General features: G+C 58.7%; 83 protein-coding genes and 1 pseudogene (1 of these 84 cut by a window edge). 34 read left to right on the forward strand and 50 right to left on the reverse strand.

Going from position 1 to position 89,798, the window contains the following annotated elements; translation table 11 throughout:
- From cysM to AU074_RS11090, 9 genes and pseudogenes are all read right to left on the reverse strand, one after another.
- A protein-coding gene (gene cysM, locus AU074_RS11050) for a cysteine synthase CysM (protein WP_076014758.1) crosses the window boundary here: on the reverse strand, positions 1-785 show its 5' portion. The gene continues 118 nt to the left of window position 1, outside the view; 785 of the gene's 903 nt are visible here — the first part of the coding sequence; it begins with the start codon at positions 783-785; the stop codon falls past the left edge of the window.
- A gap of 152 nt (positions 786-937) precedes the next feature.
- A pseudogene (locus tag AU074_RS11055) lies at positions 938-1,237 on the reverse strand (transposase); the annotation flags it as partial.
- 33 nt (positions 1,238-1,270) lie between these two features.
- Entirely contained in the window at positions 1,271-2,353 is a 1,083-nt protein-coding gene (gene dinB / locus AU074_RS11060; RefSeq protein WP_076014760.1) for a DNA polymerase IV, read from the reverse strand.
- Between the two features lie 23 nt (positions 2,354-2,376).
- On the reverse strand, positions 2,377-4,353 hold the full coding sequence (locus AU074_RS11065; protein WP_256576877.1) for an ornithine decarboxylase: 1,977 nt from the start codon (positions 4,351-4,353) through the stop codon (positions 2,377-2,379).
- Between the two features lie 103 nt (positions 4,354-4,456).
- Positions 4,457-5,671: an MFS transporter gene (locus AU074_RS11070; protein ID WP_076014762.1), complete on the reverse strand. Its 1,215-nt coding sequence runs from the start codon at positions 5,669-5,671 to the stop codon at positions 4,457-4,459.
- A gap of 21 nt (positions 5,672-5,692) precedes the next feature.
- The gene (locus AU074_RS11075) at positions 5,693-7,099 is read right to left on the reverse strand and encodes a coproporphyrinogen-III oxidase family protein (protein ID WP_076014763.1); all 1,407 of its coding nucleotides are present in this window, start codon (positions 7,097-7,099) and stop codon (positions 5,693-5,695) included.
- Positions 7,096-7,470, reverse strand: coding sequence for an adenosylmethionine decarboxylase (gene speD, locus AU074_RS11080; RefSeq protein ID WP_076014764.1), 375 nt, complete (start codon positions 7,468-7,470; stop codon positions 7,096-7,098). Before speD ends, AU074_RS11075 begins: the two co-directional genes overlap by 4 nt.
- A 618-nt stretch (positions 7,471-8,088) precedes the next feature.
- Entirely contained in the window at positions 8,089-8,697 is a 609-nt protein-coding gene (locus AU074_RS11085; protein ID WP_076014765.1) for a tRNA-uridine aminocarboxypropyltransferase, read from the reverse strand.
- A 5-nt stretch (positions 8,698-8,702) separates the two neighbouring features.
- Positions 8,703-9,596 carry a LysR family transcriptional regulator gene (locus tag AU074_RS11090; RefSeq protein WP_076014766.1) on the reverse strand — a complete coding sequence of 298 codons (894 nt, stop codon included), beginning with the start codon at positions 9,594-9,596 and terminating at the stop codon, positions 8,703-8,705.
- Between the two features lie 244 nt (positions 9,597-9,840).
- Here AU074_RS11090 and speB point away from each other — a divergent pair, with 244 nt between their 5' ends.
- The 4 genes from speB to AU074_RS11110 all read left to right on the forward strand — a co-directional run bounded on the left by speB (position 9,841) and on the right by AU074_RS11110 (position 14,237).
- A complete protein-coding gene (gene speB / locus AU074_RS11095; RefSeq protein ID WP_003210733.1) occupies positions 9,841-10,791 on the forward strand; it encodes an agmatinase in 951 nt (316 codons plus the stop codon).
- Complete coding sequence (locus AU074_RS11100) at positions 10,791-11,216, forward strand: nuclear transport factor 2 family protein (protein WP_076014767.1); 426 nt, start codon at positions 10,791-10,793, stop codon at positions 11,214-11,216. The genes speB and AU074_RS11100 overlap by 1 nt, the downstream gene beginning before the upstream one ends.
- A 21-nt stretch (positions 11,217-11,237) precedes the next feature.
- On the forward strand, positions 11,238-12,743 hold the full coding sequence (locus AU074_RS11105; RefSeq protein WP_076014768.1) for a cytosine permease: 1,506 nt from the start codon (positions 11,238-11,240) through the stop codon (positions 12,741-12,743).
- A 111-nt stretch (positions 12,744-12,854) separates the two neighbouring features.
- Positions 12,855-14,237: a sodium:solute symporter gene (locus AU074_RS11110; protein ID WP_076014769.1), complete on the forward strand. Its 1,383-nt coding sequence runs from the start codon at positions 12,855-12,857 to the stop codon at positions 14,235-14,237.
- A gap of 62 nt (positions 14,238-14,299) precedes the next feature.
- On the opposite strand, the gene AU074_RS11115 is transcribed toward AU074_RS11110, so the two are convergent.
- From AU074_RS11115 to AU074_RS11125, 3 genes are all read right to left on the reverse strand, one after another.
- Entirely contained in the window at positions 14,300-16,399 is a 2,100-nt protein-coding gene (locus tag AU074_RS11115; RefSeq protein ID WP_076014770.1) for an NAD(P)-dependent oxidoreductase, read from the reverse strand.
- A 989-nt stretch (positions 16,400-17,388) separates the two neighbouring features.
- Entirely contained in the window at positions 17,389-17,511 is a 123-nt protein-coding gene (locus AU074_RS34470) for a PA1414 family protein (protein WP_003210728.1), read from the reverse strand.
- Positions 17,512-17,648: 137 nt separating this feature from the next.
- Positions 17,649-18,542, reverse strand: a complete 894-nt coding sequence (locus AU074_RS11125) for a LysR family transcriptional regulator (RefSeq protein WP_076014772.1) — start codon at positions 18,540-18,542, stop codon at positions 17,649-17,651.
- A gap of 104 nt (positions 18,543-18,646) precedes the next feature.
- On the opposite strand from AU074_RS11125, the gene AU074_RS11130 reads away from it, so the two are divergent.
- Entirely contained in the window at positions 18,647-19,855 is a 1,209-nt protein-coding gene (locus tag AU074_RS11130; RefSeq protein WP_076014773.1) for an MFS transporter, read from the forward strand.
- Here AU074_RS11130 and AU074_RS11135 read toward each other — a convergent pair.
- The 3 genes from AU074_RS11135 to AU074_RS11145 all read right to left on the reverse strand — a co-directional run bounded on the left by AU074_RS11135 (position 19,767) and on the right by AU074_RS11145 (position 22,795).
- Complete coding sequence (locus AU074_RS11135) at positions 19,767-21,209, reverse strand: NCS1 family nucleobase:cation symporter-1 (RefSeq protein WP_076014774.1); 1,443 nt, start codon at positions 21,207-21,209, stop codon at positions 19,767-19,769. The genes AU074_RS11130 and AU074_RS11135 overlap by 89 nt on opposite strands.
- A 199-nt stretch (positions 21,210-21,408) precedes the next feature.
- Entirely contained in the window at positions 21,409-21,816 is a 408-nt protein-coding gene (locus AU074_RS11140; protein ID WP_076014824.1) for a DUF2177 family protein, read from the reverse strand.
- Between the two features lie 142 nt (positions 21,817-21,958).
- Positions 21,959-22,795, reverse strand: coding sequence for a S1 RNA-binding domain-containing protein (locus AU074_RS11145; protein ID WP_076014775.1), 837 nt, complete (start codon positions 22,793-22,795; stop codon positions 21,959-21,961).
- 324 nt (positions 22,796-23,119) lie between these two features.
- Here AU074_RS11145 and AU074_RS11150 point away from each other — a divergent pair, with 324 nt between their 5' ends.
- The 3 genes from AU074_RS11150 (at position 23,120) to AU074_RS11160 (ending at position 25,164) form a co-directional block, all read left to right on the forward strand.
- Entirely contained in the window at positions 23,120-23,299 is a 180-nt protein-coding gene (locus AU074_RS11150; RefSeq protein ID WP_003210722.1) for a hypothetical protein, read from the forward strand.
- Positions 23,300-23,505: 206 nt separating this feature from the next.
- A complete protein-coding gene (locus AU074_RS11155; protein ID WP_003210721.1) occupies positions 23,506-24,231 on the forward strand; it encodes a TorF family putative porin in 726 nt (241 codons plus the stop codon).
- 66 nt (positions 24,232-24,297) lie between these two features.
- Positions 24,298-25,164 (forward strand): DUF6279 family lipoprotein, encoded by an 867-nt coding sequence (locus tag AU074_RS11160; protein WP_076014776.1) that lies wholly within the window; start codon positions 24,298-24,300, stop codon positions 25,162-25,164.
- A gap of 3 nt (positions 25,165-25,167) precedes the next feature.
- On the opposite strand, the gene AU074_RS11165 is transcribed toward AU074_RS11160, so the two are convergent.
- Positions 25,168-25,557, reverse strand: coding sequence for a transcriptional regulator (locus tag AU074_RS11165; protein WP_076014777.1), 390 nt, complete (start codon positions 25,555-25,557; stop codon positions 25,168-25,170).
- 154 nt (positions 25,558-25,711) lie between these two features.
- Here AU074_RS11165 and AU074_RS11170 point away from each other — a divergent pair, with 154 nt between their 5' ends.
- Positions 25,712-25,987 (forward strand): hypothetical protein, encoded by a 276-nt coding sequence (locus AU074_RS11170; RefSeq protein WP_063032478.1) that lies wholly within the window; start codon positions 25,712-25,714, stop codon positions 25,985-25,987.
- A 46-nt stretch (positions 25,988-26,033) separates the two neighbouring features.
- Here AU074_RS11170 and AU074_RS11175 read toward each other — a convergent pair whose 3' ends face one another.
- Positions 26,034-27,380, reverse strand: a complete 1,347-nt coding sequence (locus AU074_RS11175) for a DEAD/DEAH box helicase (RefSeq protein ID WP_076014778.1) — start codon at positions 27,378-27,380, stop codon at positions 26,034-26,036.
- A 193-nt stretch (positions 27,381-27,573) separates the two neighbouring features.
- On the opposite strand from AU074_RS11175, the gene AU074_RS11180 reads away from it, so the two are divergent.
- Complete coding sequence (locus tag AU074_RS11180; protein ID WP_076014779.1) at positions 27,574-28,872, forward strand: mechanosensitive ion channel family protein; 1,299 nt, start codon at positions 27,574-27,576, stop codon at positions 28,870-28,872.
- Positions 28,873-29,286: 414 nt separating this feature from the next.
- Here the strand turns inward: AU074_RS11180 and AU074_RS11190 are convergent, their stop codons facing one another.
- The 4 genes from AU074_RS11190 to AU074_RS11205 form a co-directional block, all read right to left on the reverse strand.
- Positions 29,287-30,258: a hypothetical protein gene (locus AU074_RS11190; protein ID WP_076014781.1), complete on the reverse strand. Its 972-nt coding sequence runs from the start codon at positions 30,256-30,258 to the stop codon at positions 29,287-29,289.
- A 142-nt stretch (positions 30,259-30,400) separates the two neighbouring features.
- Entirely contained in the window at positions 30,401-31,270 is an 870-nt protein-coding gene (locus AU074_RS11195; protein ID WP_076014782.1) for a carboxylate/amino acid/amine transporter, read from the reverse strand.
- A 203-nt stretch (positions 31,271-31,473) separates the two neighbouring features.
- Positions 31,474-32,073, reverse strand: a complete 600-nt coding sequence (locus AU074_RS11200; protein ID WP_076014783.1) for an FMN-dependent NADH-azoreductase — start codon at positions 32,071-32,073, stop codon at positions 31,474-31,476.
- A gap of 151 nt (positions 32,074-32,224) precedes the next feature.
- Complete coding sequence (locus tag AU074_RS11205) at positions 32,225-32,539, reverse strand: hypothetical protein (RefSeq protein WP_026078195.1); 315 nt, start codon at positions 32,537-32,539, stop codon at positions 32,225-32,227.
- A gap of 49 nt (positions 32,540-32,588) precedes the next feature.
- On the opposite strand from AU074_RS11205, the gene AU074_RS11210 reads away from it, so the two are divergent.
- From AU074_RS11210 to aqpZ, 5 genes are all read left to right on the forward strand, one after another.
- Positions 32,589-33,512, forward strand: coding sequence for a LysR family transcriptional regulator (locus AU074_RS11210; protein ID WP_076014784.1), 924 nt, complete (start codon positions 32,589-32,591; stop codon positions 33,510-33,512).
- Positions 33,513-33,525: 13 nt separating this feature from the next.
- Positions 33,526-34,329: an alpha/beta fold hydrolase gene (locus tag AU074_RS11215; protein ID WP_076014785.1), complete on the forward strand. Its 804-nt coding sequence runs from the start codon at positions 33,526-33,528 to the stop codon at positions 34,327-34,329.
- 3 nt (positions 34,330-34,332) lie between these two features.
- Entirely contained in the window at positions 34,333-34,896 is a 564-nt protein-coding gene (locus tag AU074_RS11220; RefSeq protein WP_076014786.1) for a peptidylprolyl isomerase, read from the forward strand.
- 83 nt (positions 34,897-34,979) lie between these two features.
- Complete coding sequence (locus AU074_RS11225) at positions 34,980-36,812, forward strand: ABC transporter ATP-binding protein (protein ID WP_076014787.1); 1,833 nt, start codon at positions 34,980-34,982, stop codon at positions 36,810-36,812.
- Positions 36,813-36,991: 179 nt separating this feature from the next.
- Complete coding sequence (aqpZ, locus tag AU074_RS11230; protein ID WP_076014788.1) at positions 36,992-37,690, forward strand: aquaporin Z; 699 nt, start codon at positions 36,992-36,994, stop codon at positions 37,688-37,690.
- A gap of 313 nt (positions 37,691-38,003) precedes the next feature.
- Here aqpZ and AU074_RS11235 read toward each other — a convergent pair whose 3' ends face one another.
- The 7 genes from AU074_RS11235 to aceK all read right to left on the reverse strand — a co-directional run bounded on the left by AU074_RS11235 (position 38,004) and on the right by aceK (position 48,952).
- Entirely contained in the window at positions 38,004-39,128 is a 1,125-nt protein-coding gene (locus AU074_RS11235) for a GNAT family N-acetyltransferase (RefSeq protein ID WP_076014789.1), read from the reverse strand.
- Positions 39,129-39,357: 229 nt separating this feature from the next.
- Positions 39,358-40,692 carry an OprO/OprP family phosphate-selective porin gene (locus tag AU074_RS11240; protein ID WP_076014790.1) on the reverse strand — a complete coding sequence of 445 codons (1,335 nt, stop codon included), beginning with the start codon at positions 40,690-40,692 and terminating at the stop codon, positions 39,358-39,360.
- A 339-nt stretch (positions 40,693-41,031) separates the two neighbouring features.
- Positions 41,032-41,265: an anti-sigma factor gene (locus AU074_RS11245; RefSeq protein ID WP_076014791.1), complete on the reverse strand. Its 234-nt coding sequence runs from the start codon at positions 41,263-41,265 to the stop codon at positions 41,032-41,034.
- The gene (locus tag AU074_RS11250; RefSeq protein WP_017479164.1) at positions 41,259-41,873 is read right to left on the reverse strand and encodes an RNA polymerase sigma factor; all 615 of its coding nucleotides are present in this window, start codon (positions 41,871-41,873) and stop codon (positions 41,259-41,261) included. Before AU074_RS11250 ends, AU074_RS11245 begins: the two co-directional genes overlap by 7 nt.
- A gap of 25 nt (positions 41,874-41,898) precedes the next feature.
- Positions 41,899-43,020, reverse strand: coding sequence for a beta-ketoacyl-ACP synthase III (locus AU074_RS11255; protein ID WP_076014792.1), 1,122 nt, complete (start codon positions 43,018-43,020; stop codon positions 41,899-41,901).
- A gap of 228 nt (positions 43,021-43,248) precedes the next feature.
- Positions 43,249-47,160 (reverse strand): ATP-dependent RNA helicase HrpA, encoded by a 3,912-nt coding sequence (gene hrpA / locus AU074_RS11260; protein ID WP_076014793.1) that lies wholly within the window; start codon positions 47,158-47,160, stop codon positions 43,249-43,251.
- Positions 47,161-47,230: 70 nt separating this feature from the next.
- Positions 47,231-48,952, reverse strand: a complete 1,722-nt coding sequence (aceK, locus tag AU074_RS11265) for a bifunctional isocitrate dehydrogenase kinase/phosphatase (protein WP_076014794.1) — start codon at positions 48,950-48,952, stop codon at positions 47,231-47,233.
- 426 nt (positions 48,953-49,378) lie between these two features.
- Between aceK and AU074_RS11270 the strand changes: the two genes are divergently transcribed.
- Positions 49,379-50,989: a methyl-accepting chemotaxis protein gene (locus tag AU074_RS11270; RefSeq protein WP_371916624.1), complete on the forward strand. Its 1,611-nt coding sequence runs from the start codon at positions 49,379-49,381 to the stop codon at positions 50,987-50,989.
- 72 nt (positions 50,990-51,061) lie between these two features.
- Entirely contained in the window at positions 51,062-51,958 is an 897-nt protein-coding gene (locus AU074_RS11275) for a DMT family transporter (protein ID WP_076014796.1), read from the forward strand.
- Between the two features lie 109 nt (positions 51,959-52,067).
- Here the strand turns inward: AU074_RS11275 and AU074_RS11280 are convergent, their stop codons facing one another.
- Positions 52,068-52,928, reverse strand: coding sequence for a DMT family transporter (locus AU074_RS11280; protein ID WP_076014797.1), 861 nt, complete (start codon positions 52,926-52,928; stop codon positions 52,068-52,070).
- A 447-nt stretch (positions 52,929-53,375) separates the two neighbouring features.
- Here AU074_RS11280 and AU074_RS11285 point away from each other — a divergent pair, with 447 nt between their 5' ends.
- Both AU074_RS11285 and AU074_RS34045 read left to right on the forward strand, forming a co-directional pair.
- The gene (locus AU074_RS11285; RefSeq protein WP_076014798.1) at positions 53,376-53,918 is read left to right on the forward strand and encodes a hypothetical protein; all 543 of its coding nucleotides are present in this window, start codon (positions 53,376-53,378) and stop codon (positions 53,916-53,918) included.
- 43 nt (positions 53,919-53,961) lie between these two features.
- Positions 53,962-54,135: a hypothetical protein gene (locus AU074_RS34045; RefSeq protein WP_159442631.1), complete on the forward strand. Its 174-nt coding sequence runs from the start codon at positions 53,962-53,964 to the stop codon at positions 54,133-54,135.
- Between the two features lie 43 nt (positions 54,136-54,178).
- Here the strand turns inward: AU074_RS34045 and AU074_RS11290 are convergent, their stop codons facing one another.
- Positions 54,179-55,117 (reverse strand): aspartyl/asparaginyl beta-hydroxylase domain-containing protein, encoded by a 939-nt coding sequence (locus tag AU074_RS11290; protein ID WP_076014799.1) that lies wholly within the window; start codon positions 55,115-55,117, stop codon positions 54,179-54,181.
- 186 nt (positions 55,118-55,303) lie between these two features.
- Complete coding sequence (gene cysK, locus AU074_RS11295; protein ID WP_063032516.1) at positions 55,304-56,278, reverse strand: cysteine synthase A; 975 nt, start codon at positions 56,276-56,278, stop codon at positions 55,304-55,306.
- Positions 56,279-56,401: 123 nt separating this feature from the next.
- On the opposite strand from cysK, the gene AU074_RS11300 reads away from it, so the two are divergent.
- From AU074_RS11300 to AU074_RS11310, 3 genes are all read left to right on the forward strand, one after another.
- Complete coding sequence (locus AU074_RS11300; protein ID WP_076014800.1) at positions 56,402-57,478, forward strand: DUF748 domain-containing protein; 1,077 nt, start codon at positions 56,402-56,404, stop codon at positions 57,476-57,478.
- Positions 57,479-57,714: 236 nt separating this feature from the next.
- The gene (locus AU074_RS11305; protein ID WP_003189627.1) at positions 57,715-58,560 is read left to right on the forward strand and encodes a MoxR family ATPase; all 846 of its coding nucleotides are present in this window, start codon (positions 57,715-57,717) and stop codon (positions 58,558-58,560) included.
- 11 nt (positions 58,561-58,571) lie between these two features.
- Positions 58,572-59,750 (forward strand): VWA domain-containing protein, encoded by a 1,179-nt coding sequence (locus AU074_RS11310; RefSeq protein ID WP_003210689.1) that lies wholly within the window; start codon positions 58,572-58,574, stop codon positions 59,748-59,750.
- 136 nt (positions 59,751-59,886) lie between these two features.
- Here AU074_RS11310 and AU074_RS11315 read toward each other — a convergent pair whose 3' ends face one another.
- From AU074_RS11315 to AU074_RS11325, 3 genes are read right to left on the reverse strand one after another with little or no spacing between them, the layout of a single operon-like run.
- Positions 59,887-60,810 (reverse strand): biotin-dependent carboxyltransferase family protein, encoded by a 924-nt coding sequence (locus tag AU074_RS11315; protein WP_076014801.1) that lies wholly within the window; start codon positions 60,808-60,810, stop codon positions 59,887-59,889.
- Positions 60,807-61,511 (reverse strand): allophanate hydrolase subunit 1, encoded by a 705-nt coding sequence (locus AU074_RS11320; RefSeq protein ID WP_076014802.1) that lies wholly within the window; start codon positions 61,509-61,511, stop codon positions 60,807-60,809. The genes AU074_RS11315 and AU074_RS11320 overlap by 4 nt, the downstream gene beginning before the upstream one ends.
- Positions 61,508-62,251, reverse strand: coding sequence for a 5-oxoprolinase subunit PxpA (locus tag AU074_RS11325; RefSeq protein ID WP_076014803.1), 744 nt, complete (start codon positions 62,249-62,251; stop codon positions 61,508-61,510). Before AU074_RS11325 ends, AU074_RS11320 begins: the two co-directional genes overlap by 4 nt.
- Before the next feature lie 176 nt (positions 62,252-62,427).
- Here AU074_RS11325 and AU074_RS11330 point away from each other — a divergent pair, with 176 nt between their 5' ends.
- Positions 62,428-63,366, forward strand: a complete 939-nt coding sequence (locus tag AU074_RS11330) for a LysR family transcriptional regulator (RefSeq protein ID WP_076014804.1) — start codon at positions 62,428-62,430, stop codon at positions 63,364-63,366.
- A gap of 110 nt (positions 63,367-63,476) precedes the next feature.
- Here AU074_RS11330 and AU074_RS11335 read toward each other — a convergent pair whose 3' ends face one another.
- The 3 genes from AU074_RS11335 to AU074_RS11345 are packed head-to-tail and all read right to left on the reverse strand — an operon-like array spanning position 63,477 to position 65,383.
- Entirely contained in the window at positions 63,477-64,019 is a 543-nt protein-coding gene (locus AU074_RS11335; RefSeq protein WP_017479178.1) for a DUF2937 family protein, read from the reverse strand.
- Between the two features lie 11 nt (positions 64,020-64,030).
- A complete protein-coding gene (locus tag AU074_RS11340; RefSeq protein ID WP_003210683.1) occupies positions 64,031-64,807 on the reverse strand; it encodes a class II glutamine amidotransferase in 777 nt (258 codons plus the stop codon).
- Between the two features lie 30 nt (positions 64,808-64,837).
- Positions 64,838-65,383 carry an MFS transporter gene (locus tag AU074_RS11345; protein ID WP_076014805.1) on the reverse strand — a complete coding sequence of 182 codons (546 nt, stop codon included), beginning with the start codon at positions 65,381-65,383 and terminating at the stop codon, positions 64,838-64,840.
- A gap of 21 nt (positions 65,384-65,404) precedes the next feature.
- Between AU074_RS11345 and AU074_RS11350 the strand changes: the two genes are divergently transcribed.
- Both AU074_RS11350 and AU074_RS11355 read left to right on the forward strand, forming a co-directional pair.
- Positions 65,405-67,459, forward strand: a complete 2,055-nt coding sequence (locus AU074_RS11350; RefSeq protein WP_076014806.1) for a S9 family peptidase — start codon at positions 65,405-65,407, stop codon at positions 67,457-67,459.
- An 84-nt stretch (positions 67,460-67,543) separates the two neighbouring features.
- Positions 67,544-68,017 (forward strand): cyclic nucleotide-binding domain-containing protein, encoded by a 474-nt coding sequence (locus AU074_RS11355; protein ID WP_076014807.1) that lies wholly within the window; start codon positions 67,544-67,546, stop codon positions 68,015-68,017.
- Here the strand turns inward: AU074_RS11355 and AU074_RS11360 are convergent.
- Positions 68,014-68,301: a hypothetical protein gene (locus AU074_RS11360; RefSeq protein WP_076014808.1), complete on the reverse strand. Its 288-nt coding sequence runs from the start codon at positions 68,299-68,301 to the stop codon at positions 68,014-68,016. The genes AU074_RS11355 and AU074_RS11360 overlap by 4 nt on opposite strands.
- 78 nt (positions 68,302-68,379) lie before the next feature.
- Between AU074_RS11360 and AU074_RS11365 the strand changes: the two genes are divergently transcribed.
- Positions 68,380-69,066: a spermidine synthase gene (locus AU074_RS11365; RefSeq protein ID WP_003210678.1), complete on the forward strand. Its 687-nt coding sequence runs from the start codon at positions 68,380-68,382 to the stop codon at positions 69,064-69,066.
- A gap of 22 nt (positions 69,067-69,088) precedes the next feature.
- Here the strand turns inward: AU074_RS11365 and rarD are convergent, their stop codons facing one another.
- The 3 genes from rarD to AU074_RS11380 all read right to left on the reverse strand — a co-directional run bounded on the left by rarD (position 69,089) and on the right by AU074_RS11380 (position 72,716).
- On the reverse strand, positions 69,089-69,973 hold the full coding sequence (gene rarD / locus AU074_RS11370) for an EamA family transporter RarD (protein ID WP_076014825.1): 885 nt from the start codon (positions 69,971-69,973) through the stop codon (positions 69,089-69,091).
- A 559-nt stretch (positions 69,974-70,532) separates the two neighbouring features.
- Positions 70,533-71,438, reverse strand: coding sequence for a ParB/Srx family N-terminal domain-containing protein (locus AU074_RS11375; protein WP_076014809.1), 906 nt, complete (start codon positions 71,436-71,438; stop codon positions 70,533-70,535).
- A gap of 33 nt (positions 71,439-71,471) precedes the next feature.
- Positions 71,472-72,716, reverse strand: coding sequence for an OprO/OprP family phosphate-selective porin (locus AU074_RS11380; protein ID WP_076014810.1), 1,245 nt, complete (start codon positions 72,714-72,716; stop codon positions 71,472-71,474).
- Positions 72,717-73,002: 286 nt separating this feature from the next.
- Here AU074_RS11380 and AU074_RS11385 point away from each other — a divergent pair, with 286 nt between their 5' ends.
- The 3 genes from AU074_RS11385 (at position 73,003) to AU074_RS11395 (ending at position 74,428) form a co-directional block, all read left to right on the forward strand.
- Positions 73,003-73,377 (forward strand): YajD family HNH nuclease, encoded by a 375-nt coding sequence (locus AU074_RS11385; protein WP_003210675.1) that lies wholly within the window; start codon positions 73,003-73,005, stop codon positions 73,375-73,377.
- A 163-nt stretch (positions 73,378-73,540) separates the two neighbouring features.
- The gene (locus AU074_RS11390) at positions 73,541-74,008 is read left to right on the forward strand and encodes an RNA methyltransferase (RefSeq protein ID WP_003210674.1); all 468 of its coding nucleotides are present in this window, start codon (positions 73,541-73,543) and stop codon (positions 74,006-74,008) included.
- A 69-nt stretch (positions 74,009-74,077) separates the two neighbouring features.
- The gene (locus AU074_RS11395) at positions 74,078-74,428 is read left to right on the forward strand and encodes a DUF2892 domain-containing protein (protein ID WP_076014811.1); all 351 of its coding nucleotides are present in this window, start codon (positions 74,078-74,080) and stop codon (positions 74,426-74,428) included.
- A 45-nt stretch (positions 74,429-74,473) separates the two neighbouring features.
- On the opposite strand, the gene AU074_RS11400 is transcribed toward AU074_RS11395, so the two are convergent.
- A complete protein-coding gene (locus AU074_RS11400; RefSeq protein ID WP_076014812.1) occupies positions 74,474-75,712 on the reverse strand; it encodes a hypothetical protein in 1,239 nt (412 codons plus the stop codon).
- 12 nt (positions 75,713-75,724) lie between these two features.
- Entirely contained in the window at positions 75,725-76,174 is a 450-nt protein-coding gene (locus AU074_RS11405; RefSeq protein ID WP_076014813.1) for a YcgN family cysteine cluster protein, read from the reverse strand.
- Between the two features lie 153 nt (positions 76,175-76,327).
- On the opposite strand from AU074_RS11405, the gene AU074_RS11410 reads away from it, so the two are divergent.
- Positions 76,328-76,927 carry a nitroreductase family protein gene (locus AU074_RS11410; RefSeq protein ID WP_076014814.1) on the forward strand — a complete coding sequence of 200 codons (600 nt, stop codon included), beginning with the start codon at positions 76,328-76,330 and terminating at the stop codon, positions 76,925-76,927.
- A gap of 84 nt (positions 76,928-77,011) precedes the next feature.
- On the opposite strand, the gene AU074_RS11415 is transcribed toward AU074_RS11410, so the two are convergent.
- From AU074_RS11415 to AU074_RS11440, 6 genes are all read right to left on the reverse strand, one after another.
- Positions 77,012-80,479 (reverse strand): hypothetical protein, encoded by a 3,468-nt coding sequence (locus AU074_RS11415; protein ID WP_076014815.1) that lies wholly within the window; start codon positions 80,477-80,479, stop codon positions 77,012-77,014.
- A 121-nt stretch (positions 80,480-80,600) separates the two neighbouring features.
- Positions 80,601-81,533, reverse strand: coding sequence for a D-2-hydroxyacid dehydrogenase (locus AU074_RS11420; RefSeq protein ID WP_076014816.1), 933 nt, complete (start codon positions 81,531-81,533; stop codon positions 80,601-80,603).
- 117 nt (positions 81,534-81,650) lie between these two features.
- Complete coding sequence (locus AU074_RS11425) at positions 81,651-81,944, reverse strand: YcgL domain-containing protein (RefSeq protein WP_003210667.1); 294 nt, start codon at positions 81,942-81,944, stop codon at positions 81,651-81,653.
- Positions 81,941-83,074, reverse strand: coding sequence for a ribonuclease D (gene rnd / locus AU074_RS11430; protein ID WP_063032544.1), 1,134 nt, complete (start codon positions 83,072-83,074; stop codon positions 81,941-81,943). The genes AU074_RS11425 and rnd overlap by 4 nt, the downstream gene beginning before the upstream one ends.
- A 122-nt stretch (positions 83,075-83,196) precedes the next feature.
- Positions 83,197-83,847, reverse strand: coding sequence for a class I SAM-dependent methyltransferase (locus AU074_RS11435; RefSeq protein WP_076014817.1), 651 nt, complete (start codon positions 83,845-83,847; stop codon positions 83,197-83,199).
- Between the two features lie 144 nt (positions 83,848-83,991).
- A complete protein-coding gene (locus tag AU074_RS11440) occupies positions 83,992-85,365 on the reverse strand; it encodes a glutamine synthetase family protein (RefSeq protein WP_076014818.1) in 1,374 nt (457 codons plus the stop codon).
- A gap of 386 nt (positions 85,366-85,751) precedes the next feature.
- On the opposite strand from AU074_RS11440, the gene AU074_RS11445 reads away from it, so the two are divergent.
- Positions 85,752-86,528, forward strand: a complete 777-nt coding sequence (locus AU074_RS11445; RefSeq protein WP_076014819.1) for a transporter substrate-binding domain-containing protein — start codon at positions 85,752-85,754, stop codon at positions 86,526-86,528.
- Here AU074_RS11445 and cynR read toward each other — a convergent pair.
- Positions 86,503-87,369, reverse strand: a complete 867-nt coding sequence (gene cynR / locus AU074_RS11450) for a transcriptional regulator CynR (protein ID WP_076014820.1) — start codon at positions 87,367-87,369, stop codon at positions 86,503-86,505. The two genes, AU074_RS11445 and cynR, sit on opposite strands and share 26 nt — an antisense overlap.
- Before the next feature lie 110 nt (positions 87,370-87,479).
- On the opposite strand from cynR, the gene AU074_RS11455 reads away from it, so the two are divergent.
- The 3 genes from AU074_RS11455 to AU074_RS11465 are packed head-to-tail and all read left to right on the forward strand — an operon-like array spanning position 87,480 to position 89,516.
- Complete coding sequence (locus AU074_RS11455) at positions 87,480-88,121, forward strand: carbonic anhydrase (protein ID WP_063032552.1); 642 nt, start codon at positions 87,480-87,482, stop codon at positions 88,119-88,121.
- Positions 88,122-88,150: 29 nt separating this feature from the next.
- A complete protein-coding gene (cynS, locus tag AU074_RS11460) occupies positions 88,151-88,621 on the forward strand; it encodes a cyanase (protein ID WP_076014821.1) in 471 nt (156 codons plus the stop codon).
- Positions 88,622-88,676: 55 nt separating this feature from the next.
- Positions 88,677-89,516 carry a cache domain-containing protein gene (locus tag AU074_RS11465; protein WP_076014822.1) on the forward strand — a complete coding sequence of 280 codons (840 nt, stop codon included), beginning with the start codon at positions 88,677-88,679 and terminating at the stop codon, positions 89,514-89,516.
- Positions 89,517-89,798: the final 282 nt, after the last annotated feature.

Here is an 89,798-nt window from a genome sequence, read left to right on the forward strand (position 1 = left end):
CCACCGGACGACACGCCGCAGAAGATGCCCTCTTCACGGGCCAACCGGCGGGTGGTGTCTTCGGCTTCACGCTGGGCCATGTCGATGATGCGATCAACCCGAGCGGCGTTGTAGATCTTCGGCAAATACTCTTCGGGCCAACGACGGATCCCCGGGATCGCCGAGCCTTCCATCGGTTGCAGGCCGACGATCTGGATCTTGGGGTTCTGCTCCTTGAGGTAGCGCGAGTTGCCCATGATGGTGCCGGTGGTGCCCATCGAGCTCACGAAGTGAGTGATGGTGCCCTGGGTCTGACGCCAGATTTCCGGGCCGGTGGTGGTGTAGTGCGCCTCGGGGTTGTCGCCGTTGGCGAACTGGTCCAGCACCAGGCCACGGCCTTCGGCGGCCATACGCTCGGCGAGGTCGCGGGCGCCTTCCATGCCTTCTTCCTGGGTGACCAGGATCAACTCGGCGCCATAGGCGGTCATCGCTGCCTTACGCTCGGCGCTGCCGTTGTCGGGCATGATCAGGACCATCTTGTAGCCCTTGATCGCCGCAGCCATGGCCAAGGCAATCCCGGTATTACCGGAGGTGGCTTCAATCAGGGTGTCGCCGGGCTTGATCTGCCCACGCAACTCGGCGCGGGTGATCATCGACAACGCCGGGCGGTCCTTGACCGAACCGGCCGGGTTGTTCCCTTCGAGCTTGAGCAACAAGGTATTGCTGGTGTTGCCCGGCAGGCGCTGCAAGCGGACCAGCGGGGTGTTGCCGACGCAATCGGCGATGGTGGGGTACTGCAAGGTCATGGCGTATTCGCAATCCAGACTGCGGGGGCGACCATCATACCGGGAAAGGCTGGCGGGCCATATCACGCAAAGTGTAGTGCATATATCCAACAGCTATAAAGTGCGCACAATCATGCACAGTCATTTATCAATCTTCCCCCAAACAGGATGGGGTCGAGTATCCAGCTTTCCATATCGATCACCCCATCCTCATTCACCCGGGTTCGCAATCGGTCCAATATATCTTCCAGGGTCCCGTCGTTTCGCCAATCACGATAACGTTGATACACCGTCGACCATGCTCCGAAACGCTCCGGCAGATCGCGCCAAGCTGCACCGGAACACATAATCCAGAGTATGCCGTTGAGCATCAGGCGATCGTCATGGCGTGGTCTACCTGTTTTTTGTGTCGCCGACATCAGATCCATGATCAAACTCCATGCTGAATTGGGGAGCTCATAGCGCCTAACCATTTGAGATTCCTTTCAATCAGGTACGTCACTTGTCTACCAGGAAAACGCTAGCTGGTTGTCGTCCTGATCCTTTTTTTGGACTTTAACAGAGAGCCCGATCAACCGAACGGACCTGCCGTTGCGGCGGGTATTCCAGAGCACTCGACAAAGCGAGGTGACAGTGGGTTGGCAAAGGGAGTTAGCGGGTGCTTCTGTGGATGAGATGGAGAAATCGGAGAACTTGAGTTTCACTAAATTTTTGGTTATCAGGTAATCACTACCCAGCTCTGCAATACGGTCCCTTAAGCCTTCAGACAATCGATCCAGTTCTTTCAGGCAGTAAGAAAGCGTATCGCAATCGAGGGGGAGCGTTCTCTCAATGCCGACGGACTTGATATCGCAACCGCGCTCGTCACGCTCTTCGATACCTTGGCATCGCTCCCAGACATAAAACCCATGCACGCCGAGATAGCGCATCAGCGCGGGAATTTTTTCCTCTGTAATATCCTTGCATTGTCCACATCCCAGATTTTCCAGTACCGCGTAAGTCTTGGGACCGACGCCTGGTATTTTACGAACATCCAACTCCTCGAGAAATGCACGTACCTGACTTGGTGTAATAACGAACATTCCATCAGGTTTTTTCATTTCCGAAGCAATCTTGGCCAAGTATTTCAAAGGAGCAACGCCTGCAGATGCCGTCAGACCAAGTTCCTGCCGCACGGTGGCGCGAATGTGCGCGGCTATGAGAGTGGCCGACCCGTTGAAGCACGTCTGCCCCGTCACGTCGAGAGCAGCCTCGTCCAGTGACAGAAACTCCACTTTGTCGGTATATCGCCTGAAAATCTCGTCAAGCTTTCGTGTAACTGCCTCATACGCCCCGAAACGCACTGGAAGTAATACTAAATCGGGACACAAACGATGCGCCGTTGCGGTAGCCATGCCACTTTTCACACCAAACTTTCTGGCGATGTAGTTCGCCGTACTGATGACTCCGCGCTCAGCAGCTGTACCGCCCACTGCGACTGGGCGTATGCCCAAATGGGGCGAGTCGAGAAGCTCAACGGAGACAAAAAAAGAGTCCATATCTATATATATGAACTTTCGCTCGCTTATACCCGCTGTAGTAGCAGCCATTTACTGTCCTGGAGCCCTTGGCATCAGACCCCCTCCAGTACATGGACCTGCAGGGCCACGGTACCGTCGGCGTGCAGACCGTAGTAGACGCCTTGAATATGGGGCGCAAACTCCGGGTAGGCACTAACCAGAGCTTGCACAGCCGTGAGGTAACCAATCAATGCCGTGTTCCAGCACTCTCCGGGCGCAATGCACATGATGCCTGGTGGATACGGGATCACACCCTCAGCGGCCACGCAGCCGATAACATCTGCAATAGCTGCCAGCCTGAACTGTCCGCGTACAAAAGCTTGATTTGCCGCATACGGAGTCAACACTGCCTGCGCCGAGACTACAGAGCTGAATATGTCCGATTGGAGCTGTTCGATGTGGTAGCGCTGGAACACGTTGTTGATGACACAGCAGAGTTCACGCAACGAAACATTTGCATAACGATCCCCGGCATTTGCAAGCGACGGTAAGACATCGGTCACTAATACACCGTCCAACAGCAATCGCTCCAACCGCTCCAATGCGCGCGCCACTAGAGTGAGCTGAGTAGCATCGGAAGAAGGAGACACCAGCAACGTGAAGTTATAGAAGTCGGACTTTTCCGGGGTGACGTTCATCTCTCTGAGGTAACAGGTGACGATACTGGCAGGAATAGAAACATCCCCAAAGTCTGTTGCTTTTTTACTCGCACGCGTAGTAAGCACAACCTTGCACGGGTCCAAATAGTGCAAACCGTCTTCTATTGAGCTGGCGTTACGACTGACAGGGTGAAAACCCTCTGAAGCCTGCACCATCCTATTGCCGTAGTAAGCCCTGATGACCCGACAGTGTTGATCGACCTGCCGCCTGAATTCACTGGCCACCGAGGCTGCGGCGTTCCATAACCGCTGACCGTTACCATTCGCATGAATGGCCGCATTCACCTCTAGTGACATGAACAACGGGTAAAACGGGCTAGTCGATGAATGCAGCATAAATGCACTATTGAACACGCGCTCAGAACAATAGCGATGCTGAGATTGAATATGCCTGTCCTTTTTATGAATCTGCGAGGTTTGCGAAAGACCTGACATCTGCTTATGGACAGACTGCGTCACGATAATCCCTGGAGCATCCGACGAAAGTGGAATGTGTAGCGGTGATAGATCTGCGAGCACGTCAACAAACGGCTCGTAGCCCAGCCAGGCAGAGTCGAACAGAACGTAATCGCAGAGGTGACCTATTCGTTCCAGCAGCGCACCAGCGTCCACCACGACCCCATCACACGTGGCGTGCTGCACGATTGCCAAGCGAAACGGCCTTGGCTTCCGAGCCTTCGTCTTGTCGATTTCGGCAACTCTTGCCCTGAGAGAATCCTCTTGCAGTGCGCCTCTTCGGTAACCGCCGAGCACTCCGCAGTCGTCACGAAAATTATCGAGGTACACGGCACGAGCCGCGCTTTGAACAAGCGCTCCCAAATACACAGACTTGTGGTTGTTTCGATCCATCAGCACAAGATCGCCCGCTGTGAGCAAGGCGCTGGTGACAATCTTGTTAGCGGTTGAGGTGCCGTTGAGGACAAAGTATGTTTCGTCGGCATTGAACACATGGGCAGCAAGATCCTCTGCGTGCCTGATGGCCCCTTCATGACTGAGCACATCACCCAGTTCGGGTGCTGCGTGGGGTACATCTACACTGAAGACCTTTGCACCCAACAATTGTTTGAAGCGCACGCCGGAGGGGTGCAGATCAAGGAATCGCCCACCCTGATGACCGGGGCACGCAAACGTAGGTCTTTTCCTTGAGACGAATTCAGCGAGAGTAGAACTGAAAGGCGGCAACGCCGTCGATTCGAAGGTTCTGGCGGCATCAATGACGCGGGCCGTGGCGACATCAGACAATGGCACCCTGAGAACGGTTGGCTGAAGTTTCACAAGTATGGAGGAACACAAATTCCGCGCGTCGTCCTGAATCACAAACAGCGGAATCCGCCACGTGCCCACGCAGTCGATTACGCGATCCGTCAACACATCCTCCAAACTTAGAACGAGCGCAGAAGCCCTGAGTAGATCGTTGCACTCTGCAAAGGAAACGACCGTAAGCCCTGGCCTCTCGCCAAAGAAAGCGGTGACGCTACAAACGATCCTTATCTGCATCATCTCTTTTTACACTCCAACCCAACGAAGCAACACACAGCATGAGTGTCATGCCAATAAAAGTGGCCGGCCCCACGACCAGAAACATAAGGCTTGCAATAAGTCCGGACACGGCATCGCCAATAACAGCTGTAAAGTAGTATAAGGACAAATTCTTGCCAACCTCATGCGGGTTCGACAGGCATTGAATATTTGTGATAATTGCAATGTCGACAAATGCGCCCACAAAACCAACACATAACAGTAAAAAAATAAACAAGTAAGCGTTGAATTCCAGAGTAATGGCCGCGAGTAAAAAAAGCACACCATAGAGCAACCAGTAATGGATGACCGTACGCACAGTTGTTGCCGCATTGAATTTCAAGTAAAACATGCTGCCAACCACTGTCCCTATAGCAAGCAGGGAATATATGTAGCCTACCGCGGCTTCTGAGTGGAAAGTCTCAATGACCGCAGCCGGCAGAACAAAGCGTATAACAGATGTTGCAAACATGGCACACAATGTGGTGCAACAAATAACTGCAAACAGCGGTTTATTAAATTTCCGCAAACTGCCTACACCGCGAATGGCGTCCTTGAAAATAGCCGACAGGCTGAATGACTTCTTTTCTCTTCTTGCTGACGACACCAAAGTCAACGTACAGGCCACCGAGACCAACAAGCTAACCGAGAAGAATGCAAACACATAGTTAGAGGCTAGCAAAACAGCGATAAGGGAAAATATAAGAGGCCCAACAATCGAAGAGACATCCTCCACAACTTGCAACCCGCTATTAACAGAAGGGAGTTCATCACCCTGCACGATATCGGGAAAATAAGCACGAAAGGTTGGCGTGTACAGGCAGTCAAGTGCAGTCATGAGCATCGACACTGCGATTACAACCCCCACTGTAGCCTGGGAGTACTCAAACACCAAAAACAACACAACCGCCACTGCACACTTCACTAACTCAACGGCCACAAGCGTTGATTTCTTTTCAACGTTATCGGCCAGCCATCCGCCGACAGGGGAAAACAACGCGCTCGGCAAGTAACGAAAAAAATAGATCAGACCAATCAATAGAAGATTCGCCTCGGTCAGCGTAACAACAGCAACGGCAAAGGCCGTTTCAAATGCAAACTCGCCACATTTTGAAAAAAAATAAGCAACCGATAATCTTTGAGTTTCATGATTCAGCGCAAGTGCCCACATAGTTAATTTCCGCCTGGAGATTCAACCTGTAGAATAAATCAACTCATCCCGAGTTATATCTCTACCATTGGCACTAAGCTTTTCGAAAACAATTTTCTTTAAAATATTTTGTTCATTTTCCGGAATTAAATAAAACATAATATTGCTATACCATAGCCAGCCCAACTTCGTCAGTTCGAAGGTCGTAGCTGTTTCGATGACCAGATCCGCTTCGATCAACTCTTGCAGTCGATCAAGTAGCCCTTGAGGCAAGTCACTCATCGCCACTTGAGACTTTTCGATTTCTCCGTGGTAGGGAAGCCGCAGGACGACAGGTTTGACAAGATCAAGTACCGGAGAGTGTTGACTGACCTGACAGATATATTCGCCGGTGGTCATTTTCGCGATGTATTGCTCTCGCAACGAGGTGTTGGTTATAACGTTTTCTGCAAACGATGAGATAGCTCCGACGCCAAATCCCAGCAGGTCATGATCGGCATAGCCATAAACATGCTCGTGGTAGATGAACGAGTAATCTCGTGTAATCAATGCTGATTGGCTATTGGTTTGCCGTACATACCCATGCCCATTGTAGGGGTAGTAACCCTTTTGACGCATATGCTCGTCAATCATTAACTTCATATTCAATTTGCGCATGGCAGGAAAAACCTCGGCTGTCCTCTCCTTGATTTTTTTATGAAGCTTTACCGATGTAACAACGTTGTTGATGGGATAAATATCAATATTGCTCACTCCCAATTCTACAGCCTTGTCAATATCCGCTAGAGTCTGAGACTCGCTACTACCGTTCATGCCATACATAATGTCGCAAAGGACATGCTTGAATGTGGGGACCAATAAGTTAGCCGCTCGCTCAATTTCGGTAATGTCCTCATTGAGATTGAATAGCTTTCTCCAGCCGGGGTCGATGGTTTGTAAACCGAAGCGAGCGTGTGTAACCCCAATATCGGCCAACACTACAGCGCGTTCACGGGTGACGCTGGTAATGTTGAATTCAAAAGAAAACTCCTCAACCGTCGACATATCGAAAAAACGGTGTAGTGCTTCGCCAATGTCATTGATATTCTGCGGCGATAGGAGTGAAGGCGTGCCCCCACCGAAGAAAATCGCCCTTACTGGAACGGCTTTAAAATCCATCAACCTAGACTTGTATTCAATCTCCTTTATCAGCGCCTCAGTGTAACGATCAATATCTTCTTCATTCTTGTACAAGCCGCGGGTAAATGGACAAAACGAACAGATGGCTTCGCAGAACGGGATATGAAAATACAATGCCCGCGACGCTGCTTTATTATTGGCACCATTTAGCAAGCCAGACAACTTTTTTTCGTCGGGTTGAAAAACATCAAGTGACTGCGACGGAAAGAAAAAATTGTATAAGGGGAACTGGTAGTCAAATTTAACAACCCCGTTATTAACAAGCTTCATTTTTCCGCCTCCTTGAAAACAACATTACTTCCACGTAATAGTGTACGCGTGACGATCTGTACACCGCTGCCGAAAAAATTTCGAATACATTCACTAATAGAAATATTGTTCGAGCCGCAGGTATAAACGTCAATGCTGATGTAATGGGTTTCCGGGTAGGTGTGATAGGACAGATGGGACTCAGACAATAAATATAGGCCCGTTACGCCTTCGCCCCCCACATCAAACTTGTATATCAGATGATCGAGAACGGTGAACCGCGAGTATTGCAAAGTGCCGAGAAAAAAATCATGCAGTGCAGATGCATCTTTTAACAGATACGAATCCGCCCCGGTAATATCCCAAATCGTATGATAGCCAAAGTCGTCCATACGAACATCGCTCCTACCCCTGATATGCGCAATCTAGAAGCTAAAGAAAAAGGGAGATTAACTCCCTTCTTCCTCACGCACTTACCAGAGGCAAACGCCCTTGGTAGAAACGCCAGTCACGTCGGTTTTAAATAGTTCGATTGCAGATTTCATGATGTGCTCCTTTTAAGTTTCTGTGTTTCTCGGCGTTACCGAGAACCTAAAAGCTAGCAGGAAGTTACTATTGAGAAACTCTAGAAATGTAAAAAAATCTTTCAGGCTTCCTCATAACCAAACCAAGGTTACTTTTTACGAACATGTACACCTTAAGTTCCCCAGTACAGCTTTTTTCACTCGATGCTCGCCCCCACCATTACACGACGGCTTAATATAGGGCCCCACGCTTGAGATGATGAATTTTCCTACGCAAAAGTCGGTATGTATTAGTTTTCCTAGCCCGTACTTTTCGTACAGAACCAAGGCTCGAATACAGCAAAAAAAGAAATACTCAGACTTATCGTTCGTTTTTTTAAAACTTGTTTTGTTCTTACACTCAAATTTCAGTCTGTCTTAAGCATCTATACAACGGACCTTAAACTCAATTCTCGCAAGCCAGATAAAGCCGTAAGTGCTTCTGACTTAGCTACGGGAGCTCAAATCACAATGGTTTCGCTGGAACACTTCATCGCCCATCGCTGCAATTTGTCCGTCGATCAATGCCTCAAAAGGTTTCAGCAGCGGCTCAAATGACGTGGGCGCTTCGAGCACCTGCAACGCCTGCACGATGGCCTCCACCGTCGACAATGCCCCGGGCCCCGGCGCCTTGCGCAGCCGGTAACGGGACACGGCGCCTTCCGCCAGCGTCACCCGAGGCAACGCCGCCAACAACGGATTGAGGTGCAGCAGCTTGCGCGCCTTGCGCCAGGTGCCGTCCGGCACCACCAGCAGCAACGGTTCGTCGGATGGCGCGTAGGCCTGCAACGGTTGTGCATCCTCGGCAGGGAATAACAATCGCGCTTGATAACCCGGCGGATTCAACAACGCCTGCAAATCCTCAAATATCTCGCCCACTACCAACTGCGCATTCACCAACCCCAGCGCCGCCAGCCGCGCTGTATTCAAGGCATGATTGACCTCGCTTGGATGCTGCAACAGCAACACGCGGGTACGGCTATCCAGGCTGGGGATCAGCGCGCACAGGCAATGAGTGGTGGGCCGCAGGCAGCGGGGGCATTGGGGTCTGGACATGGTTTTCAGGCCTGGTTGAGCTGGGCTTTGAGTAAATCGCGGAAGGTCTGGATCAGGGGTTCGCGGCTGCGGCCCCGGCGCATGATCATCGAGAACGGAGCCTGGTAACCAAAGGTCGCCGGCAGCAGCACCCGCAAATCCCCCTTGTCGGCCCAGGCCTGGGCGTAGTGTTCCGGCAGGTAGCCGATGTAGGCGCCGGACAGCACCAGGATCAGTTGCGCCTCCATACTTTCCACCGTGGCAGCGCTGTGCTTGAAGCCGTGGCGCGCCAGTTCGGCCTGGCTCCAGTAACCACGACCGACCATGCGTTGCTGGGTGATCACTTGCTCGGGGATGCGCCGCTCGTTGAATAACGGGTGGCGGGTGCTGCAATACAGCCAGTGCTGTTCGCGGTACAGCGGCATGTAGATCAGCCCGCTCATGCGGTTGGAGAAGGCGCCGATGGCCAGGTCCAGGCGATTGTCCTGCACCCCCAACTGCAACTCGTAAGGGCTCATCACCGACAGGTGCAAATGCACCGCCGGGTGTTCCTGGCTGTAGGCGCCGATGAGTTCGGCAAACGGCAGGGCCTTGTCGCTGACGGTGGAGTCGAGCACGCCGAGCTTCAGGGTGCCGCGCAACTCGCCTTTCAGCGCAGCGGCGTATTGCTCGAAGCCTTCCAGTTCGCCCAGCAGGCGCAGGGTTTCCTGATGGAACAGCTCGCCCTTGCTGGTGAGGCTGAAACCACCCCGGCCGCGATGGCACAGCACCAGGCCCAACGCGGCTTCAAGTTGGCTCATGTAAGTGCTGATGGCCGAGGTCGACAGGTTGAGTTCGTGCTGGGCATTGGCGAAACCCTGGTGCCGCACGACGCTGACGAAGATGCGCAGGAGTTTCAGGTCGGGCAAGGCGTTGGCCATGGGCTCTCCAGAGGCAAACATAAAACCTGTGGGAGCGGGCTTGCTCGCGAATGCGGTGGATCAATCGAACCCTCCGTGACCGACACACCGTATTCGCGAGCAAGCCCGCTCCCACATTTGAACCGAGTCTACCTCAGGCATTAGTTTAGAAAAATCTGAACTAAGTATTTGCCCCTGCCGATTCTTCCCTTCCCCTGCATTTCGCAGAATCGGCCTCTAATAAACACAACGATGAGGCAATCCCGTGGACAAGATTTTCCACCAACCACTGGGCGGCAACGAAATGCCGCGCTTCGCCGGCATCGCCACCATGATGCGTCTTCCCCATCTGCAATCGGCCAAGGGCCTGGACGCCGCGTTTGTCGGTGTGCCCCTGGACATCGGCACCTCCCTGCGTGCCGGCACCCGTTTCGGGCCGCGGGAAATCCGCGCTGAGTCGGTGATGATCCGCCCTTACAACATGGCCACCGGCGCTGCGCCGTTTGACTCGCTGTCGGTTGCCGACATCGGCGACGTGGCGATCAACACCTTCAACCTGCTGGACGCCGTGCGCATCATCGAAGAAGCCTACGACGAGATACTCGAACACAACGTGATCCCGATGACCCTGGGTGGCGACCACACCATCACCCTGCCGATCCTGCGGGCGATCCACAAGAAACACGGCAAGGTCGGGCTGGTGCACATCGATGCCCACGCTGACGTCAACGACCATATGTTCGGCGAGAAAATCGCCCACGGCACTACCTTCCGCCGCGCGGTGGAAGAAGGCTTGCTGGATTGCGACCGCGTGGTGCAAATCGGCTTGCGTGCCCAGGGCTACACCGCCGAAGACTTCAACTGGAGCCGCAAACAGGGCTTCCGTGTGGTTCAGGCTGAAGAATGCTGGCACCACTCGCTGGCGCCCTTGATGGCTGAAGTGCGCGAGAAAGTTGGCGGCGGCCCGGTGTACCTGAGCTTCGACATCGACGGCATCGACCCGGCCTGGGCGCCTGGCACCGGCACCCCGGAAATCGGTGGCTTGACCACGATCCAGGCGATTGAAATCATCCGCGGCTGCCAAGGCCTGGATCTGATTGGTTGCGATCTGGTAGAAGTTTCGCCGCCGTACGACACCACCGGCAACACCTCGCTGCTGGGCGCCAACCTGCTGTACGAAATGCTCTGCGTACTGCCGGGCGTGGCGCACCGCTGATGAGCGCCCAGGCCGAGGTAATAAAAGCCGCGGCCGACCTGGTGTCGGCCTTCGCCCGCAATGACCGCGCCGCCTACTTCGGCGCGTTCAGTGCCGACGCCAGCTTCGTGTTCTACACCCTCCCCCAGCCGCTGCTGAGTCGCGATGCCTATCAGGTGTTGTGGGACAGCTGGCGCCGGGACGAGGGTTTTGAGGTGCTGTCCTGCACCTCAAGCAACGCTTTCGTCAGCCTGCACGGTGACGTCGCGGTATTTGTGCATGACGTGGCCACCGAGCTGCGCATGAACGGGGAGCAATGCTTTAGCCAGGAACGCGAGACCATTGTCTTCAAGCGACAAGGGGATCGCCCACAACAAAAAGAAGGCCTGTGGCTGGCCTGTCACGAACATTTGTCCGCTATGCCGGAAGGGCTGCCGCCCCATTAGCCAATGTGATCGGAGCAGATCATGAATAATAAAAACAACGAAAACAGTATTCGCAACATAGAAACCAACGGCGTCGAACAAATCCCGGACCACGAACGTACCGCTGGGCCGAAGGATTTGTTTCGCCTGATTTTCGGCGGTGCCAACACCTTCGCCACCGCCGTGCTGGGGAGCTTTCCGGTGCTGTTTGGCTTGTCGTTCCAGGCCGGCGTCTGGGCAATTGTGCTGGGCGTGCTGGTGGGTGCGGTGATCCTGGCGCCCATGGGCCTGTTCGGCCCGCTCAATGGCACCAATAACGCCGTGTCTTCCGGTGCGCACTTTGGTGTGCACGGGCGGATTGTCGGCTCGTTCCTGTCACTGCTGACCGCTATCGCGTTCTTCTCACTGTCGGTGTGGAGTTCAGGCGATGCGCTGGTAGGCGGTGCGAAACGGCTGGTGGGCTTGCCGGAAACCGACTTGACCTTGGGCCTGGCCTACGGCGTGTTCGCCATTCTGGTACTGACGGTGTGCATCTACGGCTTTCGCTTCATGCTGTGGGTCAACCGCATTGCAGTATGGGCGGCGAGCCTGCTGTTCCTGTTGGGCATCTTCGCCTTCGCACCCGCTTTCGACAGTCACTTCGCCGGCACCGTCGCCCTCGGCCAGGCTGGCTTCTGGGCGGCGTTTATCGGTGCGGCACTGGTGGCCATGAGCAACCCGATTTCCTTCGGGGCGTTCCTCGGTGACTGGTCGCGCTACATCCCGCGGGAAACCTCGAAGATGCGGATCATGCTGGCGGTGGTGTTCGCACAGATCGCGACGTTGATCCCGTTCCTGTTCGGCCTGGCCACCGCGACCATCGTGGCGGTCAAGGCACCGGACTATATCGCGGCCAACAACTATGTCGGCGGCCTGCTGGCGGTGGCACCGAGCTGGTTCTTCCTGCCCGTGTGCCTGATCGCGGTGATCGGCGGCATGTCCACCGGCACCACGTCGCTGTATGGCACCGGGCTGGACATGTCCAGCGTGTTCCCGCGGCTGCTGTCCCGGGTCAAGGCGACGCTGCTGATCGGGGTGATGTCGATTGCCTTCATCTTTATCGGACGTTTCGCCGCCAACCTGGTGCAGAGCGTGTCGACCTTCGCCGTGCTGATCATCACCTGCACCACGCCGTGGATGGTGATGATGATCATCGGCCTGATCGTACGCCGGGGCTACTACTGCCCGGACGACCTGCAAGTGTTCACTCGCGGTGAAACCGGCGGGCGCTACTGGTTCAGCCACGGCTGGAACTGGCGCGGCCTGGGGGCCTGGATCCCGAGTGCACTGGTGGGCCTGTGCTTCGTCAACCTGCCGGGACAGTTTGTCGGGCCGCTGGGCAACCTCGCCGACGGCATCGACATCAGCTTGCCGGTAACGCTTGGGCTGGCCTCGCTGGTGTACCTGACGTTGCTTCGCATGTTCCCTGAACCGGCTTCCGTCTACGGGCCGACTGTGGCGAGGGAGCTTGCTCCCGTTCGACTGCGCAGCAGTCGCGAGGCCGCCTGATGAATTGCCTGGAATGGATTGGGGCTGCTGCGCAGCCCAGCGGGAGCAAGCTCCCTCGCCACACAGCCCCCTTTAGCCCCACATAAAAAAGATAATCGGAGACTCGCCGTCATGGCTTTAGATCTATTCGTCGTCCTCATCTACGCCGCCGGCATGCTGGTGCTCGGCTACTACGGCATGCGCCGCGCCAAGACCCATGAAGATTACTTGGTGGCGGGCCGTAACCTCGGCCCTACGCTGTACATGGGCACCATGGCCGCCACCGTACTGGGCGGTGCCTCCACCGTCGGCACTGTACGCTTGGGTTATGTGCATGGTATTTCCGGCTTCTGGCTATGCGCCGCGTTGGGCGCCGGGATCATTGCGCTGAACCTGTTCCTGGCCAAGCCGCTGCTGAAACTGAAAATCTTCACCGTGACCCAGGTCCTGGAGAAACGCTACAACCCCATGGCCCGCCAGGCCAGTGCGGTGATCATGCTGGCCTACGCGCTGATGATCGGCGTGACCTCGATCCTCGCCATCGGCACCGTGCTGCAAGTGCTGTTCGACCTGCCGTTCTGGATCTCGGTGTTGGTGGGCGGTGGCGTGGTGGTGGTGTATTCGACCATCGGCGGCATGTGGTCGCTGACCCTGACCGACATCGTGCAGTTCGTGATCAAGACCGTTGGCCTGATGTTTATCCTGCTGCCGATCTGCCTGTACCGCGTCGGCGGTTGGGACGAACTGGTGGCCAAACTGCCCGCGTCGAATTTCAGCTTCACTGAAATCGGCTGGGACACCATCATCACCTACTTCATGATCTACTTCTTCGGCATCCTGATCGGCCAGGACATCTGGCAACGGGTGTTCACCGCCCGTGACGAAAAGGTCGCCAAGTACGCAGGCACGTTCGCCGGTTTCTACTGCATCCTCTACGGCCTGGCCTGTGCGCTGATCGGCATGGCCGCCCACGTACTGATCCCGGACCTGGACAACGTCAACAACGCGTTCGCCGCCATCGTCAAAGTCTCGTTGCCGGACGGTATCCGCGGCCTGGTAATCGCCGCCGCACTGGCTGCGATGATGTCCACCGCCAGCGCCGGTTTGCTCGCCGCTTCCACCGTACTGACCGAAGACCTGCTGCCACGCCTGCGGGGCGGTAAACAGTCGAGCCTGAAGATCAACCGCCTGTTTACCTTGCTGACCGGTATCGCCGTGCTGGGCATCGCACTGGTGGTAACCGATGTAATCAGCGCACTGACCCTGGCTTACAACCTGTTGGTGGGCGGCATGCTGATCCCGCTGATCGGCGCGATTTTCTGGAAACGCGCGACGACGTCCGGGGCGATCACGTCCATGACCCTGGGTTTTGTGACGGCGCTAGTGTTCATGATCAAGGATGGCTTGGATGCCAACACGCCGATCTACTACAGCCTGGGCGTGGGCCTGGTGAGTTTTGTGGTGGTGAGTTTGCTGTCGCGTCGTCCGGAGGCTGTAGCAGCTCGGGCTATCTGAACGAACAGTTGAAAGAAGCTTTCTTCAGCGGGTGCGACGTCGGATGTCGCACCCGTTTTTTTTCATCCCCACATTGCCGAGACTGCTGGCGCTCTTGCCTGGATGACTTCCTGGACCAAAGACGCCCATACCAATCCCTGGGTTGTGCCTGCGGCATACGTTGCCCCGGCGACAATTCGGTTGTATGCCGACCAATAAACGATTGAAAGTCCATCTGCGATGCCGGGCCTGGCACATTCAATAAGCTGCAAGTCGCCACGTTCGATGGCCATGGTGTAGGACTGTGGAAAGTGCCGAGAGACAGCAGCCAGACACGCCGCCCGTATCTGCTCCTTGTACTGCGGCGTCGAATCGGGCGGAACCTGCCCGCCGGAGACAAGAATGTAGTCCCCGTCCAACCGGCAATTCATGACACCGATTGGCAGATCGTACTGCAGCTTGAGTCCGCGCATTTCGACACCTTCATTGCCAACAGCGCGAAGCTTGAAAAACCAGCCAATGATCGCGACTACTTCGGGCTCCTCTACCCCCATGGCAGTGACGACGAAATGCTCTCTACTCAGATCAGCAATTTGGACCGGGCTTAGGTGCCGGGGCAGGAACTGAACCCCAGAGCGCTGCAATAGCGTCTCTATTTCATCCATAAGATCGCCAAACTCCAGATCGTAGCCAGATACCTCAATAGCCCGACCGACCCCGGGCACTCCATAAGTTGCCTGGAATTGCAGTTGACTGATCTCAGCAAGTTCACGTCCCGGCTTACCACTCGGCCAAGGCCTGTTTTCGATATCACGTTGTTCGCAGATCGCGGTCTCTACGCCGCTGGCGTCGTCCACATAGGCTCGTACAATCCGCGAACGGGCAAATTTTGCCAGCGATGGGTTGTCAGCCAGGAGCTTTTCAAAAAGTTCGATACCTGCACGATTGCACTCGACGGCCAGATACTGATTTCCAGGAGTCAGGTAATCGTTATGCAGCGGCTTTGCAGTCGTCTCCGTTGCTGACAAATGACGCATGTTCACCTGATTATGACTGGCACCATCCCGTTCCTGATTTCCTCCGTAAACCATGACCTGATAATTCGCCAGGCGGAACATCACGGCTTGGAGCAGGCCGTTGATACCTCTGCCAATGATCGACACACGCGGCGCACCGGCCTCTGCCTGTTCAGCGGGGATCATCAATGATTGTGCAAGTTTTCGTCTGACAAGGCCGTGCAAGGCCATCAAGCTCAGTTGCACTGAGACCGCATAGTCGAGGTCGCAATGGCAGGCTTCAGTGGTTGCCGCCTGTGTCGTCAGCGTCGCCGGTTTGTACCATGTGGAGACACTGCAACCGAGCGCTTGTGTGCGCACCCGAAACGCATCCAGTGTCCTGGGCCCGTAGTCCAATACCAGCTGGATTTCTTCGGCCGTTGCCAGGGTCTGCAAAGCGTCATCGCTGAAGACATCTGGCTTGGCGACACAGACCAGGCGAGCTTGTCTGTGGATGCACTGAATGAGGGTCCGATCAATGCGATGCGCGGATTCATCATTCAACGACAAGCATATGGCGACCGCATAGGCACCCTCCAACGCCTCGAGCCAGTCTGTGACAAATGAAACTCTGCAATTGGAAGAGGCTTTCCCGATCTTGTCAGGCACGCGATCGCGCCGTTCCAACACCTTAATCCGAACATCCGGATCTCGATCAAGCAACAACTTAACAAGCTCTTTCCCTACATTACCGTATCCCAGCACGCAGATTTCACGGGGTATGGAGCCATCGGATTGTGTCAGCCAGTGCGCAATATAAGCAGCAACATGCGGCGCGTTAACCCCTGGCGTATTGATCACTCGAATATTGTTAGATTCGCAAAGATCCAGCCGAACTTTATCCAGACTCGCACCTCTGCGGACTAAGTAGAGGTCTCCAAATGGGTGCGATATACGCCATTGAGCAATGATATCTGCATCAATAGTTTGGTCCCCGACAATGATCGTTGACGGGCGCAGGAGACCGATCTGTATGAGCAGAACTTGCTTGGTTAATGTCGGAGGGAAAAACACTACGTTGCTGGGTGCGTCAGCCTTCCAGCCTCTCGATACAGGTGCGATATGTAAAATATTTTCGGTTGTGGCGATGAGTGACGCGGCGACTGGCGGAACGGAAGAGAACACCATAGTTTTGTCTCCAACAATTCTGACTGACTTATGCCCAGGAGAGCGGAATTCAATAAAGTTGGGGGATCGCATAAATGCAAACGATACAAATCTTTTCGTGATGAAACTCAACCTACGCTTGTCTTTAAAATCAAATAAGCCAGCCGACTCTGATAAATAGGTAGTCCAATTCCGACACTTAACGCCAAAGCCTGACTGATGTGCACGAATTCGGAATACTTATCTGTATGACGGTGAAACTATTAAACAATATATTTGAAGAGCTTTTCCTGAGAGCAGGCGCTTCAATCCGAACGATCGTTCAGATCACCCGTTTTTTGCCTGTCCGAGCTAGTGCGTTGCACTTGAAAACATATCGCCGCACTCTTTGCAGGCGAAATATTGCTCCGCCGCAGGGCACGCAATCACACCAATTGCCCCCGCCCTCACCTGCCAAGTGCAAGCGTTCCCGCTGTATTTCAATGTGCCTTCAAGGTAACAAGGCGCCCATTCGTAGTCGTCATGCAACGCTCGGCTATCGATGGTTATGGCGCGCTGGAAAAAGCTCAATACCTGGTTCTGGTCGAGAGGTATGTCGGAGGGTCGGCAACTACCAGGCTCTTGGGACTGGAAGCCGGAGACGGCGATGTCTCCCAAGTTGTTAGAGTCAAACGTGTGCGGCTGTGCGCAACCGGCCAGGAGTGTCAGCAGCGCCGCCAACCAGAGCATGCGTTTCACTTGCGAACCACGCTGGAGCCATGCATCGACATATGACGACTTCCTTCTTCAAGAAAGGCAGAAATATAGAGCGCTGAAATAATCGAGACGACAGAACAACAGGAAATGTCCGACCAGGATACTTCCGCAGTCAGACAGATACGTTTTGTTGGAGTGGCAGAAAAATCACACCTGCAAGCAACACTTCAGGTGACAGGAATACACCCTGGAAATGACCAGCCCGTCAGCGCCCACACGATAAAACCTACAGTCGCGAGAGCGCTTTTCAGGACTTACCTGCGACGCGGGCGACGCTGCTCGTCATCGGTGCGAATTGGCACCGGTTGCAGCGGTGGCTCGATCAAGCCGAGTGCGACGCCGAGGTCGTGCAGCCAGTTTTGCAATTTCTCTTTCATGGTGCCCCCTTGGGGTAGTGCCGAGCGGCTGGAATTCTGTAGCCGCTTCCTACAGATAATAGTCTTAAGTCCTACGTATTGCTTGAACGAAACCACAACGAACTATTACTGAATTGATCAAAATCCTGACGGATCGTTCAAGCAATCGCTCGTCTGTCTGCTTCGGGTACGACGTTGCCCTCTTGCTGCAGGTCAATCCATGCATTGAGATTAGCGCCGAGCATGCCCTTGCGCCACATCAACCAGGTGGTAGCGCTGGCAAAAGGCTCTGCCAACGGATGAATGGACACGCTGTCCTTGCCCGGCAGGCTGTCGAGCATCGATTCAGACATCAATGCCACGCCGGAACCGGCGATCACACAGGCCAGCATGCCTTGGTAGGACTCGATTTCGATGGCCCGGCCCATGGCCACACGGTCGTGGGAAAACCAGGCTTCCAGACGTGCCCGGTAGGAACAGCTGCGTCGGAAAGTGAACACCGAGCGGCCAGCCACATCCTGCGGCCCACGCACGGGCGGATGATCGGCCTCGCAAATCAGCAACAGACGCTCTTCGCACAGCGGCACGCCATCGAGAGTGGCCAGCGCCAGCGGCCCGTCTACGAGGGCGGCATCCAGGCGACCGGTAATCAAACCTTCCAGCAGTTCGCCGCTGGGGGCCGACTGCACCTGCAGGTTCACCATCGGATACGCCTTGTGGTAACGCGCCAGCAGCTTGGGCAAATGAATCGCCGCCGTGCTGTACATGCTGCCCAGCACAAAGTCGCCGGCCGGTTGCCCGCCTTGCACCGCGCCATGGGCTTCGTCGTGCAGGGCCAGCAGGCGCGCGCTGTAGTCCAACAGCACTTTGCCTGCGGGAGAAAGCTGCAAACGTTGGCGCTCGCGTACGAACAGTTCGACGCCGAGCTGTTCTTCCATCTGCTTAAGCCGGGTCGACAAGTTGGACGGCACCCGGTGCAAACGCTCCGCGGCACGGGTGATGGAGCCCTCCTCGGCCACGGCCTGGAAAATCCGCAATTGACTAAACTCCATCACCTTTCTCCAAAACTGAACAAGTTACTCACTATTATTCATTTTTAAAGAAAGTCAATCCGCTTTAGCCTGATGGTTACTCGCTTTGCGTAGGAACCTTGACCATGTCACCGCTGATCCGCTTAATCGCCAGCTTTATCGCCTTGATGATGGCCATGGGCATTGGCCGCTTCGCGCTTACCCCGCAAATGCCGCATTTGCTCAGTGAAGGCCAGATCGACCTGACCGGCGCCGGATTGATCGCGGCGGCCAACTACCTGGGTTATTTCGTCGGGGCGGTGGATTCGATCTTTGCCCGCAGCCATCACCATGTACGCGGACGTTTGTACGGTGGGCTTTGGTTATGTGTGCTGCTGACCCTGGCGTCGTACTGGGCCCACGGGTTCTGGCCGCACCTGCTGTTGCGCTTCGGTACCGGTGTGGCGAGCGCTTGGGCGCTGGTGATGATCACCAGCCTGAGCCAACCGCTGGCCATTGCGGCCGGGCGCCCACGCTTGGGTGCACTGGTGTTTGCCGGACCGGGGCTGGGGATTCTGTTGACCGGGTTGCTGGCGTTGGGCTCCAACCTGCTGGGGCAAAACTCTGCCACTTTATGGCTGGTGTATGGCGTGGTCGCCCTGGTCATGCTGCTGGCAATCCTGCCGTTCCTGCCCAAGCCTTCCGCTGCCAACGCGCCCGTTGCCAGCCACACCGACATGGCCAGCAACGGCAGCATCACACACCTGTGCTGGATCTACGTGTTGTACGGCCTCGGCTACATCATCCCGGCGACGTTCCTGTCACAGATGGCCAGCGCGCAATTCAAAGGCGCCTGGCAAGCAGACCTGTTTTGGCCCTGCTTTGGCCTGGCCGCCGCGATTGGCGTGGTGGTCGCGAGCCTGCGCCGCAAGGACCCGGACACCACCCGCCGCTGGCTGATGACCACCCTTTGGCTGCAAGCGGCCGGGGTGTTTGCCTGCCTGCTGGGCAACGGGTGGGGTCTGGCACTGGGAGTGTTGCTGTGCGGTGGGCCATTCCTGGCGTGCATGCAACTGGTGATGGCGCGCTTGCGTGAGGTCGCCCCCCACGGCTACCAGCGCAGCACCGGGTTGCTGACCGCCAGCTTTGCAATCGGCCAATTGAGCGGGCCGTTGCTGGCGTCGGTCAGCAGCCACCTCAGTGGTGGCCTGCAACCGGCGCTGGTGGTCGCCGGCGCCGGTTTATTAGTGGCGGGCTCGGTACTGGTCAGCCGGCAACCATCGGTGCAGGCGCACGAACCTGTTCACGCCGCGCCAACACCAGGAAAAACAGCCCACCCAGGAAGCAGCCGGTAAACCAGGCGAAGTTGGCCATGCCCTGCAGCGTCGGGGTAAAGGTGATCGCGACGCCCACCAGCGTCGCGGGCACCAGTGCCTTGACCGCCGTCCAGTTCACGCCGCCGTCAAAGTAGTAGCGCCCGCTCGGGCTGTCATCGAACAGCGCGTCCACATCGATCTTCTGCTTTTTGATCAGGTAGAAATCCACCAGCAGGATCCCGAACAACGGCCCGATAAACGCCGCGAGGATGTCGAGGGTGTAGTGGATCATCAACGGGTTGTTGAACAGGTTCCACGGAGTGATGAAGATCGAGGCTACCGCCGCAATCATCCCGCCGGCGCGCCAGCTGATTTTGCTGGGTGCCACGTTGGCAAAATCAAAGGCCGGCGAGACGAAGTTCGCCACGATGTTGATGCCGATGGTCGCGGTGACGAAGGCGAACGCCCCCAGCAGCACAGCCATGTCGTTGTCGATGCGCGAGACGGTAGCAATCGGGTCGTGGAGCATTTCGCCGAACACCGGCAAGGTGCCCGAGACGATCACCACGGTAACCAGGGAGAACGCCAGGAAATTTACCGGCAAGCCCCAGAAGTTTCCGCGACGTACATCCTTCATCGTGCGGCAGTAGCGGCTGAAATCACCGAAATTCAAGGTCGGCCCGGAAAAGTACGAGACCACCAATGCCGTCGCCACGATGATTTGGCCAAACGCCTGCCAGCCTGACAGCGACTTTTCCGCCAGGGTGAAGCTGATATTCGCCCAGCCCGCCTTCCAGACGATCCAGCCGGCCAGGGCAAACATCACCGCATAGACAATGGGCCCCGCCCAGTCGATGAAACGACGGATGGATTCCATGCCGGCCCAGAACACCAGCGCCTGGAGCGTCCACAGGCTGAGGAAACCGAACCAGCCCAGGTACGACAGGCCGGCAAAATGCGGCTCTGCGTATACCGCCATCTGTGGGAAAAAGCGCAGCACCACAATGATCAGTGCGCTGGACGCCAAGTACGTCTGGATTCCGTACCAGGCCACCGCAATCAAGCCGCGAATCACTGCCGGAATATTCGCACCGAATACACCAAAGGCCAGCCGACAGATCACCGGGTACGGTACCGCCGCCTGTTGGCTCGGCTTGGCCACCAGGTTGGCGATCAATTGCACAATGCAGATCCCGGTGAGCAAGGCGATCAATACTTGCCAACTCGCCAGCCCCAGGGCAAACAGGCTGGCGGCGAATACGTAACCGCCGACGCTGTGCACGTCGCTCATCCAGAAGGCGAAGATGTTGTACCAGTTCCACTTTTGCGGCAGCGGTCCCAGGTCCTGGTTGTACAGGCGCGGGCTGTAGCCTTTGGGCAATTGTTCGGTCATCGCAGGGCTCCTCGTAAATACCGGCCTGCCACCCGCGACGGGAGTGCGTACGGGAGGCGGCATGGTTTGTATACGAGTTGATGAGCAGAATGCGTGCCAATGGAATGAAACTCGGCACAATCCCTCTGGCACGCGGGACTATCCGGAGATAGGCAGTGCCGCTTCGCTCAGGGATGGTGCAGATGATTCCTGTACACAATCAATTGTGCACCCTGCGTGCACATTGATAGCCCACGGTGCAGCAAACCGCACTCAGAAAGGTGCCCCAAGCGATGTCCATGACGGCCAGCCCGGCAGACCAGCCTTGCAAGGTCGCCCAATTGCTCAAGTCATAGGTGCCGTAAGCCACTAGCCCGAGCAACGCGCCAAGCCGCGCGGCACGTTGCCAGCCGCCGCTCGCCAAAGCCGGACGCACGACAAACACCAGACAACCGAAGACATAGAGGAGATAGAACGCCACGGCCGGGAACAGCCGCGGCTGATCAAGCATCAGGGGGCCGAGCAGCGCTTTGTAGGTCGGCCCCATAAGGACGCCGAGCCAAAGGCCGTCAAGGATCAGAAAGGCGAGCAAGGTGCCGAGGTAGGCGAAGAGCGTTTTCCTGGACATCGTCGTGACCCTTGTAGGAGCGAGCTTGCTCGCGATGGTCGTCAACGATAACGCGCCCAGTCTGAATGAACACGTTGCCTTGACGTTCTTCGCGAGCAAGAACTAGGCGTCCCCCTCGCTCCTACAAAAGAGCAAACCGCGATCAGCTTAGTTCAATGCGATCCGCGTGGATCACAATGTGACCCTGCTTGTAGAGGGCGCCGATGGCCTTCTTGAAGTTGCCTTTACTGACACCAAACAAACTGCTGATCAGTGCCGGATCGCTTTTATCGCTGACCGGCAGGGTGCCGTTATTGTCACGCAACTTGGCGAGGATCTTAGAGTTCAGGCTGGAGGCCGCTTCTTCACCCACCGGCTGCAGGCTCAGGCTGATATTGCCGTCGGCGCGAATTTCCTTGATGAAGCCTTTCTCTTCCTTGCCCGGGCGCAGGAACTTGAACACTTCGTTCTTGTGGATCAGGCCCCAGTGCTTGTTGTTGATAATGGCCTTGAAGCCCATGTCCGTAGCTTCGGCCACCAGCAAGTCAACTTCCTGGCCGACCTTGTAGGTGGCCGGGGTCTTGTCCAGGTAACGGTCAAGACGCGCGGTGGCGGTGATGCGCTTGGTGTGTTTGTCGAGGTAGACGTGCACCACGCAATATTCACCGGCGGTCAGCTGGCGCTTTTCTTCGGAGTAAGGCAGCAGCAAATCCTTGGGCAGGCCCCAATCGAGGAATACACCGATGCTGTTGACTTCAACCACTTTCAGACTGGCAAATTCACCCACCTGTACTTTTGGTTTTTCGGTGGTCGCGATAAGTTTGTCATCGCTGTCCAGATAAATAAAAACGTTGAGCCAGTCTTCATCTTCACTGGGAATATCTTTGGGGATATAACGGTTGGGCAAGAGGATTTCGCCCTCTTGATCACCATCCAGGTACAAACCAAAGTTAGTGTGTTTAACCACTTGCAAGCTGTTGTAGCGCCCGACTAAAGCCATTTCCAATACCCTCATTGCGTGGGCGGCATTCTACCCGAGTTGACGGCGGCGGTCCCGTGTAGCGGCGCACAGGCCTTAAAAATCACGGGTTTGCCGGGCAGCGCCCCGCTCGTCAGATCAGCCACCTGAATTCTGCCGGTGCCCACGGCCTGTTTTTCCCCTGGGTTTGTAGTTAAAACAGCGAGTTAGGTGACTATTGCAATCACTAATTTCGGACAATTCATAAACCCTCCGTATATTTCAGGGGGATATTTGCCAAGCAATTGTCAAGCATTTCATGTACGATGCATGGCCAAGTTAATTTTCTACAGGTTAGTGGCCGCCATGCGCGTAAAAGCATCCAACAGCAAAGCAAAGCCAGCTCCCGCCGTTGAAACCAGCGAATCGATCAACAGCCAAATTGCTGCATTCCTCAAGCAGGGCGGCGAAATCCAGCAAATTGCCAAAGGCGTAAGCGGCCAGACTTTCGGCCCGTCCAAGCAGATCACCCTGGGTAAAAAGTAATACCGCGCATCACACCTGGTCCCTAAGCGCTTTGCCTTTCAAGGCGCTAGGACTAGAGCCCGTAACACCCCCTGATCCACCCCCTTTAACACCAATCGACGAACGGGCTTCATCTGCGAACCATCGCCGGTATGCTTGCACACGTCTAGATCGGGCATTTGCCTGATATTTCCCGTTACTGCTCCTCGCTTTTCATGGAGTGAAGCATGCTCAAATCCTGCATTTTCCTGGCCGGTGCCTTGTTGGCCAGCCCCCTCGCCGAAGCGCAGGTTTTCCAGCGTGAATTGGGTGACTTCGACCTTAAATTGGGCACCACGCCCAGCCGCAGCATGGCCCAAGGCCTGGTAAAACCCACCGCACCCGGGAGCGACTCGTTCCACGGCGGACTCGACCTGAGCCACGGCAGCGGCCTGTATCTCGGCCAATTCTCACCGAGCATGGGGATTTCCCCTACCAGCAACCTGGAAGTCGACTCCTACCTGGGCTTCAAGCGCCCCTTCGACCAGACCCTGGGTTATGAACTGGGGATGATTCACTACAGCTATCCCAAGCTGAGCCCACTCGACAGCCAGGAGTTCTACGGCGGCCTGACCTTACTGGGCAACCGTTTCGGCGCGTCCTTCAGCAACGACCCGGACCGCCAGGACAGCACCTTGTTTGCCGACCTCGGCGGCACCAAGCCTTTCGGCATCGGCGTCAGCATGAAGTACACCACCCACCAGTTGGGCACCCCGGTGTCGGTTGCCGATGGCAGCTCCATCCGCAGTTTCAGTGATTGGTCGGTGCAATTCTCCCGGCCGTGGATGGGCGTCGACCTGAACCTGATCTACAGCGATTCCAGCCTCAGCGGCGGCGATTGCTCGGCCTACTCCGGACACAACTCGCAATGCGACGGGCTATTGACCTTAAAAGCAGAGCGAGCGTTTTATTGATGAGCTGAACTGTCGCTGCACTGACGGGTTCAGATGCAATAACCTCGTCTGCGCAAGGACTCGCTCATGCTGCGTCGCTTAAAACTACTGGTGATGTTGCTGACCCTCAGCATGGTGCTCGCCGGCTGCAATCGGGTAGGCCTGGCTTATCGGAATCTGGATGTGATCATCCCTTGGACCCTCAGCGACTACCTGGACATGAATGCCGGGCAAAAGAGCTGGTTCAACGACACACTCAAGGAACACCTGGCCTGGCATTGCACCACCCAATTACCGGGTTACCTGGACTGGCTCGACCGCTTGCAACAGATGGTCGACAACAACCAAGTCACCGACGCCGCCCTGCAAACCCGGACCGCCGAGGCCAAGCAAGCCATTGCCGAAAGCGCCCGCGCAATCACGCCATCCGCCGTCGAATTATTGCAGGGGCTGAACGACCAGCAAGTACGGGATATGGAGCAAGCATTCGCCAAGGACCTTCGCAAGCGTCAGGACGAGTACCTGAAACCACCCCTCGAGCAGCAGATCAAGGAACGCGCCGAGCGCATGAACAAGCGCCTCGATACCTGGCTCGGCCCGCTAAGCGCCAGCCAGCAAAATCGCGTCACCGCCTGGTCGATCGCCTTGGGTGAGCAGAACCAACAATGGATTGGCAACCGCGCCCACTGGCAAACGCTCTTTATCGCAGCGGTCAAAGACCGCCACAGCAGCGACTTCCCCCAGAAGATCGAGCAACTGCTGGTAGACCGCGAAAGCCTGTGGACGCCGGAATATCGCCAGGCCTACGCCCAGACCGAAATTGCCGCCCGCAGCCTGGTCGTCGACCTGATGGCTGAAAGCACCGTGCAGCAACGCCAGAAGCTGACACAGAAGATCGACAAGGTGCGCAGCGACTTCAAAGCCCTTAAATGCCTGAAGGCTGGCACCCCGTAGTCATCAGGCAATCTGTGCTTTCGACGCCACTTCATCAAACGTCGCCGGATCCAGCGCATCCGCCTGCTCGTCCAGCACCTGCCGCGGGTGATTATCGCCGGGGATGCTGCTGTCGATCAGGCTCAGCAACTGTGAGCCGCGCGGGGTTAATTTGAAATTCTCACCATTGCCGCACTCTTCCTCTGACCTCGACTCAATAAAGCCGTGCTTGAACAATAACGCCTCGTAATCTGCTGCAAGCTTTTTAAACTCATCGAGATTACCGATGTGCTCTCCGGCGGCAGCTCTTTTAGTCGCTTCCTCTTCGGCATATTTGCGCGGGGCGAAGCTGGCGCCACCGTTCTGTACCTCATGCAGCAATCGTTCGATTAAATCCCAATCGTAAGTCGTCATCCTGATTCCTCCTGAAGGCACACGAAATAGGCCCTTCAAAAGTGTGACATGCCGGACCCATCGTCCGTTCAGCCTAGCGGACAGGCGCAATTTTGCTGAACTTTTCAGCGCTTGCGGCCCTCAACCGAACATCATCGCCATGGAGGTCCGAACAATGAAAACCCTGCTGAATATGGCCGTCGCCGCCACCCTGCTCGCAGCGCTACCCGCGTGGGCCTGCACGCTGGAAGAAGCCACCGCCAAACGTGAGCAACTGGCCAAGGAGGTGACCAAGCTCACCCAACAGAATCCAGAGAAGGCCAAGGAAATCAACGAAGAGCTGCAGAACATGAAGCTGGAAACCGCCAGCGCAGACCTGCCCGACAAGTGCCAACTGATCGACCAGCGCCTCAAGGAAATGGACGAGGCCGCTGCAAAAGCCAAAAACTGAGGCGAAAAAAAACCGGACATCGTCCGGTTTTTTTGTGGCTAAAGCCTTACTCGGCAGCCGGAGCTTCCGGCTTGCGGCGCTTCAGAGGCGCCATGCCATCCTTGCTGACCAACGACAGGTTGTCGGTCTTTGGACGGTTGGCGATCTTGCGCTTGGTCGGCGACTTCGCGCCGGCCTTCTTCTTCTCGCCCTTGGCGTCGACTTTTTTCTTCTTCACGCCAACAGCCTTGCCCGATGCCTTGACCTTCTTCGGCCCGCTGTAAGTGCCTTTGACTTCTTTGATGGTGCGGCGCTCGAACGACTGCTTCAAGTAACGCTCGATGCTCGACATCAGGTTCCAGTCACCATGGCAGATCAGCGAGATCGCCAGGCCATCGTTGCCGGCACGCCCGGTACGACCGATACGGTGTACGTATTCGTCGCCGCTGCGGGGCATATCAAAGTTGATCACCATGTCCAGGCCGTCAACATCCAGGCCGCGGGCGGCAACGTCGGTGGCGACCAGGATCTTCACGCCGCCTTGCTTGAGGCGGTCGATGGCCAGCTTGCGGTCCTTCTGGTCCTTCTCACCGTGCAGGACGAACGCCTTGTACTCCTGAGCCACCAGGCGACCGTAGATGCGGTCGGCCATGGCCCGGGTGTTGGTGAACACGATAGCCTTTTGATAGGTCTCGTTGGCCAGCAACCAGTTGAGGATCTGCTCTTTGTGCACGTTGTGGTCAGCGGTGATGATCTGCTGACGGGTGGTCGAGTTCAGGTCGCTGACGTTGTTGACCTGCAAGTGCTCAGGGTTGTTCAGGATCTTGGCGACCATGTCGCGCAGGGTCGAACCACCGGTGGTGGCCGAGAACAGCATGGTCTGCTGGCGGTTCACGCACTCTTGCACCAGGCGCTGCACGTCGTCGGCAAAGCCCATGTCGAGCATGCGGTCGGCTTCGTCGAGCACCAGGACTTCAACTTCCTTGAGGTCCAGGTTGCCGGCGTTCAGTTGCTCGATCATCCGGCCCGGAGTGCCGATCAGGATATCCGGCACCTTGCGCAGCATGGCGGCCTGGACCTTGAAGTCTTCGCCGCCGGTGATCAGGCCGGACTTGATGAAGGTGAACTGCGAGAAGCGCTCCACTTCCTTCAAGGTCTGCTGGGCCAGTTCGCGGGTTGGCAGCAGGATCAGGGTCTTGATGCTGACGCGGACTTTAGCCGGGCCGATCAGACGGTTAAGAATCGGCAGGACGAAAGCGGCGGTCTTGCCACTCCCGGTTTGAGCCGTCACCCGCAGGTCACGCCCTTCGAGCGCGAGCGGGATGGCCGCTGCTTGCACAGGCGTTGGCTCGACAAATTTAAGCTCGGCCACGGCTTTGAGCAGGCGTTCGTGCAGGGCGAATTGGGAAAACACGGGTGCTACCTCGAAGAAATACAAAAAAACAGCTGCATAGGGTAACGGTTTCGGGCGCTCAGGCCGAGTTTCTTTACGCGAACTGCGTTAATCAGCCGCTTTTTTGTCAGGGAATTTGTCCACAACGACAACTTTGACTGACTTAAATGCTCTAATCGCCCCGTCACGTCCTACAGAAGAATCGCGTTTACCCATGGATATCAAACAGCTCTGGCTCAACGTCAAAGACCTTTGGGGCACCCTCGACGAGCACCCGTTGTTGCATTCCAGCCTGGCGCTGATGGTGTTGCTGGTGGTGGCATTGCTGCTCGGACGAGTGGCTCGGTACCTCATCCTGCACGCCGTCAAGTTGCTGGGCCGGCAACCCGCGCTGCACTGGCTCAACGACCTGCGGCACAATAAAGTCTTCCACCGCCTGGCGCAGATGACGCCGTCACTGGTGATCCAGTTCGGCCTGTACCTGGTGCCGGACCTCAGCAAGACCGCCACCCTGTTCATCGGCAATGTCGCCCTGGCGTTCACCATTCTGTTCATGGTGCTGGCGATCAGTGCACTGCTCAACGCCCTGCTGGATATCTACGCCCGCACCGAACACGCCCGCACCCGCTCGATCAAGGGCTACGTGCAGTTGGCGAAAATGGTGTTGTTCGTGTTTGGCGCAATCATCATCGTCGCCACGCTGATCGACCGCTCGCCGCTGCTGCTGCTTTCCGGTCTGGGTGCAATGTCGGCGGTGATTCTGTTGGTCTACAAGGACACCCTGCTGTCGTTCGTCGCCAGCGTGCAATTGACCAGCAACGACATGCTGCGGGTCGGCGACTGGATCGAAATGCCCCAGGTCGGCGCCGACGGTGACGTAGTGGACATCACCCTGCACACCGTCAAAGTGCAGAATTTCGACAAGACCATCGTCTCGATTCCCACCTGGCGCTTGATGTCCGAGTCGTTCAAGAACTGGCGCGGCATGCAGGCTTCAGGCGGCCGGCGGATCAAGCGCAGCCTGTATATCGACGCCAGCGGCGTGCGTTTCATCCGCGACGACGAAGAGCTGAAGCTCACCCAGGTACACCTGCTGACCGACTACATGAGCCGCAAGAAGGCCGAACTCAACGCCTGGAACGAAGCCCAGGGGAATGTCGCCGCGATGTCGGCCAACCGCCGGCGCATGACCAATATCGGCACGTTCCGCGCGTATGCGTTGGCCTATTTGAAAAGCCATCCGGAAATCCAGCCGAACATGACGTGCATGGTGCGGCAGATGCAGACCACGGCCCAGGGCATTCCGCTGGAGATCTACTGCTTCACCCGCACCACCGCATGGGCCGACTACGAGCGGATCCAGGGCGATATCTTCGATTACCTGCTGGCGGTGCTGCCGGAATTTGGCTTGAGCCTGTACCAGCAGCCGAGTGGCGGTGACTTGCGGGCGGGGATGTTGCCGGCGGTGCTGGGGGCCAGTCATTTGCCGGAGGTTGAAATACGTCATGGTTGACTAGGTCGGCATGCCGTGGCGAGAGGGCCGCTCCCTCGCCACGGAGGCCTCACCACTTCTGCCAAACAAACCCTATGCAGCAAGCCAGGAGCCAAATGGCCCCAAAGTAAAAAGGCCAAGTAACCCAGCACCGGAGACCCCGTGGCACCGAATCCAACTCTTGCTCAGTCACATCTCCACGCCTCACATGGACTTTTGGCAACGTAAAAAAACCGATAATCACGCTCAACCGCATCGTTTTATCAATGGGTTGATTCCTCCCCCAGAATCGCTTGTTACGCTGAACACATTCGTTTTCGCTGAAGTAGCTTTCCAGCTCATCCAGTTTTTTGTACTCGACAAACCAAGTCAGAACCAGGCCAACAAATGGGGTAATGAGTACCAGGATCAAGATGAATAACTTCAGAGACATTGTTACGGCCCTACCGATTCATACAGCAGGTCACCGACCTCTTCTCCGAAGGCCCCCAACTCATTTCCACCGACATAACCGCCAGTTGCTCCTCCCACAATTCCACAAGCAAGCTCGCCCTTCCCTCGAGTAACGATCCCCAAAATCAACTTACAAGCGTAACGTCCAACCTCTGCACCCGCCTTCCCACCCCACGCAGCCCCCGCTACCCCACCCACCAACTTCCCACCCTGCACATACCTTGCCCTGCTGCACTGCGCTTCCCGCCCCTGCATACACGCCTCCTTGATCTCCAAACCCGTCACGCCCACATCCAAGGCCATCCCCACATAAGTCCCCTTGCCCAAAAATTTCGACGTTTCAGCAATACTGCGAATCCGCTGCGTATACCCGACGATTTCACTCTTGTGCAAATAGCTCTTGGTGGAAATCCCCAACACTTTCTTCAGCGACTTATTCGTTTGCAGGCTGGTACCCAACCGCGCCGCGCCTTGCAGTTGAGCATCCAAACGACGGAATAACATTTGCCGCTGCTGGATAAACACATCCTTGTTCAAAGCACCACTCTTCAGTTGCTGATGCAACCGTTCAATCGCTTCCAGCGTGTGCTTGACCTCATCCAAATGCCGCCCCCAGGCAGACGCCGCACTGCCGATGCCAATCGAGCTGTACCCCAGCAAACTTTGCAACAAGTCATAGTTATTGATCACCGCCGCCCCCGCCGATGCGTCCAGTTCCAGATTGCGGCGAATCTCTTGGGCATGGCGCATCAACCACGCATCGTCGGCGGTACACGCCACACCGTAGTCGTCTGGAATGATCACCATCTGTCCCGGCGTTACCAGCAGGTCCTGGCGCAAATGCAGATTCAGCGCATCGAATTGATCGGAGCGTTGCCGATTGGACCCGGTCAGCAACCGGGATTTCAAACTGAGGTAGTCCGTGGTGCGCTCATTGATGTATCCCTGCGCCACAACTTACATCCCTGATGTAATGAATATGGCGTCGGAATATAAGCAGGCGAGTACGCCCGGGACACAAGCCTGGAAAGGCTGAAATCACATTTGGGAAATCACCTACTCAGCAAGTGATCAAGGCCTACAAAAACACCTCGAGTTAACGAGCCAAACTGCCGGACGACGTTATGCCCAGCCGGCTGATCCACACCGCTCCCAGAATCACCAACCCGCCCAGCAGCAACCTGCCCAACGGCTCGTGCTGATTCCAGATCAGCAAATTCAGCAGCAGCCCCACTGGCACATGCAGGTTGTTCATCACCGCCAACGTGCCGCCGTTGACCATGCACGCGCCCTTGTTCCACCAGTACATGCCCAGTGCCGTGCTGACCAGCCCGAGGAACACCAAAACGCCCCATTGCAACGGCGCTTCCGGCAAGAAGTTGGCCTTGCCGAACATCAGGAACGCCGGCAATGCCACCGCCAATGCACCCAGGTAGAAGTAACCAAAACGCCGGTAGTGCGGCAGATCACTCGGATGACGGGCCACCAAGTGCTTATAAAGCACCTGCCCGGCGGCATAGGTGAAGTTGGCCAGTTGCAGCAACAGGAATCCCACGAAGAAGTTCGGGGTGATCTGGTCAAAGCGGATCACCGCCGCTCCCGTCACCGCCACCAATGCGGCCACCAGCGCCCACGGATTGAAGCGGCGGTTCAAGGCGTCTTCGATCAGGGTCACGTGCAACGGCGTGAGGATGGTGAACAGCAACACCTCCGGCACCGTCAGTACTCTGAAGCTCAAATACAGACACACGTAAGTCACGCCAAACTGCAGCGCGCCGATCACCAGCATGCCGCGCATGAACGCCGGTTCTACCGAGCGCCAGCGGGTCAGCGGGATAAACACCAGCCCGGCCAACAGCACGCGCACCAGCACCGCGAAGTAACTGTCGACGTGACCGGCCAGGTATTCGCCGATCAAGCTGAAGGAAAACGCCTGGATCAGCGTCACAACAAGTAGATAGCCCATGCTCGCCTCATTTTGAATGGGCGCGACATTAGCGGTTTTCCGGGCTTTACGAAACTCAAGGCAAAAAAAACCCGACCTCGCTAAAAGCGTCAGTCGGGCGGGAGCACTCAGGAGCAAAAAGTGCAAAGGGAGGTTCGATACGCGTACTTGAAGGGTTGCGTGGAGCTATCTAAACAGCGGGCGATTATCTGACGATTAACATCTCACGCCACTTGGGCGAGCAGTGCCTTGGCCTGGCTCACGCCTTTTTCCTGGAAATCACCGCCCAGATTCACCCCTTCGGCATGAATGAACGTGACGTCGTGGATGCCGATAAAGCCCATGACCTGACGCAGGTACGGTTCCTGGTGGTCGGTGCTGCCGCCAGCATGAATGCCGCCGCGGGCAGTCAGCACAAAGGCGCGCTTGTCGGTCAGCAGGCCCTGGGGGCCGGTGGCGGTGTACTTGAAGGTCACACCGGCACGCAGCACATGGTCGAGCCAGGCTTTCAGAGTGCTGGGAATCGCGAAGTTGTACATCGGCGCAGCCATCACCAACACATCGGCGGCCAGCAGCTCATCGGTCAGTTCGTTGGAGCGATCCAGGGAAGCCTGTTCGAGCGTGCTGCGCTGTTCGGCGGGTTTCATCCAGCCGCCCAGCAGGTTGGCGTCCAAGTGCGGCACGGGGTTGATGGCGAGGTCACGCACGGTGATCTGATCAGCCGGGTGGGCGACCTTCCATTGGCTGACGAATTGTTGGGTCAGTTGGCGGGAGATTGAGTCCTGCTGACGGGCGCTGCTTTCGATGATCAGAACACGGGCCATGATTATGTAAGCTCCATCGGTGAATGCTGTAAGGCGATGGAGTGAAGGTTAATCAGAGCCCGTTCGATTAAAAAGCGTAAAAAATTGCTATAACCCATCTAGAAATTTGTTTATAAGCGGAGTATTGCTGTGGGCATCCTCCGCTTTTGCCTTATTTCGGTGCGCAGGTCAGTTGGATACGCATCTTGATAATGGCCCGGCTGAAATTGACCGTGGTGTTGGTGGTTTTACCCGCCGCAACCGTGACCTTGCGGGTACGCGGGGCTTCCGGGCCATTGGTAAAGCGCACCTTGCACTCCGCATCATTGGGGCCGTAGTTGGTGAGTTGGATCGAACTGATATTGCTGTCGACGTCCGACGCACTGTAATCGATCTTCACGCCCTGAATGTCTTTCGTCACATCGGTACTGAATGCAAACGCACTCAACGGCAGCAGCGCCAGCAGCACACAACAGAATTTTCTCATTCGGCAGTCTCCAATAAGGACCGCCAGCTTAGGACAAGAGGAGCTCATCTTGAAAGCGCCCCGCGTTACCCTCGATCAATGGCGCACCCTGCAAGCCGTGGTCGACCATGGCGGCTTCGCCCAAGCGGCCGAAGCGCTGCACCGCTCGCAATCCTCGGTAAGCTACACCGTGGCCCGCATGCAGGACCAACTCGGTGTGCCGCTGCTGCGCATCGACGGGCGCAAAGCGGTACTGACCGAAGCCGGCGAAGTACTGCTGCGCCGCTCCCGGCAACTGGTGAAAAACGCCAGCCAACTGGAAGACCTGGCCCACCATATGGAACAAGGCTGGGAAGCCGAGGTGCGACTGGTGGTCGATGCCGCTTACCCTAACGCCCGCCTGGTGCGTGCCCTTACCGCCTTTATGCCGCAGAGCCGCGGCTGCCGGGTGCGCCTGCGTGAAGAGGTGCTGTCCGGCGTCGAAGAGCTGTTGATAGACGGCATGGCCGATCTGGCCATCAGCAGCTTTATCATTCCCGGTTACCTGGGCACAGAAATGAGCGACGTCGAATTTGTCGCCGTGGCCCACCCGGAACACCCACTGCATCGGCTGCACCGCGAACTGAGCTTCCAGGACCTGGAAAGCCACATGCAGGTCGTCATCCGCGACTCCGGCCGCCAGCAGCCACGGGACGTCGGCTGGCTCGGCGCCGAGCAGCGCTGGACCGTCGGCAGCCTGCCCACCGCCGCGACCTTCGTCAGCAGCGGCCTGGGCTTCGCCTGGTTACCCCGGCACCTGATCGAACGCGAACTCAAGGAAGGCCTGCTCAAGCTATTGCCCCTGGAACGGGGTGGCAGCCGCAACCCGACCTTCTATCTTTACTCGAACAAGGACAAACCCCTGGGCCCGGCCACGCAGATTCTCGTCGAGTTGCTGCGCACCTTCGACACCGCCCCACTGGACGCGCCGTTCGCCGCACCGCAGCAAGCCTGAACAAGGAGTTCCCATGGCCTATTTCGAACATGAAGGCTGCACCCTGCATTACGAGGAATATGGCCATGGCGCGCCGCTGATCCTGATCCACGGCCTGGGCTCCAGTTGCCTGGATTGGGAGCTGCAAGTGCCCGTGTTGGCGCAGCACTACCGGCTGGTGTTGGTAGACGTGCGCGGTCACGGACGCTCCGACAAACCCCGGGAGCGCTACAGCATCGCGGGCTTCACCGCCGACCTGGTGGCCTTGATCGAACACCTGCAACTGCCCCCGGCCCACGTGGTGGGCCTGTCCATGGGCGGCATGATCGCCTTTCAACTGGCGGTGGATGAGCCGCAAATGCTCAAGAGCCTGTGCATCGTCAACAGTGCGCCCCAGGTCAAGGTTCGCACTGCCGGCGATTATTGGCAGTGGGCCAAGCGCTGGAGCCTGGCACGCGTCCTCAGCCTGAGCACCATCGGCAAAGCCCTGGGCAACATGCTGTTTCCCAAGCCCGAACAAGCCGAACTGCGCCGCAAGATGGCTGAACGCTGGGCAAAAAACGACAAACGTGCTTACCTCGCCAGCTTCGATGCGATTGTTGGCTGGGGCGTACAGGAACAACTTTCGAAAATCTCCTGTCCAACCCTGGTCATCAGCGCCGACCACGACTACACCCCCGTGGCGCAGAAAGAAATCTATGTAAAACTGCTGCCCGATGCGCGGCTGGTGGTGATCGAAGATTCCCGCCATGCCACACCGCTGGATCAACCCGAACACTTCAATAACACCCTGCTCGATTTTCTCAAGACAGTCGAAACCACAACCCAGGATCACTGACCCATGCTGAAAAAAATCGCCTTCTTTGCCGGTTCCGTACTGTTCGCTGCCAACCTGATGGCGGCCGAACCCGCCAAGGCACCCCACGTCTTGATCAGCACCACCAATGGCGACATCGAAATCGAACTGGACCCGGTCAAGGCCCCGATCAGTACCAAGAACTTCCTGGCCTATGTCGACAAGGGCTTCTACACCAACACCATTTTTCACCGGGTAATCCCGGGGTTCATGGTGCAGGGCGGTGGGTTCACGTCGCAAATGTCGCAAAAGCCGACCGAAGCACCGATCAAGAACGAAGCCAGCAACGGCCTGCATAACGTGCGTGGCACCCTGTCGATGGCACGTACCAACGACCCGAACTCCGCCACCAGCCAATTCTTCATCAACGTTGCGGACAATGCCTTCCTCGACCCGGGCCGTGATGCGGGTTACGCGGTATTCGCCAAAGTGGTCAAGGGCATGGACGTGGTCGACATCATCGTCAACTCGCAAACCACCACCAAACAGGGCATGCAAAACGTGCCAATCGATCCTGTCCTGATCAAGTCGGCCAAGCGCATCGACTGAAGGCTACAGGGAGTTTCGCGCGGTGCCCCCTAGGCTCCGCGCGCCTTTGAACAGGAGAGCCCGCCGCGCGGGCGTCATACCTAATGCTCTATCGTCGTTTTGAACAACTGATCGACATCTTCCGCGACGCTCCCAGCGCGGCCCCTCCCGATAAAGTCCTGCCGTTCTACATCTATTACCTGCGCCAGGTGTGGCCGTGCTTTGCCGCCTTGCTGGTGGTGGGCCTGATCGGCGCGCTGATCGAAGTGGCGCTGTTCAGCTACCTGAGCCGCATCATCGACCTGGCCCAGGGCACGCCACCCGCCAACTTCTTCCAGATCCACGCCAATGAGCTGATCTGGATGGCCGTGGTCGCCCTGCTGCTGCGCCCGATCTTCGGCGCCCTGCATGACCTGCTGGTGCACCAGACCATCAGCCCGGGCATGACCAGCCTGATCCGCTGGCAGAACCACAACTATGTGCTCAAGCAGAGCCTGAATTTTTTCCAGAACGACTTCGCCGGGCGCATTGCCCAGCGCATCATGCAAACCGGCAACTCCCTGCGCGACTCCGCGGTGGCCGCCGTGGACGCGATCTGGCACGTGGCGATCTACGCCATCAGCGCCCTGGTGCTGTTCGCCGAAGCCGACTGGCGCCTGATGATCCCGCTGATTACCTGGATCATCGCCTACAGCCTGGCCCTGCGTTACTTCGTGCCACGGGTCAAGGAGCGCTCGGTGATCTCCTCCGAGGCACGTTCCAAATTGATGGGACGGATTGTCGACGGCTACACCAACATCACCACCTTGAAGCTGTTCGCTCATACGAATTTCGAGCAGAACTACGCCAAGGAAGCCATCGTCGAGCAGACCGAGAAAACCCAGTTGGCCAGCCGCGTCGTGACCAGCATGGACATCGTGATCACCACCATGAACGGCCTGCTGATTGTCTTCACCACCGGCCTCGCCCTGTGGCTGTGGACCCAATCCCTGATTTCGGTGGGCGCCATCGCTTTGGCCACCGGCCTGGTGATTCGTATCGTCAACATGTCCGGCTGGATCATGTGGGTGGTCAACGGCATTTTCGAAAACATCGGCGTGGTTCAGGACGGCCTGAAAACCATCGCCCAGCCGCTGGCAGTCACCGATCGCGAGAATGCCCCGCGCCTGGAAGTGCCCCATGGTGAGGTGCGGTTCGATCAGGTGGACTTCCACTACGGCAAGAAGAGCGGAATCATCGGCGGCCTGAACCTGGACATTAAAGCGGGTGAAAAAATCGGCCTGATCGGTCCATCCGGCGCGGGTAAATCCACCCTGGTCAACCTGCTGCTGCGCCTGTACGACCTGCAAGGCGGACGCATCCTGATCGACGGCCAGAACATCGCCGAAGTCGCCCAGGAAACCTTGCGCGAACAGATCGGCATGATCACCCAGGACACCTCGCTGCTGCACCGTTCGATCCGCGACAACCTGCTGTATGGCAAGCCGGACGCTACCGACGAAGAGCTTTGGGCCGCGGTGCACAAGGCCCGCGCCGACGAGTTCATCCCGTTGCTGTCGGATGCCGAGGGCCGTACTGGCCTGGACGCCCACGTCGGTGAACGCGGGGTCAAACTCTCCGGCGGGCAACGTCAGCGGATCGCCATCGCGCGGGTACTGCTCAAGGACGCGCCGATCCTGATCATGGACGAAGCCACCTCGGCACTGGATTCAGAAGTCGAAGCGGCAATCCAGGAAAGCCTGGAAACCCTGATGCAGGGCAAGACGGTAATCGCCATTGCCCACCGGCTTTCTACCATTGCCAGAATGGACAGGCTGGTGGTGCTGGAAAAAGGCCAGATTGCCGAAACCGGCAGCCATGCCGAATTGCTCGCACACGGCGGTTTGTATGCGCGATTGTGGCAACACCAGACCGGCGGGTTCGTCGGAATAGACTGATTCCGTTGGTTAACTGCGACCTCAATTCCGAACAATTCTGACAGTTTTCTCTATCCCGCTGGTCTTGCGACACAATCCTGCTGTACTCCAATCAGGCCCCAGGAGGGCCCTGATTTAAGGCAGCAGGGAAGCGTCACAGACCCGTTAATCAGATAGAGCAATCTACTAAGGATGTGTTCATGTCACTGTTCAAGCGTTCCGTTACGGAAGGACTGGGTACGTTTTGGCTGGTGTTGGGTGGCTGCGGCAGTGCGGTATTGGCCGCATCGTCGCCTGTCGGGATCGGGGTACTGGGTGTGGCCCTGGCGTTCGGGCTCACGGTGCTGACCATGGCATTTGCCATCGGGCACATCAGCGGTTGCCACCTTAACCCGGCAGTGTCAGTGGGGCTGGTAGTGGGCGGAAGGTTTCCGGCCAGGGAGTTACCGGCGTACATCATCTCCCAGGTCATCGGCGGCATCGTCGCTGCCGCGTTGCTGTATTACATAGCCAGCGGCAAACCAGGGTTCGAACTGGCCTCGGGCCTGGCCAGCAATGGCTACGGCGAGCACTCACCGGGCGGTTATTCGATGGCGGCAGGCTTTGTCTGTGAGCTGGTGATGACGGCGATGTTCGTGCTGATCATCCTCGGCGCCACCGATCGCCGTGTGCCGGCGGGTTTCGCCCCCATCGCCATCGGCCTCGCGTTGACGCTGATCCACCTGATCTCAATCCCCGTCACCAACACCTCGGTCAACCCGGCCCGCAGTACCGGCCCGGCGCTGATTGTTGGCGGTTGGGCGCTCCAACAGTTGTGGATGTTCTGGCTCGCGCCGATCGTGGGTGCAGTGATCGGCGGCATTACCTATCGCTGGCTGGGCACGGAAAAAACCGCCTGAGCCAAACGGGTTCATCCCTGCCGGTAAGGCAGGGCTGCCCTTAATACTGTTCAGTTAAAGAGTGCCGGCGTCCAAACAAAGCAGCTCAAGGTGGGAGCTGTCGAGCCCCGGCGAGGCTGCGATGGGATCACCGCGCTGTACCTGCCAGACCGCAGCGCCTGCATCGCAGCCTCGCCAAGGCTCGACAGCTCCCACACTTGATCAATTTTGCGTCCAAAACATCGTCAGTCATCAGAAGATAGGCGCGCAGTTAATTCGTCTTCGTTCTGATCCATGCGCCATCGGTGATTGCTTCGCCCCACCTATACGGTATTTAGCCCTGCCGATAAGGCAGGGCTGCCCTCGCCTCCTCGGCATACGCCAGAATCCCCACGCTTTCGCGCTCCAGGAAATCCGCCACCGCCGTCTTCAATCCCGAATGTCGCAGGTAATGCCAGGAATGCGTGATCACCGGCTCAAACCCGCGAATCAACTTGTGCTCGCCCTGGGCGCCTGCGTCGAAACGCTGCAAGCCGTGGGCAATCGCGTAGTCCATGCCCTGATAGAAACAGGTCTCGAAGTGCAGCCGGTCGAACTCGGCCAGGCAGCCCCAGTAACGCCCATAAAAGCTGTCGCCGCCGATCAGGCTGAAGGCCATGGCCACCGGCCGTGAACCTTGTTTGGCCAGCACCACGCGAATCGCCTCCGGCATGCGCTCGGCCAGCAAGCTGAAAAAATTCCGGGTCAGGTACGGCGATTGTCGGCGTATGGCGTAAGTATTGGCGTAACAGGCATAGACAAAATCCCACTGCGCCTCGCTCAACTCACGGCCTTGCAACCACTCGAACTCAATGCCTTGCCCCGCCACCTGCTCACGTTCTTTGCGCATCTGTTTACGCTTGCGCGAACTCAAGGCGTCGAGGAAGTCCTGGAAGTCACGGTAACCGCGGTTCTGCCAATGAAACTGGCAGCCCAGGCGTTGCAGCCAGCCTGGCTGTTGAGCCAGCGCGGTATCCGCCAGGGCGTCGGTAAAGTTGATATGGGCGCTGGAAAGGCCTTCGATCTCCAGGTAACCGGGCAGGCTTTTAAGCAGCTCGAAACCGTCCTCGGCGCTGGCAGCCAACAGACGCGGGCCGCTGACCGGGCTGAAGGGCACGGCCGTCAGCAGCTTCGGGTAATAATCAATGCCGGCACGCTCGCAGGCGTCGGCCCAACCGTGGTCGAACACGTATTCGCCATAGGAATGCCATTTGCGATAGCTGGGCAACGCGGCGATCAGCCGGCCACCTTCATAGTGCAGCAAATGCTCCGGCTGCCAGCCAGAGTGCGGGCCGATGCTGGCGCTGTCTTCCAGGGCACTGAGGAACGCATGGCGCAGAAACGGCTGATCAGCGGGGACCAACGCATTCCATTCATCGGACGCAATCTCGGACAGGTTATTCAAACGTTGTAACGGCATCCCATTCCCCGACGGTCACGGCATTGTGTAGGAGCGAGCTTGCTCGCGATGGTCGTTAACGATAACGCGACCATTCTGACAGAACGCGGCGGCCTCTGGTTCTTCGCGAGCAAGCTCGCTCCTACAGGACCCGACGCAAAAAAAAGCCCCGCCAAACGGCGGGGCAAACCAAATGAGGAGCGCTTTGACGGATGAAGAAAGAGCGCTTTGGAGCGGTATTGCGGGTTGCTTAGAACACGTACTGCACGCGGGCCACGATGGCGTCGCCGCTGTCGTCGCCGGCGGCGTTGACCACGTTGTCGGTCTTGGCCTTGATGTAGTTGGCGGAGACTTTCACCGCCTCGTTGGCGTACCAGTTCACCCCGATGATGTTCAGGTTGGCCTTGGCATCGCCCACTTCACGGGTGGCGGTGTTGCGCACTACGTTTTTGTCATCAACGGTGATGTTGTCGTAACGGTAGAACACTTCCCACGCGCCGTACTGCTTGTTCTCGGGCTTGATGGTGTCGAACTTGGCGCCGTCGAGTTTGTAGACGCGGGACTCGCCGGTCAGGGTGTAGGCCACCTGGCCGTAGAAGCCGCTGGCTTTCACGTCCTGATAGGCGCTGCTGTCGGCCTTCATCTTGCGGTTCAGGTATTCGCCCTGCAGGGACAACGGACCACGGGCGAATGCAAATTCGCCGCCGAACACGGTGTCGGTGTCGTAGGCGTCGTTCGCCGTCAGGCTGCCGGAATCCAGACCCACACCGCCGCCGAAGGTCGCACGGTTGCCGTTGGCGCCCGCATCGTTGCCGCCGTTGGTGGAAACGCCGCGAACCCCAAGACGCGGACGAATACGCGAGTCGAAGGCCGTGTCCTTCAGGTCACGTACCGCGTAATCCAGGCCCAGGTGCAGCACGTTGCCGGCGTCATGCATCGGCGCGAACACCGCACGGGCGTTGAATTGCTTCACGCCTTTGCCGTTCTTGTCGTTGATATCCTTGGAAGAAACGCTGGCCGACAGGTAAGCCATGTCGCCGACCACCGAACTGGCCTGGATGCCCATGCCGTTGGCGTGGGAGTGGATCCAGTCCGCGACTTCATACGCTGCGTTGCGGTCAACACCGGTGACCCACTTGGAGCTGGTGGCTTTTTCCAGGCCGAAGTCTTCGTCGAAGCGACCGGCGCGAATCACGACAGGCTTGAAGCCGGTGTAAGACATGGACGCTTCATCGAAGTAGCCATCGTCTGCGTTGCCGGAGTTATGGGACAGGTCGTAGTTGACCTGGTATTTCCAGTCCTTGTAGACGGTGCCGCCAAACTCGATGTAGGCGCGGCGGAAATAGGCCGCATCAGCCGAGTCACCGTTCTTGGTGTAATAGCCATCAAACGTGCCGTAATCGGCCTGCAAACGACCACCCAGCTTGAAGCTGAAATTCTGGTCGGTGGTTGCAACCTCAAGGCCGCCCTTGGTTTTGACAACGATATCGGCGCCGTCAGTTGTGACAGTACCGGCGAAAGCCTGGGCGGTGACAGCCAGGGCCAAGGCGCTGGCCGCGAAACCGGCGAAGTGCTTACGGATCATCGAAGAATTCCCCTAATTGATGGTCTTGTGCATTGGTAAAACACGCGATTTAGAGCCGCTGGTGTTGGGGGGCGATCTTGGCGAGGGGATATTTCAGTCGGGTTGCTGGAACATAAAGATTTTGTTACTCGGGAACTTTTTAATAGCCATTCGAAATAAGCCGAAGCCTACGCAAATCAAGGCTCCAGCCCATAAAACTGGTGAAAATGCCAGATGTTGCGAAATGTAAAAACACCCGAGAAAAATGAATAATTTTTCATGTTGATTATTTTTTGAGCAAAAAAAAGCCCGCATCATTTATCGATGCGGGCTTGGTTTTTGTGTGAAAAGTGACGGGTATTACGGGTCGCGGGAACGCTCGGCGGCCAGACGCTCGGCCAACGCGTCGATATCGGCAATGGGCGGCTCGGGCAGAATCCTCAGTGTCGCCTGCATCAAGCGCATCTGCCGGATAAAGCGTCGGCAGTTGGCGCAGAACATCAGGTGATGACGCACCAGCAGACGCTCGCGAAAGGTCAGTTGCCCATCGAGATAGTCACTGGAACGCGCCACTTGTTCTTTACAGGTCAACATTCGCCGGTTTCCTCAAAATGCTCCACCGTGGCGAAGACTTTAAGCCGTGCTCGATGCAGCAGCACACGAACATTGGAGAGCGATAGCGTCAGAAGATTACAAATCTCCTCCAACTCCAGCCCCTGACGTTCGCGCAGCAGCAGCACGCTGCTTTGCAGTTCGGAAAGACTCGCCAGTGTGTGCTCAAGGCATTTACGCAGTTCGTCTTCGGTAAGCAGCGCTTCGGGAGTGTCCTGATGCCAGGCAAACGGCGCGACGGCCCAGTGGCCATCGTCAGGCACAAAGCGATCATCGCCGATGGTGCCGTGGGGTGACGGCAGGTCATCAAGCAGCACTTCCCGGCGATTTTGCTTGTAGCGGCCTTTTGCCGAGTTGGCCGTGATGGTCAGCAGCCAGGTCTTGAGGCTGGAGCGCCCCTCGAACTTCGCCAGGTTGCGCACCACCGACAGCCAGGCGTCCTGGACCACCTCATCGGCATGGCGCTGGCCAACGATGGCATAGGCCACGGCACGCATCGCGCTCTGGTAGGTGGTGACCAACTCCTTGTAGGCCCGCTGCTCACCCTTGAGCAATCGTTCAAGCAGGTGCGCGTCGTCCGCTGCTGCCATTCAAGACCTCGATTTCAAAACATGATCAGCGTTTGCGCAAAATCACGCTACCAATCGAATACCCGGCGCCAAACGAGCTGAGCACGGCCACAGCGCCCTTGGGCAAGTCGTCCTGGTAGGTGTGAAACGCAATCACCGAACCCGCGGAGCTGGTGTTGGCGTAAGTATCGAGGATCACCGGCGCTTCTTCCACCGAAGCCTCACGGCCCAGCAGTTTCTTGACGATCAGGTGGTTCATGCTGAGGTTGGCCTGGTGCAGCCAGAAGCGCTTCACATCGCCGACATTCAGCTGGTTTTCCGACAGGTGCTTGCCGATCAACTCAGCGACCATCGGGCAGACATCACGGAAGACTTTGCGGCCTTCTTGCACGAACAGCTTGTCGGAGGCGCCAATGCCCTCTTCTGCTGCGCGGTTGAGGAAGCCGAAGTTATTGCGGATGTTGTTGGAGAACTTGGTCAGCAGCTTGGTGCTCACCACGTCGAACTGATGCTCGGAAGTGGCCAGGTCGGCCCGCTCCAGAATCACGGCGGTGGCCGCATCGCCAAAGATGAAATGGCTGTCGCGGTCGCGGAAGTTCAGGTGGCCGGTGCAGATCTCCGGGTTGACCATCAGGATCGCCCGGGCCTGGCCCAGCTGGATGCTGTTGGCGGCATTCTGGATACCGAAGGTCGCCGAGGAACAGGCCACGTTCATGTCAAAGCCGAAACCCTGGATACCCAACGCTTCCTGGACTTCAATGGCAATTGCCGGGTACGCCCGCTGCAGGTTGGAACAGGCAACGATCACACCATCGATGTCAGCGGCGGTCTTGCCGGCGCGCTGCAAGGCTTGCTCGGCAGCACCCACGGCCATCTGGCAGAGGATCGACCACTCGTCGTTGGAGCGCTCCGGCAGGCGCGGCGCCATGCGCTGCGGGTCGAGAATGCCGGCCTTGTCCATGACAAAGCGGCTCTTGATGCCTGAGGCCTTTTCGATGAAGGCTGCGCTGGATTCGGTCAGTGGCTGGACGTCGCCGCGTTCGATGGCTGCGGCGTTATCCAGGTTGAACTGTTGCACGTAAGCATTGAAAGACTGCACCAGCTCTTCGTTGGAAATGCTGTTGGCCGGGGTGTACAGGCCTGTGCCGCTGATGACGACGTTATGCACGGTCGTTCCTCTAAATCTGTTCAGGCAGAAGGGTATTGGTACCGTCGTACCAAACCGTAAGTAGTTTTATGCCGCCCAGCGGCCTTCAAACTGGTAACGCTTTATTCCATCGCGCCACGGCTGCACCAGCCCAACTCGACGATCCCGGCATTTATAACCGCGAAGTTTGCCATAAAGCCTGGGGTTTGGCGCCATTTGCTCGACAGGCGCCTGTCCCCAGGATTGTGGTCACGCTTCGACCAGGCTCCATTGCTTGCTCAGACGCTTGTCGGAAATCGGCACCTTGGTGCCCAACTGCTGCGCAAACAGCGACACCCGGTATTCCTCCAGCCACCAGCGATACAGCTCCAACTGAGGGTCGCGCTTACCTTCCTGGGCGTGCTTGTTGAGGCGATTCTGATACTGGCTCCACAACCCACTCAGTTCGGTACTCCAGACCCGATCCTTCTGCACCTGGCTCGGCAGTTTCTCCAGGCGCAACTCGATGGCCTTGAGGAAACGCGGCAGCTCCTTGAACCATTGCGCCGGGGTTTCCCGCACGAAACCGGGATACACCAGGTTGCTCAGTTGCTGCTTGATGTCATTGAGAGCCACGGCCTGGGCCAGGTCAATCTTGCCCTTGAAGCGTTTTTGCAGGCCATGCCACAGTTTCAGGATGTCGAGGGTCAAGCGCGCCTGGCGCTCGGCATGTTCGGTCCAACTGCCACGCTTGCGCTCGGCCAAGGCGGCCAGGCCGGCGCCGTCACGCGGCAGGCTGGCTTCGCCTTCCAGCACGCAGCTGTCGAGGCTGGCCAGCAGAATGTCTTCCACCAGGGCTTCGATACGCCCCAGCTCGCGGTACATCAGCCCCAACTCGGTCAGGCCGGGCAACTTGCCCCGCAGGAATTTTGCCGGCTCGGCCAATTGTTGCAGCAGCAAACGTTGCAAGGCCCGACGGTGCTGAAACTCCGCCTCGGCGGCGGTGGAGAAACGCCCTTCCTTGACCGTACCGTTTTCTTCAACCAATGCCGGATACACCGTCATCGACAACCCGGCGATATTTTGCTGGGTTTTCTCGGCCACCGCTGCGAACACCTTGGCTTCCACCGGCTGCTGGCTTTTCGCCGTCTGCGGTACGGCCAACGCGGCCTGGCTGGCTTCGGCGAAACGTGCGGTCAGCTCGGCCAGGTCGCGGCCTTCACCGAGGAACTTGCCTTGGCCGTCGACCACTTCAAGGTTCATCTTCAGGTGGTTTTCCACCTGCTGCGCAGCCTCAGCCCAGGCTTCATCGCTGACCCTTGCCCCGGTCATACGCAACAATTCGCGCCCCAGCGCCTGGGGCAACGAGCCTTGGCCAAATTCGATGCGTTGCAGGGCCGCCTTGACGAAATCCGGCACCGGCACGAAGTTCTTGCGCAGGGCCTTGGGCAAGTTACGCACCAGGGCAATGCACTTGGCCTCGATCACACCCGGCACCAGCCACTCCAGGCGCTCGGGTGGCAAGGCCGGCAACAGCGGCGCCGGCACGCGCAAGGTCACGCCGTCCCGGGGATGGTTGGGTTCGAAGTGGTAACTCAAGGCCAGGGCCAGGTCGCCCAGGTGCAAGGTGTCCGGGTAATGGGCAGCAGTGACCTCACTGGCTTCGCGGGCCAGCACGTCTTCTTCGCGCATGATCAACAGTTGCGGGTCTTTCTGGCTGTTGACCTTGTACCAACTGTCGAAGGTTGCGGTCTGGTGGATCTCGGCGGGCAGGCGCGCATCGTAGAAGGCGTACAGGGTTTCTTCGTCCGCCAGGATGTCGCGCCGGCGGGCCTTGGCTTCCAGCTCGTCGAGCTGCTCCAGCAGTTGCTGGTTGGCCGTCAGGCAACGGGCCCGGGACTGAATCTCGCCGCGCACCAGGCCTTCACGGATAAACAGCTCGCGGGACGTCACCGGATCAATCGGCCCGTAATGCACCGGCCGGCGCCCGACGATGATCAACCCGAACAGGGTGATCTGCTCAAACGCCACCACTTGGCCGCGCTTCTTCTCCCAATGGGGTTCGAAGTGGTTTTTCTTGATCAGGTGCCCGGCCAACGGCTCGATCCAGTCGGCGTCGATCTTGGCCACCATCCGTGCATACAGCTTGGTGGTTTCCACCAGTTCGGCGGTCATCAGCCATTGCGGGCGCTTCTTACCGATGCCCGAGGAAGGGTGAATCCAGAAACGCCGCTGACGCGCGCCCAGGTAATCGCCGTCTTCGGTTTTCTGGCCGATCTGGCTCAGCAGGCCGGACAGCACCGCCTTGTGCAGTTTCGGGAAATCCGCCGGTTCCTTGTTGACGGTCAGCTGCATGTCGCGGCAGATCAAACTCAACTGGCGGTGGGAATCACGCCACTCCCGCAGGCGCAGGTAATTCAGGAAATTCTTGCGGCACCAGTTACGCAACGGGCTGGCGGTCAGTTCCTGGCGCTGTTCTTCAAAACCACGCCATAGATTCACCAATCCGGCAAAGTCCGAATCCGGGTCCTTCCATTGTGCGTGAGCCTGGTCGGCGGCTTGCTGGCGTTCCGGCGGACGCTCGCGCGGGTCCTGGATCGACATGGCGCTGGCGACGATCAGCACTTCCTGCAAGCTGCCGAGCTTGGCGGCTTCCAGCAACATGCGGCCCATGCGCGGGTCCACCGGCAAACGCGCCAACTGGCGGCCCATCGGGGTGAGTTGGCTGTTGCGGTCGACCGCCGACAACTCTTGCAGCAGGTTGAAACCGTCGCTGATGGCCTTGCCATCCGGCGGCTCGATAAACGGGAAGTCGGTGATCTCGCCCAGGCGCAGGTGCAGCATCTGCAGGATCACGGCCGCGAGATTGGTCCGCAGGATTTCCGGGTCGGTAAATTCCGGACGCCCGATAAAATCTTCTTCGCTGAACAAGCGCACGCAAATGCCCGGCTCCACCCGCCCGCACCGGCCTTTACGCTGGTTGGCGCTGGCCTGGGAAATCGCCTCGATCGGCAAGCGCTGGACCTTGGCACGGTAGCTGTAGCGGCTGATGCGCGCGGTGCCGCTGTCGATCACATACCGAATGCCCGGCACGGTCAGCGACGTTTCCGCGACGTTGGTCGCCAGCACCACGCGCCGGCCCGGATGGGACTGGAAAATCCGCTGTTGCTCGGCCGGTGACAGGCGCGCATACAGCGGCAGGATTTCGGTGTGCTTGAGCTGGGCCTTGCGCAGCATGTCGGCAGCGTCGCGAATCTCGCGCTCGCCGGGCAGGAACACCAGCACATCGCCTGGGCTCTTGCGCTCGCTGCGTTCAAAGGCGGCAATTTCGTCGAGGGTGGCGAGAATCGCTTGGTCGACGGTCAGGTCGTCCTCGACGCGGTTGCCCTCCTCGTCCTGCTCCAGGGTCAGCGGGCGGTACCAGGTTTCCACCGGGAAGGTACGGCCCGACACCTCGACAATCGGCGCATCGTCGAAGTGCTTGGAAAAGCGCTCCAGGTCGATGGTCGCCGAGGTAATGATGACTTTGAGGTCCGGACGACGCGGCAGCAGGGTTTTCAGGTAGCCCAGCAGGAAGTCGATGTTCAGGCTGCGTTCGTGGGCTTCGTCGACGATGATCGTGTCGTAGCGTTCGAGGTAGCGGTCGTTCTGGGTTTCGGCCAGCAGGATGCCGTCGGTCATCAGCTTGATCAGGGTGTTTGAATCACTCTGATCTTCAAACCGCACTTGATAACCCACCAGCGAGCCCAACGGCGTCGCCAGTTCTTCGGCGACCCGGCTTGCCACGCTGCGCGCCGCAATTCGCCGCGGCTGGGTATGACCGATCAGGCCGTATTGGCCGCGGCCGATTTCCAGGCAGATTTTTGGCAACTGCGTGGTTTTACCCGATCCGGTCTCACCGGCAATGATCAGCACCTGATGCTTGAGCAGCGCCGCCTTGATTTCGTCGCGCTTGGCGGCGATCGGCAAGCTGTCGTCATAGCGAATCACCGGCAAGCTGGCACGCCGCGCCGTCACTTGCGCGCAGGAGGCCTGCATCCGCGTTACCCACTGCGCAAGTTTTTCCTCATCGGGTTTCTTGCGCAGCTCAAGCAGCTGCCGCCGCAAGCGGTGGCGGTCGGCGAGCATAGCGTGATCGAGGTTTTTCAGCAGTTGGTCGATAGCGGGCGCTTGGTCAGTCATCAGGTACGCAAAGGTCGTCTATGTATGCAGGGGGCGGATTGTCGCAGAAAAGCGCCGCCACGCGCTCCCCTCATTCGTTGTCCAGACCCTTGCGACGGTAGGGAAACACGTCAATCACCTTGCCAGCGCGAATCGCGTCTTGCAGGCCTTTCCAGTAGTCGGCGTTGTACAACTCGCCGTGCAGTTCGTCGAACAGCCGGCGCTGGCTGGCATCGGCAAACAGGAATGGCGGAAATTCCTCCGGGAACACATCCAGCGGACCGATGGAGTACCAGGGCTCGGAGGCCATTTCATCTTCCGGGGTACGCGGCGCGGGGATGTGGCGGAAGTTGGCCTCGGTGAGAAAGCAGATTTCGTCATAGTCGTAGAACACCACGCGGCCATGGCGAGTGACGCCAAAATTCTTCAGCAACATATCGCCGGGAAAAATATTCGCCGCCGCCAGTTGCTTGATCGCCAGGCCGTAGTCTTCCAGCGCTTCGCGCACCTGGGCTTCGTTGGCGTTTTCGAGATAGAGGTTGAGCGGGGTCATGCGCCGCTCGGTCCAGCAGTGGCGGATCAGCACCGTATCGCCTTCCACTTCGACGGTGCCTGCGGCCACTTCAAGCAACTCGGCCAGGCATTCAGGCTCGAACTTGCTCAACGGAAAACGGAAGTCGGCGAACTCCTGGGTATCAGCCATGCGCCCGACCCGGTCAACACTTTTCACCAGCCGGTACTTCTCGATCACCGTGGCGCGGTTGACGTTTTTCGACGGTGAAAAGCGGTCCTTGATGATCTTGAACACGGTGTTGAAGCCCGGCAGGGTAAACACGCTCATGACCATGCCGCGCACGCCCGGGGCCATGATGAACTGGTCGTCGGTGGTGGCGAGGTGGTTGATCAGCGCCCGATAGAATTCGGATTTGCCGTGTTTGTAGAAGCCGATGGAGGTGTACAGCTCGGCGATGTGCTTGCCCGGCAGGATGCGCTTGAGGAAGCCGATAAACTCCGCCGGCACCGGCACATCCACCATGAAATAGGAGCGGGTGAACGAGAAGATGATCGACACATCCGCTTCGTCGGTGATCAGCGCGTCGATCTGGATGCCGCGCCCTTCCCGGTGCAGCAGCGGGATCACCAGTGGCCACTGTTCGTCGCGGGTGTAGATGCGCCCTACGAGGTACGCGCCTTTGTTGCGGTACAGCACCGAGGAGAATAGTTCGACGTTGAGGTCCGGGTCCTTGCAGACCCAATCCGGCAGGTTCTCGCGCAATTGCGCTTCCAGGCGGCGCAGGTCGGCGGGCAAGTCGGCGTAGGGTTCGCTGAAACCGTAGTCGGCGAAAATCTGTTCCAGCATGCCCGTCAGATTGCCCTCCGGCTTGTAGGTGCGGGTTTGCGCGGCTCGGGCACGGCGCAGGCTGGGCCGCGTGGTGTGAATGAACATGCAACCGTCGCTGATCAGGTCATGGCTGAACAGCCCGCAAAATGTCGAGTTGTACCAGGTCTCGGACAGCTCATCGTCAAACCGCAGGTCGATCAGGCTGATGTAGGCGCTTTTCACCAGCGGCCATGCCGCAATGTCGAGTAATACAGCTTCATCGAAGGCTGCCCGCAGCCGCGCCGTGACTTCACTGACCTTGTCTTCATACAGGTTGATACGTGCCGCCGAGGCCGCCTGCCCTTGCTGCCACTGCGCCTTTTCGAAACGCTCCCGGGCGCCATCGGTGATCTGGCGGAAGTGCTCGCGGTAGTCGTCGAAGCCGTCGAGGATCATCTGTGCAATGTCGAGGGCTGGCGTTTGCTGCGGCATTTGGGAAACCTCTGCGGGCATTTGGAGTGAGCTGAGCTTAGCCAGTGTGCAGGAACAGGAGAAGGGACATTTTTTCGTTCAGCCTTGTACAGGTTTGTTCACTTTGTACATTTATTTTCAATTTTATTAAGTAGACCATTCGGTCAATAAAAAACCTCGAAGTCATTTCAGCCAAGTTAAACGTTTCATCTGAAGGCCTCTAACCACGGGCCTCCCCCGGGAGCCCCTGGAAAACCCGAGTATTTGCTCTAGCACGCTGGACCTCGGTTCCCTTTGGAGCATTGGATCCAACGTAAGGGAAACCCTGATTACCTTCATGATGGCTCTTTGCTATATAGCGCGCCCTCTCCCACCTAACAAGGTCAGAAGACCGGTCCGGGAACAGGTTCTAATCGCCCAAGGAGCATTGAGATGTCATTGAGGAATATGGGGATCGGTCTGCGCGCCGGTCTGAGTTTTGGGGTTTTGGCCAGCCTGTTGATCGTGGTCGGCCTGTTTGGTTTAGGCCAGATGGCCAAACTGCGGGAAAGCGCGCTGATCATCGAAGAATCGTGGATGCCAAGCATTGAAAACATTCACGACAGCGCCGCCTATGTCGCCAGCATCCGCCTGGAAGCGTTGCGCTTGCTCACCACCGACGAGTCCCGGGTGCGTGACAACAGCAGAAACCTGATCACCCGCCAGCGCGGCGACCTTGAAGAGCTGCTGAACCGTCACGAAACCCTGCTGAGCAACGAGCAAGAACGCGACCTGCTCAAGCAGTTGAAAGCCAACGTTGCGAGCTATATGACGATCGTCGCCCAGATGATTCAACTGGTCGACCAGGACCAGCAGCAAAACGCCATGGACCTGCTCAACAGCCGCCTGGCGCCCCAAGGCATGGTCCTCAATAAAAGCCTGGAAGATATGATCACCTTCAACCAAAAAGGTGTGGAAGACGCCGCAACGTCGGCGGCGCAGATGTACACCAGCGCCCAATGGGTGGTCGGCAGCATCATCGTCACCGCCCTGATGGCAACATTACTGCTGGCCTGGCTGCTGACCCGCAGCATCACCACGCCCATTGGCCAGGCACTGACGGTGGCCCGCACCATCGCGTCCGGCGACCTGAGCCGGCCGATCGTCGTGGAAGGGAAGGATGAGCCGGCGCAATTGCTCACCGCATTGGCCACCATGCAGACCAACCTGCAGGACACCATCCGTGGCATTAGCGAATCGTCGCAGCAGTTGGCCTCGGCGGCCGAAGAGATGAGTTCGGTGATGGAACAGAGCACCCGCGGCCTGCAGGCGCAGAACGATGAAATCGAACTGGCTGCCACCGCAGTGACGCAGATGAGCGCGGCAGTGGACGAAGTGGCGGGCAATGCGGTGTCCAGCGCCGAAGCGTCCAAGGCCTCCGACGAAGACAGCAAGCACGGCCACTACCAGATCAGCGAAACCATCAGCTCGATCCAGAACCTTGTGGACGAAGTGCTCGAGGCCTCGACCAAGGCCGAAGGCCTGGCGGTGCAGGCCCAGGACATCAGCAAGGTACTGGAAGTGATTCGCGGGATTGCCGGCCAGACCAACCTGCTGGCGCTCAACGCGGCGATTGAGGCGGCCCGCGCAGGCGAGGCCGGTCGCGGTTTTGCCGTGGTGGCAGACGAAGTGCGCTCCCTGGCGCAACGCACCCAGGACTCCACCGAAGAAATCGAGCAGATGATCAACGGTATCCAGCAAGGCACCCAGGACACCGTCGGTGCCTTGAACAGCAGCGCCGAACACGCCGGCCAGACCTTGCAGCGGGCCAACAGCGCCGGCAGTGCACTGGAGAAAATCACCGCGGCGATCTCGCAGATCAGCCAGCGCAACCTGGTGATCGCCAGCGCCGCCGAGCAGCAGGCACTGGTGGCCCGAGAGGTGGACCGCAGCCTGGTGAACATTCGGGACCTGTCGACGCAAACCGCCGCCGGTGCCACCCAGACCTCGGCGGCCAGCCAGGAACTGTCGCGGTTGGCGGTGGACCTCAATGGCTTGGTGACGCGTTTCGTGCTGTAAAACATGTATTAGCGATTGTGTCAGACAGGTCCGTGGGCAACACTTCCGTCCTTATCAAACAGGAGTTTTTCCGTGAGACCTGTCGACACCCTGCACCTGTTGGTGCTGGCCGCTATCTGGGGCGCGAGTTTTTTGTTCATGCGAATAATCGCACCGGAAATCGGCACCATTCCTACGGCATTTTTCCGGGTGTCGATTGCCGCCACCGGGCTGCTGGTGATCCTCGCCATGATGCGGGTGAGTTGGGATTTCCAGGGCAAGTTCAAGACGGTCCTGTTGTTGGGCGTCATCAACTCGGGGATTCCCGCGACTATGTATTCGGTGGCGGCCCAAGTGCTGCCGGCCGGTTACTCGGCGATCTTCAATGCGACGACGCCGCTGATGGGCGTGCTGATTGGCGGGCTGTTTTTCAGTGAGCGCCTGACGCCGTCGAAAATTGCCGGGGTGTGCCTGGGGCTGTTCGGTGTGGGCATCCTGACCCGCGCCGGGCCGGTGGCCTTCGACATGGAACTGCTGATGGGCGCGCTGGCGTGCCTGTTGGCGACTACCTGTTATGGCTTTGCGGGCTTCTTGGCAAGGCGCTGGCTCGATCAAAGGGGCGGGTTGGACAGCCGCCTCGCGGCCTTGGGCAGCATGCTCGGGGCCACGCTGTTTCTGCTACCGCTGTTTGCCTGGAGTGCCATCAGCCACCCACCGGTCAGTTGGGGTGGCTGGCCTGTGTGGTTGTCTTTGTTGGGATTGGGACTGGTGTGTACGGCGTTTGCCTACATCCTGTACTTCCGCTTGCTGACGTCCATTGGGCCCGTTAAGTCGATGACCGTGACCTTCATGATTCCGCCGTTCGGGGTGTTATGGGGTGCATTGCTTCTGGATGAGCCGCTGTCCATGGCGCATCTGTATGGCGGGCTGCTGATAGCGGGGGCGTTGTGGCTGGTGCTTCGGCCGGGGAAATTGGCTAAATCCTTGTAGGAGCGAGCTTGCTCGCGATGGACGTCAACGATAACGCGCCGTGTCTGAATGAACGCGGCGCCTTGACGTTTTTCGCGAGCTAGCTCGCTCCTACAAAGGCAGGGGTTGATCAGCTCTTACGGAACACAAAAGCCAATCCGACAATGATCAGGCCCATCCCCAGCAAGCTCAGGATTGCCAGCTTGTTGCCGAAGATCAGGTAATCCATCACCGCCGTCACCGCGGGCACCAGATAGAACAAACTGGTGACATTCACCAGGTTGCCCCTAGCGATCAGCCGGTACAGCAACAGCGTCGCCAGCAGCGACACCACCAAGCCCATCCACAGTACCGGCACGAAAAAGCCGCTGCTGTGTTCAAAGTGGAACGGCTGGAACGGCACAAACACCGAGCACAACAACAAGCCTGCGAAGTACTGCACCGGCAGCGTGCCCAGCGGGTTATCGGTGATGCGCTTCTGCATGATCGAGCCAAAGGTCATGCTGGCCAGGGCCAACAGACCAAAGAGCATGCCCGCCAGTGACATGCCGGACATGCCGATGCCCTGATACACCACCATGATCAACCCCGCCAACCCCAGCGCCAGGCCGAACATCCGGCTCCAGGAACGCTGACGCTCCATCAACACCACGGTCAGGATCGGCTGCACACCCATGATGGTTGCCATCATGCCGGGGGTGACTTTGAGGTCCAGGGCCAGCAGATAGAAAATCTGGTAGGCCCCCAAAAGCACCAGCCCGGTGGCCGCCGCGTAGAGCATCGGCCTGCCAGGGCGCGGCAACTTCAGCTTGAGGATCGGAACCAGTATCACCAACCCCGCCAGGGCGATGGCAAAACGGATCAGCAAAAACGCAAAGGGCGAAGCGTGGGCCAGGCCCCATTTGGAGAAAATCGCCCCGCTGCTCCACAGCAAGACAAACAGGCTCGTCGAGGCCGCCGCGGCCACGGATTGTTTCGAAAGAACAGACATGGATACCACCTGTAATCAGGCAAAAAGCCAACTCAGCAAAGGCTGAAATTCAGTAGGTTTTTTCAGGCGGGCACAGGGAAACAGCAATCAGCTGATCAGCCCGAAATGCCAACACCCGGCGGTGATACGACTGCGTACACCGGCGTGCTACTGACAGGTGGGGGGTAGTGACTGATCTGCGCAGGCTGCTGGCTCCCGCACGGCACGACCGCAGCGTTGACCGCTGAATCGACTACCGCTATGCGTAAGGAAGCTGGCATGTGCTGATCTTTTTTGAGGGGATGAACAAGGTGTCTGAAAACACCTGCGGCCGACTATAACCAGCTGGGGACATGCTTTGCAATGACTTCGCCAAAAGGCAAGTAAGGACAGCCTGGGTCAACGCCACTAGCCTTGGGAAAAACCAATTCGCTCCGAATCCGGGGGGCTTCTAACTCATGATGACCAATGCCAAAAAAACGTGACTCTCTGCGCTATCAGCTATACCGCTCAAAGGCGCTACACCTTGCGAAAGCCTCTACAGAGCAGTGGTACGAAGCCCTTAAACAGGAGGAAAGCAATGACGTCGACTTGACCAAGGTGCGATTTGAACCCATCAACACCGAGGCATTGATTGCCTATCAAGAATGGGCTGAAGCCTCACACTTTTACTGGGAGGAGATTGCAGCGTGGAAAGCACATGAGCCACTGGCGTTTGACTTGTCTATTTGGTTCGACGTCGAATTATGTGGATTGTGCTTTGCCAACCCAAATCAAAGTCGGTTGCGGATCAAAATCATCCGACTAGAAGGAAAACCCGGAAAAACCCATCCATTGAAAAGCCGTATCGCTGCGCTGACGATGATCGCCGTTGATCATTACGCACAGATCATTGGCAGTCAGTGGATAGAGATTCAAGAACCCGCGCCTGGTGCAATTCCCGTTTATAGGAATCTTGGCTTTGACTTCGACTCCCAAGGGAGGCTTGTGATAGCAGTAGAGAAGGCTTAGCATCGTCACCATGCTCAATTATTGATCAACAGTGGAGGCTAATATGGGAGCAGCTCCTAAAAACTCCGTCACCCAGAAATCATCATCGAAGCTAATAAAAGAGCCTGGAGCACCAGCACTGACCGCCAATCAGCGTCGTTTTCTCAGTGCAGCCATGACGACCAGCGTTGATGAGCCCAGCCTTTTAGCGGGCAACCCCGACAAATCAAAAGCATAAAAAAACCGCTCAATCGAGCGGTTTTTTTATGCCTGTAAAAGCCTTAACCAAACAACCAATACCCCAACGCCGTCAGCACCACCACCGCCAGCACCGGCCGCAGGATGCGATAAGCCTTCGGATGCTTGCGCTTCCACTGCTTGACCACGCCGCTGAAGCTGTCGCTGAAGCGCTTGCTCCAGGCATACGCCTGGTTGATCCCGCCAACGCGTTCATCATCCAGGTTCTGCGGCGCGGTAGCGCGGCCCAACTGGGCGCTGACCCAACGGTTGATGCGCGTCATCACGCGGCTGCTCAGCGGGCGTTCGATGTCGCAGAACAGGATCACCCGGGTGTGCTCGGTTTCGTTCTTCACCCAGTGCACGTAGGTCTCGTCGAACATCACGTCTTCACCGTCACGCCAGGCATACACCTGGCCGTCGACGAAGATGCGGCAGTCGTCGGAGTTGGGCGTGGACAGCCCCAGGTGGTAACGCAGGGAACCGGCAAACGGGTCACGGTGCGGGTTGAGGTGGCTACCACCGGGCAACAGGGCAAACATCGCTCCCTTGACGTTGGGAATGCTGCTGACCAGGGCCACGGTTTTCGGGCACAGCAATTCAGCCGACGGTAACGGTTTGTCGTACCACTTGAGGTAGAAACGCTTCCAGCCCTTCTTGAAGAACGAACCGAAACCGGCGTCGTTGTTCTTCTCGGCCGCGCGGATGTAGCCCTCGTCAAACAGGTGCATGGCCTCTTCGCGAATCACTTCCCAGTTGTCCTTGAGCACGTCCAGCTCCGGAAACTTGCTGCGGTCCAGGTACGGCTTGGACGGCACGGCGGAAAAGATGTACATCAAGGCGTTATACGGGGCGAACAGCGCCGAATGGTTGACGAACTGACGCAACATCGGCAAACGGGCCTTGCCACGCAAATGCACATACAGCGTGCTGCCGATGAACAGCAGCAACACCGACAGTTTGGCGGCCAAAGAAAAGGTCATGCAGCAACTCCTGGAAATAGGCGTCTGGCCATTAGCCTCCCGTTATGGGGAAACCAGACGTAGCAGCCGGCCATGATAAACACTCCGGGCCTCGGGAAAAACCCGCGCACTCCAACAATCAGCATCTAGCGGTGCGCGATAACGGGCCAATTATGCATAAGGGCCGCGCTATCGCGCTGATTTGAATCAAGCCTGGTTTTCCTGATCGGTAAACAAATCGGCGAACAACATGCTCGACAGGTAACGTTCACCGGAGTCCGGCAGCACCACCACGATGGTCTTGCCCTGCATTTCCGGCTTCTCTGCCAGGCGCACCGCCACGGCCATTGCCGCGCCGCAGGAGATACCGCACAAAATTCCCTCCTCCTGCATCAAGCGCAACGCCATGGCCTTGGACTCTTCGTCGCTGACCAGTTCGACCCGGTCGACCATCGAGAGGTCGAGGTTTTTCGGCACAAACCCGGCGCCAATGCCCTGGATCTTGTGGGGGCTGGGCTTGATCTCTTCACCGGCCAGCGCCTGGGTAATCACCGGCGAGCTGATCGGTTCCACCGCGACCGACAAGATCGGCTTGCCCTGGGTGTTTTTGATATAGCGCGACACACCAGTGATGGTGCCGCCAGTGCCCACGCCCGCCACCAGCACGTCTACCGCGCCGTCGGTGTCATTCCAGATTTCCGGACCGGTGGTTTTCTCGTGGATCGCGGGGTTGGCCGGGTTTTCGAACTGGGCCGGCATAAAGTACTTGGCCGGGTCGCTGGCGAGGATTTCGCCGGCTTTTTCGATCGCGCCCTTCATGCCCTTGGCCGGCTCGGTCAACACCAGTTCGGCGCCGAGGGCCTTGAGCACCTTGCGTCGCTCAATGCTCATGGAGGCGGGCATGGTCAGCAACAGCTTGTAGCCACGGGCGGCAGCCACAAACGCCAGGCCGATCCCGGTATTGCCGGAAGTCGGCTCGACAATGGTCATGCCCGGTTTGAGTTTGCCGCTGCCTTCGGCGTCCCAGATCATGTTTGCGCCAATCCGGCACTTCACCGAATACCCCGGGTTACGCCCTTCGATCTTGGCCAGGATAGTCACGCCACGCGGGGCGATGCGATTGATCTGAACCAGGGGCGTGTTACCGATGGAGTGCGCGTTGTCTGCAAAAATGCGGCTCATAACGGGTCCTTAAGGCAATTTCAGGAAGGTCCCAAGGGTATGCCTCGTGTTGCGAAGCGTCCAGTCAAGCGAACGTCCAGCGGCTGTAGGAGTCAATCGCCTACACGGATGGAGAAAATTCCTATGAAACGTCGCTACAGTTGGCCGCTCTGGACCCTTGTCGGGGTCGTGGTACTGCTGGTCGTCCTGGATATCGCCCTGCCCTATCTGGTGCGCAATTACCTGAATGACAAACTCGCCGACATGGGCGATTACCGCGGCCAGGTCACCGATGTCGACCTGGCGCTGTGGCGCGGCGCCTATCGAATCAACGGGTTGCAGATCGTCAAGGTCGACGGCAAGGTGCCGGTACCGTTCGTGAAGGCGCCGGTGATCGACCTGTCGGTGAGTTGGCATTCGCTGTGGTACGACCATGCAGTGGTGGCGGAGGCACAGTTCATCAAGCCGGAGCTGAACTTCGTCGACGGCGGCACCAACAAGCAGGCATCCCAGACAGGTCAAGGCACCGACTGGCGGGCCCAACTGAGCAAGCTGTTGCCGATCACCCTGAACGAGGTGCGCATCGACGACGGGAAAATCGCCTTCCACAACTTCAGCTCGAAACCACCGGTCAATATGTACGCGACCCAGGTCAACGCCAGCTTCTACAACCTGACCAATGTGGTGGACGTCAAAGGCCAGCGCGACGCGCGCTTCGACGGCAAGGCGCTGTTTTTGGGCCAGGCGCCGCTGGAAGCCACCGCCACGTTCGACCCCTTGAGCAATTTCGAAAACTTCGAATTCCGTTTCCGGGCCCGGGATATCGAACTCAAGCGCATGAATGACTTCGCCTCGGCCTACGGCAAGTTCGATTTCAGTGCCGGCAACGGCGACCTGGTGGTGGAAGCCCAGGCTGAAAAAGGCCAATTGACCGGCTACATCAAGCCCTTGCTGCGGGATGTCGAGGTGTTCAACTGGCAGCAGGATGTCGAGAACAAGGACAAGGGCATCTTCCGTTCGATCTGGGAGGCGGTGGTCGGCGTCAGCGAAACGGTGCTGAAGAACCAGCGTAAAAACCAGTTCGCCACCCGCGTGGAGCTGAGTGGCAACGTTCACCAGCAAGATATCAGCGCGTTCCAGGCATTTTTGCAGATTTTGCGCAATGGTTTCGTCCAGGCCTTCAACGCCCGCTACGAACAGCCCAAGCCCAGCGCAGACTGAAACATTGGCCCCTGTAGGAGCGAGCTTGCTCGCGAAAAGCCCCAATGCGCCGCGTTTATTCAGAATGCACGCGTCATCGTTGACGTTTTTCGCGAGCAAGCTCGCTCCTACAATTCAGAGACTGAATAGCCCGTCTGCGTTCACAGTCGCCGGGGCTGCGCGGTATAGTCGGGGCAAGCTGATTACTCGCCCGCTTCGGTCTCGGACCGTTCGGCGTCACGTTCGAGGATTGATAGATGAAGTTCGAAGGCACCCAGGCCTACGTTGCCACCGATGACCTGAAACTGGCCGTCAACGCCGCCATCACGCTGGAGCGGCCACTGCTGGTCAAGGGCGAACCGGGCACCGGCAAGACCATGCTCGCCGAGCAACTGGCCGAGTCCTTTGGCGCCAGGCTGATCACCTGGCACATCAAGTCCACCACCAAGGCCCATCAGGGCCTGTACGAGTACGACGCGGTCAGCCGCCTGCGGGACTCGCAGCTGGGCGTGGACAAGGTCCACGACGTGCGCAACTACCTGAAAAAGGGCAAACTCTGGGAAGCCTTTGAGTCCGAGGAGCGGGTCATCCTGCTGATCGATGAAATCGACAAGGCCGACATCGAATTCCCCAACGACCTGCTGCAAGAACTCGACAAGATGGAGTTCTACGTCTACGAAATCGACGAGACCATCAAGGCCAAGAAGCGCCCGATCATCATCATTACGTCCAACAATGAGAAGGAGCTGCCGGACGCATTCCTGCGCCGCTGCTTCTTCCACTACATCGCCTTTCCGGACCGCACCACCCTGCAAAAGATCGTCGACGTGCACTACCCGGACATCAAGAAAGACCTGGTCAGCGAAGCCCTCGATGTGTTCTTCGACGTGCGCAAAGTCCCGGGCCTGAAGAAAAAACCGTCCACCTCCGAACTGGTCGACTGGCTCAAGCTGCTGATGGCCGACAACATCGGCGAAGCCGTACTGCGCGAGCGCGACCCTACCAAAGCCATCCCGCCCCTGGCCGGTGCCCTGGTGAAGAACGAGCAAGACGTGCAGTTGCTGGAGCGCCTGGCGTTCATGAGCCGTCGCGGTAACCGATAAGGGCGATTGCCATGCTGCTCAACCTGTTCAATGAAATGCGTGCAGCCAAGGTGCCGGTGTCGGTGCGTGAGCTGCTGGACCTGATCAACGCGCTGAAACAGCGGGTGACCTTCGCCGACATGGACGAGTTTTACTACTTGGCCCGGGCGATCCTGGTGAAGGACGAACGGCATTTCGACAAGTTCGACCGGGCCTTCGGCGCCTACTTCAACGGCCTGGAAAAACTCGACGATCACCTGCAGGCACTGATCCCCGAAGACTGGCTGCGCAAGGAATTCGAACGCTCGCTGACCGACGAAGAGCGCGCGCAGATCCAGTCCCTCGGCGGCCTCGACAAGCTCATCGAAGAATTCAAGAAACGCCTCGAAGAACAAAAGGAACGCCACGCCGGCGGTAATAAATGGATCGGCACTGGCGGTACCAGCCCGTTCGGCTCCGGCGGTTTCAACCCCGAAGGCATTCGCGTGGGTGATGCCGGCAAGCGCCAGGGCAAGGCGGTCAAGGTCTGGGACCAGCGCGAGTACAAGAACCTCGATGACTCGGTGGAACTGGGCACCCGCAACATCAAGATCGCCCTGCGCCGCCTGCGCAAGTTCGCGCGTCAGGGGGCGGCGGAAGAGCTGGACATCGACGGCACCATCGACCATACGGCGCGGGATGCCGGGTTGCTGAATATCCAGATGCGCCCGGAGCGGCGTAACACCATCAAGCTGCTGTTGCTGTTCGACATCGGCGGCTCGATGGATGCCCATGTGAAGACCTGCGAAGAGCTGTTCTCAGCGTGCAAGACCGAGTTCAAGCACTTGGAGTATTTCTACTTCCACAACTTCATTTATGAATCGGTGTGGAAGAACAACATGCGCCGGGGTTCGGAACGCACCTCGACCCAGGATTTGCTGCACAAGTACGGCGCCGACTACAAAGTGATCTTTATCGGTGATGCGGCCATGGCGCCGTATGAAATCACCCAGGCCGGCGGCAGCGTCGAGCATTGGAATGAAGAGCCAGGCTATGTGTGGATGCAGCGGTTCATGGAGAAGTACAAAAAGCTGATCTGGATTAATCCGTATCCGAAAGATACTTGGGGCTATACAGCGTCCACCGGGATTGTTCGGGACTTGATCGAGGACCAGATGTTTCCGTTGACGTTGCGTGGGCTTGAGGAAGGGATGCGCTTTTTGTCGAAGTAACCCGTTTCCCAGGCAACCACGAACAAATGTGGGAGCGGGCTTGCTCGCGAAAGCGCGGTGTCAGTCACCGGATATATTGGCTGATACACCGCCTTCACGAGCAAGCCCGCTCCCACACTTTGTCCTGCGGTGGCCTTTAGTTTCTGGCGAAGCGGCGTAAATACTCCACCTGCTGCCGATGCGCCGTCTCCTGCACCACCGGCGCCAACCTCACTTTCTCCCCCGGCAAACACTGGGCCAGCCGTGCCAGCGCCAATGGCGTCAACGCCCCCAGTCGCGGATAACCGCCAATGGTCTGCCGGTCATTGAGCAACACGATCGGCTGCCCATCCGGTGGCACCTGGATCGCGCCCAGCGGGATGCCTTCCGAAATCAGCGACGGCCCCTGATATTCCAGCGGCGTACCCAACAAGCGCATGCCCATGCGGTCGGCGCGGCTGTCGAGGGTCCATTCGCTGTTGAACACATCAAACAGACTCTGCCCGCCGAACTGGCCGATCTGCGCCCCGAGGATGACCTCCAGTGGCGCCTTCGAATCCAGTTTCGGCAATTGCCCGGCGGACAACTCCCGCATCGCGCCGCCCACACCTGAGTACGCCAGTTGCCCGCCCTCCGCCAGCGCGCGGCCAAAGCCATCCAGCCCACCCAGTTCTTCACGCGCCACCGTGGCGCAACTGCCCAGAACCTGCGGCGCATCAAACCCGCCCGGCGCGGCCAGGTAAGCCCGCGCGCCGCTGAACGGCTGGGTAAAACGCAATCGCTGGCCTTTTTGCAGAATAAAGGTGCGCCCCGGGCTGATCGCTCTTTCATCGACATAAGCGCCCAAATCCGCCCCGGCCAATGCCAGCAGACAGTAATCCTCGGCCTGCACGGTGAAACCACCCAAAGTGATTTCCACCACAGGCGCATCCAGAGAGTTGCCCAGCATCCAATTGGCCCACGACATCGACACCCAATCCAGTGCGCCGCCCTGGGTCACACCCAAATGCCTCACACCAAAACGTCCGGCGTCCTGCAACAGGCACAGCGGGGTGCTGGCCTCGATCAACAAGCGGCTCATGCCTGGGCCTCCAACGGTGTGTCATCGCCACCCAGGTTGATGAATTCGCTATGGCTGACCGCTTCGTAACGCACGGTGTCCCCCGGCTGCATCAGGCTGTAGCCCTCGCGCTCTCGATCAAACAGCTTGGCCGGTGTGCGGCCGATCAGGTTCCAGCCGCCCGGCGATACCACCGGATAGGCCGCCGTTTGCCGCTCGGCGATCCCCACGCTGCCCGCCGCCACCCGCTTGCGCGGCGTATTGAGCCGAGGTGCTGCGAGCAGTTCGTCCACCAGGCCCATAAAGGCAAACCCCGGGGCAAAGCCCAAGGCGAAGACCTGGTACTCGTGCTGGCTGTGGCGGCGGATCACCTCCTCCACCGCCAGCCCACTGCGCTGGGCGAGTAACGGCAGCTCGGGGCCGACACTCAAGTCATACCAGACCGGCAACACATGGCATTGCCCGCTCCCCTTGGGCTCTGGTTGCAGTGCTTTAAGCGCCTGATCGATCAGCTCCCGCGCCTGGGCCGGGCTCAGCGCCATCAGGTCGTAATGCACCATCAGGGTCGTGTAGGACGGCACCAGGTCCACCAGCGCCGCGCCAAAACCTTCCCGCAAACGGCGGGTGGCGGCGAGCATCCAGGGCATGTTGTCTTCGGCGATCACATCAAACAGGCGCACCATCAGGCTGTCGATGGCTACGACTTCAATCCGTGGTTTCATGCTGGGGTCAACGCCTCGCGGATGCGCTGCACGGCGGCCACCGAGCTGGCGTTATCGCCGTGTACACACAAGGTATTGGCCTGCAGGTGCAACGGGCTGCCGTCGCTGGCGACCAGGTGCTCACCGCGAGCAATGATCAAGGCTTGCTGGATGATCTTTTCCGGATCGTGATGCACCGCCCCCGGCAACTGGCGGGAGACCAGATGCCCGGCACTGTCATAGGCACGGTCGGCGAAGGCTTCGAACCACAGGGTCACGCCATATTCGTCACCCAGGGCCTGGGCGGCGCTGTTGTCGCGGGTGGCCATCAGCATCAAGGGCAGGCTGGCGTCGTAGGCCGCCACGGCCTGGATCACCGCGCGCAATTGCGCCGGCTTGGCCATCATGTCGTTGTACATCGCACCATGGGGTTTGACGTAGCTGACCCGCCCACCCTGAGCCCGGCAAATGCCGTCGAGGGCGCCAATCTGATAATGCAACAGGTCCTGGATTTCCTGTGGGGTGTAGGCCATGGAACGGCGGCCGAAACCCACCAGGTCCTGGTACGCCGGGTGCGCACCCACCTGCACGCCATGCTCGAAGGCCAGGCTGACGGTCTTGCGCATGATGCTCGGGTCGCCCGCATGAAAACCGCAGGCAACGTTGGCGCAGTCAATGAACGGCATGACCTCGGCGTCCAGACCCAAGGTCCAGTTGCCAAAGCTTTCGCCGATGTCGCAGTTCAATAGCAGGCGGCTCACGGTAGGGCTCCTGTAGGCTTTATTTTTTTGTAGTGTGGGATCTTTTACCAAGATCTCGCAACGATGTTGTCCCGAGCCCCAACGACGCTTATCGTGAGACAGCTCGATTTTTGGCGGTTGCGGCACGCTGCGTCCAACTAATAAAAAACAATCCATGCATAAGAAAAGTTGATCCCATGAATTTGAAGTTCCTCGAAACCTTCGTCTGGGTGGCCAAGCTCAAGAGCTTTCGCCTCACGGCAGAGAAGCTGTTCACTACCCAGGCCTCGATCTCCAGCCGCATCGCCGTGTTGGAAAGCGAATTGGGGGTGAAGCTGTTCCTGCGCGATTCCCGAGGTGTGAGCCTGACGCCGGAAGGCTTGAAGGTGCTCGATTATGCCGAGCAGATGATGGCGACCATGCAAGGGCTCAAGCAGTCCCTGGAAACCACCAGCAGCAAGGTCGGGCGCATCCGCATCGGGGTGATGGACACGGTGATCCACACCTGGCTGAGCGCGCTGGTGGCAGAACTGACGGACAACTTTCCGCGGGTAGAAATCGAGTTGGTCGCCGATACCGCGCTGAACCTCTGCGATCAGTTGCAAAAAGGCTTTCTCGACCTGATCCTGCAAACCGACCTGCTGCGCCAGGAAACCTTGCGCAGCCTGGAACTGGCCAGCCACCCAATGGGCTGGATCGTCGCCAGCCACTCGATCTACAACCGTGACTACGCGTCCCTCGCCGAACTGGCCCAGGAGCGCATCATCACCTACTCGAAAAACTCCTGTCCGCACCAGGATGTGCTCAGCCTGATGCAGGCTAACGGCGTATCCGCCCCACGGATGAACTGTGTGAACTCGGTATCAGCGATCACCCGCCTGCTGCGGGACGGGTTCGGGATTGGTGCGTTCCCGCCCGTATTGGTCAGCGAAGAGCTGGCACGAGGAGAATTGACCATGCTACCCATGGAACAACGACCGCCGAACCTGCAAGTGGTGGTGTCGTGGCGAGTGGGCGTGGAATTGGTGGAGGAGATTGTGGCGCTGTGCCAGAGCGTGGTGGGGCGGTATGCGCAGAAGGTCGGCGAGGGTTTGATGGTGCTGAGCAAACCCATGCCACTGAAGGAACCGATTTAAAACTGTGGGAGCGGGCTTGCTCGCGAATGCGGTGTACCAGCCAACCTATATGTCACTGACGCACCGCATTCGCGAGCAAGCCCGCTCCCACAATTTGACCGCGTCAGCCTTTAAAGCCCCTTGAGGTCCCGCTCTTCAATCGGCCGGCTCTGGCGTAGGCGCTTGCCGCCCAACACCACCCAGTCGATCAGGCGGAACAGGCATTCCAGGCCAAACGACAACAGCATCGCGCCGCCCAGGCCCCAGCCCATGGCTTCCGGGGTCAGCAACAGCATGTAGCTGTAGCCGTTCCAGGTTTCCTGGCGAATCGCCGGGTCGGCGGCCACGGCCACTTGCAGCGCGCGGATGTACCACGGGCCCTGCATCGCCTGGAACTGTTTATCCAGCGCCACCTGGCGGTCGAGCAACGTGCCCAGGCTGTTGGCATCGCTGCGAAAAACCGGGTCGTCACTGGCACGGTAGTGGGCCACCAGCGCCTGCAAGTCACCGTTGAAGAACTGCTGCGCCGTGGCATCAAAGCCACGCAGGCCGGTCTGGGCCTCGATCAGGTGGGCTTCGACGCGCTTGGCGTAGTCACTGATAAACCCCGGTACCTGCACACCGACCAACAGACCCACGGCAAACAACACCAGTCGCAAATAGCTGAGCAACATATTCGACGTCCTTATTCCGTTTTGCCTTGGCTGACACATTCGCCGCGTCGCCACAGGCTCCACTGGCCCGGTTCGTAGCGGGTCCAGGTCTCGTTTTCGGTCAGGGGTTCGGTGGCAATCACCGTCACCACATCATTAGGCGTGGTTTCGGCCTGAAAATCGACGATCACGTCGACATCTTTCAACCGCGCGGGGCCAAACGGCGCACGCCGGGTGATCTGTGCCAGTTTGGTCGAGCAATAGCAGAACAGCCAGTCACCGTCGCTGAGCAGGCAATTGAACACGCCCTTGCTGCGGTATTCGCTGCAGGCGGCGATCAGGTCCGGCAGCACCTGTTCGATGTCCACCGGCTCCGGAAACGCTTCGCGGACACGGTTGAGCAAATCGCAGAACGCCGCTTCGCTGTCGGTATCGCCCACCGGGCGGTAGAACGTGGCGCGGGGGTTGAAGTCCGCCAGTTGGCCGTTATGCGCGAAGCACCAGTTGCGGCCCCACAGTTCACGCACGAACGGGTGGGTATTGGACAGGCACACCTTGCCGACATTGGCCTGGCGGATATGGCCAATCACCACTTCACTCTTGATGGGATAACGCTGCACCAGCAGCGCGACTTCCGATTCGCTGCTGGCCGCCGGGTCCTGGAACAACCGCAGGCCGCGGCCTTCGTAGAAGGCGATGCCCCAACCGTCGCGGTGGGGGCCGGTGCGTCCGCCGCGCTGCATCAGCCCGGTAAAGCTGAAGACGATATCGGTCGGTACGTTGGCACTCATGCCCAATAATTCACACATGCCAGGCTTCTCGATACAGGGCGTACAACGTTAAAGGCGCGGTTCGACCCGCATACCGCTGACAGGGGCCGGGCGACCGTATCGCTCATCGGCGAAGGGTTCGTCGTCATCCGGCTCGGCGGCAGCGGCTGCCGCAGCGGCGGCCTTCTGCTCCCGGCGGGCCCTGGAGGCACGCTCGATGGGCCAGCGGATCAGCACAAACACCAGGTACACGCCAAACGCGATCATGGAGTACATGAACAAATCGGAAATCGCCCGCCAGGCGTTGTTGCCGACCTTGAGCACCAGGTCCAGGGCGGTGATGGCCACGGCCGGGGCGAACTGGGTCTTCACCGGGTCGACAATGGTCGGGCTGAACAGCAGCACCGCCATCAGCAACCGCAGCGGCTCGCGCAGCCAGCGCCACATCCAGCGGGTCATGGCAAACCACACCAGCAGGCAACCCAGGGCTGCGAAGGCGTAGAGGCCCCAAGCGATCAGATAGTCGTTCTCGGTCATGGTGTCCATGGCAAGGTAGGCAAACAGGCGGCTATGATAACGGCTTTTCAGTGCCGAGGCTGCAATGCCGTCGGCCAACCGCCAGACAGAGAGTGATCCATGCCCCCATCGACCCACATCACTGCCGCCCCGATCGCCCGCAAGGCCCCAGGCACCGACCCGTACGCCTGGCTGCAAGCGCGTGACAGCGCCGAGGTGCTCGATTACCTCAAGGCGGAAAATGCCTGGCAAGACGCTCAACTGTCCGACCAACAGGCGCTGCGCGAGACCCTGTTCGAAGAGATCAAGGGCCGCATCCTCGAAACCGACCTGTCCCTGCCCTCGCCTTGGGGCCCGTACCTGTATTACACCCGCACCACCGCCGGCGACGAGTACGCCCGCCACTACCGCTGCCCGCGCCCGGCGGATGACAGCCAACAGGTCGACGAAAGCGCGGAAGAGCTGCTGCTGGACCCGAACGTGCTGGCCAATGGCGGCTTTTTCTCCCTCGGCGCCTTCAGCATCAGCCCGGACCACCAGCGCCTGGCCTACAGCCTGGACACCAACGGCGAAGAGATTTACACCCTCTACGTGAAGGAATTGGCCACCGGCAAGGTCAGCGAACTGGAGTTCGAAGATTGCGACGGCAGCATGACCTGGGCCAATGACAGCCTGACCCTGTTCTTCACTGAACTGGACGACACCCACCGCCCGCACAAGCTGTATCGCTATCGCCTGGACGGCACCGCCGCCGAAGAAGTGTTCCACGAGCCCGACGGCCGTTTCTTCCTGCACTGCTACCGCTCAAGTTCCGAGCGCCAGTTGCTGCTGGCCCTGGGCAGCAAGACCACCAGCGAAATCTGGGCCCTGGACGCCGAGCAGCCGCAGCAGGCGTTTACCTGCCTGGCACCACGGGTCGAAGGCCATGAATATGACGTCGACCACGGCAAGCTGGACGACCAGTGGACCTGGTTTATCCGCAGCAACCGCGACGGCATCAACTTCGCCCTGTTCCAGGCCGCCGACACCGGCAGCGTGCCGACCCAGGACGACTGGCAGAACCTGATCCCCCACGACGACGCCGTGATGCTGGATGGCGTGAGCCTCAACGCCCGGGCCATGACCCTGAGTTTGCGGATCGGTGGTTTGCCGATCATCGAAGTGCGCCCACAAGGCCAGGCCGCTTATCGGGTGGAATTACCGGATGCGGCCTACAGCCTCTATGTGCAAAACAGTCTGGAATTTGTCAGCGACAAGATCCGCCTGCGTTATGAAGCCTTGAACCGCCCGGCCCAGGTCCGTCAGCTGGAACTGGCCAGCGGCGCACAACAAGTGCTCAAGGAAACCCCGGTGCTGGGGGTGTTCAACGCCGACGACTACGTCAGCCAACGATTGTGGGCGACGTCGGCCGATGGCATTCAGGTGCCGATTAGCCTTGTAGTCCGACGCGACCAGTTGGGTAAGCCAACGCCGCTCTACCTGTACGGCTATGGTGCCTATGGCCAGAGCCTCGACCCGTGGTTCTCCCACGCCCGCCTGAGCCTGCTGGACCGTGGCGTGGCCTTCGCCATTGCCCATGTGCGCGGCGGCGGCGAACTGGGCGAAGCCTGGTACCGCGCCGGCAAGCAGGAGCACAAGCAAAACACCTTCAGCGACTTTATCGCCTGCGCCGAACACCTGATCGCCCAGGGCCTGACTACCTCCAAGCAACTGGCCATCAGCGGCGGGAGCGCCGGCGGCCTGTTGATTGGCGCGGTGCTCAATCAACGCCCGGAGCTGTTCCAGGCGGCGATTGCCGAAGTGCCGTTCGTCGACGTGCTCAACACCATGCTCGACCCTGAATTGCCGCTGACCATCACCGAGTACGACGAATGGGGTAACCCTGAAGAGCCCGAGGTGTATGAGCGGATCAAGGCCTACGCGCCGTACGAAAACGTCAGCGCCCAGGCTTACCCTGCGACGCTGGTGATCGCCGGCTACAACGACAGCCGCGTGCAATATTGGGAAGCGGCCAAGTGGGTGGCCAAGCTGCGCGATACCAAGACCGACGATAACCTGCTGCTGCTCAAGACCGAACTGGGCGCAGGCCATGGCGGCATGAGTGGGCGTTACCAGGGATTACGTGACGTAGCACTCGAATATGCATTTGTTTTCAAGGCGCTGGGGCTGATTTAAGGAACTCCGCCTGGCGGACGGGTCTGAACACCTGACCGCCGGGCGCGCGCCCTGCACGATTTATGGACGAAGACTGTAAGCCTCATGCCAGAACCGACCTTACTCAATAACGAAATCCGCGACATGCTGATGGATTGCGGCCTGTTCGACCCGTTGCTGCCGGAAGACTTCCACGTAGCGGCGGGCTATTTCAATATCAGCACCATCGCCCGCGATGAAGTGATATTCCTCGAGGGCGACGCCGGTACCTTCATGTGCATCATCCACTCAGGCCAGGTGGCGGTGCAGAAGACCAACCATGAAGGTCAGCGGCTGACCATCGCCACCTTGCGCAGTGGACGGGCCTTCGGCGAGATGGCCGTGCTGGATGGCGAGCGCCGGTCCGCCAGCTGTGTGGCAGCCAGCGATTGCGTGCTGTTGAACCTGGGCAAGGATTCCCTGGAAAAAATGCTCAACGATGCACCGAAAATCGCGGCCAAGATCATTCGTGCGATTGCTATCGCCCTGTCCAGGCGCCTGCGCATGGCGGACGGGCAATTGCTGTCCCAGCAGTTTTAACCGCCTGGGGTCTTGGGCTTGATGTCGCTCTGCTGCAAGCCCGGGATTGTCTGGTCCTTCGGCGGCGTGGGCAGCACGATAGGCGCCAACAACGGTTCACCACCGCCGGCCGCCTTTGGCGTCGCCGGTGGCGTGACTTGCGGGTACGGTGTGGGCGTTGCAGTACCCGGCGAACCCGCCGTGGGCGCGGGGGTAATCGGTACGGTTTGCGACTCCTGAGCCTGGGCCACACCGCCAAGGGCGAGCGCGCTCCACACAATGACCGTTAGAATGCTGCACTTCATCGATGGCTCCATGGCCTGACCGTAAAGTCGTAAGGCTACTCCCAACCGCGCAAGAATGCCCTTCCCAATGAGATTTCCATGAAACGTTTTGTTCTGCTGGACACCACTCCAATCCCCGACAACGGCGGTGCCTTGTGCCTGTTCGAATACGGTGAGGATTTTGTCATCAAGATTCAGGGCGGTGACGGTGGCCAGTTGATGAACACGCGTATGCACGGTTCCGAGGATGCGCTGGCGGAGATTCCGTGCCGTAAAGTCGCCGGTCGGCCCGGCTCCAGGGTGTTGATTGGCGGCCTGGGCATGGGCTTTACCCTGGCTGCGGCGCTCAAGCACCTGGGTAAAACCGCCGAAGTGGTGGTCGCCGAACTGGTGCCCGGCGTAGTGGAATGGAATCGCGGGCCGCTGGGGGAAAAGTCCGGCCGCCCGCTGCTGGACCCGCGCACCGTGATCCGCCTGGAAGACGTGGCCAAGGTGCTGCAGGCCGAGCCCCAGGGCTTTGATGCGATCATGCTGGACGTCGACAACGGCCCCGAAGGCCTGACGCAAAAAGCCAACAGTTGGCTGTATTCCGCCGGCGGCCTCAGCGCCTGCGCCAAGGCCCTGCGGCCCAAGGGCGTGCTGGCCGTGTGGTCGGCCAGCGCCGACAAACAGTTCAGCGACAAACTGCGCAAGGCCGGCTTCAAGGCCGAGGAAGTGCAGGTGTTTGCCCATGGCAACAAGGGCACGCGGCATACCATCTGGATTGCTGAAAAGCTCAAGGGCTAAGCATTAACTGCGTGGGTTGCCGTCAGATCGACCGGCGCAGTCGATTCAAATGCCTCAAGCCTTCCAGCACCAACACCACCACCGCCAGCCAGATCGGCAGGTAGGTCATCCACTGGCCCGGCTTGAGGGCGTCTCCCAGCATCAGCGACACGGCCACCAGCAGCACCGGCTCCGCGTAACTGAGCAAACCGAACAGGCTGAACGGCAACAGCCGGCTGGCCATGATGTAGGAATAACCCGCCGCTGCGCTGACCAACCCCATCAGTGGCACCAGCCAATAGAGCGCCGGGCGCTGCGCCAGGGTCTCGCCGATGGGTTCACCACCCACGACGAACCACAGTGCGACCGGGATCATCAGCATCATATCCAGCCACAGCCCGCCCAGGTTGTCGGTCCCGCAGCGCCGACGCAGCACGAAATACATTGGATAACCCACGCACACCACCAGCGTGGTCCAGGAGAACCCGCCCGTGCGGTACAACTCATTGGCCACGCCCACCGCCGCCAGCGCTGCGGCAATCTTTTGCAGATGTGAAAGGCGTTCGCCGTAAACGATGCGGCCAGTGATGACCATGGTCAGCGGTAACAGGAAATAGCCCAGCGACACATCCAGGCCGTGGCCGTTGAGGGGCGCCCACATGAATATCCACAACTGCACCCCCACCAGCGCACTGGTGACCACGACACAGGGCAGTAGGGCGGGTTTCTCCCGCAGCCGTTTATAGATCAGCGGCACCCACTTCCAGTCCCCGGAGAGGACCAGCAGCAGCGTCATGAAGGGCAACGAAATGAGCATTCGCCAGCCAAATATCTGCTGACCATTCAAGGGCTCAAGAAGGGAGGTAAAGAAATACAGCACGCCAAACAGGAAGGAAGCGGAAACCGCCAGAACAACGCCTTTAGACACAACAGCCTCTACAAAAAATTGCATGTTTTAAATTGAAGCCGGTCGTTATATTCACGCAGTGCGAATAGGAGCGAGATGAACATCAGAACTTATTAACAGACACCACAAATTTATAACTCACGAAGACATAAGCCCTAAGTTATAAACTTACAAGAACAGGTTAATTCGTCGGTTTTTTTATTATTTTCAAGACGATCATCAGACTCTTCAACCAACCCGGTTTCGGTCATTGGAAGCAGCACGCTCTGGACGAGCGACTCTGATTTGAAACGCCACAACGTCAGCCACAGGGGTTGAAATCGTGAAGGGAAATCCCGATTTACGGGAAACTAACAGTTGCCAGGAAAGACCTGAGCCATTGAACACCTGACAGTGGGCCAGGAGACGCCACACTAAAGAAGCTGACAAAGTTAGTCCACTACTTTCTTGCCCGCTCTAACTATTTTTAGATTTCATCTAATTAACTGTATTTATATCGATATCAGGTCGACCATTACTGTATATTTAGCCGCTATACGCTTTGCAGAAGCGACACAAGGCCGCCCCCGCCAGCCGCCAACTATTTGCTTCTACTGTCGATAACGTAGGGCACTTTCTTTTCGAAGGTACTCTTCAGTTCTTTGCGATTCAGCGTGGTGAAACCGCCGAGTTGCCGAGCGTTGAAGCCGCTGTCTCCCACTGGCGCATCCGGCGCCAGGCTGACCATGCGCTGGGCGACCGCTTCGATCGCATCCTGATAGCCGCCCTGCTTGTTCAGGTTGAAGGCGCGCAGGTCAATCAGCGGCCGCAGCCAGTTGCCCCAATAAAACTCTAGAAATTCTGGCACGACCGCGCCCGAATTCGGTTTGCCATAGGACGCCTTGCGGGCGAAGTACACCAGGCTGCGGAAGGAATCGTCACTCAGGTTCTTGAAGCCCAAGTGCGCGGGAAGTTGCGCAGGCGTTATGGCTTGGCCGTTGCGGTCCTTGAGCCAGACCTTGTGGCCTTGTTCCATACGTTTCCAGAAGGTGGCCATGTCCGGGCTATTGCTGAAATCGTCCGTCACCCTTACCCACATCTTCAACTGCGGCCCGGCGCCCGGCTGTTCCCACAAAGTGCTGAAACTGTGGTGACCGTCAGTCAGGTACAACTGGCCTGCAGGACCGACCGCCACGGTTTTCATGTCCGCCGGATGAGCGCCCACCGGCTCCTTGCAGGTGAAGCTGTCGGGATTCTGCAGGTTCGCATCCTTGGGAACCTTTTTGGTGCCGCCCTGGCCATTGGTTTCGCAATATTCGTCGAACACCAACTTGGGTGATTCGGCAAACGCCCCCAGTTTGTAATGGATCTGATCAAAGCCGATGACCGCCTGGGTCGGATGAAGTTGTTCCAGTGCCACCTCAATCACCTGGCCCGGCTTGGGCGTGGAGAACGCCTGGGCTTGAAAGGTGCTCGCGCACAACAGCAAGGCTAATAACAAACGCATGAATTTCAATCCTTAATCAATGGAGGCAATCCTTCAAAACACGTACTGCACGCGCAAGGCCATGGCATCACCGTCCTGATCGCCGACGGCGTTCCCGAAGCCGTCGGACGAAGCCTTGACGTAGTTGGCCGAGATTCTCACTGCGTCGTTGGCGTACCAGTTCACACCTAAGGTGTGCACCTTGGCGGCGTTATCCAACAAATCGTGTTCCCGGACATTGAGGTGGTCATAACGATAGAAGACTTCCCAGGCACCGAGGTGTTTATCCTGCGCTTTGATCCGGTCGAATTTACCACCGTCGAGCTTATAGCCCCTCGCCTCGCCGGTCAGGGTATACGCCAACTGGCCGTAGTAGCCGGTGGCATCACGGTCATGGTTGCTGACGCCAGACTTGGCTACCAACTGTCGCCGCAGATACTCGCCTTGCAGGGAAAATGGTCCGGCGGCGTAGGCAAATTCCAAGCTGGCGGCCGAATCGCCGTCAAAGGCACCCAGGGTCTTGGGTGCCAGTTCCGGACGGTTGCCGTTGTGTGTGGTCTGCGACACGCCCCGAACACCCAGGCGGGTGCGAATTCTTCCGTCGAAACTCTCGGCGTCGCTGTAGGCGTAGCTCAGCCCGAAGTGCAGGACATGCCCCGGCCGCGCCAGAGGCGCAAACACCAAGCGCAGGTTGTAGTTATTGGCGCCCTTGCCATCGGCGTCTTTGTTAGAAGACGGGCGCAGGACACTCGCCGAGCCGTAGAACATTCCCGTCACCCCCGACACCTGTGCCCCCGAGCCTTCGTCGCGGTCACTGACCCAAGGCGCAAGGTCGTTGAGCACACTGCGCTCGATCGCGGTGGTCCACTTGGAACTGGTAGCGCCCTCAAGGCTGAAGTCCGGGTCGAAACGGCCGACCTTGAACCTCACCGGATCCAGCCCCAGATAGCGGATGGTGGCCTCCTTGATCGGCGTATCTGTACTACTCAACTCCAGGGCAAAATTGTAGCCCCAGACGCCATAGGCCTTGCCGGACATTTCCAGGCGACTGCGGCGAAAATAGGCAGCGTCGGCGCGGCTACCGTTTTCGGTGTATAGCCCGTCGAAGGTATCGAAGTCCGCCTGCAAGCGGCCGCCAATCTGGAAAGTGAACTGATCATCCGTGGTTGCCACCTCAAGGCCGCCCTTGGTCTTGATGACAAGATCGGCGCCGTCTGTAGTGACGGTCCCGGCGAGCACCTGGACGGCACCAAGCAGCGCAGTGGCGCCCAGCGTGAGACGTGCGGAAAATATCGACATTTCAACCTCCCCTTGGTCAGGCTCCGACTGCATGGTCGGACCCGTTAGTTGTGAGGGGCGGCAGCTTGGCGACGAACAATTTCAGGGAAGTTGCAACCCTACGCACATTTAATGACAGGGCAGTCGACGTTGATTTGGCCGCGTGTTTTCGGGACCGGCTCAAACATTCAATTACAAATAATCAGGTCCTACAGCCGGTCCTACAACCGAAAAAGCCAAGGGCTAATTACCGCGCAAGCAGCTAGAATCAACGCTATCCGTGATCCACTAAAAGACAGGAGCCATGATGAGCTCGACCAACCCGCCCTCCCACACCGCCAAGCTGGACCGCATCCTCGCCGATGCCCAGCGTGACCGGGAAATGGGCTACCGCGACAAAGCCCTGAAGATGTACCCCCACGTGTGCGGCCGCTGCGCCCGCGAATTCGCCGGCAAGCGCCTGAGCGAACTGACCGTGCACCACCGCAACCACAACCATGACGACAACCCCCAGGACGGCTCCAACTGGGAGTTGCTTTGCCTGTATTGCCACGACAACGAACACTCGCGTTATACCGACCAGCAGTATTTCGGCGAAGGCTCCACCAGCAGCCCGACGATTGCCAAGGCGACCCACAACCCGTTTGCGGCGCTGGCCGGGCTGATGAAGAAAGACGACTGAGTATCTTCGCTGAATGTGAAGGACCCATCGCGGGCAAGCCCGGCTCCCACAGGGGAATGCATTCCAAATGTGGGAGCCGGGCTTGCCCGCGATAGCGATCGCCCAAGCAATACATTAGCCCGAGGCCGTATAATCGCGGCTTTTCTCGAAGGCACCCTTTCCCGTGGGCAATAAACGCTACAGTTGCATCGGTCTGTACAACCCCAAATCCCCCGAAAACGTCGGTTCGGTGATGCGCGCCGCCGGCTGCTACGGCGTGGCCTCGGTGTTCTACACCGGCAAGCGCTATGAGCGGGCTCGGGACTTTATTACCGACACCAAGAAGGTCCACCACGACATTCCGCTGATCGGTATCGACGACCTGAAAAAGATCCTGCCCCTGGGCTGCATCCCCGTCGCCGTCGAGCTGGTGGAAGGCGCACGCCCTCTCCCCGAGTACACCCACCCGGACCGCGCGCTGTATATCTTCGGGCCGGAAGACGGCTCCCTGGATAAAGAGATTCGCGACTGGTGTGAAGACGTGATCTACATCCCGACCACCGGCTGCATGAACCTCGCCGCCACCGTCAACGTGGTGCTCTACGACCGCTTGGCCAAGGGCAACAACACCCGTTCGGGTCCCAAGTACTGATTTTTTGGGAACGTCCGAGGCCTGTGTGCAGTCAGTTGCATATCAATAAGCCCTTGTTGGAGACAGATCATGAGCGACAGCAAAACCCTGCGACCCGTTATCCGGTCCACGCCGTTCGAGAGCCAGCCCACGCAAAACGTCCAGGGCTGGGAACGCATCGGCTCCCTGGCTGGCGGTGTAGTGATGATGGGCAAAGGCCTGCGCCGTGGCGGCTTTTTCGGTTTGATCCAAGTAGCGATTGGCGGCGTGGCGCTGGCGCGCGGGATCAGCGGGCACAGCTCGGCGAAAGAGTTGCTGGAGCGCAGCCGCCAGGAGATGAACACCGTGCGGACCAAGATCGAACGCGCCGGTGAGGAATTGAAAAACCTCAAGACCAAGGCAGAAGTGGCGGCCGAAAAAGCGACCAAAACCACGGGTTAACCTCGATCAAATGTGGGAGCGGGCTTGCCCGCTCCCACATTGGTTTCAGTGCAGCAGCTTGGTGTCCAGCACTACCGAAGATTCGCCAATAATGCTCTCCCCCAACTGCACAAACTCCTTTGTGCTGATGCTGTTCAAGCGCATCAGCGCCTGAGTCAGATCATCCAGCGAGCGCTTGTTGTGGGTTTTCACACGAATCTCGCGGTCCAGCTCCTGCAACAGCACCACCGCCCGTGACACCGTCGCGCCGTTGGCGTGCTCGACCCGCAGGGTGGTCACATCCTTGCCTTCCTTGGCCAGCCGGGCCTGTATCGCGGCGTAACGATCGTCACTGATGCCGCCAGCACGGCGCATCAGTTCAATGGCGTAATACTGCGCCAAACCCTCGCTAATCCAATCGCTGCCTTGATGGTCGTTGAAGCGACCGATGGCCTGCACCACTTCGCGGATCAACGGGCTGCTGCCGTTTTCACTGACCAGCGGTGTACGGCTGCTGAGGTAGATCGAGTCCCGCGCCGAGTAAGCACCGCGCCGCATTGGGTCACCGGCGCCTACTACCAGCAGTTTTGCCGGGTGCCGCGGGAACGCCGCTTGTACTTGGGGCCAGACAAACGTCAGCAAGGTCAGCACATCCATGCGGTGCATACCCTGGCCTTTAGGTGAAGCCACGGTGATCTCGGTTTCCCCCAGGCGCATCCGGCGGCTGCCCAGGTTGCCGGCGAGCATCCAGCCGGTAGGCCGGTCAAACAGGCGGGAAACGTTATCGATGCGAAATTTATTCTTGCCGATACGCGGCCAGGACGTCTCGACGCTTTTCCAGCCGGCGGGCAGTTCAAACACCAGGCGCGACACCAGCTCAATGCCGTCCTGTTGATCCAGGCGTGCGGCGGGCACCAGGTCTTCGCCGCGAAACAGCGCCCAGCTCGGGCTCATGCGTGCTTCGTAAACGCCTTTCTTGCGCGCGTGGGTCAGGCGTACACGGTAGGTCAGGCTGGCCTTGTCGGCGCCGGGTTGCCACAGGCCACGGCTGTCACCCGGCGTATTGCCGGGCAACACCTGCCATTGACCATCGGCCTTGAAGTCGCTGTAGTCGCCGTCGCGACCCAGGTCGAAGTTGAGGCTGCGCACCGCCGAGCCCTGGGACAGGCTCAAGCGCACCTCTGCCTGATCACTTTGGGGCAGCAGCTTGACGTGATAGTCCAGGTCGACTTTCTTCGCAGCCCACGCCGACGTACTCAATGCGAGCAACAGCAGGCTTGCCGCCAGCTTGGCTCCAACCGTCATACACACTCCTTCTCAGCCCGCACGGAAAATCAGGTAATCCTCCCAGTCATCCTCGGGCACGCTGCCTTCGCTGAGCATGCGCCCGGACTGGGATATGCGTTGCTGGTGCACGACGTCGCGATCACCGCAAACCAAGTGGTGCCAAAGCGGCAGCTCCTTGCGCTCGCTGACCAGCCGGTAACCACAGGTAGGCGGCAGCCATTTGAACTGGTCGGCCTGGCCCGGGGTGAGCTGGATGCAATCGGGCACCGAGTCCCGGCGGTTGGGGTAATCGGTGCACTGGCAGGTTTTCAGGTCCAGGAGTTTGCAGGCGATGCGCGTGTAATAGACGCTGTTGTCGTCTTCATCCTCGAGCTTTTGCAGACAGCACAGGCCGCAGCCGTCGCACAACGACTCCCACTCATCCTGGTCGAGTTGTTCGAGGGTTTTGCGGATCCAGAAAGGTTCGACTTTAGCGGCCATGGCTCTACATCAGTATCGGTATGTTAAAAGGCCGCCAGTCTAGTGCCCATGGGCCCCGGGGCCAAGCGCTTACGACTGCCGGTAGAACAAGACTTGTCAGCCACCCGGCGGCGAAGTAGTTTTGAACCCCGGTTTTTCATCAGGATCAGCCCAATGAGCAGCAACCCACGCGTCGCCGACTACCCGATCCACCCACAATTTACCGACCGCTGGTCACCGCGCGCCTTTACCGGCGAGAGCATCCCGGTGGACACCCTGCTGAGCTTCTTCGAAGCCGCGCGCTGGTCGCCATCGGCTTACAACTCGCAGCCGTGGCGCTTTCTCTACGCGCGCCGCGACACGCCGAACTGGGAACGTTTCCTGGGCCTGCTGAACGAATTCAACCGTGGCTGGGCGCAGCATGCCTCGGCACTGGTAATCGTAGCGTCGAAAACCGACTTCCTGGTACCGGGCGCCACCGAAGAAACCCCGGCCCTGTGGCACACCTTTGATACCGGTTCGGCCTGGGGCCACCTGGCGCTGCAAGCGAGCCTCAGCGGCTGGCACACCCACGGCATGGCCGGTTTCGACCAAGAGCTGACCCGCAAGGAACTGAAGATACCAGAAGGTTACGCCCTGCACGCGGCCGTGGCGATTGGCAAACTGGGTGACAAATCAACCCTGGCCGAGTACCTGCAAGCCCGGGAAACCCCGAGCCCGCGCAAGCCATTGAGTGAGCTGGTGTCGGAAGGCGATTTCAATCACAACGATTGAATACGACCTGAAAATGGGTTGAGGCTTTAAAAAACCCTGCTGTTATAAACAGCGGGGTTGGTTAACCCAAGTGTAATTTCGACGTCAAGACGGCTTTACGATCAGCGTTTCATAGGCTTTACGCAGTTCTTCTTTACTGCGCTTATACATATTAAAGAGTATTGCCCCAAGGTCCTCACGCTCCAGTGCATTCAAATCCACTGGATAAATTTTATTATCCTTTGCGGAGTACATAAAATTCTTCAGTTGCAGGTCATTATGATAAATATTTTTTTGTTCCATTTCCCGGAATACATCATCAAGTAACGAACTAGCCTCTGGCGGCAAACTTCCCTTGGAAAATTTGCTCAGATCAGCCCCGTCTATTTTCCCCATCTTTAAATAGCGGCGACCATTTTCATACATTGTTGCTGCGAATCCCTCACCATAATAGTTATTCAAGCATAGGGTTTCGTTATCGGCGTAGCCGGCGGGAGGTGTCAAGGATGAAGGACCATAGTCTTTATAGACGCTTTTCCCATCGAGACTTTCGTAGATTACTCCCTCCCCGCCTCCGCCAATCCTGGGCCCCAGATCTGATGCGACCGTAGGCCCGTTTCCGCCACGGGCGCCCAGGCGCTGCCATTGGTCCCCCTGAAGGTGCTGCACCAACACCGGCGTTTGCCGGTTATTGTGATAAATCTGCGCCTGCACGGCACCGTCGGCGGTGCGAGTCACTTGCCGTACTTCGTACACCGCAGTGTTGCCGGCGGTATCGGTATGGCGGATATGGGACAGGTGACCCTCCGGCGCCACATAGATGCCCTGACTGTTGCGCGCAAGCCCGGCAATTTTCGATTCAGGGACCTTGTAGTCGCCAAACAACCGATTGTTCAGTGCGCTGCCGGGGTCGATGGGTGTCGTGATAATCGCTCCATCCATCGCACTGGTTTTCGGGATGAACCCTTCAAGAGGGCTGCCGTATGCCCGCATCCTGTCCACGTCAAACGCATACCATCGACCGCTGTGGAGTACGGCGCCTCCATCAACGTTCTGGCCCGCAACCTTGAAGGTACCCGTGGCCGCTGCGTCATAGTGTTTGCTGGCCGCTTTCAACAGCTCATAGCTACCGCTTGCGCCCTTGAGCTTATTGACCGCCTCTGCGCCGGTTGAGCGTACAAAGCTGGCACCCTTGCCCAGCAGCCGAGCACCGCCCGCGACCAGATCGCCCACGCCATCCAACGGGTTTAGCGCTTGAACAGCAGCCACACCGATCACCTTTGCCACCTGCAAGGCTTTGGCGGCGGTGCTGGCAACCTTGGCGCCGACCTTCGTAACCTTTGCTGCCACACCTGCGCCGGCCGTGACAAAACCGAAGACATCCAGCGCCAGGTCACTTGCACCCTCCACAGGGTTACCCTTGGAAAAGTTGACAATGGCTGACCTGAGGGGAATCAGGTCCAGGAAGAAGTTGGTGACGTTCCACTCGGTTGCCATTTGTTTATCGAACGCCGTGACGCCCTTGGCGTAGGTCTTTACCTCATCGCTGTCGAGGTCAAGATGCTCAACAAACGCGTCGGCGATGCTCTGGGTTCGCACGCTGGAAAAGCTTGCGGGAGGCGTTGATGAGTGGTCTTGAGTTTTTTGGCTGAGGGCAGCATCGCTCACAGCCTTGGGCGTAAAGCGTTCGGTCTTGAACACCTTGTTGGCTTCCCGCGCCCTTTGTCTGGTTAATTCCGTGAGTGGCACCGCCTTGATTGCACCTGCCTTCAAGTCAATTTCATAAACGGTATCGTCATCCTTTCTGGAGGCCTTGACCCACAGCTTGCTCTCCGTGCCCTGTAGTTTTTTAGAGGTGAAGTCGAGGCCCAGTTCGTAAGTATTTTTCTGAAAAAACTCGAGTTTTCCGAACTCCAGCTTTTCTCGGTCCGCCAGTGGCAGTGTTGCCACAAGGTGCTTGATGGTCGTGCCAACGCCTTGCTTGCGCGAGGTGATCGCTTGTTCGAATTGTCCGTTGAAAATTTCATTCACGCCGAAATCAAGGCTCTTGCCTCTGATCGCCGCAACGACGCGCGGGTCTTTACTCTCCCATTTGTAATGGCCAAGCCCGCTCATGGCGATATCCAGCAACGAAAAATGCCCTGCAGGCGCGCGGTTCGGATCATAAAGCGGCTGGACTGAAGATTGTTTCGAGTCGACGACCTTCAGCAGTTTTTCTTCAAAGGGAACGCCCTCTCCAAACCGCTCCTTCAGGTGAGCCAAGGCAATGTCTCTACGGCTCGGAATAGCGGTTTCCAGTAAACCGGTAGCCGCAAGCGTCGACTTCAGTTGAGCGTTGAACGCGGTCCTTACGGTGTCGATCTCGGCGGCGCTGTAATGGTCACTTTGCTGCTCAGTGACAATCCCGTTGACCACGCCCCAGTCCACCAGGGCCGCTTTCTGCGCGTGTTCAGTGGCGGCCCGATTCGTCACCATCGCGTTTTCAGCGCTGGACATGACCTGGGCAAAGGTCATGTGCGCCACCTTTCCGGGGAACTGCGCTTCTATGGCCGCCGCCGCGACAGTGAGGCTTACCCAGGCCGGGCTGCCGTACGTCACACGGTCGGGAATGTCCTTGATCAAAAACTCGGGGGCCTTTCTTGCCAGTAACAGATAGGCACCGGCCTTGGCCATCTCGGGACTGGTCTTGTGATTTTCGTGCAGGTAAGTGCTCAGGCGCTCGAGCACTGCCGAAGCCGGCCTGCCCCAGTGCGCTTGTTGGGCGAGGTCGAAACCCGCCACACGGTTGCGGTGCGGCGCGGTAATGGACTCGGGATCCAGCAGCAGGTGGATTGCGCTCAGTGCGTATTCGTTCACGCTGGCATGGGTGGCGACGCCCCCGAGCTGGTCCTGGATGGCTTGCCCCAATGCCTGCCCCCGGGTGGAGCTGACGAGGGTTTCGAGGGCCTTGGCAGGATCAGTCAATGCCTCGCCAGACAAAGGCTGGTTCGCGTTCAGATATTCCAGCACACCCACGCTTGCGCCGATATGCGGTGCATTGGGGTTCTGGCTGCCATGGTCGGTCGCCGCCGCCAGCACCCTGCGCAGCTGACCGGCGCTCATGGGAACAGGCCAGGACAACCCGCCGCCAAAATTGCCGAGCGGATGCTCCAACGCCCTGTCGCTCACCGCGTGGGCATGGCCGGTCAGTTGAAAATGATTGGTGGGCAACCCCAAGCCGATACTTCTGAGAAAGGTCTCTAGCGTCGCGGCTTTATTCGCCTGAGCCGGGAAAGACGAGTCGGCGCGTATCTGCATCGGTGTCGTTTGCAACGCAGCCAGCACCGCCTGGGGCCTGGCATTCACGCCCAGGCGGGTGGCGACTTCGCTGAGTTTTTGCCCAAGGGTATGCAAATTCTCGCGGTCGCCCAACGCAGCCTGAAGACCCGGTTGTCGAGGGTTTTGAGCACTGATTTGCGTGTTGGGATCGGTAGCAATGATCGGAGTCGACGAGCTCGCCGCCGGATCAATCGAAGGAGGGTAAATGACCGAAGTTACCCGTGCAGACAGGCGTACAGTGCCAGCATTCAACATGAGAACGTACCATTATAAAAAGGGTACGAGCCTCACATACGACCGGCAAAGCGGACATCTGATTAGTGTTTGCAGAAATTTGTAAGCGCCCGGCAACATGCGTCGCCGGGCCGTCGCGCTATCAGTAACCGCGCTCGAAACTCACTTCGCCGCGCAACGTTTCCTGCGCCTGATACGCCCGCAAATTCTCGACAAACAACCGCACCATCATCCCCGGCGAAGTCGGCGCCGAGCTGTGCCCAGTCAGCAGCAAGCCCCAGGCGGTCCAGAACGGATGGCGCTGTGGCAATGGCTCTTGCCGGCAAACGTCAATCACCGCGCCCGCAAGATGGCCTTCCTTCAAGGCTTCCACCAGGTCCGCATCGACCACCGCCACACCGCGCCCGACGTTTATGAACAACCCGGTCGGCTTGAACTGTTTGAACAACGCCGCATTGTACAAATCATGGGTGTTCGGCGTGTTGGGCAGCAGGTTTACCACGTAGTCCACCTCGCCCACCAGGCGCGGCAACTCTTCCAGCCCGGCGACTTCGATAAACGGCGCCTGCTCACGGGCTTCGCTGGCGATGCCATACAACTCAACACCAAACGGCAGCAGGAATTGCGCGACGCTACGGCCGATATCACCCGTACCTACGATCAGCACCTTGCGCCCCGCCAGGCTCTGGCCCATGCGGTTATCCCACTTGCGCTCGACCTGGCTGACCAGGCGCGCCAGCACTTCACGCTCATGGCCGAGCATGTAAGTCAGCACGTATTCGGCCATCACCTGGCCAAAAATGCCTACGGCGCGGGTCAGGCGATAATCCCGGGGCAGGCCTTCAGCCAGCAGCGGCGTGATGCCTGCCCAGGTCGATTGCAGCCATTGTGGCTGATGGCCCTGGCGCAACAAGGTGGCCAGGAGATCCGGCTGGCCCAGCCACACCGGGCAGTCGGCCGCCAGGCGCGACAATTCAGCGGAGTCGCCGCTGGTCATGACCTCAAGGTCCGGCGCCGCTTCGCGCAGCAGCCGGGCGTACAGCGGGTGATCGTGTTCAGCAATCAGAACGCGCATGGTTCAAACCTTTCAAAAACACTGCAGGCGGCCGCCGGTCCACTTCACTGTCCCTTGCGGCCGCCGCCAAAAATTGAATTCCATTGATGAATGTGCCCCGGACGGGGCACTGACCGATCACATCGGGTCATTCCGTCGCAGCAGCTCTTCGGGCAAGTGTTCGATGTACTCGTCCTCGGCCGGCGGCATTTGCAGGTGGTAGCCCTGCTTCTCGAGGTTCTCCAGAACTACGGTGATGTCCTCGCGGGACAGCTTGCGCTCCGGGCTCAGCACCAGGTCAAAGGCGTGGTGCGGTTTGCCGAAAGCGGCCAGCAGACTTTCCGGCACGCGCTCCAGTGCATCGCTTTTCAGCACGTAGAGGTACATCTCGTTTCGTTTGAGGCTGCGATAGATGGAGCAGATACGTTTCAAGGCTGTTCTCCGGCAGTGGCCAGGCTGTCCAGCAGCGCCTGGCCCATCAATTCGCGGCGCCAGCCACGCAGCGAATCTGGCAATTGGTAAGGCCCCTCGGGGTAGCCACTCTTGACCAGGGCTTCGAGGGTTTTCTTGCGCAGCATCAGTTCCGGCGCCATGTCCAGGCGTTCAGCCTCGGCCTGGCCAAGGGCGCGCAGTTGCTTGATCAGCGTGGCGGCGTCCACCGGCAATGGCTCGGCGACCGCCGGTGGCCACTGGTCCATGGGCACGCTGCCGGCACGTTTGATCAGGCCCAGCAGGAACTCGCCGTCCTGGCGCACCGTGCGCGGGTGCATGTCTTCGATTTTGCCCAGCGCGGCGAGGTTATCCGGCTGGGATTTGGCCAAGGGCCATAACGAGTGTTCACGAATGATCCGGTTGCGCGGCAAGTCCCGGGCACGGGCTTGCTGCTCGCGCCAGGCGCACAGTTCGCGCAATACCGCGAGCTGGGCACGGGACAGTTTCCAGGCCAGCTTGGCGTCGCGGTAGACCTCGTAGGGGTCGACTTCGCGGCGTAGGTTGGCCACCAACTCGGCACCGTCTTCCAGGACCCAGGCGTATTTGTCGTCGGAAAGCTTCGGGCGCAGGCGTGTGTAGACTTCCGCCAGGTGCACCGCGTCTTCGGCGGCGTAGCTGATTTGCGTCTCGGACAATGGCCGCTGCAGCCAGTCCGAACGGGTTTCACCCTTGGGCAGGTCGATATCGAGGACGGCTTGCACCAACCGCGAATAGCCCATGGAGAAGCCGAGGTTCAAATACGCCGCCGCCAGTTGGGTGTCGAACAACGGCACCGGCAAGCTGCCGGTCAGGCGCAGCAACACTTCCAGGTCTTCGCTGCAGGCGTGCACCACCTTGATCACCGCCGGGTTTTCCAGCAAGGCGGCCAAGGGTTGCCAATTGTCGATGGTCAGGGGGTCGATCAGGTAAGCGCGAACGCCATCACCGATCTGGATCAGCCCGGCAATGGGATAAAAGGTGTCGACCCGCATGAATTCGGTGTCGAGGGCGACGAATGGCAACTGCTGCCATTCGGCGCAGTGCTGGCCGAGGCTATCGTTGTCGCAGATCCAGTGAATATCGATGGCCACACGGCTCTCCCTTGAAGAATGGCGCGCAGTATATATCGCGAAAGGGAGTTGCGAGCATTCGCAGTACAGCATCCGCCATGAAAACTCTTACAGGAGCTGAAGAATAGTCCGACAGTCGGTGCTTATCCTCTCTTACGCAGGACATAGACCCGCCACATGGCCGAACCGGGCATGAACTCCTGTTGAGTGAGGACCTTGAAACCGGCCTGGCGAAACTCGGCTTCCACTTGAGCCCGGTGGCTGGCGAGTGGCGTCCCGGCGGGCTGCAACGCTCGATAGCCGCTGTCACTGTTGACCGAGACGATCACCGTGTCGCGACTCACCCGGTGAAATTCAACGAGCAGCGCCAGGCGCCCTTCGGCCGTCGGCACATGACGAAACAACTCCATGCAAAAAATGCAGTCCACCGCGTTGGCCGACAGGCCGATGGAAAACGCCGAGCCCTGGAAGGTCTTGATCCGCTTGAGCAAGGCAGGCGCGTGGTGGGTACGGGCGTGGTCGAGCATGTCCTGGGAGTTGTCCGACGCGAGGATCACCCGATTGGTGTGCTCGGCCAGTACCGGCCAAAACCGCCCCGTGCCGCACGCCAGGTCAAGAATCAGCCCCGGCTCGCCGGCGATTTTCAGCGCACGGCGCACCAACTGCTCATCGCGCCAAAACCCCAGGCGCCGCAGTAAACCCGGAGGGCGCGTGTCGGCGCAGACCCGGGCATGCTCCTGGCCTGTGCGTTCGGCAAATTCAATCTCGATGGAAGACGGCGGTTGCGACGGCATCACACGACTCTGTTAATGGATCAGACATTCGCAGCTTAACCACTGACTCGTGAAAAAAAGGTCGAAGGATTGTTCGCCGTTCGTACCGAGCCAGTATCCAGCGCACAGCCTGTCTGTTAACTGTCTGTGATCAGGGCTTCATCTTCAGGCCTGGTGCAAATACCAGCGCCAGTCCTGTTCGCCCACTTCGCCCATGAACTGGCGGTACTCGGCCCGCTTGACCGCCAGGTACACGCCGAGGAATTCGCCGCCAAACGCTTCCCGCGCCCAGGTCGAACCTTCGAGTGCGCGCAAGGTGGTCAGCCAATCGGTGGGCAACAACTCCTTGGCCTGGGCGTAACCGTTGCCTTCCACCGGCGCGCCGGGGTCGCGCTGTTCGCGGATACCCCGATGGATACCGGCCAGAATCGCCGCCGCCGCAAGGTACGGATTGGCGTCGGCGCCGCAGATGCGGTGTTCGATATGCCGGGAAAACGCCGGTCCGCCGGGCACCCGCAGTGTGACGGTGCGGTTGTCCACGCCCCAGGTGGCGGCCAGCGGCGCGTAGCTGTTGGTCTGGAAGCGCCGATAGGAGTTGGCGTTGGGGCAAAACATCAGCAACGAGTCGAGCAACGTACTGAGCATGCCGCCCACCGCATGGCGCAACAGCGGCGTGCCGTCGGGAGCTTCGCTGGCAAACAGGTTATTGCCGTCGCGGTCCGCCAGGCTGACGTGCATGTGCATGCCAGTGCCGGCCAGATCATCGAAAGGCTTGGCCATGAAACACGCGGTCATCCCGTGCTTGTGGGCCACGCCCTTGACCAGCCGTTTGTAACGCACCGCCTCGTCCATGGCTTGCAGGGCATCGCCGCGATGTTCCAGGGTGATTTCCACCTGGCCCGGGGCGTATTCGGAAATCGCCGTACGCGCCGGAATGCCCTGGAGTTTGCAGGCGCTGTAGAGGTCGGCGAGGAACGGTTCGATCTGTTCCAGCTCCCGCAAACCGTAGACCTGGGTCGAGCGCGGTCGGCCGCCATCGACATCCCGCGCCGGTTGCGGGCGGCCGTTGCTGTCGGGTTTCTGGTCGAGCAAATAAAACTCCAGCTCTGCTGCCATCACCGGGTAATAGCCGTCGGCCTTGAGGTCGTCGATCACCTTGGCCAGCAAGTGCCGGGGATCGGCCACGGTGGCGGGCATGCCTTCGGTGGGGTGCATGCTGACTTGCACCGCCGCCGTCGGGATCAGCCGCCAGGGCATGCGCTGCAAACTGCCGCTGACCGGGTAGGCGCGGCAGTCGATATCGCCGACTTCCCAGACCAGCCCGGAGTTCTCCACGTCGTCGCCATTGATGGTCAGGCCGAGGATGGTGCTCGGCAGCGGCCGGCCACTTTCATAGACCGCCGGCAGTTCATCGCGGTGCAACAGCTTGCCCCGGGGCACGCCGTTGTTATCGAGGATGAACAGCTCGAACATCTCGATATCCGGGTTCTGTTCAAGAAAGGATTGGGCTTCGTGCAGGGTGGCAAAGGGCGTGCTCATGGGCATTCTCATACGTTCGCGTCAGGCAGGCGCGCAGGCGCTGCCGGGCAGATGCGCGGGGCATCCATGGGGCAAATCAACGTAGGAGAAAAGTGTCCGGTGGGCGTGCGTGGCGGCAATGCCACAGCGCCCAGAAGGCGAGTTCGGAGGGAAGCGCATCAGCGGTGATCCGACGACGATCCGGACGGCTGGACGCGGTAGCGCCTGGCGATGTCTCAGGGTGTGTGTCGGGGGAACCGTCCATGCGCAAATCACAGTGAAGAGATGCCGGGCAGCCTCACACGCGAGGTTAAGCCGTTAAATCCAGTCTTGACGGAGTTTGGTTGTGCCGTGGCTAAACATTTGCAAATAATGGCGCCCCTGCTCATGCCCAAGGACCCGACCGCATGAAAGCTATGCTGACTCTTTCCCTGCTGGCCGGCCTGTCCGCCCAGGCCCTGGCCGACAGCCCCGTGTCGCGCCTGGATGAAGTGCTGCAACGCGGTGAAATGACCGTCTGCACCACCGGCGACTACAAGCCCTACACCTATCTGCGCCCGGACGGCAGCTACGAAGGCATCGACATCGCCATGGCCCAATCCCTGGCCAAGAGCCTTGGGGTGCAGGTGAAGTGGGTGCCGACCACCTGGAAAACCCTGATGCCGGACTTCCTGGCCCAGCGCTGTGATATCGCGGTGGGCGGTATTTCGGTGTCCCTCGAGCGGCAGAAGAAGGCATTTTTCAGCCAGCCATTGGGCGTCGACGGCAAGATCCCGCTGGTGCGCTGCGCCGATGTGCAGCGCTATCAGACGGTGGAGCAGATCAACCAGCCGCAGGTTCGGGTGATCGAGCCTTCGGGCGGTACCAATGAAGTGTTTGCACGGGCGCACTTGGGTAAGGCACAGCTGACGCTGTTCCCGGACAACGTGACGATTTTCGAAGAGCTGCTGGCCAACAAGGCCGACGTGATGATCACCGACGCCAGCGAAGCCCGGTATCAGCAAAAACTCAAGCCGGGGCTGTGTGCGGTGAATCCCGAGCGCTACATGCAATACAGCGAGAAAGCGTTTTTACTGCCTCGCGATGACGTGGCATGGAAGAGTTATGTGGACCAGTGGCTGCACTTGAGCACGGTGACCGGGGTGTATGACGGCATCATCAATCAGTGGTTGGCTGCGCCCTGACCAGATCGACAAACGCCCTGCACGCGGCGCTGCGATAGCCTCCCTTGCGACTGAGCAACGCCGCCGTGCGTTGCGGCAACGGCGGGCTTAGCGGCACCGCCTGCAACCCCGGTTGTACCTGGGCAATCGCACTGGGCAGGATGGTCGCCAACTGGGTGCTCCGTACGATTTCGATAATCGCGCTGATGGAATTGGCCTCCACGGCAATCAGAGGTTTCACCGCCTGGCTGCGAAAATATTCATCGATATAGCGGCGCGTGGCGAAGCCTGAGTTCAGCAACACCAGTGGTTGCTGAAGCCACGACTGTTGGCCGATATCAGCATGGCCAGAACTCACCACCACACTCAACGCTTCGACAAACACCCCTTCACACGCGATATCCGGCAAATGCTCGCCGGTAAAACCGATGCCGATATCCAGCAAATCTTCCGTCAGTGCTGCCTCCATGCGGTCCTGGGTCAGTTCCTCGACACTCACTGTAATTCCCGGATACAGCCCGTTAAATCGGGCCAGCAACGGCCCGATCAGGTAAGCGGTAAAGGTCGGCGTCATCGCCAGGCGCAAGCTGCCACGACTCAAGTCCTGCACGTCATGCATGGCGCGGGTGCCGGCCTGCAGATCCTGCAACGCCAGGCGCGCAAACCGCACATAAGCCTCGCCCGCGTCGGTCAGGCTGACGCTTCTGCCGGAGCGATCCAGCAGCGGTGCGCCCAAGGTATCTTCCAGTTGCTTGATCTGCTGCGACAAGGTCGGCTGCGACACATGCAGCGCCTCGGCCGCCCGAGTGAAATTACGGTGCTCGGCGACGGCCAGCAGGTAGCGGATATGACGCAGCAACATGAATGGCTCCAACTATAGGCACGACTTATAGAAACTATAATAAGCCGGTCTTGGACGCTATAGCTGAAAACTTCCATCCTTGCCCCATCAGCGACGCAAGGAGAACCACCATGCAAGACCTCATCGACGGCTTTCGCAAGTTCCAGGGTGAAGCCTTCACTCAACGCAGCGACCTGTTCAAGCACCTGGCTACCACACAAAACCCCGGCACGCTGTTCGTGTCCTGTTCCGACAGCCGCGTAGTCCCGGAGCTGTTGACCCAGCAGGAGCCTGGTGACCTGTTTGTAATCCGTAACGCCGGCAACATCGTGCCGTCCTACGGACCAGAGCCCGGCGGCGTGTCGGCCACCGTCGAATACGCGGTAGCCGTTCTCGGCGTCAGCGACATCGTGATCTGCGGCCACTCCGACTGCGGCGCCATGACCGCCATTTCCACCTGCAAATGCCTCGACCACTTGCCTGCCGTGGCCAACTGGCTGCGCCACGCCGAGTCGGCCAAGGTGATCAACGCCGCCCGCACTCACGCCTCCGACGCCGACCGGCTGAACTCGCTGGTGAGGGAAAACGTGGTCGCCCAGTTGGCCAATCTCAAGACCCACCCTTCCGTGGCCCTGGCCCTGGAACAAGGCCGGCTGAGCCTGCACGGCTGGGTCTACGATATTGAAAGCGGCGGCATCGACGCCCTGGATGGCCGCAGCGGGCGCTTCGTGTCCCTGCTCGACCACCCGACCACCCGCGCCCACGCGGCTTGAACCTTATTCAACCCCAAGAGGAAATCATCATGTTGCAATCCCAATTCGCCCAATCCCCTCGCCTGGCCCTGGCCGACACCGTCATCGACATCAAGGCGCGCAAGAACCTGTCGTGGCAGGACCTCACCGACGGCACCGGCCTGAGCCTGGCGTTCGTCACCGCCGCCCTGCTCGGCCAGCATCCACTGCCGAAAGATGCTGCCGATGTGGTCTGCGAAAAGCTCGGCCTCGACCAGGACGCCAGCCGCCTGCTGCAAACCGTGCCCCTGCGCGGCAGCTTCCCCGGCGGTGTGCCGACGGATCCGACCATGTACCGCTTCTATGAAATGTTGCAGGTCTACGGTTCGACCCTCAAGGCCCTGGTGCACGAGCAGTTTGGCGACGGCATCATCAGCGCGATCAACTTCAAGCTGGACATCAAGAAGGTCGAAGACCCGGACGGCGGCTCCCGCGCGGTGATCACCCTGGATGGCAAATACCTGCCGACCAAACCGTTCTGATTGGCCGGTAAACCGTCTACGCTCTTGGCACACCAACAAGAACGAGGGACGGGTAATGAAGGCAATGCTCCGAGCCACCTGGCTGCTGCTGTTGTGTTTTGGCCAGGTGCACGCCGCCACCGCTGAGGAGGCGGATGCCCAAGCCGCCAAGGCCTTGTTGGAAAAGGCCTTGGCGTATTACCAGAGCAATGGCGACAAAGCCTTTGCGGCGTTCAGCCGACAGGGTGAGTTCGTCGATCAGGACCGTTATGTGTTCGTGGTCAACACCAAGGGCGTGCTGCTGGCAAGTGGCGGGCCCTCTTCTGCGTTGATCGGGCGCAATGTTTCCGAGGTGCTGGGGCCGGATTTGAACAAGTCGTTCAAGGATGCGTTGGGGGTGCCTGAGGGCAGTGGCATTCAGCAGGCCGATTACCGTTGGCAGAATTGGAATGACGGTAAGGTTGAGCGCAAGCATGTGTATTACCAGCGTGTTGGGCAGCGGATTCTGGCCGTCGGCTACTACCTGCCGCGGGCGACGCCGGAACATGCCAAAGCCCTGCGAAACAAAGCCGTCAAGGCGCTTGAGAAGGACCCGGTTGGGACGCTTAAGGCGATCAACGACATGCAGGGTGGTTTTCTGCAGGACGATTTGTATGTGTTTGTGGTTGATCTTGATACCCAGCGCTACGTCGCTCATGGCACGACTCCGCGGTTGGTGAATACGGATTTCAGCAAGATCAAGGATCCCGACGGGAAGCCGGTAGGTGAGCCGATATTGGCGGTGATGGCGGAGCAGGATCAGGGGGAATACAAGTACCGCTGGAAAAATCCGGTGACCGGGAAGGTTGAGAACAAGCATGCGTACTTGCGCAAGGCTGGGCATTTTATGGTGGCTGTGGGGTATTACAGTCCTTGATGGGTGTATATCCGTTTTTTGGGTTGGGGCTGATATGGGTTCCGCTCTTACAGCCATCCCTTTCAAGGTCTTGGTTTAAAATCCCCTAACCAATCCAGTCAGGGCGACGAAACTATGTGGGACAAGGTTTTAGAACGGTTTGAAAAACTAGCACCAGCCAGTGTCATGACCAAGTTGGTCTTAGAGCAGGCGGTAGATGCCGAGTGGGTTGACAAGGTGTTCGATGATCACCGCCAACGGCAGTACTCACGTGAGCTTTTATTTTCAACCGTTGTTGAGCTG

The organism is Pseudomonas sp. ATCC PTA-122608 (assembly GCF_001952855.1).
Classification (GTDB): Bacteria; Pseudomonadota; Gammaproteobacteria; order Pseudomonadales; family Pseudomonadaceae; genus Aquipseudomonas.

Excerpts from the sequence above, each read along its gene's own strand:
- AU074_RS11415 (WP_076014815.1), bottom strand. The coding sequence starts at position 80,479 with ATGTTGAATGCTGGCACTGTACGCCTGTCTGCACGGGTAACTTCGGTC.
- AU074_RS11100 (WP_076014767.1), top strand. The coding sequence starts at position 10,791 with ATGAGCGCCCAGGCCGAGGTAATAAAAGCCGCGGCCGACCTGGTGTCG.
- AU074_RS11180 (WP_076014779.1), top strand. The coding sequence starts at position 27,574 with ATGGATATCAAACAGCTCTGGCTCAACGTCAAAGACCTTTGGGGCACC.
- AU074_RS11375 (WP_076014809.1), bottom strand. The coding sequence starts at position 71,438 with ATGCGTTTGTTATTAGCCTTGCTGTTGTGCGCGAGCACCTTTCAAGCC.
- AU074_RS11130 (WP_076014773.1), top strand. The coding sequence starts at position 18,647 with ATGTCACCGCTGATCCGCTTAATCGCCAGCTTTATCGCCTTGATGATG.
- AU074_RS11125 (WP_076014772.1), bottom strand. The coding sequence starts at position 18,542 with ATGGAGTTTAGTCAATTGCGGATTTTCCAGGCCGTGGCCGAGGAGGGC.
- AU074_RS11170 (WP_063032478.1), top strand. The coding sequence starts at position 25,712 with ATGAAAACCCTGCTGAATATGGCCGTCGCCGCCACCCTGCTCGCAGCG.
- AU074_RS11280 (WP_076014797.1), bottom strand. The coding sequence starts at position 52,928 with ATGTCTGTTCTTTCGAAACAATCCGTGGCCGCGGCGGCCTCGACGAGC.
- AU074_RS11340 (WP_003210683.1), bottom strand. The coding sequence starts at position 64,807 with ATGTGTGAATTATTGGGCATGAGTGCCAACGTACCGACCGATATCGTC.
- AU074_RS11165 (WP_076014777.1), bottom strand. The coding sequence starts at position 25,557 with ATGACGACTTACGATTGGGATTTAATCGAACGATTGCTGCATGAGGTA.
- cynS (WP_076014821.1), top strand. The coding sequence starts at position 88,151 with ATGTTGCAATCCCAATTCGCCCAATCCCCTCGCCTGGCCCTGGCCGAC.
- AU074_RS11240 (WP_076014790.1), bottom strand. The coding sequence starts at position 40,692 with ATGATCCGTAAGCACTTCGCCGGTTTCGCGGCCAGCGCCTTGGCCCTG.
- AU074_RS11330 (WP_076014804.1), top strand. The coding sequence starts at position 62,428 with ATGAATTTGAAGTTCCTCGAAACCTTCGTCTGGGTGGCCAAGCTCAAG.
- AU074_RS11115 (WP_076014770.1), bottom strand. The coding sequence starts at position 16,399 with ATGGTGTTCTCTTCCGTTCCGCCAGTCGCCGCGTCACTCATCGCCACA.
- AU074_RS11135 (WP_076014774.1), bottom strand. The coding sequence starts at position 21,209 with ATGACCGAACAATTGCCCAAAGGCTACAGCCCGCGCCTGTACAACCAG.
- AU074_RS11305 (WP_003189627.1), top strand. The coding sequence starts at position 57,715 with ATGAAGTTCGAAGGCACCCAGGCCTACGTTGCCACCGATGACCTGAAA.
- AU074_RS34045 (WP_159442631.1), top strand. The coding sequence starts at position 53,962 with ATGGGAGCAGCTCCTAAAAACTCCGTCACCCAGAAATCATCATCGAAG.
- AU074_RS11200 (WP_076014783.1), bottom strand. The coding sequence starts at position 32,073 with ATGGCCCGTGTTCTGATCATCGAAAGCAGCGCCCGTCAGCAGGACTCA.
- AU074_RS11455 (WP_063032552.1), top strand. The coding sequence starts at position 87,480 with ATGCAAGACCTCATCGACGGCTTTCGCAAGTTCCAGGGTGAAGCCTTC.
- AU074_RS11145 (WP_076014775.1), bottom strand. The coding sequence starts at position 22,795 with ATGGCTTTAGTCGGGCGCTACAACAGCTTGCAAGTGGTTAAACACACT.
- AU074_RS11220 (WP_076014786.1), top strand. The coding sequence starts at position 34,333 with ATGCTGAAAAAAATCGCCTTCTTTGCCGGTTCCGTACTGTTCGCTGCC.
- AU074_RS11290 (WP_076014799.1), bottom strand. The coding sequence starts at position 55,117 with ATGACCTTTTCTTTGGCCGCCAAACTGTCGGTGTTGCTGCTGTTCATC.
- aqpZ (WP_076014788.1), top strand. The coding sequence starts at position 36,992 with ATGTCACTGTTCAAGCGTTCCGTTACGGAAGGACTGGGTACGTTTTGG.
- AU074_RS11410 (WP_076014814.1), top strand. The coding sequence starts at position 76,328 with ATGAGCAGCAACCCACGCGTCGCCGACTACCCGATCCACCCACAATTT.
- cynR (WP_076014820.1), bottom strand. The coding sequence starts at position 87,369 with ATGTTGCTGCGTCATATCCGCTACCTGCTGGCCGTCGCCGAGCACCGT.
- AU074_RS11465 (WP_076014822.1), top strand. The coding sequence starts at position 88,677 with ATGAAGGCAATGCTCCGAGCCACCTGGCTGCTGCTGTTGTGTTTTGGC.
- AU074_RS11380 (WP_076014810.1), bottom strand. The coding sequence starts at position 72,716 with ATGTCGATATTTTCCGCACGTCTCACGCTGGGCGCCACTGCGCTGCTT.
- AU074_RS11360 (WP_076014808.1), bottom strand. The coding sequence starts at position 68,301 with ATGAAGTGCAGCATTCTAACGGTCATTGTGTGGAGCGCGCTCGCCCTT.
- AU074_RS11350 (WP_076014806.1), top strand. The coding sequence starts at position 65,405 with ATGCCCCCATCGACCCACATCACTGCCGCCCCGATCGCCCGCAAGGCC.
- aceK (WP_076014794.1), bottom strand. The coding sequence starts at position 48,952 with ATGCCGCAGCAAACGCCAGCCCTCGACATTGCACAGATGATCCTCGAC.
- AU074_RS34470 (WP_003210728.1), bottom strand. The coding sequence starts at position 17,511 with ATGAAAGAGAAATTGCAAAACTGGCTGCACGACCTCGGCGTCGCACTC.
- AU074_RS11420 (WP_076014816.1), bottom strand. The coding sequence starts at position 81,533 with ATGCGCGTTCTGATTGCTGAACACGATCACCCGCTGTACGCCCGGCTG.
- AU074_RS11335 (WP_017479178.1), bottom strand. The coding sequence starts at position 64,019 with ATGTTGCTCAGCTATTTGCGACTGGTGTTGTTTGCCGTGGGTCTGTTG.
- AU074_RS11300 (WP_076014800.1), top strand. The coding sequence starts at position 56,402 with ATGAAACGTCGCTACAGTTGGCCGCTCTGGACCCTTGTCGGGGTCGTG.
- AU074_RS11270 (WP_371916624.1), top strand. The coding sequence starts at position 49,379 with ATGGGGATCGGTCTGCGCGCCGGTCTGAGTTTTGGGGTTTTGGCCAGC.
- AU074_RS11445 (WP_076014819.1), top strand. The coding sequence starts at position 85,752 with ATGAAAGCTATGCTGACTCTTTCCCTGCTGGCCGGCCTGTCCGCCCAG.
- dinB (WP_076014760.1), bottom strand. The coding sequence starts at position 2,353 with ATGGCTGCTACTACAGCGGGTATAAGCGAGCGAAAGTTCATATATATA.
- AU074_RS11195 (WP_076014782.1), bottom strand. The coding sequence starts at position 31,270 with ATGGGCTATCTACTTGTTGTGACGCTGATCCAGGCGTTTTCCTTCAGC.
- hrpA (WP_076014793.1), bottom strand. The coding sequence starts at position 47,160 with ATGACTGACCAAGCGCCCGCTATCGACCAACTGCTGAAAAACCTCGAT.
- AU074_RS11105 (WP_076014768.1), top strand. The coding sequence starts at position 11,238 with ATGAATAATAAAAACAACGAAAACAGTATTCGCAACATAGAAACCAAC.
- AU074_RS11150 (WP_003210722.1), top strand. The coding sequence starts at position 23,120 with ATGCGCGTAAAAGCATCCAACAGCAAAGCAAAGCCAGCTCCCGCCGTT.
- speD (WP_076014764.1), bottom strand. The coding sequence starts at position 7,470 with ATGGACGACTTTGGCTATCATACGATTTGGGATATTACCGGGGCGGAT.
- AU074_RS11225 (WP_076014787.1), top strand. The coding sequence starts at position 34,980 with ATGCTCTATCGTCGTTTTGAACAACTGATCGACATCTTCCGCGACGCT.
- AU074_RS11310 (WP_003210689.1), top strand. The coding sequence starts at position 58,572 with ATGCTGCTCAACCTGTTCAATGAAATGCGTGCAGCCAAGGTGCCGGTG.
- AU074_RS11365 (WP_003210678.1), top strand. The coding sequence starts at position 68,380 with ATGAAACGTTTTGTTCTGCTGGACACCACTCCAATCCCCGACAACGGC.
- AU074_RS11440 (WP_076014818.1), bottom strand. The coding sequence starts at position 85,365 with ATGAGCACGCCCTTTGCCACCCTGCACGAAGCCCAATCCTTTCTTGAA.
- AU074_RS11250 (WP_017479164.1), bottom strand. The coding sequence starts at position 41,873 with ATGGCAGCAGCGGACGACGCGCACCTGCTTGAACGATTGCTCAAGGGT.
- AU074_RS11205 (WP_026078195.1), bottom strand. The coding sequence starts at position 32,539 with ATGAGAAAATTCTGTTGTGTGCTGCTGGCGCTGCTGCCGTTGAGTGCG.
- AU074_RS11435 (WP_076014817.1), bottom strand. The coding sequence starts at position 83,847 with ATGCCGTCGCAACCGCCGTCTTCCATCGAGATTGAATTTGCCGAACGC.
- AU074_RS11160 (WP_076014776.1), top strand. The coding sequence starts at position 24,298 with ATGCTGCGTCGCTTAAAACTACTGGTGATGTTGCTGACCCTCAGCATG.
- AU074_RS11140 (WP_076014824.1), bottom strand. The coding sequence starts at position 21,816 with ATGTCCAGGAAAACGCTCTTCGCCTACCTCGGCACCTTGCTCGCCTTT.
- AU074_RS11155 (WP_003210721.1), top strand. The coding sequence starts at position 23,506 with ATGCTCAAATCCTGCATTTTCCTGGCCGGTGCCTTGTTGGCCAGCCCC.
- AU074_RS11085 (WP_076014765.1), bottom strand. The coding sequence starts at position 8,697 with ATGTCCAGACCCCAATGCCCCCGCTGCCTGCGGCCCACCACTCATTGC.
- AU074_RS11215 (WP_076014785.1), top strand. The coding sequence starts at position 33,526 with ATGGCCTATTTCGAACATGAAGGCTGCACCCTGCATTACGAGGAATAT.
- AU074_RS11245 (WP_076014791.1), bottom strand. The coding sequence starts at position 41,265 with ATGTTGACCTGTAAAGAACAAGTGGCGCGTTCCAGTGACTATCTCGAT.
- AU074_RS11405 (WP_076014813.1), bottom strand. The coding sequence starts at position 76,174 with ATGGCCGCTAAAGTCGAACCTTTCTGGATCCGCAAAACCCTCGAACAA.
- AU074_RS11385 (WP_003210675.1), top strand. The coding sequence starts at position 73,003 with ATGAGCTCGACCAACCCGCCCTCCCACACCGCCAAGCTGGACCGCATC.
- AU074_RS11075 (WP_076014763.1), bottom strand. The coding sequence starts at position 7,099 with ATGAAGCTTGTTAATAACGGGGTTGTTAAATTTGACTACCAGTTCCCC.
- AU074_RS11070 (WP_076014762.1), bottom strand. The coding sequence starts at position 5,671 with ATGTGGGCACTTGCGCTGAATCATGAAACTCAAAGATTATCGGTTGCT.
- AU074_RS11090 (WP_076014766.1), bottom strand. The coding sequence starts at position 9,596 with ATGGCCAACGCCTTGCCCGACCTGAAACTCCTGCGCATCTTCGTCAGC.
- cysK (WP_063032516.1), bottom strand. The coding sequence starts at position 56,278 with ATGAGCCGCATTTTTGCAGACAACGCGCACTCCATCGGTAACACGCCC.
- AU074_RS11285 (WP_076014798.1), top strand. The coding sequence starts at position 53,376 with ATGCCAAAAAAACGTGACTCTCTGCGCTATCAGCTATACCGCTCAAAG.
- AU074_RS11355 (WP_076014807.1), top strand. The coding sequence starts at position 67,544 with ATGCCAGAACCGACCTTACTCAATAACGAAATCCGCGACATGCTGATG.
- AU074_RS11320 (WP_076014802.1), bottom strand. The coding sequence starts at position 61,511 with ATGAAACCACGGATTGAAGTCGTAGCCATCGACAGCCTGATGGTGCGC.
- AU074_RS11400 (WP_076014812.1), bottom strand. The coding sequence starts at position 75,712 with ATGACGGTTGGAGCCAAGCTGGCGGCAAGCCTGCTGTTGCTCGCATTG.
- AU074_RS11395 (WP_076014811.1), top strand. The coding sequence starts at position 74,078 with ATGAGCGACAGCAAAACCCTGCGACCCGTTATCCGGTCCACGCCGTTC.
- AU074_RS11235 (WP_076014789.1), bottom strand. The coding sequence starts at position 39,128 with ATGCCGTTACAACGTTTGAATAACCTGTCCGAGATTGCGTCCGATGAA.
- AU074_RS11110 (WP_076014769.1), top strand. The coding sequence starts at position 12,855 with ATGGCTTTAGATCTATTCGTCGTCCTCATCTACGCCGCCGGCATGCTG.
- AU074_RS11315 (WP_076014801.1), bottom strand. The coding sequence starts at position 60,810 with ATGAGCCGCTTGTTGATCGAGGCCAGCACCCCGCTGTGCCTGTTGCAG.